Source organism: Bradyrhizobium sp. WSM1253 (assembly GCF_000244935.1).
Lineage (GTDB): Bacteria > Pseudomonadota > Alphaproteobacteria > Rhizobiales > Xanthobacteraceae > Bradyrhizobium > Bradyrhizobium canariense.
This window is the reverse complement of the sequence record NZ_JH600073.1, coordinates 4,180,240-4,289,787: the sequence shown is the minus strand read 5'-3', so window position 1 is coordinate 4,289,787 and position 109,548 is coordinate 4,180,240. Positions and strand designations below refer to the sequence as shown.

General features: G+C 64.7%; 105 protein-coding genes, 1 tRNA gene, 1 pseudogene and 1 riboswitch (1 of these 108 only partly in view). Of the genes and pseudogenes, 65 read left to right on the top strand and 42 right to left on the bottom strand.

What is annotated here, in order from left to right; translation table 11 throughout:
* Positions 1-477: the 5' portion of an aromatic ring-hydroxylating dioxygenase subunit alpha gene (locus BRA1253DRAFT_RS21845; protein ID WP_007597912.1), read on the bottom strand. 882 nt of this gene lie to the left of the window's left edge; 477 of the gene's 1,359 nt are visible here — the first part of the coding sequence; its start codon is at positions 475-477; the stop codon falls past the left edge of the window.
* 112 nt (positions 478-589) lie between these two features.
* Between BRA1253DRAFT_RS21845 and BRA1253DRAFT_RS21840 the strand changes: the two genes are divergently transcribed.
* Positions 590-1,375, top strand: a complete 786-nt coding sequence (locus tag BRA1253DRAFT_RS21840) for an IclR family transcriptional regulator C-terminal domain-containing protein (protein ID WP_007597911.1) — start codon at positions 590-592, stop codon at positions 1,373-1,375.
* 79 nt (positions 1,376-1,454) lie between these two features.
* Here BRA1253DRAFT_RS21840 and BRA1253DRAFT_RS21835 read toward each other — a convergent pair whose 3' ends face one another.
* Together BRA1253DRAFT_RS21835 and BRA1253DRAFT_RS21830 are read right to left on the bottom strand one after the other, a co-directional pair.
* Entirely contained in the window at positions 1,455-1,847 is a 393-nt protein-coding gene (locus BRA1253DRAFT_RS21835) for a group II truncated hemoglobin (protein WP_007597909.1), read from the bottom strand.
* Between the two features lie 12 nt (positions 1,848-1,859).
* On the bottom strand, positions 1,860-2,768 hold the full coding sequence (locus BRA1253DRAFT_RS21830; RefSeq protein ID WP_007597907.1) for a helix-turn-helix transcriptional regulator: 909 nt from the start codon (positions 2,766-2,768) through the stop codon (positions 1,860-1,862).
* Positions 2,769-2,920: 152 nt separating this feature from the next.
* Here BRA1253DRAFT_RS21830 and BRA1253DRAFT_RS21825 point away from each other — a divergent pair, with 152 nt between their 5' ends.
* The 4 genes from BRA1253DRAFT_RS21825 to boxB all read left to right on the top strand — a co-directional run bounded on the left by BRA1253DRAFT_RS21825 (position 2,921) and on the right by boxB (position 8,922).
* Positions 2,921-4,462, top strand: a complete 1,542-nt coding sequence (locus BRA1253DRAFT_RS21825) for a benzoate-CoA ligase family protein (protein WP_007597905.1) — start codon at positions 2,921-2,923, stop codon at positions 4,460-4,462.
* Between the two features lie 245 nt (positions 4,463-4,707).
* Positions 4,708-5,529 (top strand): alpha/beta fold hydrolase, encoded by an 822-nt coding sequence (locus BRA1253DRAFT_RS21820; protein ID WP_007597904.1) that lies wholly within the window; start codon positions 4,708-4,710, stop codon positions 5,527-5,529.
* Positions 5,530-5,602: 73 nt separating this feature from the next.
* Positions 5,603-7,291, top strand: a complete 1,689-nt coding sequence (boxC, locus tag BRA1253DRAFT_RS21815; RefSeq protein WP_007597902.1) for a 2,3-epoxybenzoyl-CoA dihydrolase — start codon at positions 5,603-5,605, stop codon at positions 7,289-7,291.
* Positions 7,292-7,470: 179 nt separating this feature from the next.
* Complete coding sequence (boxB, locus tag BRA1253DRAFT_RS21810; protein WP_007597900.1) at positions 7,471-8,922, top strand: benzoyl-CoA 2,3-epoxidase subunit BoxB; 1,452 nt, start codon at positions 7,471-7,473, stop codon at positions 8,920-8,922.
* 165 nt (positions 8,923-9,087) lie between these two features.
* On the opposite strand, the gene BRA1253DRAFT_RS21805 is transcribed toward boxB, so the two are convergent.
* Both BRA1253DRAFT_RS21805 and BRA1253DRAFT_RS21800 read right to left on the bottom strand, forming a co-directional pair.
* On the bottom strand, positions 9,088-9,888 hold the full coding sequence (locus BRA1253DRAFT_RS21805; RefSeq protein WP_007597897.1) for an SDR family oxidoreductase: 801 nt from the start codon (positions 9,886-9,888) through the stop codon (positions 9,088-9,090).
* A 221-nt stretch (positions 9,889-10,109) separates the two neighbouring features.
* The gene (locus BRA1253DRAFT_RS21800; protein ID WP_007597893.1) at positions 10,110-11,168 is read right to left on the bottom strand and encodes a polysaccharide deacetylase family protein; all 1,059 of its coding nucleotides are present in this window, start codon (positions 11,166-11,168) and stop codon (positions 10,110-10,112) included.
* A gap of 164 nt (positions 11,169-11,332) precedes the next feature.
* Between BRA1253DRAFT_RS21800 and BRA1253DRAFT_RS21795 the strand changes: the two genes are divergently transcribed.
* From BRA1253DRAFT_RS21795 to phoB, 12 genes are all read left to right on the top strand, one after another.
* Complete coding sequence (locus BRA1253DRAFT_RS21795; RefSeq protein WP_007597891.1) at positions 11,333-12,727, top strand: OmpA family protein; 1,395 nt, start codon at positions 11,333-11,335, stop codon at positions 12,725-12,727.
* Positions 12,728-12,729: 2 nt separating this feature from the next.
* Positions 12,730-13,026: a hypothetical protein gene (locus BRA1253DRAFT_RS21790; protein ID WP_007597890.1), complete on the top strand. Its 297-nt coding sequence runs from the start codon at positions 12,730-12,732 to the stop codon at positions 13,024-13,026.
* A 120-nt stretch (positions 13,027-13,146) separates the two neighbouring features.
* Positions 13,147-13,737 carry a TetR/AcrR family transcriptional regulator gene (locus BRA1253DRAFT_RS21785; protein WP_007597889.1) on the top strand — a complete coding sequence of 197 codons (591 nt, stop codon included), beginning with the start codon at positions 13,147-13,149 and terminating at the stop codon, positions 13,735-13,737.
* Positions 13,734-14,666: a haloalkane dehalogenase gene (locus BRA1253DRAFT_RS21780; RefSeq protein ID WP_007597888.1), complete on the top strand. Its 933-nt coding sequence runs from the start codon at positions 13,734-13,736 to the stop codon at positions 14,664-14,666. Before BRA1253DRAFT_RS21785 ends, BRA1253DRAFT_RS21780 begins: the two co-directional genes overlap by 4 nt.
* A gap of 507 nt (positions 14,667-15,173) precedes the next feature.
* Entirely contained in the window at positions 15,174-16,229 is a 1,056-nt protein-coding gene (locus BRA1253DRAFT_RS21775; RefSeq protein ID WP_007597887.1) for a lysylphosphatidylglycerol synthase domain-containing protein, read from the top strand.
* 33 nt (positions 16,230-16,262) lie between these two features.
* Positions 16,263-17,561 (top strand): ATP-binding protein, encoded by a 1,299-nt coding sequence (locus BRA1253DRAFT_RS21770; protein ID WP_007597885.1) that lies wholly within the window; start codon positions 16,263-16,265, stop codon positions 17,559-17,561.
* Positions 17,562-17,704: 143 nt separating this feature from the next.
* Entirely contained in the window at positions 17,705-18,718 is a 1,014-nt protein-coding gene (gene pstS, locus BRA1253DRAFT_RS21765) for a phosphate ABC transporter substrate-binding protein PstS (RefSeq protein ID WP_007597882.1), read from the top strand.
* Between the two features lie 99 nt (positions 18,719-18,817).
* Positions 18,818-19,807 carry a phosphate ABC transporter permease subunit PstC gene (gene pstC, locus BRA1253DRAFT_RS21760; RefSeq protein WP_007615692.1) on the top strand — a complete coding sequence of 330 codons (990 nt, stop codon included), beginning with the start codon at positions 18,818-18,820 and terminating at the stop codon, positions 19,805-19,807.
* A 4-nt stretch (positions 19,808-19,811) separates the two neighbouring features.
* Positions 19,812-20,657, top strand: a complete 846-nt coding sequence (gene pstA / locus BRA1253DRAFT_RS21755; protein ID WP_007597877.1) for a phosphate ABC transporter permease PstA — start codon at positions 19,812-19,814, stop codon at positions 20,655-20,657.
* Complete coding sequence (gene pstB / locus BRA1253DRAFT_RS21750; RefSeq protein WP_007597875.1) at positions 20,654-21,475, top strand: phosphate ABC transporter ATP-binding protein PstB; 822 nt, start codon at positions 20,654-20,656, stop codon at positions 21,473-21,475. The genes pstA and pstB overlap by 4 nt, the downstream gene beginning before the upstream one ends.
* Positions 21,476-21,486: 11 nt before the next feature.
* Entirely contained in the window at positions 21,487-22,203 is a 717-nt protein-coding gene (gene phoU / locus BRA1253DRAFT_RS21745) for a phosphate signaling complex protein PhoU (protein ID WP_007597873.1), read from the top strand.
* Between the two features lie 23 nt (positions 22,204-22,226).
* Positions 22,227-22,934, top strand: a complete 708-nt coding sequence (phoB, locus tag BRA1253DRAFT_RS21740) for a phosphate regulon transcriptional regulator PhoB (RefSeq protein WP_007597871.1) — start codon at positions 22,227-22,229, stop codon at positions 22,932-22,934.
* 219 nt (positions 22,935-23,153) lie between these two features.
* Here the strand turns inward: phoB and BRA1253DRAFT_RS21735 are convergent, their stop codons facing one another.
* A complete protein-coding gene (locus BRA1253DRAFT_RS21735) occupies positions 23,154-23,666 on the bottom strand; it encodes a GcrA family cell cycle regulator (RefSeq protein WP_007597869.1) in 513 nt (170 codons plus the stop codon).
* 455 nt (positions 23,667-24,121) lie between these two features.
* On the opposite strand from BRA1253DRAFT_RS21735, the gene BRA1253DRAFT_RS21730 reads away from it, so the two are divergent.
* The 3 genes from BRA1253DRAFT_RS21730 (at position 24,122) to BRA1253DRAFT_RS21720 (ending at position 27,437) form a co-directional block, all read left to right on the top strand.
* Complete coding sequence (locus BRA1253DRAFT_RS21730) at positions 24,122-25,324, top strand: aspartate aminotransferase family protein (protein ID WP_035995336.1); 1,203 nt, start codon at positions 24,122-24,124, stop codon at positions 25,322-25,324.
* The gene (gene argF, locus BRA1253DRAFT_RS21725) at positions 25,324-26,271 is read left to right on the top strand and encodes an ornithine carbamoyltransferase (protein WP_007597866.1); all 948 of its coding nucleotides are present in this window, start codon (positions 25,324-25,326) and stop codon (positions 26,269-26,271) included. Before BRA1253DRAFT_RS21730 ends, argF begins: the two co-directional genes overlap by 1 nt.
* Positions 26,272-26,417: 146 nt before the next feature.
* Positions 26,418-27,437 carry an Hsp33 family molecular chaperone gene (locus BRA1253DRAFT_RS21720; protein ID WP_035993783.1) on the top strand — a complete coding sequence of 340 codons (1,020 nt, stop codon included), beginning with the start codon at positions 26,418-26,420 and terminating at the stop codon, positions 27,435-27,437.
* 49 nt (positions 27,438-27,486) lie between these two features.
* Here the strand turns inward: BRA1253DRAFT_RS21720 and apaG are convergent, their stop codons facing one another.
* Positions 27,487-27,891: a Co2+/Mg2+ efflux protein ApaG gene (apaG, locus tag BRA1253DRAFT_RS21715; RefSeq protein WP_088941063.1), complete on the bottom strand. Its 405-nt coding sequence runs from the start codon at positions 27,889-27,891 to the stop codon at positions 27,487-27,489.
* 193 nt (positions 27,892-28,084) lie between these two features.
* Between apaG and BRA1253DRAFT_RS21710 the strand changes: the two genes are divergently transcribed.
* Genes BRA1253DRAFT_RS21710 through BRA1253DRAFT_RS21700 form a run of 3 tightly spaced genes read left to right on the top strand, consistent with a single transcriptional unit; the run spans position 28,085 to position 31,134 of the window.
* The gene (locus BRA1253DRAFT_RS21710) at positions 28,085-29,350 is read left to right on the top strand and encodes an OpgC domain-containing protein (RefSeq protein ID WP_007597863.1); all 1,266 of its coding nucleotides are present in this window, start codon (positions 28,085-28,087) and stop codon (positions 29,348-29,350) included.
* A complete protein-coding gene (locus tag BRA1253DRAFT_RS21705; RefSeq protein WP_007597862.1) occupies positions 29,350-30,129 on the top strand; it encodes a hypothetical protein in 780 nt (259 codons plus the stop codon). Before BRA1253DRAFT_RS21710 ends, BRA1253DRAFT_RS21705 begins: the two co-directional genes overlap by 1 nt.
* Positions 30,130-30,141: 12 nt before the next feature.
* Entirely contained in the window at positions 30,142-31,134 is a 993-nt protein-coding gene (locus BRA1253DRAFT_RS21700) for an SGNH/GDSL hydrolase family protein (RefSeq protein ID WP_007597861.1), read from the top strand.
* A gap of 122 nt (positions 31,135-31,256) precedes the next feature.
* Here the strand turns inward: BRA1253DRAFT_RS21700 and BRA1253DRAFT_RS21695 are convergent, their stop codons facing one another.
* Positions 31,257-32,453, bottom strand: a complete 1,197-nt coding sequence (locus BRA1253DRAFT_RS21695; RefSeq protein WP_007597860.1) for an O-succinylhomoserine sulfhydrylase — start codon at positions 32,451-32,453, stop codon at positions 31,257-31,259.
* A gap of 70 nt (positions 32,454-32,523) precedes the next feature.
* Positions 32,524-32,603, bottom strand: a riboswitch (SAM riboswitch).
* Positions 32,604-32,683: 80 nt separating this feature from the next.
* On the opposite strand from BRA1253DRAFT_RS21695, the gene BRA1253DRAFT_RS21690 reads away from it, so the two are divergent.
* The 4 genes from BRA1253DRAFT_RS21690 (at position 32,684) to BRA1253DRAFT_RS21675 (ending at position 37,351) form a co-directional block, all read left to right on the top strand.
* Entirely contained in the window at positions 32,684-33,820 is a 1,137-nt protein-coding gene (locus BRA1253DRAFT_RS21690; protein ID WP_007597858.1) for a 2'-deoxycytidine 5'-triphosphate deaminase, read from the top strand.
* 177 nt (positions 33,821-33,997) lie between these two features.
* The gene (locus BRA1253DRAFT_RS21685; protein WP_007597856.1) at positions 33,998-34,408 is read left to right on the top strand and encodes a PAS domain S-box protein; all 411 of its coding nucleotides are present in this window, start codon (positions 33,998-34,000) and stop codon (positions 34,406-34,408) included.
* A 123-nt stretch (positions 34,409-34,531) separates the two neighbouring features.
* On the top strand, positions 34,532-35,584 hold the full coding sequence (locus tag BRA1253DRAFT_RS21680) for a hypothetical protein (protein WP_007597854.1): 1,053 nt from the start codon (positions 34,532-34,534) through the stop codon (positions 35,582-35,584).
* A 321-nt stretch (positions 35,585-35,905) separates the two neighbouring features.
* Entirely contained in the window at positions 35,906-37,351 is a 1,446-nt protein-coding gene (locus BRA1253DRAFT_RS21675; protein WP_007597852.1) for an MATE family efflux transporter, read from the top strand.
* Here the strand turns inward: BRA1253DRAFT_RS21675 and BRA1253DRAFT_RS21670 are convergent.
* The 5 genes from BRA1253DRAFT_RS21670 to BRA1253DRAFT_RS21650 all read right to left on the bottom strand — a co-directional run bounded on the left by BRA1253DRAFT_RS21670 (position 37,348) and on the right by BRA1253DRAFT_RS21650 (position 40,366).
* Entirely contained in the window at positions 37,348-37,830 is a 483-nt protein-coding gene (locus tag BRA1253DRAFT_RS21670) for a hypothetical protein (RefSeq protein ID WP_007597850.1), read from the bottom strand. The genes BRA1253DRAFT_RS21675 and BRA1253DRAFT_RS21670 overlap by 4 nt on opposite strands.
* A gap of 100 nt (positions 37,831-37,930) precedes the next feature.
* Positions 37,931-38,332: an SRPBCC family protein gene (locus BRA1253DRAFT_RS21665; RefSeq protein WP_007597849.1), complete on the bottom strand. Its 402-nt coding sequence runs from the start codon at positions 38,330-38,332 to the stop codon at positions 37,931-37,933.
* 190 nt (positions 38,333-38,522) lie between these two features.
* Complete coding sequence (locus BRA1253DRAFT_RS21660) at positions 38,523-38,882, bottom strand: VOC family protein (RefSeq protein ID WP_007597847.1); 360 nt, start codon at positions 38,880-38,882, stop codon at positions 38,523-38,525.
* Positions 38,883-38,938: 56 nt separating this feature from the next.
* Entirely contained in the window at positions 38,939-39,778 is an 840-nt protein-coding gene (locus BRA1253DRAFT_RS21655) for a helix-turn-helix transcriptional regulator (protein WP_007597845.1), read from the bottom strand.
* Positions 39,779-39,787: 9 nt separating this feature from the next.
* Positions 39,788-40,366 carry a methylated-DNA--[protein]-cysteine S-methyltransferase gene (locus BRA1253DRAFT_RS21650; protein ID WP_007597844.1) on the bottom strand — a complete coding sequence of 193 codons (579 nt, stop codon included), beginning with the start codon at positions 40,364-40,366 and terminating at the stop codon, positions 39,788-39,790.
* 171 nt (positions 40,367-40,537) lie between these two features.
* Here BRA1253DRAFT_RS21650 and BRA1253DRAFT_RS21645 point away from each other — a divergent pair.
* Positions 40,538-40,611, top strand: a tRNA-Gly gene (locus tag BRA1253DRAFT_RS21645).
* A gap of 4 nt (positions 40,612-40,615) precedes the next feature.
* Here the strand turns inward: BRA1253DRAFT_RS21645 and BRA1253DRAFT_RS21640 are convergent.
* Positions 40,616-41,608 carry an alpha/beta fold hydrolase gene (locus BRA1253DRAFT_RS21640; protein ID WP_007597843.1) on the bottom strand — a complete coding sequence of 331 codons (993 nt, stop codon included), beginning with the start codon at positions 41,606-41,608 and terminating at the stop codon, positions 40,616-40,618.
* Positions 41,609-41,777: 169 nt separating this feature from the next.
* Between BRA1253DRAFT_RS21640 and BRA1253DRAFT_RS21635 the strand changes: the two genes are divergently transcribed.
* Complete coding sequence (locus BRA1253DRAFT_RS21635) at positions 41,778-42,359, top strand: helix-turn-helix domain-containing protein (protein WP_007597841.1); 582 nt, start codon at positions 41,778-41,780, stop codon at positions 42,357-42,359.
* A 10-nt stretch (positions 42,360-42,369) separates the two neighbouring features.
* The gene (locus BRA1253DRAFT_RS21630) at positions 42,370-42,837 is read left to right on the top strand and encodes a GNAT family N-acetyltransferase (protein ID WP_007597839.1); all 468 of its coding nucleotides are present in this window, start codon (positions 42,370-42,372) and stop codon (positions 42,835-42,837) included.
* A 1-nt stretch (position 42,838) separates the two neighbouring features.
* Here the strand turns inward: BRA1253DRAFT_RS21630 and BRA1253DRAFT_RS21625 are convergent, their stop codons facing one another.
* Complete coding sequence (locus tag BRA1253DRAFT_RS21625) at positions 42,839-43,366, bottom strand: DUF1003 domain-containing protein (RefSeq protein ID WP_007597837.1); 528 nt, start codon at positions 43,364-43,366, stop codon at positions 42,839-42,841.
* Positions 43,367-43,478: 112 nt separating this feature from the next.
* Here BRA1253DRAFT_RS21625 and BRA1253DRAFT_RS21620 point away from each other — a divergent pair, with 112 nt between their 5' ends.
* The 8 genes and pseudogenes from BRA1253DRAFT_RS21620 to BRA1253DRAFT_RS21585 all read left to right on the top strand — a co-directional run bounded on the left by BRA1253DRAFT_RS21620 (position 43,479) and on the right by BRA1253DRAFT_RS21585 (position 51,583).
* Positions 43,479-44,537, top strand: coding sequence for a LacI family DNA-binding transcriptional regulator (locus tag BRA1253DRAFT_RS21620; RefSeq protein ID WP_007597836.1), 1,059 nt, complete (start codon positions 43,479-43,481; stop codon positions 44,535-44,537).
* A gap of 83 nt (positions 44,538-44,620) precedes the next feature.
* On the top strand, positions 44,621-46,075 hold the full coding sequence (gene xylB, locus BRA1253DRAFT_RS21615) for a xylulokinase (protein ID WP_007597835.1): 1,455 nt from the start codon (positions 44,621-44,623) through the stop codon (positions 46,073-46,075).
* The gene (xylA, locus tag BRA1253DRAFT_RS21610) at positions 46,076-47,398 is read left to right on the top strand and encodes a xylose isomerase (protein WP_007597834.1); all 1,323 of its coding nucleotides are present in this window, start codon (positions 46,076-46,078) and stop codon (positions 47,396-47,398) included. It begins immediately after the preceding gene.
* Positions 47,399-47,410: 12 nt separating this feature from the next.
* The gene (locus tag BRA1253DRAFT_RS21605; RefSeq protein WP_007597833.1) at positions 47,411-48,169 is read left to right on the top strand and encodes an ATP-binding cassette domain-containing protein; all 759 of its coding nucleotides are present in this window, start codon (positions 47,411-47,413) and stop codon (positions 48,167-48,169) included.
* Positions 48,169-49,251 (top strand): ABC transporter permease, encoded by a 1,083-nt coding sequence (locus tag BRA1253DRAFT_RS21600; RefSeq protein ID WP_007597832.1) that lies wholly within the window; start codon positions 48,169-48,171, stop codon positions 49,249-49,251. The genes BRA1253DRAFT_RS21605 and BRA1253DRAFT_RS21600 overlap by 1 nt, the downstream gene beginning before the upstream one ends.
* Before the next feature lie 94 nt (positions 49,252-49,345).
* Positions 49,346-50,278 (top strand): sugar-binding protein, encoded by a 933-nt coding sequence (locus tag BRA1253DRAFT_RS21595; RefSeq protein WP_007597831.1) that lies wholly within the window; start codon positions 49,346-49,348, stop codon positions 50,276-50,278.
* Positions 50,279-50,380: 102 nt separating this feature from the next.
* A pseudogene (locus BRA1253DRAFT_RS21590) lies at positions 50,381-50,635 on the top strand (aldo/keto reductase); the annotation flags it as partial.
* Between the two features lie 99 nt (positions 50,636-50,734).
* Positions 50,735-51,583: an amidohydrolase gene (locus BRA1253DRAFT_RS21585; protein WP_007597829.1), complete on the top strand. Its 849-nt coding sequence runs from the start codon at positions 50,735-50,737 to the stop codon at positions 51,581-51,583.
* A 21-nt stretch (positions 51,584-51,604) separates the two neighbouring features.
* Here the strand turns inward: BRA1253DRAFT_RS21585 and BRA1253DRAFT_RS21580 are convergent, their stop codons facing one another.
* Entirely contained in the window at positions 51,605-52,408 is an 804-nt protein-coding gene (locus BRA1253DRAFT_RS21580) for a RimK family alpha-L-glutamate ligase (protein ID WP_007597828.1), read from the bottom strand.
* A gap of 400 nt (positions 52,409-52,808) precedes the next feature.
* Here BRA1253DRAFT_RS21580 and BRA1253DRAFT_RS21575 point away from each other — a divergent pair, with 400 nt between their 5' ends.
* The 3 genes from BRA1253DRAFT_RS21575 (at position 52,809) to BRA1253DRAFT_RS21565 (ending at position 55,864) form a co-directional block, all read left to right on the top strand.
* Entirely contained in the window at positions 52,809-53,582 is a 774-nt protein-coding gene (locus tag BRA1253DRAFT_RS21575) for a ferredoxin--NADP reductase (protein ID WP_007597827.1), read from the top strand.
* 218 nt (positions 53,583-53,800) lie between these two features.
* Positions 53,801-55,522, top strand: a complete 1,722-nt coding sequence (locus BRA1253DRAFT_RS21570; protein WP_198288258.1) for an FMN-binding glutamate synthase family protein — start codon at positions 53,801-53,803, stop codon at positions 55,520-55,522.
* Positions 55,523-55,621: 99 nt separating this feature from the next.
* Positions 55,622-55,864, top strand: a complete 243-nt coding sequence (locus BRA1253DRAFT_RS21565; RefSeq protein WP_007597823.1) for a PilZ domain-containing protein — start codon at positions 55,622-55,624, stop codon at positions 55,862-55,864.
* A gap of 180 nt (positions 55,865-56,044) precedes the next feature.
* Here BRA1253DRAFT_RS21565 and BRA1253DRAFT_RS21560 read toward each other — a convergent pair whose 3' ends face one another.
* Positions 56,045-57,340 (bottom strand): hemolysin family protein, encoded by a 1,296-nt coding sequence (locus BRA1253DRAFT_RS21560; protein WP_007597821.1) that lies wholly within the window; start codon positions 57,338-57,340, stop codon positions 56,045-56,047.
* 241 nt (positions 57,341-57,581) lie between these two features.
* On the opposite strand from BRA1253DRAFT_RS21560, the gene BRA1253DRAFT_RS21555 reads away from it, so the two are divergent.
* Both BRA1253DRAFT_RS21555 and BRA1253DRAFT_RS21550 read left to right on the top strand, forming a co-directional pair.
* Positions 57,582-59,657 (top strand): methyl-accepting chemotaxis protein, encoded by a 2,076-nt coding sequence (locus tag BRA1253DRAFT_RS21555; RefSeq protein ID WP_007597819.1) that lies wholly within the window; start codon positions 57,582-57,584, stop codon positions 59,655-59,657.
* Positions 59,658-59,774: 117 nt separating this feature from the next.
* Positions 59,775-60,506 (top strand): sulfite exporter TauE/SafE family protein, encoded by a 732-nt coding sequence (locus BRA1253DRAFT_RS21550; RefSeq protein WP_007597810.1) that lies wholly within the window; start codon positions 59,775-59,777, stop codon positions 60,504-60,506.
* A 7-nt stretch (positions 60,507-60,513) separates the two neighbouring features.
* Here the strand turns inward: BRA1253DRAFT_RS21550 and BRA1253DRAFT_RS21545 are convergent, their stop codons facing one another.
* The 3 genes from BRA1253DRAFT_RS21545 to BRA1253DRAFT_RS21535 all read right to left on the bottom strand — a co-directional run bounded on the left by BRA1253DRAFT_RS21545 (position 60,514) and on the right by BRA1253DRAFT_RS21535 (position 64,102).
* Positions 60,514-62,496 carry a carbohydrate porin gene (locus tag BRA1253DRAFT_RS21545; protein WP_035993773.1) on the bottom strand — a complete coding sequence of 661 codons (1,983 nt, stop codon included), beginning with the start codon at positions 62,494-62,496 and terminating at the stop codon, positions 60,514-60,516.
* Between the two features lie 396 nt (positions 62,497-62,892).
* Positions 62,893-63,156, bottom strand: coding sequence for a hypothetical protein (locus BRA1253DRAFT_RS21540; RefSeq protein WP_007597808.1), 264 nt, complete (start codon positions 63,154-63,156; stop codon positions 62,893-62,895).
* A 139-nt stretch (positions 63,157-63,295) separates the two neighbouring features.
* Entirely contained in the window at positions 63,296-64,102 is an 807-nt protein-coding gene (locus BRA1253DRAFT_RS21535) for a creatininase family protein (RefSeq protein ID WP_007597807.1), read from the bottom strand.
* Positions 64,103-64,240: 138 nt separating this feature from the next.
* Here BRA1253DRAFT_RS21535 and BRA1253DRAFT_RS21530 point away from each other — a divergent pair, with 138 nt between their 5' ends.
* The 7 genes from BRA1253DRAFT_RS21530 to BRA1253DRAFT_RS21500 all read left to right on the top strand — a co-directional run bounded on the left by BRA1253DRAFT_RS21530 (position 64,241) and on the right by BRA1253DRAFT_RS21500 (position 70,441).
* The gene (locus tag BRA1253DRAFT_RS21530) at positions 64,241-65,263 is read left to right on the top strand and encodes an ABC transporter substrate-binding protein (RefSeq protein WP_007597806.1); all 1,023 of its coding nucleotides are present in this window, start codon (positions 64,241-64,243) and stop codon (positions 65,261-65,263) included.
* Positions 65,264-65,273: 10 nt separating this feature from the next.
* The gene (locus BRA1253DRAFT_RS21525) at positions 65,274-66,104 is read left to right on the top strand and encodes an ABC transporter ATP-binding protein (protein ID WP_007597804.1); all 831 of its coding nucleotides are present in this window, start codon (positions 65,274-65,276) and stop codon (positions 66,102-66,104) included.
* Positions 66,101-66,919, top strand: coding sequence for an ABC transporter permease (locus BRA1253DRAFT_RS21520; RefSeq protein WP_007597800.1), 819 nt, complete (start codon positions 66,101-66,103; stop codon positions 66,917-66,919). The genes BRA1253DRAFT_RS21525 and BRA1253DRAFT_RS21520 overlap by 4 nt, the downstream gene beginning before the upstream one ends.
* Positions 66,919-67,908: a 2-hydroxyacid dehydrogenase gene (locus BRA1253DRAFT_RS21515; RefSeq protein ID WP_007597799.1), complete on the top strand. Its 990-nt coding sequence runs from the start codon at positions 66,919-66,921 to the stop codon at positions 67,906-67,908. The genes BRA1253DRAFT_RS21520 and BRA1253DRAFT_RS21515 overlap by 1 nt, the downstream gene beginning before the upstream one ends.
* Positions 67,908-68,600: an AprI/Inh family metalloprotease inhibitor gene (locus tag BRA1253DRAFT_RS21510; RefSeq protein WP_007597798.1), complete on the top strand. Its 693-nt coding sequence runs from the start codon at positions 67,908-67,910 to the stop codon at positions 68,598-68,600. The genes BRA1253DRAFT_RS21515 and BRA1253DRAFT_RS21510 overlap by 1 nt, the downstream gene beginning before the upstream one ends.
* 124 nt (positions 68,601-68,724) lie before the next feature.
* A complete protein-coding gene (locus tag BRA1253DRAFT_RS21505; RefSeq protein ID WP_007597797.1) occupies positions 68,725-69,132 on the top strand; it encodes a YciI family protein in 408 nt (135 codons plus the stop codon).
* A 31-nt stretch (positions 69,133-69,163) separates the two neighbouring features.
* Positions 69,164-70,441, top strand: a complete 1,278-nt coding sequence (locus BRA1253DRAFT_RS21500; RefSeq protein WP_007597796.1) for an RNA polymerase sigma factor — start codon at positions 69,164-69,166, stop codon at positions 70,439-70,441.
* On the opposite strand, the gene BRA1253DRAFT_RS21495 is transcribed toward BRA1253DRAFT_RS21500, so the two are convergent.
* On the bottom strand, positions 70,438-71,826 hold the full coding sequence (locus tag BRA1253DRAFT_RS21495) for a peptidoglycan-binding protein (RefSeq protein WP_007597795.1): 1,389 nt from the start codon (positions 71,824-71,826) through the stop codon (positions 70,438-70,440). The genes BRA1253DRAFT_RS21500 and BRA1253DRAFT_RS21495 overlap by 4 nt on opposite strands.
* Positions 71,827-72,078: 252 nt before the next feature.
* Here BRA1253DRAFT_RS21495 and BRA1253DRAFT_RS21490 point away from each other — a divergent pair, with 252 nt between their 5' ends.
* On the top strand, positions 72,079-72,453 hold the full coding sequence (locus BRA1253DRAFT_RS21490) for a hypothetical protein (RefSeq protein WP_007597794.1): 375 nt from the start codon (positions 72,079-72,081) through the stop codon (positions 72,451-72,453).
* Positions 72,454-72,615: 162 nt separating this feature from the next.
* The gene (locus BRA1253DRAFT_RS21485) at positions 72,616-72,936 is read left to right on the top strand and encodes a glycine zipper domain-containing protein (protein WP_007597793.1); all 321 of its coding nucleotides are present in this window, start codon (positions 72,616-72,618) and stop codon (positions 72,934-72,936) included.
* On the opposite strand, the gene radC is transcribed toward BRA1253DRAFT_RS21485, so the two are convergent.
* Together radC and BRA1253DRAFT_RS21475 are read right to left on the bottom strand one after the other, a co-directional pair.
* Entirely contained in the window at positions 72,933-73,649 is a 717-nt protein-coding gene (gene radC / locus BRA1253DRAFT_RS21480; protein WP_007597792.1) for a DNA repair protein RadC, read from the bottom strand. The two genes, BRA1253DRAFT_RS21485 and radC, sit on opposite strands and share 4 nt — an antisense overlap.
* A 93-nt stretch (positions 73,650-73,742) precedes the next feature.
* Positions 73,743-74,684: a DMT family transporter gene (locus BRA1253DRAFT_RS21475; protein WP_007597790.1), complete on the bottom strand. Its 942-nt coding sequence runs from the start codon at positions 74,682-74,684 to the stop codon at positions 73,743-73,745.
* A 132-nt stretch (positions 74,685-74,816) separates the two neighbouring features.
* Here BRA1253DRAFT_RS21475 and BRA1253DRAFT_RS21470 point away from each other — a divergent pair, with 132 nt between their 5' ends.
* Entirely contained in the window at positions 74,817-75,413 is a 597-nt protein-coding gene (locus tag BRA1253DRAFT_RS21470) for a bifunctional transcriptional activator/DNA repair enzyme AdaA (RefSeq protein ID WP_007597788.1), read from the top strand.
* A gap of 13 nt (positions 75,414-75,426) precedes the next feature.
* Here BRA1253DRAFT_RS21470 and map read toward each other — a convergent pair whose 3' ends face one another.
* Entirely contained in the window at positions 75,427-76,245 is an 819-nt protein-coding gene (gene map, locus BRA1253DRAFT_RS21465; protein WP_007597786.1) for a type I methionyl aminopeptidase, read from the bottom strand.
* 121 nt (positions 76,246-76,366) lie between these two features.
* Positions 76,367-77,683 carry a mechanosensitive ion channel family protein gene (locus BRA1253DRAFT_RS21460; protein ID WP_035995330.1) on the bottom strand — a complete coding sequence of 439 codons (1,317 nt, stop codon included), beginning with the start codon at positions 77,681-77,683 and terminating at the stop codon, positions 76,367-76,369.
* A gap of 211 nt (positions 77,684-77,894) precedes the next feature.
* On the opposite strand from BRA1253DRAFT_RS21460, the gene BRA1253DRAFT_RS21455 reads away from it, so the two are divergent.
* From BRA1253DRAFT_RS21455 to BRA1253DRAFT_RS45320, 3 genes are all read left to right on the top strand, one after another.
* Positions 77,895-79,688 carry a potassium/proton antiporter gene (locus BRA1253DRAFT_RS21455; RefSeq protein ID WP_007597784.1) on the top strand — a complete coding sequence of 598 codons (1,794 nt, stop codon included), beginning with the start codon at positions 77,895-77,897 and terminating at the stop codon, positions 79,686-79,688.
* 335 nt (positions 79,689-80,023) lie between these two features.
* The gene (locus tag BRA1253DRAFT_RS21450; RefSeq protein WP_007597783.1) at positions 80,024-80,284 is read left to right on the top strand and encodes a PepSY domain-containing protein; all 261 of its coding nucleotides are present in this window, start codon (positions 80,024-80,026) and stop codon (positions 80,282-80,284) included.
* Entirely contained in the window at positions 80,285-80,569 is a 285-nt protein-coding gene (locus BRA1253DRAFT_RS45320; RefSeq protein ID WP_035993768.1) for a hypothetical protein, read from the top strand. It begins immediately after the preceding gene.
* A gap of 92 nt (positions 80,570-80,661) precedes the next feature.
* On the opposite strand, the gene modC is transcribed toward BRA1253DRAFT_RS45320, so the two are convergent.
* The 6 genes from modC to mepA all read right to left on the bottom strand — a co-directional run bounded on the left by modC (position 80,662) and on the right by mepA (position 84,837).
* Positions 80,662-81,324 carry a molybdenum ABC transporter ATP-binding protein gene (gene modC, locus BRA1253DRAFT_RS21440; protein WP_007597782.1) on the bottom strand — a complete coding sequence of 221 codons (663 nt, stop codon included), beginning with the start codon at positions 81,322-81,324 and terminating at the stop codon, positions 80,662-80,664.
* A 2-nt stretch (positions 81,325-81,326) separates the two neighbouring features.
* Positions 81,327-82,022: a molybdate ABC transporter permease subunit gene (modB, locus tag BRA1253DRAFT_RS21435; RefSeq protein ID WP_007597781.1), complete on the bottom strand. Its 696-nt coding sequence runs from the start codon at positions 82,020-82,022 to the stop codon at positions 81,327-81,329.
* Between the two features lie 12 nt (positions 82,023-82,034).
* Positions 82,035-82,820 carry a molybdate ABC transporter substrate-binding protein gene (modA, locus tag BRA1253DRAFT_RS21430; protein WP_007597780.1) on the bottom strand — a complete coding sequence of 262 codons (786 nt, stop codon included), beginning with the start codon at positions 82,818-82,820 and terminating at the stop codon, positions 82,035-82,037.
* Positions 82,821-82,999: 179 nt separating this feature from the next.
* Positions 83,000-83,503 carry a hypothetical protein gene (locus BRA1253DRAFT_RS21425; protein ID WP_007597779.1) on the bottom strand — a complete coding sequence of 168 codons (504 nt, stop codon included), beginning with the start codon at positions 83,501-83,503 and terminating at the stop codon, positions 83,000-83,002.
* 1 nt (position 83,504) lies between these two features.
* Positions 83,505-83,714: a molybdopterin-binding protein gene (locus BRA1253DRAFT_RS21420; protein WP_007597777.1), complete on the bottom strand. Its 210-nt coding sequence runs from the start codon at positions 83,712-83,714 to the stop codon at positions 83,505-83,507.
* Positions 83,715-83,892: 178 nt separating this feature from the next.
* Positions 83,893-84,837, bottom strand: a complete 945-nt coding sequence (gene mepA / locus BRA1253DRAFT_RS21415) for a penicillin-insensitive murein endopeptidase (protein ID WP_035995328.1) — start codon at positions 84,835-84,837, stop codon at positions 83,893-83,895.
* Between the two features lie 468 nt (positions 84,838-85,305).
* Between mepA and BRA1253DRAFT_RS21410 the strand changes: the two genes are divergently transcribed.
* Positions 85,306-87,468, top strand: a complete 2,163-nt coding sequence (locus BRA1253DRAFT_RS21410) for a bifunctional diguanylate cyclase/phosphodiesterase (protein WP_007597774.1) — start codon at positions 85,306-85,308, stop codon at positions 87,466-87,468.
* Between the two features lie 53 nt (positions 87,469-87,521).
* On the opposite strand, the gene BRA1253DRAFT_RS21405 is transcribed toward BRA1253DRAFT_RS21410, so the two are convergent.
* The 3 genes from BRA1253DRAFT_RS21405 to BRA1253DRAFT_RS21395 form a co-directional block, all read right to left on the bottom strand.
* The gene (locus tag BRA1253DRAFT_RS21405) at positions 87,522-88,274 is read right to left on the bottom strand and encodes a hypothetical protein (RefSeq protein WP_007597773.1); all 753 of its coding nucleotides are present in this window, start codon (positions 88,272-88,274) and stop codon (positions 87,522-87,524) included.
* A 206-nt stretch (positions 88,275-88,480) separates the two neighbouring features.
* Positions 88,481-89,635 (bottom strand): acyl-CoA dehydrogenase family protein, encoded by a 1,155-nt coding sequence (locus BRA1253DRAFT_RS21400; RefSeq protein ID WP_007597772.1) that lies wholly within the window; start codon positions 89,633-89,635, stop codon positions 88,481-88,483.
* A gap of 106 nt (positions 89,636-89,741) precedes the next feature.
* On the bottom strand, positions 89,742-91,367 hold the full coding sequence (locus tag BRA1253DRAFT_RS21395) for an amidase family protein (protein ID WP_007597771.1): 1,626 nt from the start codon (positions 91,365-91,367) through the stop codon (positions 89,742-89,744).
* A 257-nt stretch (positions 91,368-91,624) separates the two neighbouring features.
* Here BRA1253DRAFT_RS21395 and BRA1253DRAFT_RS21390 point away from each other — a divergent pair, with 257 nt between their 5' ends.
* The 3 genes from BRA1253DRAFT_RS21390 (at position 91,625) to BRA1253DRAFT_RS21385 (ending at position 94,123) form a co-directional block, all read left to right on the top strand.
* A complete protein-coding gene (locus tag BRA1253DRAFT_RS21390; RefSeq protein WP_035993764.1) occupies positions 91,625-93,025 on the top strand; it encodes a TAXI family TRAP transporter solute-binding subunit in 1,401 nt (466 codons plus the stop codon).
* A 700-nt stretch (positions 93,026-93,725) separates the two neighbouring features.
* Complete coding sequence (locus tag BRA1253DRAFT_RS44560) at positions 93,726-93,899, top strand: hypothetical protein (protein ID WP_007597767.1); 174 nt, start codon at positions 93,726-93,728, stop codon at positions 93,897-93,899.
* A 14-nt stretch (positions 93,900-93,913) separates the two neighbouring features.
* Entirely contained in the window at positions 93,914-94,123 is a 210-nt protein-coding gene (locus BRA1253DRAFT_RS21385; protein ID WP_007597765.1) for a hypothetical protein, read from the top strand.
* Positions 94,124-94,143: 20 nt separating this feature from the next.
* On the opposite strand, the gene BRA1253DRAFT_RS21380 is transcribed toward BRA1253DRAFT_RS21385, so the two are convergent.
* On the bottom strand, positions 94,144-94,482 hold the full coding sequence (locus tag BRA1253DRAFT_RS21380) for a response regulator (RefSeq protein ID WP_007597763.1): 339 nt from the start codon (positions 94,480-94,482) through the stop codon (positions 94,144-94,146).
* A gap of 165 nt (positions 94,483-94,647) precedes the next feature.
* On the opposite strand from BRA1253DRAFT_RS21380, the gene BRA1253DRAFT_RS21375 reads away from it, so the two are divergent.
* Entirely contained in the window at positions 94,648-95,421 is a 774-nt protein-coding gene (locus BRA1253DRAFT_RS21375; RefSeq protein ID WP_007597758.1) for an SDR family NAD(P)-dependent oxidoreductase, read from the top strand.
* A gap of 209 nt (positions 95,422-95,630) precedes the next feature.
* Here BRA1253DRAFT_RS21375 and BRA1253DRAFT_RS21370 read toward each other — a convergent pair whose 3' ends face one another.
* Together BRA1253DRAFT_RS21370 and lepA are read right to left on the bottom strand one after the other, a co-directional pair.
* A complete protein-coding gene (locus BRA1253DRAFT_RS21370) occupies positions 95,631-95,918 on the bottom strand; it encodes a hypothetical protein (protein ID WP_007597756.1) in 288 nt (95 codons plus the stop codon).
* A 217-nt stretch (positions 95,919-96,135) separates the two neighbouring features.
* On the bottom strand, positions 96,136-97,947 hold the full coding sequence (lepA, locus tag BRA1253DRAFT_RS21365; RefSeq protein ID WP_007597755.1) for a translation elongation factor 4: 1,812 nt from the start codon (positions 97,945-97,947) through the stop codon (positions 96,136-96,138).
* Between the two features lie 126 nt (positions 97,948-98,073).
* On the opposite strand from lepA, the gene BRA1253DRAFT_RS21360 reads away from it, so the two are divergent.
* The gene (locus BRA1253DRAFT_RS21360) at positions 98,074-99,699 is read left to right on the top strand and encodes a glycosyltransferase family 39 protein (RefSeq protein WP_007597754.1); all 1,626 of its coding nucleotides are present in this window, start codon (positions 98,074-98,076) and stop codon (positions 99,697-99,699) included.
* Positions 99,700-99,714: 15 nt separating this feature from the next.
* Here the strand turns inward: BRA1253DRAFT_RS21360 and BRA1253DRAFT_RS21355 are convergent, their stop codons facing one another.
* The 5 genes from BRA1253DRAFT_RS21355 to BRA1253DRAFT_RS21335 form a co-directional block, all read right to left on the bottom strand.
* Entirely contained in the window at positions 99,715-100,032 is a 318-nt protein-coding gene (locus tag BRA1253DRAFT_RS21355; protein ID WP_007597753.1) for an HPr family phosphocarrier protein, read from the bottom strand.
* On the bottom strand, positions 100,029-100,430 hold the full coding sequence (locus tag BRA1253DRAFT_RS21350; protein WP_007597752.1) for a PTS sugar transporter subunit IIA: 402 nt from the start codon (positions 100,428-100,430) through the stop codon (positions 100,029-100,031). Before BRA1253DRAFT_RS21350 ends, BRA1253DRAFT_RS21355 begins: the two co-directional genes overlap by 4 nt.
* A gap of 133 nt (positions 100,431-100,563) precedes the next feature.
* Positions 100,564-101,088: an HPr kinase/phosphorylase gene (locus tag BRA1253DRAFT_RS21345; RefSeq protein WP_007597751.1), complete on the bottom strand. Its 525-nt coding sequence runs from the start codon at positions 101,086-101,088 to the stop codon at positions 100,564-100,566.
* Positions 101,085-102,890, bottom strand: coding sequence for a sensor histidine kinase (locus tag BRA1253DRAFT_RS21340; RefSeq protein WP_007597750.1), 1,806 nt, complete (start codon positions 102,888-102,890; stop codon positions 101,085-101,087). Before BRA1253DRAFT_RS21340 ends, BRA1253DRAFT_RS21345 begins: the two co-directional genes overlap by 4 nt.
* 116 nt (positions 102,891-103,006) lie before the next feature.
* A complete protein-coding gene (locus tag BRA1253DRAFT_RS21335; RefSeq protein ID WP_007597749.1) occupies positions 103,007-103,708 on the bottom strand; it encodes a response regulator transcription factor in 702 nt (233 codons plus the stop codon).
* Between the two features lie 242 nt (positions 103,709-103,950).
* Between BRA1253DRAFT_RS21335 and BRA1253DRAFT_RS21330 the strand changes: the two genes are divergently transcribed.
* The 3 genes from BRA1253DRAFT_RS21330 to BRA1253DRAFT_RS21320 all read left to right on the top strand — a co-directional run bounded on the left by BRA1253DRAFT_RS21330 (position 103,951) and on the right by BRA1253DRAFT_RS21320 (position 109,291).
* Complete coding sequence (locus tag BRA1253DRAFT_RS21330) at positions 103,951-104,700, top strand: HugZ family protein (protein WP_007597745.1); 750 nt, start codon at positions 103,951-103,953, stop codon at positions 104,698-104,700.
* Between the two features lie 63 nt (positions 104,701-104,763).
* Positions 104,764-107,373 (top strand): CHAT domain-containing tetratricopeptide repeat protein, encoded by a 2,610-nt coding sequence (locus BRA1253DRAFT_RS21325; protein ID WP_007597744.1) that lies wholly within the window; start codon positions 104,764-104,766, stop codon positions 107,371-107,373.
* Positions 107,374-107,674: 301 nt separating this feature from the next.
* Positions 107,675-109,291 (top strand): phosphoenolpyruvate carboxykinase, encoded by a 1,617-nt coding sequence (locus BRA1253DRAFT_RS21320; RefSeq protein WP_007597743.1) that lies wholly within the window; start codon positions 107,675-107,677, stop codon positions 109,289-109,291.
* Positions 109,292-109,548: the final 257 nt, after the last annotated feature.

Below are 109,548 nucleotides of genomic sequence, written 5' to 3'. Positions count from 1 at the left end.
GAACGCGAAGGTGTGCGTGCCGGGCGCGACGAAACAGTCGAGCTCGGGAAAGGCCGGCGGCTCGCCCTCGCCGAGATAAGCCCAGAGGATGCCGCTCTTCTCCACCACGGGATAAGAGCGCTGACGGACGTTTTGGCAGAGCTTTGAGCCCTTCGGCTCGGCCGGCGTCTCGATGCATTGCCCGGTGGCGTCGAACAACCAGCCATGAAAGGCGCAGCGCAGGCCGCCATGCTCGAGCCGTCCGAAGGCGAGATCAGCGCCGCGATGCGCGCAGTGCCGATCGATCAGGCCGTAACGCCCGGTCTCGTCGCGGAACAGCACCAGGTTTTCGCCGAGCAATCTGACGGGGCGGATTGGTCGATCGCCGTCGAGCTCGTCCACAAGCGCCGCCGGCTGCCAGTAGCTTCGCATCAGCTTCCCGCAGGGGTCCTTCGCACCGGTGCGGGTAATCAGGTCGTTCTGCTCCTGGCTCATCATGGCGAGTGCATCCTTATGGAGTGGCGTTTGTTCGCCTATTGAACGAATGGGCGAATTATGACATGCCTTAACGCGGCAGCAAGCACTATTTTGCAGGAATGACCCGACACCCATGCCCAAGCTGAAGCGAAGCGAGAGCGACGAACGCCCGACGGATTTCGTCGAGAGCCTCGATCGCGGGCTGCGCCTGCTGCAATGCTTCGGCGCCACGGCCGGCCCGATGACGCTGAGCGATCTTGCCCGTGCCGCAGAGCTTCCACGCGCCACCGCGCGGCGCATGCTGTTCACGCTCCAGCGCGGCGGCTTCGTAAGTGGCGACGGCAAGCTGTTCTCGCTGACGCCACATGTGCTGACACTCGCCGCGTCGTTTCTGCGGTCCAGCCAGCTCGTCACGGTCCTGCAACCGGTGCTCGACCGTGTCGCGACAGCGGCCAACGAAATCGCCTCGCTCGCGGTGCTCGACGGTGACGACGTCGTATTCATCGGGCGCAGCAGTCCGGCGCGGATGTTTTCAGGTGGGCTGGATATCGGCTACCGACTGCCGGCGTTCTGCACCTCGGTCGGCCGCGCCATGCTCGGTCAACTCGACGATGTCGAGCTTGCCGCGCGTCTGAGAGCGATGAAGCGCGAGGCGCTGACGCCGCACACGGAAACCGATCCCAAGGCATTGCTCGCGCGCATCGTCGCCGACCGTGCACAGGGTTATTCGCTGGTGGACCGCGAGGCCGAGCCGCATTTCCGCTCGATCTCGGTCCCGGTGCGTCGTTATGACGATGTCATCATCGCCGCGATCAACATGGGCGCGCACGTCGATCGCGTGCCGGCGCAGGAATTGATCGAGCGATTTTTGCCGCTGTTGCGTCAGGGCGCGGAGGCGGTGCGGTCGCAGCTGTTGTAGCCCGGGTGAGCAAAGCGATACCCGGGAAAGTCATCGTGAAGACCCGGATGTCGCGTCGCTCATCCGGACTACTGCGCCACTACCGGTTGCGCATCCAGTCGGCGAGGCCGGACAACGCCTTGTCGAGATCCTGACGCGCAGCACTATCCGTCACCGTCTCCTCCAGCGCGCCGCGCATGCAGAACATCCACGCGTCGCGCTCGGCATCGCCGATGGCAAAGCCGATGTGGCGCTGGCGCAGCCGCGGGTGGCCCTTCTCGACCGAATAGAGTTTCGGGCCGCCGGTCCACTCAGTGAGATAGCGTTTCAGCACGTCCCTGATCAGGCCGAGGTCGTCCGCATGCATCGTGCGAATGATCTTCGCCTCCGGCAGCGTGTCCATGCGGTCATAGAAACGATCGACCAGTCGATTGATCGTGGCGCTGCCGCCGATCCGCTCGAACATGGAGATTGCGAGGTCGCTGTCGGTCATGGGAGTGCGGACCTAAAGCGCAACGCTGCGCAGCCCGAAGCTGCGTGCTTCGTTCTGCAGCACCGGCCGCACCGCATCAACCAGGCGCGCCGCGGCGGCATCGACGGACAGTCCCGCCGTGTCCACCACCGCCGTCGCGCGCGCATATAGCGGCTCGCGGCTCAAGAGGATGTTGCGCAGCTCCGCCATAGCGGAGCGGTCGTCGGCCATCGGGCGCAAATCGCCCTGGCGGCGGACGCGAGCCATGTGCTCCTCGGGCTCGGCCTTCAGCCAGATCGTGTAGAACGACGACAGGATCTGGTCGAACGTCAGGGGCTCCGAGACGATGCCGCCGCCGGTCGCCAGCACCATCAGCTCGTTGCGCGCGAGCAGCTGCTGCAGTGCCGCCTGCTCCATGCGGCGAAAGCCTTCCTGGCCGTAGAGCGCGATGATCTCGGCGACCGAGAGCCCGTTCTGCTGCTCGACCTCCTTGTTGAGCTCGACAAAACTCCAGCCGACCTTCTTCGCCAGCATCCGGCCGAGCGTGGATTTGCCGGCGCCGCGCAGGCCGATCAGCGCGATGCCGCAGAACGGCGCGCGCCGCGGCGCGGAGGCGCTGCCGCCCGCGAGCAAATCCTTGGCTTGCGCGATCTGACTTGGCGTCGCCTTGCGCAGGAGATCGCGAAACATCTGCCAGTCCGGGGTCGGATCGACCGAGGGAAGCAGGTCCTCGAGATGCGCGCCCATCGCGTCGGAGACGCGGCGCAGCAGCACGATGGAGACATTGCCCTTGCCGCTTTCGAGCTGCGCGATGTAGCGCTCCGATATTCCTGATACCTTGGCGAGCACCTTGCGCGACATGCCGCGCAGCGCGCGCGTGGTGCGCACGCGCTGGCCGAGCTGTTCGAGAAATCGGGATTCGGCGTCGGGACTGTCGGTCATGGACTACGGATCATGGGCCTGCTTGAGCGGATGTCTTCTTTTAAGGAGGTCCTGCGGCGCGTATTAATGAAACATAGTGCCTGCTGGCATTGACAGCAAGCCAATGCGGTGTCTTTCTATGAATTATAATTCTAAATTCAGGGGAGAAGTCCGTGAGCGAGGGATCCTATAACGCGGTGACCTGGCTGCTCGACCGAAACGTCGAGGAGGGACGCGGCAACAAGCTCGCCTTCGACGACACCGTCTCACGGCTCACCTATGGCGAGCTCCAGCGCGAAACGCGGTGCGCCGCCAACATGCTGCGCCGGCTCGGTGTTCGCCGCGAAGAGCGCGTGGCCATGATCATGCTGGATACTGTCGACTTCCCGATTGTGTTCCTGGGCGCGATCCGCGCCGGCATCGTGCCGGTGCCGCTCAACACGCTGCTGACATCGGATCAATACGCCTACATCCTCGCCGATTGCCGTGCGCGCGTGCTGTTCGTCTCGGAAGCGCTCTATCCCGTGATCAAGGACGTCGTCGGCCGCATGCCGGATCTCGAGCATGTCGTGGTCTCCGGCGCCAAGCAGAACGGTCACAAGCAGCTCGCCGAGGAGATTGCGGACGAGAGCGACCGGTTCACGACCGCTGCGACACATCCGGATGAGCCGGCGTTCTGGCTCTATTCGTCAGGGTCGACGGGCATGCCCAAGGGGGTGCGGCATATCCATTCGAATCTCCAGGCCACTGCGGACACCTACGCCAAGCAGGTGCTCGGCATTCGCGAGAGCGACGTCTGCCTTTCCGCGGCAAAGCTGTTCTTCGCCTATGGTCTCGGCAATGCGTTGACCTTTCCGATGTCGGTCGGCGCCACCGTCGTGCTCAACAGCGAGCGCCCGACGCCCGCCCGCATGTTCGACCTGATGAACCGCTACAACCCCTCGATCTTCTACGGCGTGCCGACCTTGTTCGCGGCGATGCTCAACGACGAGAGCATGAAGAGCGAGCGTGGCGGCAAGAATTTGCGCATCTGCACCTCCGCCGGCGAGGCGCTGCCGGAATCCGTCGGCAACAGCTGGAAGGCGCGCTTCAGCGTCGACATTCTCGACGGCGTCGGCTCGACCGAGCTGTTGCACATCTTCCTCTCGAATGCGCCCGGCGACATCAAATACGGCTGCTCCGGCAAGCCGGTGCCGGGCTATGCGGTGCGGCTGGTCAACGAAGCCGGACAGGATGTTGCCGACGGCGAAGTCGGCGAGCTCCTGGTCGATGCGCCCTCCGCCGGCGAGGGCTACTGGAACCAGCGCCACAAGAGCCGCCGCACGTTCGAAGGACCGTGGACCCGCACCGGCGACAAATATGTCAGGGATGCCGAGGGCCGCTACACCTTCCGCGGTCGCGCCGACGACATGTTCAAGGTCTCCGGCATCTGGGTCTCGCCCTTCGAGGTCGAGAGCGCGCTGATCACGCATCCCGCCGTGCTGGAAGCTGCCGTCGTGCCCGAAGCCGATCCGGAGGGACTGCTGAAGCCGAAGGCCTTTGTCGTGCTGCGCCCCGGCGCGACGACGACGGGCCTGCAGGAGATGCTCAAGGACCACGTCAAGCAGAAAATCGGCCCGTGGAAATATCCGCGCTGGATCGACGTGGTGGACTCGCTGCCGAAGACGGCGACGGGAAAGATCCAGCGGTTCAAGCTGCGGGACGGGACGAATTGAGTGCGTGGATGTCTTGCGTTTCTGTCGCGCCGAATCTCGCTGCGCTCCCTTGTGGGGGTGGGGGAGGGCGGGGAGAGGGGTGGCCCAGGAAGCGGTGTTCGTCGTCACGCGCCAGATGTTCTTCGTCACGCCCGGAATCCCCGTGTGGCACCCCTCTCCCTAGCCCTCCCCCCACAAGGGGGAGGGAACGACTGAACCAGCGGCCGCGTCTCGTTCCAAGTCCGTGCGAAGAAGAGCGACAGAACATGACCAATCTCGCCTCCACCGGCTTTCTCAGCATCGATGGCGCCAGCCTCGAATACAAATGGCTGGCGCCGCAATCCGCCGATTCACCCACCATCGTCATGCTGCACGAAGGCCTCGGCTCCGTCGGCCTATGGGGTGACTTCCCGGAAAAGCTCCAGCAGGCCACCTCCGCCGGCATCTTCGTCTATTCGCGTGCAGGCTATGGCCAATCGAGCCCGGTGACGTTGCCGCGGCCGCTTGACTACATGCAGCGCGAGGCGCTGGACGTGCTGCCGAAGATCCTCGATGCGATTGCCTTCAAGCGCGGCCTGCTGCTCGGCCATTCCGACGGCGCCTCGATCGCGACCATCTACGCCGGCGCGCATCAGGATCATCGCCTGAGCGGCCTGGTGCTGATCGCGCCGCATTTTATCGTCGAGGACATCTCGGTGAAATCCATCGCCGCGATCAAGACCGCCTTTGAGACCACCGATCTCAAGTCAAAGCTCGCGCGCTGGCACAAGGAGGTCGACAACGCCTTCTATGGCTGGAACGCCGCCTGGCTCGATCCGAAATTCCGCGACTGGGATATCTCGGAATATCTCGCCTATATCCGCGTTCCGGTGCTGGTCCTTCAAGGCGTGGACGACCAATACGGGACGCTGCGTCAGGCTGAGATCGCGCAGCAAGAATGCTATTGCCCGGTCGATTTGAAAGTCATTTCAGGCGCGGCGCATTCTCCGCATCGCGAAGCTCCGGCAGCGACGCTTGATGCGATTGAGCAATTTGCAGAAGCGGCCTTACGAGATGACATGCAACAAAATGCATGTGGGAGCCGTTAAGGACTAGACGCGCGCAATAATATGCATTATTGTGCATCTAACGGTAAAACCAAAACGAACTCAAGGGTGGCCCATGGCCGGGGAAGATCGACGCCTCTCAGGCGGCGCGACATTCATCGATTTCCAGACCGAGCCGTCCCGCTACCGGCACTGGAAGCTCGCGGTCGACGGTGACGTCGCCACTCTGACCATGGACGTCGACGAGAATGGCGGCCTGTTCGAGGGCTATCTGCTCAAGCTCAATTCCTACGATCTCGGCGTCGACATCGAGCTTGCCGACGCGGTTCAGCGCCTGCGCTTCGAGCACCCCGAGGTGAAGGTCGTGGTGATGCGCTCGGCCAAGAACAGGGTGTTCTGCGCCGGCGCCAACATCCGCATGCTCGCGGGCTCGACCCATGCCCACAAGGTCAATTTCTGCAAGTTCACCAACGAGACCCGCAACGGCATGGAAGACTCGTCGGAGAATTCCGGCCAGCGCTTCATCACCGTCGTGAACGGCTCGGCCGCCGGCGGCGGCTATGAGCTCGCGCTCGCCACCGACTACATCATGCTCGCCGATGACGGCGCGTCCGCCGTCGCCTTGCCCGAAGTGCCGCTGCTCGCGGTGCTGCCGGGCACCGGCGGCCTCACCCGTGTGGTCGACAAGCGCAAGGTGCGCCGCGATCACGCTGATTTCTTCTGCACCATCGAAGAAGGCGTGAAGGGCAAGCGCGCCGTGCAATGGCGCCTGGTCGACGAGATCGCGCCGAACAGCAAGCTCGAAGGCAAGGTTGCCGAGCGCGCGAGGGAATTCGCCGACAGCTCGAAGCGCAAGGGCAGCGGCAAGGGCATCGCGCTGACGCCGCTCAAGCGCATCATCGACGAGACCAGCATCCGCTACGGCTTTGTCACGGTCGATATCGACCGCGCGGCGCGGATCGCCACGATCTCGATCAAGGCGCCTGAAGCCGCGCCGCCCGCCGACATCGACGGCATGATGGCGCAGGGTGTCGCGTTCTGGCCGCTTCAGGTCGCGCGCGAACTCGACGACGCCATCCTGCATCTGCGCATCAACGAGCTCGAGATCGCCATGCTGGTGTTCAAAAGCCATGGCGACCGCGCCCATGTGCTCGCCTGCGACGCCTTCCTCGAAGCCAACAAGGCGCACTGGCTGGTCAACGAAATCAGGCACTACTGGAAGCGTGTCTTGAAGCGCATCGACGTCACCTCGCGGACGCTGGTGACGCTGGTCGAGCCCGGCTCCTGCTTTGCCGGCACGCTCGCCGAGCTCGTCTTCGCCGCCGACCGCTCCTACATGCTGATCGGCACGCGCCAGGGCGACAACCGCCCGCCGCCGTCGATCGAACTGTCAGCGATGAATTTTGGCCCGTATCCGATGAGTCATGGCCTGACGCGGCTTCAGTCGCGCTTCCAGGCCGATCCGTCCGATGTGGAACGCGCGGAAGCCACGATGGGAACGGCGCTGGACGCCGAGCAGGCCGAAGAGCTCGGCCTCGTCACCTTCGCGCTCGACGACATCGACTGGGATGATGAAGTTCGCGTGTTCCTGGAAGAGCGCGCCAGCTTCTCGCCCGACAGCCTCACCGGCATGGAAGCGAGCCTTCGCTTCGTCGGCCCCGAGACGATGGAATCGAAAATCTTCTCGCGCCTCACCGCGTGGCAGAACTGGATCTTCCAGCGCCCGAACGCGGTCGGCGAGGAAGGCGCGCTGCGCCGCTACGGCAGCGGCCAGAAGCCGAAATTCGATATGACGCGGGTGTAACGATTCTCGTGTCCCGGGCGCGCTGCGGCACCAAAAGCGCAACGCGCGTCTTCAACGCGCTATGGTGACGCTGCGCAGAACCGGGACCCATGTGGACCGAACAATGGGTCCCGGCTCTGCAGCGCACCGCTTCGCGCTGCGCAGGGTCCGGGACAGAAGACAGACCAAGGAGCACGGCCATGAACATGAACATCATGAACGTCGACTACTCGACCAAGATTCCGAACAACGTCAATCTCGCCGAAGACCGCCAAGTGCTCAAAGCGCTGGAGGGCTGGCATCCCGGCTACATGGACTGGTGGAAAGACATGGGGCCGGAAGGCTTCCAGGAATCGCTGGTGTACTTGCGCACCGCCTATTCGGTCGATCCGCGCGGCTGGGCCAAGTTCGATTACGTGCGGATGCCCGAGTATCGCTGGGGCATTCTCCTTGCTCCCCAGGAAGAGAACCGGGTCGTGCCGTTCGGCGAGCATTTTGGCGAGCCGGCCTGGCAGGAAGTCCCGGGTGAATATCGCGCCATGCTGCGCCGTCTGATCGTGATCCAGGGCGACACCGAGCCTGCCTCCGTCGAGCAGCAACGCCACCTCGGCAAGACCGCGCCCTCGCTGTACGACATGCGCAATCTGTTCCAGGTCAATGTCGAGGAAGGCCGTCACCTCTGGGCGATGGTGTACCTGCTGCAGAAGTACTTCGGGCGCGACGGACGTGAAGAGGCTGACGATTTGTTGCGCCGCCGCTCGGGTGACGCTGACTCGCCGCGCATGCTGGGCGCCTTCAACGAGGCGACCCCGGACTGGCTGTCCTTCTTCATGTTCACCTATTTCACCGACCGCGACGGCAAGATGCAGCTGCATTCGCTGGCGCAGTCCGGCTTCGATCCCTTGTCACGCACCTGCCGCTTCATGCTGACGGAAGAAGCGCACCACATGTTCGTCGGCGAGACCGGCATCACCCGCGTCGTGCAGCGCACCTGCGATGCGATGCGCGAAGCCGGCATCACCGATCCCACCGACATCGCGAAGGTCCGCGCGCTCGGCGTGATCGACCTGCCGACTATCCAGAAGAAGCTGAACCTGCACTATACGCTGTCGCTCGATCTGTTTGGCTCGGAAGTCTCCACCAACGCGGCGAACGCCTTCAACACCGGCATCAAGGGCCGCTATCACGAGACCCAGATCGACGACGATCATCAGCTCAAGAACGCCACCTATCCGGTGCTGAAGTTCATCGACGGCGAGATCAAGCTGGTGGACGAGCCGGCGCTCACCGCGCTCAACATGCGCCTGCGCGACGACTACAGCCAGGATTGCGTCAAGGGCATGCTGCGCTGGAACAAGGTGATCTCGACCGCGGGCTACCAGTTTCAGCTCAAGCTGCCCAACGTCGCCTTCCATCGCCATATCGGCGAGTTCAAGGGCATCCACGCGACGCCGGATGGTCTGTTGATCGACGACGCAACCTGGGCGAAGCGCAAGGACGAATGGCTGCCATCGACCGCCGACGGCGACTTCATCACCTCGCTGATGCAGCCCGTCACCGAGACCGGCCAGTTCGCCTCCTGGATCTCGCCGCCGAAAGTCGGCATCGACAACAAGCCCGGCGATTTCGAGTATGTGAGGATCGAGTCGTAGGTATCTTCTTCACCTCTCCTCGCTTGCGGGGAGAGGTCGGATCGCTCTTGCGATCCGGGTGAGGGGGTACAGGTGCGGCGACAATCTCACGCGCGGACAGTGCGCTCCCTCTCCCCGTAAGAACGGGGCGAGGGAGCGCACTGTCCGCGCGGCGGGCTCGAGCCCCTACCCCGCGATCTCCAGCCCCGCGTTCGCGTACACCACGCCGCCATCCACCGCGATGGTGTTGCCGACCACGTAGTCACCCGCGCGCGAGGCGAGATAGATCGCCACGCCGGCCATGTCCTCGTCGGTTCCGATCCGCCGCGCCGGAATGCGCTTGGCGACATCCTCCGAATGGTCGCGCGCAGCCCGGTTCATGTCGGACTTGAACGCGCCGGGCGCGATCGCGGTGACATTGATGTTGTCCTTGATCAGTTTCGTCGCCATGCGCCGCGTCAAATGGATCACCGCGGCCTTGCTCGCGGCATAGGAGTAGGTCTCGCCGGGATTGACGAAGATGCCGTCAACCGAGGCGATGTTGATGACCTTAGCGGGCCGCTCATGCGAAGCCGCCGCGCGCAGCGGCTTGGCCAGCGCCTTGGTCAGGAAGAACAGCGACTTGACGTTGAGGTCCATCACCTTGTCCCAGCCGCTTTCGGGGAATTCGTCGAACTCCGCGCCCCAGGCAGCCCCTGCATTGTTGACGAGGATATCGAGCTTCGGCTCCAGCTTGATGATTTCGCCAGCGAGCCTGTCGCAGCCGTCGACGGTCGAGATGTCGATCGGCAGCGCGATGCACTCACCGTCATATCGGCCTGACAGCTCGTTCGCGGTGGCTTCGCAAGGCCCGGCCTTGCGCGCGGTGATATAGACCTTCGCGGCCCCTGCGCTGAGAAATCCCGCCGCGATCATCTTGCCGATGCCGCGCGAACCGCCGGTCACCAGTGCGACGCGGCCTTTGAGCGAGAACAGATCGTTGAACATGGTGCCTCCCTTTGTTTGCGCCGGTTGTGGGCGGGGTGGGGAGGGGAGTCAAGGAAGGCGCCGCATCGTCGTCCTGGCGAAAGCCAGGACCCATTACCCCAGGATAGAGTTGTTTGAATGAGCTGTGGCCCGAGCGCGTCGCAAAATGGACAGCGGTGGCAATGGGTCCTGGCTTTCGCCAGGACGACGGCTGAATTCGGGACGACAGCGGAGATTCGAAACTACGCCGCCGCGATCCTGCGGAAGCCGTTCCACATCGCGGTCGCAGCGCCCGAGGTCAGCACCGGCAGAATCCGCGTGTCCTGGTAATTGCCGTTGAGCGAGACCCGTGGCAGCGCCGTCATGTGGCCGGCGTTTTCGGCGAACAGCATGCCGGGCCGCGTCGTCACTGCGGTCTTGAAGCCGGCGGATGCAGCGAGCACGAATTCACGCTCGCCCGCCGCCTCGCGATCGCCATAGGGATAGGCCAGATGCTGGACGTTGCGGCCGAGCGCTTGCTCGATCCGCGCGCGGCTCACGGCCATCTCCTGCGTGGCGATCGCTTCGCTTTGCTTGGCGAGATTGCAATGGCTGACGGAATGCGCGCCGATCGTGACCAGGGGATCGGCGGCAAATGTCTTCACCTCCTCCCAGGACAGGCAGAGGCTGCGGCACAGCGCGGCCATGTCGACGCCGTATTTCGTGCAGAGCGCCTCGATCTCGCGCTTGAGATCGTGCTCGCCGGGCAGCGCGCGCAACCAGTCGTGCAGGCGGTCGAACGCCGCCTGCTTGGCGGCTGGCGTCGTCGCATCGAGCCGCAGCGCGGCATTGCCGATCGTCACCTCGATCTGCTCGGTCTTGGCGATGACGGCCTCCAGCGCCTCCCACCACAGCCGGCCCGTGCCCTCCGCGAAATCGCTGGCGACATAGACCGCCAGAGGCGCGTCAAATTCGCGCAGAACCGGCAGCGCAAAATCGAGATTGTCGCGATAGCCATCGTCGAGCGTGAAGGCGGCGAAGCGGCGGTCGAACCGGCGCCGCACCAGCCGCTCATGCAGCTCGTCCATGCTGACGATGTCGATCTCGCGCGAGCGCAGATGACGCAGGGTCGCGCGCAGGAATTCGGGGGTGACTTCGAGATGCCTGTTCGGCTGGAACGCCGCCGCGCGGGCCGGCCGCACGTGATGCAGCATGAAAATGGCGCCGACGCCCGACAAAAGCGGCCGCAACAGGTGGTGGGCGCCGCTGAAATAGAGTGCTTCCAGCCCGGCGCGGATGACGTTGTTACGGAGTTGTTTCATGACCCGCTGGCGGACTTTGGCATTCCGCCTTCAACTTACGGAAGAACCCTTGAAGAAAAAGTTATTCCAATTGTCCACGCCCGGCCTTCGGAAGGGCGTCATTTCCGGTTTGACAGCCCGCCAAGGGTTTGTTTTGTCTCCGGTTCCAGAGTTCGGGTCGTCGAATGCAGAAGCTTTTCAGGTGGGCCAGCAAATGGTGGCCGGGGCTCATCCCCCTGGCCGTCATGTGGGGATTTGCGGCCTGGAATAACACTTTGCCGGTCGAGGCGGACCTTTCCGCCCGCAGCTCGGCGGCTCTGAAGGACACCGTTCTGGACAAGACCCGGATCGCGGTGGACGGCCGCGACGTCAGCCTGGCTGCGGACGCGTTTTCCGAGGAGGGTCGCCGCGACGCTGTTGTGGCGGTCGAGACCGTGCCCGGCGTGCGCCTGGTCGACGACCGGACCCGCCTTGTGCCCGAGGCAAAGCCCTTCGTCTGGAACGCCGAACGCGACGTGGTGCGGGTCACGCTGTCAGGCTCCGCGCCCCTGCCGTCGATGAAGGGCCGCCTGACTGAGGCGGCCCGCAAGGAGGTCGCCGGTACCGAGGTGGCCGATCAGATGGGTTTGGCGCGCGGTGCACCGCCGCGGTTCGAGGCGGCTGCGATGCTGCTGCTCGATCAGATCGGCAAGCTCAAGGACGGCAAGATCACGATCACGGACACCAAAGTCACTCTGTCGGGGATGGCGCGCGATCTCGGCGGCCGCGAAGCGGTCGCAGCGGCGCTGAAAAACCTGCCCGAGGGCTTTTCGATCGCCGCCAACGACGTCAAGGCGCCGCCTTACGTCTTCCAGGCCTACAAGGATCCGGTGGCCGCGACGGTGACGCTGACCGGCTATGTTCCCGACAACAATGTCCACGCGGCCATCGCCACCAGCGCGTCGCGGAAATTCTTCAACGAAAAAATCGTCGACAATCTCAAGGCCAGCGTCGGCGCGCCCGGCTCCTTCAGCCCCGCCGTGGTCGCGGCGCTCGGCGCGCTGTCGCGACTGTCGACCGGCACGCTCGTCGTGTCCGACCGCGAGGTGAAGCTGTCGGGCGATGCGCTCTATGAAGGTGCCGCCAACGACATCCGCGCAAGCCTCGGCAAGGATTTTCCGAAAAACTGGCAGTACAAGCCGGAAATCACGGTGAAACCCGCGGCCGGGCCGGTCGACGGCACCGTGTGCCAGCAATTGTTCTCCGAGCTTTTGGCCAAGGCCAAGATTCGCTTCGGGGCGAAGCGCGCCGAGATCGATCCGGATTCCGCCGGCATTCTCGATCATCTGATCGAGACGGCATTGCGCTGTCCCACCACAAATATCGAGGTCGCCGGGCATACCGATGCCGACGGCGAGGATTCCTTCAACCAGGCACTCTCGGAGAAGCGCGCGCAGGCGGTGATCGACTATCTGGTCAAGGCCGGCCTGCCTGCCAGCCGCTTCACCGCGGTCGGCTACGGCAGCACGCAGCCGGTCGCCGGTAATGACAGCGAAGACGCCAAGGCGCAGAACCGCCGCATCGAATTTCTGGTGAGGTGACGATGCCCTATCTCGTCTCGTTCCATCTGGGCTGGCTGATCGGCTCGCTGCTACTCGGCTTCTGCATGGGCTGGATCTCGGTGGTCCAACGCGGCAACGGCACCTCGAAGGTGACCGCGCGCTGGCTCGCCGTGTTTGTTGCCGGCCTGGTCGCGGCCTCGTTCGCGCATGTGGTCCCCGGCCGCTTCGGCTACTGGCTCGACCTCGGCCTGATCATGTTCGCCTGCTATCTCGTCGGCGGCGCCATTGGCGCCTGGCTGCGCGATCGGGTGGTCGCGCGCAGCATGCCGCCGGCCTGAGCGGCTGAGCTGAGAGGCAAACGCGCGCCCGCTATCGCGCTCATCACCTGCTCCGCCATCAGATTTCAAGGGCGAGGATGTGGCGCTTGACATCAATACGTACGTACGTATCATAACGCCATGCCAAAGCCCTCACTCAAAGACGCCATTCTCGACGCCGGCCTGAAGGTCATGTTTCGGACCGGCTATCACGGCACCAGCGTGCGCGACGTCACCACTGCTGCGGGCGCGCCGCAGGGGTCCTTCACCAATCATTTCCGCTCAAAGGAAGCATTCGCCTCCGAGGTGCTCGACCGCTACTTCGAGATCACAAGGGCGCTGGTCGCCGAGGCGCTCGACGACACCTCGCTGACCCCGCGGGCGCGGCTGAAGCGCTACCTGGACATCATCACTGGCCGGCTCGAAGCGGACGGCTACGGCCGCGGCTGCCTGATTGGCGATCTCAGTCTGGAGGCGACCGGCAGCAGCGAGATGCTGCGCGGGCGCCTCGCGGCCATCTTTGCTGAATGGCGCATGCCGTTCGCCGCCTGCATCAGGGATGCCCAAACCAGCGGCGAGATTGCCTCCGATTTCGAGCCTGAGGAGCTCGCCGACTTCCTGCTCGCGTCCTGGCAGGGCGCGATCCTGCGCATGAAGGTCGACCGCAATCCCAAAGCGCTCGAACGTTTCAAGACCATCGCATTCCAAACCGTGTTCAAGGAGCTGACATGACCAAGCAGATCGAGATCAAGATTCGCAAAGCGTCCGTCCTCGGAAGCAGCATGGCCTATCGTGAGGCAGGCGCGCAGAACGCGCCGGTCGCGCTCTTCCTGCACGGCAATCCGACTTCCTCGTACATCTGGCGCAACATCATGCCCTTGGTGTCACCGGTCGCGCATTGCCTCGCGCCCGACAACATCGGCTTCGGTCAGTCCGACAAGCCCGACATCGACTACCGCTTCTTCGACCACGTCCGCTATGTCGATGCCTTCATCGAACAGCGCGGCCTTACGTCGGCCTATCTGGTCGCACAGGATTGGGGCACGGCGCTCGCATTTCATCTTGCGGAGCGCCGCCCGGATTTCGTGCGCGGCCTCGCCTTCATGGAGTTCATCCGTCCGATGCCGACCTGGCAGGACTTCCACGACACCGAGGTTGCCGAAGAGCAGGAGCATGCCGAGGCGGCGCGGGCGGCCTTCCGTAAATTCAGGACGCCGGGCGAGGGCGAGGCGATGATCCTCGAGGCGAATGCCTTCGTCGAGCGCGTGCTGCCGGGCGGCATCGTGCGCAAGCTCAGCGAGGACGAGATGGCGCCCTATCGCACGCCGTTCCCGACGCCGGAGAGCCGCCGGCCCGTTCTTGCGCTTCCGCGCGAACTGCCGATCGGAGGCGAGCCTGCTGACGTCTATGAGGCGCTCCAGTCCGCGCATGCAGCGCTGGCCGCGTCGTCCTATCCAAAGCTCCTGTTCACCGGCGAGCCCGGAGCTCTGGTCGCACCGGAATTTGCCGAACGGTTTGCAGCCTCCCTGAAGCACTGCGCGCTGGTTCGTCTCGGCGCCGGCCTGCATTTCCTCCAGGAGGATCACCCCGAGGCGATCGGGCGCTCCGTGGCCGGCTGGATCGCGGGCATCGAGGCGGTGCGCCCGCAGCTTGCGGCCTGAGCAGAACGCTACCTCCGAACGACATGCTCATCGCGGCCGCTGGCCGGCGGCCGCGATGACGTCTGTGATGTCGCAGTGCAACCGGATGATCGAGCGCGAGCCGTCGGCCACGTAATCGTGCGCGCCGCAGCGGCCGCGCGCGGAGCGACCTCTTTCAACAGCGGAATCCCGCCCATAGATTGATTTCGACTTAAGCCGTGACGGAACATTGTACGGCCGAAATCATCAAAACTTCATGGCGTCTGCGCAGGATTGCCATGGAGATTCGCGTCAGGCTTGCCGCCGAAAGCGCCAAACCGTGCATCAGGAGCCCGCAACCTGCCTAAAACCTTGAAGCCACGACTTTTTGTTCGAATTGTCGAATTCCACTCCGCCCCAAAACGCGCTAGTGGAGGGGCAGGGGGCATGCGCGATGCCGGAGCCGCTGACGAGGATTCGTCGAGTGCCCGTGCGTCGTCCGCCTGTTCGCTGGCCACCCCGGCCGCTGAAGCGTTGTTCGAGGTCTAGATGCTGGAAGCCATACGCAGGGCGATGACGTTTCTGCGCCAGAAGCAAATCCTGCATAAGCTTGGAGTTGTGATCAGCGTCGCTGTCATCGGCATCGCTTGCTATGTGCTCTACCACATGCTGCGCGGCATCGATGTCAACGAAGTCCTCGAAGCGATCAAGAGCACCGAGCCGAGCCAGATTGCGCTGGCGGCTTTGTTCGTCGCCGCGGGCTATTTCACGCTGACCTTCTACGACCTGTTCGCCGTGCGCGCGATCGGCCACGCCCACGTGCCCTATCGCATCAACGCGCTCGCCGCCTTCACCAGCTATTCGATCGGCCACAATGTCGGCGCCAGCGTCTTCACCGGCGGCGCGGTGCGCTACCGCATCTATTCCGCCTACGGCCTGAACGCGATCGACGTCGCAAAGATCTGCTTCCTCGCCGGCCTGACCTTCTGGCTCGGCAATGCCGCGGTGCTGGGCCTCGGCATCTCCTATCATCCGGAGGCCGCGGCCTCGATCGACATGCTTCCGCCCTGGCTGAACCGGATGCTGGCGATGATGATCATCGTCGGGCTGGTCGCCTACGTGGTCTGGGTCTGGACCCAGCCCCGGATGGTCGGCCGCGGGCCCTGGACCGTGATGCTGCCGGGCGGCCCGCTGACGCTGCTCCAGATCGCGATCGGCATCATCGATCTCGGCTTCTGCGCGCTGGCGATGTACGTGCTGGTCCCGGACGAGCCCAATCTCGGCTTCGTGGTGGTCGCGGTGATCTTCGTCTCGGCCACGCTGCTCGGCTTTGCCAGCCATTCGCCCGGAGGCCTTGGCGTGTTCGACGCGGCCATGCTGGTCGGGCTCTGGCAGATGGACCGCGAGGAGCTGCTGGGCGGGATGCTGCTGTTCCGCGTCCTCTATTATCTGTCCCCTTTCGTCATATCTGTAATCTTGCTGACGTTTCGCGAAGTTATCATCGGCGCACGATCGAAGCGCCTGCAGCAGGCGGCGCTCAAGCTCGACCCCGGGCCCGCGCCTAAAGCCGCTTACGTGAGAAAGCGCAGCGACAGCGGCGCCTGACCGGCGCAACGTCCTTTGGAGAAGCCCGCCCCGATGGCGATCGACGCCCCATCTTCTCCCTCCTCCCAGCCCTGGTCCGACCGGCTGCGGCACTCGACCGTCATCCTGATCGCCGCGGCGCTGGCGCTGTCGGTGGTGGTCTCGCTGGGCGAATTGTCGGCACTGCATGCCATCGCAGTGTTCTTCTGCGTCGCGGCCGCAGCGCTGATCCCGTGGCGCCTGCACGATACTGCCGCCTCGCGCGAAGAGACCCGCCGCGTCAATCCGGTCGAGAGCGCGGCGGTCGCCGCGGTGGTCGCCGGCATGCCCGATCCCGCGGTGCTGCTCGACCGCGCCGGCCGCGTCATCCATCTCAACGCTGCTGCCGCCCAGCTCGCGCCGGCGCTGCGCCGGAATGAGCTTGCCCAGTTCGCGCTGCGCTCGCCCGAGATCATCACGGCGCTGCGCGAGTCGATCGCGACCACCGAGCCGCGGCGCGCGACCTATCTCGACCATGTCCCGGTCGATCGCTGGATGGAGCTGACCATCACGCCGGTGCCGGTGCCGACCACCTTCGGCGGCGCCGACAAATGCATGCTGATGACCTTCCACGACCAGACGCCGCTGCGTCGGGTCGAGGAGATGCGGGCCGATTTCGTCGCCAATGCCAGCCACGAGCTGCGCACGCCGCTGGCCGCGCTGTCCGGCTTCATCGACACGCTCCAGGGCCAGGCCAAGGACGATCCCAAGGCGCGCGAGCGCTTCCTCGGCATCATGCACAACCAGGCCACCCGGATGGCGCGCCTGATCGACGATCTGCTGTCGCTGTCGCGGGTGGAACTGTCCGCCCATGTGCGGCCCGACACCCTGGTCGACCTGCTGCCGATCATCTTGCAGGTCGCCGACGGGCTCGAGCCGCTGGCGCGGGAACGCCAGGTCGAGGTCGAGACCCAGCTCCCTGAGACCCCGGTACTGATCGCGGGGGACCGCGAGGAGCTGCTCCGCCTGTTCGAGAATTTGATCGAGAACGCGCTCAAATACGGCGCCGCGGGCGGTCGCGTCATCGTGTCGCTGATGCCAGGCGCCGCCCCTGATGGAACTCAGGAAATCCGGGTCCTGGTCCGGGATTTCGGCCCCGGCATCGCGCCGGAGCACCTGCCGCGGCTAACCGAACGGTTCTACCGGGTCGATGTCGGCGACAGCCGCTCGCAGGGCGGCACCGGCCTCGGATTATCCCTGGTGAAACATATTCTTAACCGCCATCGCGGCCGGCTTTTGATCGAAAGCGTGCCCAAACAGGGCGCCACTTTCACCGCCTGTTTCCCCCAGGGCAAGCCTGCGGCTCTGAGCTAAATTCCAGCGATTTCAGCTGCTTAACGCTGTCATCCGACTGTCACCAAACCTTCGTAAAAGCTCAGCTGTCCGCTCCTAAAGGGGCGGCACGGGGAGCGCGATCGGGCGCGGATGGCGCTTCGCTCCCCTGTATGGAGACCAGCATGAATTTCCTCAAAACACTCGTCGCTGCTGGCATCGTCGCCGCATCGACGACGGCGGCCTTTGCTGCCGATATCACCGGTGCCGGTGCGACGTTCCCGTTCCCGATCTATTCCAAATGGGCTGACGCCTATAAGAAGGAGACCGGCAACGGTCTGAACTACCAGTCGATCGGCTCCGGCGGCGGCATCAAGCAGATCCAGGCCAAGACCGTGACCTTCGGCGCCAGCGACGCGCCGCTCAAGGCCGAGCAGCTCGAGAAGGACGGCCTCGTCCAGTGGCCGATGGTGATGGGTGCCATCGTTCCCGTCGTCAACATCGAGGGCGTGAAGCCCGGCGAGATGGTGTTCGACGGCGAGACGCTGGCCAGCATCTATCTCGGCAAGATCACCAAATGGGATGACGCCGCGATCAAGAAGCTCAACCCGAACGTGAAGCTGCCCTCGGAGGCCATCACCGTGGTCCGCCGTTCGGACGGCTCTGGCACCACCTTCAACTTCACCAACTACCTCGCCAAGGCCAGCGCGGACTGGAAGAGCAAGGTCGGTGAGGGTACCGCGGTCGAGTGGCCGGTCGGCGTCGGCGCCAAGGGCAATGAAGGCGTATCGGGCAATATCAGCCAGACCAAGAACTCGATCGGCTACGTCGAGTACGCCTATGCCAAGCAGAACAAGCTGACCTACACCGGCCTCGTCAACAAGGCCGGCAAGCCGGTGCAGCCCACCGTCGAAGCGTTCCAGGCGGCCGCCTCCAACGCCGACTGGGCCAAGGCTCCCGGCTACTACGTCATCCTGACCGACCAGCCCGGCGAGAAGTCCTGGCCGATCACGGCGGCGACGTTCATCCTGATGCACAAGGACGCCACCGACAAGGCGGCCTCGCAGGAAGCCATCAAGTTCTTCCGCTGGGCCTTCAAGAACGGCGGCAAGGCGGCTGAAGAGCTCGACTACATCCCGATGCCGGACCCGGTCGTTCAGCTGATCGAGAAGACCTGGGCTGCCGAAATCAAGAGCTAGCTTCGCGACGCTCGTGCCCCGGATGCGATGCGCCGCATCCGGGGCACGGACCAACAAAAAAACGTATGCTATTTAGTACAGGGGATCGGCGTGGCAGAGATGGCCGTTCAGAGCGATGTAATCGACGACGCCGGACCGTATGATCGCGCCAAGGCCTTGAGCGCGTTCAAGCTCGGCGACGTTACCTTCTACTGGATCACGCGGCTCTCCGCGATCTCGGTGCTTCTGATCCTCGGCGGCATTATCATTTCGCTGATCGTCGGCGCCTTCCCGGCGATGAAGGAATTCGGGGTCTCGTTCCTGTGGACGCAGCGCTGGGCGCCGTCGGCCGATCCGCCGGTGCTCGGCGCGCTCGGGCCAATGTACGGCACGCTCGTCACCTCCTTCATCGCGATGCTGATCGCCATTCCCGTGGGTCTCGGCATTGCGATCTTCCTCACCGAGCTCTGCCCGCAATGGCTGCGCCGCCCGATCGGCATGGCGATCGAGCTGCTCGCCGGCATCCCCTCGATCATCTACGGCATGTGGGGCTTCTTCGTGTTGGGTCCGTTCCTCGCCAACACGTTCCAGCCCTTCATGATCAAGATCTTCGACGGCGTGCCCGTGCTGGGCGCGATCTTCGCAGGTCCCCCGTCCTATCTCAGCCTGTTCAATGCCGCGCTGATCCTCGCCATCATGGTGCTGCCCTTCATCACCTCGATCTCAGTCGACGTGTTCAAGACCGTGCCTCCGGTGCTGAAGGAAGCCGCCTACGGCGTCGGCTGCACCACCTGGGAAGTCGTCCGCAGCGTGGTGATCCCCTACACCCGCGTCGGCGTCATCGGCGGCGTCATGCTGGCGCTGGGCCGGGCGCTCGGCGAGACCATGGCGGTGACCTTCATCATCGGCAACTCGTTCCGGATCTCGTCGTCGATCTTCGCGCCGGGCACCACGATCTCGGCGGCGATCGCATCCGAGTTCGCCGAGAGCGACGGCCTGCACCAGTCCGGCCTGATCCTGCTCGGTCTCCTGCTGTTCGTGCTGACCTTCTTCGTGCTTGCAGCGGCGCGGCTGATGCTGATGCGGCTGGAAAAGAAGGCGGGGAACTAGCGCCATGAATCCGATCTATTCACGCCGCCGCCGCAAGGACATCGTCGTTCGCGGGCTCTGCATCGCCGCAACGGCCTTCGGCGTCACCTGGCTCGCGCTGATCCTGATCACGCTGCTCTACAATGGACTGGCGGGACTCAATGTCCAGCTGTTCACCGAGAACACGCCGCCTCCCGGATCGAACGAGGGCGGCCTGCTCAACGCCATCGTCGGCTCGCTGATCATGACCGTGATCGGCGTCGGCATCGGCGCGCCGCTCGGCATGTTCGCCGGCACCTATCTCGCCGAATACGGCCGCAATGACCGGCTGACCTCGGTGATCCGCTTCATCAACGATATCCTGCTCTCGGCGCCCTCGATCATCATCGGCCTGTTCATCTACGGCGCGGTGGTGGTGCCGATGCGCGGCTTCTCGGCGATCGCAGGCTCGCTCGCGCTCGCGGTCATCGTGATCCCGGTGGTGCTGCGCACGACCGAGGACATGCTGCTGCTGGTGCCGAACGCGCTGCGCGAGGCGGCCTCGGCGCTCGGCCTGCCGCGTTCGCTGGTGATCAAGCGGATCGCCTATCGCGCCGCGCGCTCCGGCCTCATCACCGGCGTGCTGCTCGCAACCGCTCGCGTCGCCGGTGAAACTGCGCCGCTGCTGTTCACCGCGCTGTCGAACCAGTTCTTCAGCCTCGGCCTGAATAAGACGATGGCGAACCTGCCTGTCACCATCAACAACTTCGTGCAGAGCCCCTATGCCTATTGGAAGCAATTGGCCTGGAGCGGGGCGCTGCTCATCACCCTGACCGTTCTTGCCCTTAATATTGGCGCGCGCATCCTTGGCGCCGAGAGGACCGCAAAATGAGTGATCTTTCCGTATCGATGAGCGCGGCCGGTGGGCTGCCCCACGCGCCGGTGCTGCCGGAGGCGCCCCCGAAGGTGACCGTGCGCAACCTGAACTTCTATTACGGCGAGCACCACGCGCTGAAGAACATCAACCTGACGCTGGGCGCCAATCGCGTCACGGCGTTCATCGGTCCGTCGGGCTGCGGCAAGTCGACCCTGCTGCGCATCTTCAACCGGATGTACGACCTCTATCCCGGCCAGCGCGCCACTGGTCAGCTGATGCTCGACCAGACCAACATCCTCGACGGCAAGCTGGACCTCAATTTGCTGCGCGCCCGCGTCGGCATGGTGTTCCAGAAGCCGACGCCGTTCCCGATGACGATCTACGAGAACATCGCGTTCGGCATCCGCCTGTATGAGAAGATCTCGAAGTCCGAAATGGACGGCCGCGTCGAGAAGGCGCTGCGCGGCGGCGCGCTGTGGAACGAGGTCAAGGACAAGCTCAACGCCTCCGGCCTGTCGCTCTCCGGCGGCCAGCAGCAGCGCCTCTGCATCGCCCGCACCGTCGCGGTGCGGCCCGAGGTGATCCTGTTCGACGAACCCTGTTCGGCGCTCGACCCGATCTCGACCGCCAAGGTCGAGGAGCTGATCCAGGAGCTGTCCGAGGATTACACGATCGCGATCGTCACCCACAACATGCAGCAGGCGGCGCGCGTCTCCGACAAGACCGCCTTCATGTATCTCGGCGAGCTGATCGAGTTCGACGACACCAGCAAGATCTTCACGTCGCCGACCGACCGGCGCACGCAGGATTACATCACCGGCCGGTTCGGCTGAGGAGACGCGACATGGCTTCCGAACATACCGCAAAGGCTTTCGACACCGACCTCCAGGAACTCACCCGCCTGGTCGCCGAGATGGGCGGCATCGCCGAGCGCATGATCGTCGAGTCCGTCGACGCGCTGATCCGCCGCGACGTCCCGCTCGGCCAGCGCGTCGTCGCCATCGACACCGAGCTCGACGCGCTGCAGAAGCGCATCGAGGAGCGTGCGGTGCTCACCATCGCCCGCCGCCAGCCGATGGCGGTCGATCTGCGCGAGATCGTCGGCGCCATGCGCGTCGCGACCGATCTCGAGCGCATCGGCGACCTCGCCAAGAACATGGGCAAGCGCGTCGCGGCGCTGGAGACGGACTTCCATCCGCTCAAGCTGTTCCGCGGCCTCGAGCACATGACCGACCTCGTGCAGCAGCAGGTCAAGTCGGTGCTGGACGCCTATGCCGCGCATGATTTGCCGGCGGCGATGGCGGTGTGGAAGGGCGACGAGGAAGTCGACGCCATCTGCACCTCGCTGTTCCGCGAGCTCCTCACCTACATGATGGAGGATCCGCGCAACATCTCGTTCTGTATTCACCTGATGTTCTGCGCCAAGAACATTGAGCGGATCGGCGACCACGCCACCAACATCGCCGAGACCGTGTTCTACATGATCGAGGGCCAGGCGATCACCGACAAGCGGCCGAAGGGCGACATGACGACCTTCGCCAACACGGTACCGAACACCTGAAGACTTAAGGGAGCGACGACCCGATGGGCGCACGCATTATGGTGGTTGAGGACGAGGAAGCCCTGACCGAGCTTCTCCGCTACAACCTCGAAGGCGACGGCTATGACGTCGAGACGGTGATGCGCGGCGACGACGCCGACACCCGCCTCAAGGAGCACATCCCCGATCTGATCGTGCTCGACTGGATGCTGCCGGGCCTGTCAGGCATCGAACTGTGCCGCCGGCTTCGCACCCGTCCCGAGACCAAGCAGCTCCCGATCATCATGCTCACCGCGCGCGGCGAGGAGAGCGAGCGGGTGCGGGGTCTTGCGACCGGCGCCGACGATTACATCGTCAAGCCGTTCTCGGTGCCGGAGCTGCTGGCGCGCGTGAAGGGCCTGCTGCGGCGCGCGAGCCCCGAGCGGCTCGCCACCGTGCTTGCTTTTGGCGACATCGAGCTCGACCGCGACAAGCGCCGCGTGGCGCGCTCAGGCCGGCCGATCGATCTCGGTCCGACCGAATATCGCCTGCTGGAGTTCTTCCTGGAGCACCCGGGCCGGGTGTTCTCGCGCGAGCAACTGCTCGACAGCGTCTGGGGCCGCGACATCTATATCGACGAGCGTACCGTCGACGTGCATATCGGCCGCCTGCGCAAGCTGCTCAATCTCGGCCGCGAGCAAGACCCGATCCGCACCGTCCGCGGCGCCGGCTACGCGCTGGATGATCGGTTTGCGAAGGCGGAGCAGGTGTAGGGTTGCAGGCTTGTTTGTTGGCGAGCTGTCCCTGCATTCTCCGATGTCGTCCCGGACAAGCGAGCGCTGATCCGGGACCCATAACCACAGGGAGTGGTTTGGCGAAGACTCCGAGTTACCCCTTTCGCACGACTACTGCGTGCTCGGAGTATGGGTCCTGGCTTTCGCCAGGACGACACTGAAATTATTGAACTGTCTTTGCGCGACGACTTGCCGTGATTACCGCGGACCCGGCTTCACCGGTGCGCGGCGCCGATCCGACGCCGGCTGGTACGCAACACGCGAGTGCTGGGCGCAATAGGGCAGGCCGGACAGCGCCCGTCCACCGCAGAAGAAGAAGTCCGGGCTCGAGGGATCGCCGACCGGCCAGTGGCAGGTCGCCTCGTTCAATTCGAGCAGCGACAGCCGCTGGCTCATCGGCACCACGTTGTCGTAGGTGACCGGATCCGGCTCAGCCTCGACCTCGAAGGCCTGCGCCAGCGCGGTGTTGCCGCGCGAGATCGGGCGGCTCACCCGCATCATGTGCTGCGCGGGGCGCGCCTTGCGCGGCCGGGGCGCTGCCGATGATGGGCTCTTGGCGCGGCCCGAAAGACCGAGCCTGTGCACTTTGCCGATCACGGCATTGCGGGTCACATTGCCGAGCTCCGCCGCGATCTGGCTGGCCGAAAGTCCGGCCTCCCAGAGCTTTTTCAGCTGCTCGACGCGATCATCGGACCAGGTCAAAACCGTCATTGCACCCTTTCCCTCGCTGCGCGCCAGCCATCCTGGGGCCTCGCAGCGAATGCCTAAGCCTTCAAAAACCCGTGCCGCCAGAATCCCTTAAGGCTCGCCGGGCGCGTCTTGAACGCCCGAACGTTTACGCCGGTACATAAGGACTTAAAGATCAGAACCACTGCACGAGATGTCGTATCTGACAATCCAAACGCTACAATATGGCGTGACTCCCGCGCAAGAGTCCGCCGACTCGCTTCCACATGTTCCGTGGCTAAATCCCGCAAAATCGGCACCGCAAGACTACGGATTCAGCGTTTCGCGAGGCTTTCCGGGCGGCATTGACACCCGTTTCACCAGGCCTAAGATAGTCGCACGTGCCGCCCTCAAGAGGCGGCACGTTTCGTTTTCCGGGCCGGTCGATGGTGCGTTGCGTAATGCACGCTTACACCGTCCGCAACATTCAAGTGACCGTCATGACTAACAGCGCAGCGCCGCATTTGCTCCCCGTTTTCGCCAGGTCCGACCTCGGTTTCGAGCGTGGCGAAGGCTGCTGGCTGATCGCGACCAATGGCGAGCGCTATCTCGATTTCACCTCCGGGGTGGCGGTGAATGCGCTCGGCCATGCCCATCCGGCGCTGGTCGCGGCGTTGCAGGAACAGGCCACGAAGCTCTGGCACATGTCGAACCTGTTCCAGAGCCCGGACGGCGAAAAGCTTGCCGCGCGCCTGTGCAATGAAAGTTTCGCGGACTTCGTGTTCTTCTGCAATTCCGGCGCCGAAGCGCTGGAATGCGTGATCAAGGTCGTGCGCCGCTATCACGCCGCGAAGGGCCATCCAGACCGCTATCGCATGATCACCTTCGAAGGCGCCTTCCATGGCCGCACGCTGGCGACGCTGGCCGCGACGGGTTCGGCAAAATATCTCGAAGGTTTCGGCCCACCCATGGAGGGCTTCGACCAGGTTGCGCATGGCGATCTCGAGGCAGTGAAAAAGGCGATCGGTCCGCAGACCGCCGGCATCCTGATCGAGCCGATCCAGGGCGAGGGCGGTGTGCGTTCGGCAACGCCTGCCTTCCTGAGGGCGTTGCGCCAGCTCTGCGACGAGCGCGGCCTGTTGCTCGCCTTCGACGAGGTGCAGACCGGCATGGGCCGCACCGGCGATCTGTTCGCATACCGCCGCCTTGGCGTCGAACCTGACGTGATGTCGCTGGCCAAGGCGCTCGGCGGCGGCTTCCCGATCGGCGCCTGCCTTGCGACCGCGGAAGCGGCGTCCGGCATGACGCCGGGCTCGCACGGCTCGACCTTCGGCGGCAATCCGCTCGCGATCGCGGCGGCGAACGCCGTGCTCGACGTCATGCTCAAGCCCGGCTTCTTCGACCACGTGCAGAGGATGTCGCTGCTGCTCAAGCAGAAGCTCGCTTCCGTGATCGACCGTCATGGCGATGTCGTCAGCGAAGTGCGCGGCGAGGGCCTCCTGATCGGCATCAAGGCCGTGGTGCCTTCCGGCGATCTCGTTGCCGCCTTGCGCGCAGAAAAGCTGCTCACCGTCGGTGCCGGCGACAATGTCGTGCGTTTCCTGCCGCCTTTGATCGTCACCGAAGCCGAGATCGAGGACAGCGTCGGGCGGCTCGAGCGCGCCTGCACGGCGTTGTCCGGCAACAAGCGGGCGGCAAGCTGATGAGCACGTCGCCCGATAAAACGCCCAAGAAAACACCGAAGCACTTCCTCGATATCAACGAGCTGCCGCTGTCGGAGCTCAAGCGCATGCTGGCCGCGTCCTCCGCGATGAAGGCGAAGCAGAAGGCGCATCAGCCGGTCAGGCCGCTCGAAGGCAAGACGCTGGCGATGATCTTCGAGCGCCCCTCGACGCGGACGCGGGTGTCTTTCGATGTCGCCATGCGCCAGCTCGGCGGCGAGCCGATCATGCTCACCGGCGCCGAGATGCAGCTCGGCCGCGGCGAAACCATCGCCGACACCGCGCGGGTGCTGTCGCGCTATGTCGACGCCATCATGATCCGCATCCTCAATCACGATGCGCTGCTGGAGCTTGCGGCGAACGCCACCGTGCCCGTTATCAACGGCCTGACGCGGCGCTCGCATCCCTGCCAGGTCATGGCCGACCTGATGACCTACGAGGAACATCGCGGCCCGATCGAGGGCAAGACGGTGGCCTGGACCGGCGACGACAACAACGTGCTGGCGTCCTGGGCGCACGCCGCCGAGCGCTTCAAGTTCCAGCTCAATGTCGCGACGCCTCCGGAGCTCGCGCCGAAAAAAGCGATGCGCGACTTCATCAAGGCGACCGGCGCGCCGATCATGCTCGGCACGGATGCCGAAGCCGCCGTGAAGGGCGCCGATTGTGTCGTGACCGACACCTGGGTGTCGATGGGCGACAAGGAAGGCGAGCACCGCCATAACGTGCTCAAGCCCTATCAGGTCAATGCCCAGCTGATGTCGCTGGCCAAGCCCGATGCGCTGTTCATGCACTGCCTGCCCGCCCATCGCGGCGAGGAGGTCACCGACGAGGTGATCGACGGTCCCCAATCCGTCGTGTTCGACGAGGCCGAAAACCGCCTGCACGCGCAGAAGGGCATTCTGGCCTGGTGCTTCGACGCGGTGAAGTAACGCGGGCCGGTGAAGTAGCTTTGGATCGTCGTCCTGGCTTTCGCCAGGACGACACCGAGTTTGCCGTGCTTGCGTACGATCCGTTCTGCATTCCGGATGCAGCCGCCCCCCTTCCAATTCCGCCTTCCGACCCCAAATAAAGCGCCATGGTTTCCCAATCCCCTGACATGAAAACCGGGCCCGAAGGCCCGGTTCGCGCGCCATCCGCGGTTCCCATCGATGACGCCGTGCTGCCCTACGAGGTCGACGCGCTCGACGTGCGCGGTCGCCTGGTGCGGCTTGGTCCGGCGCTCGACGAGATCCTGACCAAGCACGATTATCCGGCGCCGGTCGGCAAGCTGCTCGGCGAGGCCATCGTGCTGACCACGCTGCTCGGCTCGTCGCTGAAGTTCGAAGGCCGCTTCATCCTCCAGGCCCAGACCGACGGTCCTGTGTCGTTCCTGGTCGTGGACTATCAGGCGCCGGATCGCCTGCGCGCCTATGCGCGCTATGATGCCGCGCGCCTCGGCGAAGTCCAGGATTCCGGCAAGACTTCCGGCGCGCTGCTGGGCCACGGTCATCTGGCCATGACCATCGACCAGGGCCCCGACATGAGCCGCTACCAGGGCCTGGTCGCGCTCGACGGCGGCAGCCTGGAAGACGCCGCTCATGAATATTTCCTGCGCTCCGAGCAGATCCCGACGCGCGTGCGCCTTGCCGTCGGCGAGGAGTGGCGTTCGAATGACGGCGGCAAGCATCGCTGGCGTGCCGGCGGCATGCTGATGCAGTTCCTGCCGAAGGCGCCCGAGCGCGCGCGGCAGGCCGATCTGCATCCCGGCGATGCGCCCGAGGGCGTCGAGGTCCATGCCGTCGCTGAAGACGATGCCTGGGTCGAGGCGCGCTCGCTGATCGAAACCGTCGAAGACGTCGAGCTGATCGATCCCGAGCTGTCCGGCGAGCGGTTGCTCTACCGTCTCTTCCACGAACGCGGCGTGCGCGTGTTCAATCCGCTGCCCTTGAAGGCGCAATGCTCCTGCTCGCGCGATGCGGTCGCATCGATGCTGAAGAGCTTTTCGTCCGACGACCGTGCCGCAATGGTCAAGGACGACAAGGTCGTCGTGACCTGCGAGTTCTGCAGCTCGGTGTACGAGTTCACACCGGATGAGGCGGGCGTCGAGGACGCGTAGCGCGGTGCCGTAGGGTGGGCAAAGCGAAGCGTGCCCACCATTTCCAGCGCTAGTTCAACACCCGCTTGTTATCCGGGCTGTCCAGCGAGAACGTCGGCACGTCGATCTCGAAGCGTTCGCCGCTTGCGCTGACCATCTGGTAGCGGCCGGTCATGAAGCCCGAGGCGGTCGTGAGCGGCACGCCGGAGGTGTATTCGAAGCGTTCGCCGGGCGCGAGCGTCGGCTGCTCGCCGACGACGCCCTCGCCTTTCACCTCCTGCTGCCGGCCGGTGGCATCGGTGATGATCCAGTGCCGCGTCTTGAGCTGCACGGTCTCATCGCCGGAATTGGTGATGACGATGGTGTAGGCCCAGAAATAACGGGAGCGGTCGGCCGACGACTGCTCCGGAACAAAGTTCGGCTCGACGGTCACTTCGATCTGGCGGGTCACGGCGCGGTACATGATTGCCATCATACCGAAAACCGCCCGGGAACCAAACGCCGGAGGCGGCCTTGGCGACATCGTCCCGCCTGAATTCGCAGGGAAGTACACGTCCAAGTGTAGGTCCAAACGTACTTGCATGTGATCCGGTGGCTTTGCGAGATGACGGCCGGACCGGTACACTCCTTGCCACGTCGCGATTTGCGGAAGGGTTTTTAGGCCCCCGATGACTATTGCCGACCAAGTGACGGGATCGACGATCGCGGGAACCGCTAAACCTGTGGAGGTCAAGTCCGCGGGGGCAAAGCGGCGCGCGGCCGCGCCGGCCATTTCGCTGCCCGCCATCGGGGAGCGCGAGCTCCGGCTCGACCTGTTCCGCGGCCTTGCGCTGTGGCTGATCTTCATCGACCATTTGCCGCCGAGCCTTCTGACCTGGTTCACGATCCGCAATTACGGCTTCAGCGACGCCACCGAGATCTTCATCTTCATCTCCGGCTATACCGCCGCCTTCGTGTACGGTCGGGCGATGCTGGAGTCCGGCATTGTCGTCGCCACCGCGCGCATCCTGCGGCGCGTCTGGCAGATCTATGTCGCCCACGTCTTCCTGTTCACGATCTTCCTTGCCGAAATCTCCTACGTCGCGACCAGGTTCGAGAACCCGCTCTACACCGAAGAGATGGGCATCATGGATTTCCTCAAGCAGCCCGACGTGACGATCGTGCAGGCGCTGCTGCTGCGCTTCCGTCCGGTCAACATGGACGTGCTGCCGCTCTATATCGTGCTGATGCTGGCGCTGCCCTTGATCCTGTGGCTGATGAAATGGCGCCCCGACGTGACGCTCGGCCTCTCGGTCGCGCTCTACGCGGTGACCTGGGAATACGACCTCTATCTGTCCGCCTATCCGAACGGCTTCTGGGCCTTCAATCCCTTCGCCTGGCAATTGCTGTTCGTGTTCGGGGCATGGTGCGCGCTCGGGGGTGCGCGACGCATGTCGCGCATTCTGGCTTCGCGGGTGACGATGTGGATCGCGATCGCCTATCTGGTCGCGGCATTCTACGTGACGCTGACCTGGTATGTGCCGCAGCTCTCCCATTTCATGCCGAAGCGGCTCGAGCAGTGGATGTATCCGATCGACAAGGCCGACCTGGACGTGCTGCGCTTCACGCATTTCCTGGCGCTGGCCGCGCTCACCGTACGCGTCCTGCCGCGGGACTGGCCGGGCCTGAAATCGCCATGGCTGCGGCCGCTGATCCTGTGCGGCTCGCATTCCCTGGAGATATTCTGTCTCGGCGTCTTCCTCGCCTTTGCCGGCCATTTCATCCTGGCCGAGGTCTCGGGCGGCCCGGTCATGCATGCGCTAATTAGTCTCTCCGGAATTCTGATCATGTGGGCCATGGCCTGGCTGATTTCGTGGTACAAGCGGGTGGCTGACAAGAGCGGTTCGAAAACCAAAAGCGCCGTCGGCAGCGCCGATATGGCGGGAGGGGGCTGATGAAGGCGAAGGTTTTCCTGAGCCTGATCCTGCTGTGCGGTGGTCTCGCCGCGCCTCCGGCGCGCGCGGACGATGCTGCGCCGGCTGCTTCAGCCGCGCCCGCAGCCTGTGAAGTGCCGTCCTATCTGCTCACCAGCGAAAGCCAGCTTCCCAAGGTCGCCGATGCCGTGAAGGCCGGCAAGCCGCTCGAAATCCTGGTCATCGGCAGTCGCTCGACCACAATTCCGGCTTCCGAGGACGCCTCTTATCCGGCGCGGATGCAGGCCATTCTGAAGGACAAGCTGTCGCCGTCCGAGATAGTCCACGTCTCCGTAGAAATACAGAGCAAGAAAACGGCCGAGGAGGCGGCCGCCAGTTTCGTTAAGCTGATGGAAGCAAAAGCACCTACTTTGGTTATCTGGCAGACCGGGACTGTCGATGCTATCCGAGCCATCGATCCCGATGATTTTCGCGGCGCAGTGACCGGAGGGGTTGTTGCGCTGCAAAAGGCAGGGGCTGACGTCGTCTTGATGAACTTGCAGTACAGTCCGCGTACCGAAACCATGATCTCGGTGCCGCCATACCTCGACAATATGCGGGTGGTGGCGCAGGAGCACGATATTCCGCTGTTCGATCGTTTCGCGATCATGCGGCAGTGGAATGACCAGGGGCAGTTCGACCTGTTCAGCCCGTCGCGCGGGCCTGAGCTGGCGAAGCAGGTCCATGATTGCCTTGGCCGGGCGTTGGCACAGTTCGTGATCGACGCTGCGCATCTGGAGCCGGCCCAGCAGCAAAATTGAGGTCTAGCGTTAATGAGTTCTCTCCGCCCTTTTTGCCTGACGGCATGGCTGGCTGCGCCTGCAGCAGCGGTGCTGCTGTTGCTGAGTCCGGCCTCGCAATCGCACGCGCAGACGCAGGGCGCGCAGGCAACGCCGGCCCCGCAGCAGTCGGCTAATCCGGCTCCCGCTTCACCGTCCCAGACGACCGTCGCAGCGACGTCCCCCGACCAGCGCGGCATCACGGCGCGCGCCATCGACAAGGTGAAGCAGGTCGCGAAATCCGCCGGCGACGTCTTCAGCCGCGTGCCCTGCCTGTCGCCGAAGGGCGGCGCTAAGGCGATGGGCTCGCTGCCGCATGTCGCGGGCAAGCTCGTCGCCGGCCAGCCCGTCGTCATCGTCGCATTCGGCTCGTCCTCGACCGCGGGATTCGGTGCGAGCTCGCCGGAGTTCAACTATCCCAATCGTCTTGCCGCGCAGCTGCACCGGCACTATCCGACAGCCGACATCACCGTCGTCAATGCCGGCGTCGGCGGCGAGGACGCGCCCGAGATGATGAAGCGCCTTCAGAAGGAGGTGATCGACGTGCATCCGGATCTGGTGATCTGGCAGGTCGGCACCAATGCGGTGCTGCGCAATCTCGATCCCGGCGATACCGCCAAGCTCGTCGAGGACGGCATCAGCCGCATCCAGGCTGCCGGCGGCACCGACGTCGTGCTGGTCGATCCGCAGTATTCGCCAGCCGTCAACCAGCGCGCCGAGAGCGCCGGCAAGATGGTGAAGCTGCTCGGCAAGGTCGCTGAGCTCCGTCACGTCGGCATCTTCCCGCGCTTCGAGGTGATGCGCGACTGGCACGAGAAGCAGTCGCTTCCGGTCGAGAGCTTTGTGATCGCCGACGGCCTGCACATGAACGATTGGGGCTACGCCTGCTTCGCCCAGCTCCTCGGCGACGACATCATCCGCTCCGTCGGCCAGATCAAGCTCGGCGTGAACGTGCCCGCGGACCTGCGGACGTACCGGCCGATGTAGCTTGGTGCCGTAGGGTGGGCAAAGGCGCGCTCTTCGCGCGCCGTGCCCACCATCTATCGGCACCGCGATCGTGAAGGGTGGGCACGCTTCGCTTTGCCCACCCTACGATTCCGAGTGTGTGGCTACGCCTTCTCCAGCGCCGCGGTCAGATCCTCGATTAGATCATCCGCGTGCTCCAGCCCCGCCGAGAAGCGGATGAATCCCTCGCTGATGCCGAGCGCGGCGCGGTCCTCCGGCTTGAGGCGCTGATGCGTCGTGGTGGCGGGGTGCGTGACGAGGCTCTTGGCGTCGCCGAGATTGTTCGAGATCTTGGCAAGCTTGAGCTCGTTGAGCACGCGGAACGCCGCCGCCTTGCCGCCCTTGACCTCGAAGCCGACCAAGGTCGAGCCGCCGCGCATCTGCTTCTTCACCAATGCCGCCTGCGGATGATCGGCGCGGCCGGGAAACACCAGTCGCGAAATCTTCGGATGGCTCGCCAGCACGTCCGCGATGCGCGCGGCCGTCTCGGTCTGCGCGCGCACGCGCACGGCGAGCGTCTCCAGGCCCTTGAGCAGCACCCAGGCGTTGAACGGCGAGATCGACGGGCCGGTCTGGCGCATGAAATTGTGGATGTGCTCGGCGATGAACGCCTCCGAGGACAGGATGATGCCGCCGAGACAGCGGCCCTGGCCGTCGATGTGCTTGGTCGCGGAATAGACCACGACGTCGGCGCCGAGCGCGAGCGGGCTCTGCCAGATCGGCGTGGCGAACACGTTGTCGACGACGAGCCGCGCGCCGCCGCTGTGCGCGATCTCGGCAATGCCGGGAATGTCGAGCACGTCGAGCGTCGGATTGGTCGGGCTCTCCAGGAAAAACGTCTTGGTGTTCGGCTTCATGGCGCGCTGCCACTGGTCAAGATCGAGGCCGTCGACCAGCGTGGTCTCGATGCCGTAGCGTGGCAGCAAATCCTGCACGACGTAGAGACACGAGCCGAACAGCGCGCGCGAGGCCACGACGTGATCGCCGGCCTTCAGCGGCGCCAGGATCGCCGTCGTCACCGCGGCCATGCCGGTCGCGGCGGAACGTGCCGCTTCGGCGCCTTCGAGCTCGATCATGCGGCGCTCGAACATCGCGATGGTCGGATTGGAGTAGCGTGAATAGATGAAGCCGGGGTCCTCGCCCTTGAACCGCGCCTCGCACTCCTCGGCGCTGTTGTAGACGTAGCCCTGGGTCAGGAACAGCGACTCCGAGGTCTCGCCATATTGCGAGCGCAGGGTGCCGGAATGAACCAAGCGAGTTTCGGGACGGTATTGCGCGGTTGGCGCCGGGGACTTCGACATAGGACCTCCTGAAGTGACCATCGAAAATGGCCACAAAAAAACCGGCCTGGAATATTTCCACGGGCCGGGATCACAGAGGTCCCCGGCCTGTTTAGCGACTTATTTAACGTGGCTGCAAGCCGGCCGGCTCAAATCACCACGGGATAAGTCATGCTCATATTCCGCAATGCCCTTTCCGTCAAGACGTCCATCGGATAGCCGTAAAACGCTCATATTGCCCGCATGTCGGGATGTGTTTGATCCCTGATGAGGACCCCGGGTTGACGTTCACGGTCGCCGCCGACGCCAATGGTATCCTGCCCGACCGCATGATCGCGGCGATGGCGGAGGGCGGTCTCATCCTGCCCGCTTACGACTTCGTCGAAAGCCAGATCCAGCCGGCGAGCCTCGATTTGCGTCTCGGCGATATCGCCTATCGCGTTCGCGCCAGCTTCCTGCCTGGTCCCGGCGCCACCGTTGCCGAGCGCATCGACGAATTGAAGCTGCACGAGTTCAGCCTCGCCGACGGCGCGGTGCTGGAGACCAACTGCGTCTACATCGTGCCGCTGCTCGAAAGCCTCGCGCTGCCGCCGGAGATCGTCGCGGCCGCCAACCCGAAGAGCTCGACCGGTCGGCTCGACGTCTTCACCCGCGTGATCGCCGACGGCACCCGCCGCTTCGACATGATCGGTGCCGGCTATCACGGCCCGCTCTATGCCGAGATCAGCCCCAAGACGTTCCCGGTGCTGGTCAGCGAGGGCTCGCGCCTGAGCCAGGTACGCTTCCGCACCGGCGATGCCATCCTCAACATCGACGACCTCGAGGCGCTGCACGCGACCGAACGTCTCGTCGATATCGACGATGCCGATCTCACCGGCGGCGTCGCCGTCTCCGTAGATCTCTCCGGCGAGAAGAGCGGCGGCTTCGTCGGCTACCGCGCCAAGCGCCACACCGGCGTGATCGACGTCGATCGCCGCGCCGGCTATTCCGTCGAGGAGTTCTGGGAGCCGATCTCGGCCCGTCCCGACGGCAGCCTGATCCTCGATCCCGGCGAGTTCTATATCCTGGCGTCGAAAGAGGCGGTGCAGGTGCCGCCCGATTACGCCGCGGAGATGGTGCCGTTCGATCCGCTGGTCGGCGAGTTCCGCGTGCATTATGCCGGATTCTTCGATCCCGGCTTCGGCTATGCCGGCGCCGGCGGGTTGGGGGCGCGCGCCGTGCTCGAAGTGCGCTCGCGCGAGGTGCCGTTCATCCTCGAGCACGGCCAGATCGTCGGCCGCCTCGTCTATGAAAAGATGCTGGCGCGCCCCGACGCCATGTACGGCCAGCGCATCGGCTCAAATTACCAGGCCCAGGGGCTGAAGCTGAGCAAGCATTTCCGGGCGTAGGGATAGCCTCACCTTCCGCTGTCATGCCCCGGCTTGACCGGGGCATCCAGTACGCCGGAGCCTATCGGTTCGATCACATCCGCCTCTGGAATACTGGATCGCCCGATCAAGTCGGGCGATGACACCGAATCTGTGTCAGGATAAGAAGCGAATCCGGGCTACGTCCGAGGTGGCGAAATGACAGATCAATCCGAACTCGAGGCAAAAATCCTCGACGACGTCGCAGACGCGCTGATCTATTCGGATCGCTCCGGCACGATCATGCGGTGGAATCGCGCATCGTCCGCACTGTTCGGATTCTCCGCGGACGAAGCGCTGGGTCAGAATCTCGACCTCATCATTCCCGAACATCTGCGTGCCGCGCACTGGAAAGGCTTCGAGGCCGCGCTTGCCAGCGGCGCGATGAAGCTTGCGGGCAAACCGACACTGACCCGCGCGCTGCACAAGGACGGACGCAAGCTCTACATCGAGATGACCTTTGCGCTGGTGCGGGATGCCGCTGGAGTGGTGCAGGGGTCGGTGGCGATGGCCCGCGACGTCACCGAGCGCGTCGAACGCGAGCGTGCCGCCAAAGCCGCGCAAATCTAAGCCTGCGCAAAATTCGTGATGCGGAATTGGCGAGCCGGCGTGCAGGGCGCCCTGCATGCGGCTCAGCTTGTCCGTCACCGGATGCAGTGACACACTCGATCAAAACAACGATCGGGAGCGAACATGACCGCCGCATCTGACCCCGCGCAGGAAGCTCAATGGAAACGCTGGCGCGCGGTTGCCGATCTCAATCACGCCTATTTCACCGGTCTGATCCTCACCGTGGTCACGCGTCGCGGCACGGCGGATGCTGCGGAGTTCGTCTTTCGCGTGTTCCGCCGCCAGCAGCAGGAGCGCTTTCTGCCGGGGCTGGAGAAGCTCGGGTTGACCCATCTGCCGCCCGCCGTGGCGGCCGCGCAATATCACTACCTCTCCAACTGGATCGGCGGCGTGCACGTCGAATACATGTATGAGAGTGATCGCAAAGCCTGGATCCGCTATCCGCCGCCGCGCTGGATCTGGAAGGGCACCGCCATCTGCGGCGTGCCGGGCGAAGTCTCGCGCGCGATGCTGCGCGGCTGGCACGCCAACAACGGTGTGGCGCTCGGCGATACCAGATTAGGGTTCGTCTGCACCAAGCAGAGCGTCGACGGCCAGGATGGGCTCGAAGGCTACTATTATCAATATGACCAGCCCCTCGAACTCGACCAGCGCCTCGTGTTCGCGCGGCATCTCGAAGCGCCGCCGTTCGATGCAGCCGCCGCTCCGGCGTTGCCAGTCGCAAGCTGGCCCAGACCGCGACTGGAAAAAGCCTATCGCAACTATGCGATGGAATATGTGCGCACCGCCGCGCCCGTGATGGTGCAACTGTTCGGTCCGGAGGATGCCGGCTATCTCCTGCACCTCACGGGCAAGCTGATCGGGATGCAATATTTCGATGAGGTCGCTGCGGCGCTGTCGATGGGCCGCGGCGGTGCGAGCGAATTCGCGACGTTCCTCAACGCGCTGTTGGTCGCGCAGGACGATGTGGCTGAGACGACGCAATCCGAAGGCATGTTCGAAATCCGTCAGCAGAGCTGGAAGTTGATGGACGGCGTTGCCGATGACCACCCTGCCTGCACCAAGGTGCTGGCGGGGTTGTTCGAAGGGCTCGCGGCCGGATGCGGGCGGCACATCGGAGTGCACCTGTCCCCGACATCGCGCGGCCGTCCGCCATTGCTCTGGACGATTGGGTAATGCCGCGCGGGCGTTGGCCTCGTGGTTCGAGACGCCAGCTTCGCGGGCTCCTCACCATGAGGGTCCGACATGTCACCGCGAAACAAGACCTCATCCTGAGGAGCCCGCGACGCGGGCGTCTCGAAGGATGGCCCCACGGGGACTGAGAGCCGCAATTCCACGGGCTGAAATGCGCTGCCGCAGGGCACGCCTGCACCTAGCGCAGGAGGAATCGCTGCGCATCGTGCTAACAAGCCTGTCGTTGCGCCCTGCGCGCGAACCAATTCATTGGTACACCCAAGCATTGCCGCGCCGCAAATGGCGCTTTCGCCCGGAGAGGACATGTCAGACATCGCCGAAATCCCGGTCGATGAACAAGAGCGTCCGCTGCCGCCGCCCCCGCGCCCTGTGAGGAGCGCGCTGATGGACGGGCCGATCCTGCGCACGCTGCTCGGACTGGCCTGGCCCAACGTCGTCGCGCTCTCAGCCGGCACTTGCACGGTGATTGCGGAGACCTCCTATATCGGACGTCTTGGTGTGGAAGCGCTGGCCGCGATGGCGCTGGTGTTTCCGACAGTGATCCTGACCATGACCATGTCGGGCGGTGCGATGGGCGGCGCGGTGGCCTCCGCCATCGCGCGCGCGCTCGGCGCCGGCGATCGCGAGCGTGCCGGGACGCTCGCCGCGCACGCGCTGCTGATCGGAATCAGCTTCGGCCTCGTCTTCATGCTGGGCATGCTGATCTTCGGACCGCGCGTTCTGGAAATGCTCGGTGGCCGCGGCGACGTGCTGACGCATGCGATCGCCTACACCCAGGTGTTTTTCGGCGGCGCCGTGCTGCCCTGGCTACTCAACACCATGGCCGGAATCCTCCGCGGCACCGGCAACATGAAGCTGCCGTCGCTGTTGATCCTCAATTCTGCGGCCTGGCAGATCGTGCTTGGCGGCACGCTCGGCCTCGGGCTCGGTCCGGTGCCGCAATTCGGTATGCGCGGCGTCGCCGCCGGCGCGCTGATTGCCTATTGCATGAACATCGGCGTGATGGGCTGGTACCTGTTCTCCGGCCGCGCCCGCGTGACGCCGAAACTGCGCGGACTTCGGATCCAATGGGCGATGTTTTTCGACATCCTGAAGGTCGGCGCCATCGCCTGCTTCTCGCCGCTGCAATCGGTGCTGACGATCTCGATCTTCACCCACATGCTTGCGAAATTCGGCACCGCGATCCTCGCCGGCTACGGCATCGGTGCGCGGCTGGAATTCCTGCTGACCTCGATCGCGTTCTCGTTCGGCATCGCCTCGGTGCCGATGATCGGCATGGCGGTCGGCGCCGGTCGCATCGCCCGCGCGCGGCGCATCGCCTGGATCGCGGCCGCGAGCGCCTTCGTCGCCGTCGGTGCACCGGCTTGCCTGGTCGCGATCTTCCCCGATCTCTGGGTCAACATCTTCACCGACAGCGCGACCGTGCGCGCCACCAGCCATCAATATTTGTCGACGGTGGCGCCGTTCTACGCCTTCATCGGCCTTGCCTCGACGATGTATTTCTCGTCGCAGGGCGCTGCCAAGGTAATCGGCCCGGTGCTGGCGCAGACCGCGCGGCTGATCTACATCTCGGCGGTCGGCTGGTGGCTGTCGACGCACGATGCCACCGCGCAAAGCTTCTTCTGGCTGGCGGCGAGCTCGATGGTCGTGCTCGGCCTGCTCTCGTCCTCCAGCGTGGTGCTGACGCGCTGGGGACCGCGCCAAACCAAACCTGCGATCAGGCCGGCTCTGTCGGCCGCTGCGGACTAGCGATGCCTGTGGCGGCGATGGCCGCCACCGCCGCCGACATTGGCGAGCCGCATCAGTTGCGGAATCATCGCCATCATGTCGCCGCCACCGGCGCCGCCGAGCATGCCCATGATATCGCCGCCGCCCATGCCGCTCATTCCAGTCAGCATATATCCGCCTCCGCCCATCGGTGCGTAGCCGCCGTAATTGGGCGCCCCGAAACCGCCGCCGAGATTGCCGCCGCCGAGGCCGCCAATTCCGCCGCCGCCATTCTCCATCATGCGGCTCATCATTGGGCCCATGGTCTGCATCATCATGCCGAAGCGGCGCTTGCCCATCTTGGCCTTCATCATCTCCAGCATCGGCGCCATCTGGGTCATCATGTCCTCGCCGCCGGCACCGCCGCCGCCGAGGAATTGCGCCTTTGCCGGCGCGCTCGAAATCGAAAACATCAGCAGCACGGCGGCCGCCTGGCAGATCACCTTGTCCGCACCTCTCATGGCCTGCTCCTCGCGTGCGTGGCGCCGCCGGGAGAGCGGAGCCAACCGGGCGCACGCCGCCATGGTTACGGCGGACAAGGGCGGGGCTCTGTGAGAAATATCACGCAGCCGCCGCTGGAAACGCTCGGTGTATGGCGGCGACAGCGTCCTTGGTCTGTCCCTGCACATAGGGCGCGAGCTCATTCGGCAGCATGTCGATGATCCAGACCAGGCGGCTTCTCGCCTCGCCCTCGGCGATCACCCGCACCGAGGCGCTGTAATGCTTCAGCCGCTCGTTGTTGATCGCGTAGACCAGCCGCTGCCGCGCATCGTCGCAATCGACCAGCACCTCGCGCGCCACCGATCCATTGGCGAAGGTGACGACGCGCGCGTCGCCGTCGAGCGCGCAGGCCGTGACGAAGCCCGGCGCCAGCCGCCGATGCAGCGCGCCGAAATCACGCACCGCATCCCAGACGTCGCGCGCCGGGGCGTTGAGGGGAATGTCGTTGTGGATGGAGGCCATTGTTGAATCCTGGTTGAATCCTGTGATGTAGAGAAGCGAGCGATAGCGCCGTCATCTCAGCTGTCATCGCCCGACTTGATCGGGCGATCCAGTATTCCAGAGGCCGCTGTGATGAATCGAGAAGCTGCGGCGTACTGGATGCCCCGGTCAAGCCGGGGCATGACAATGTGTGTGGTGAGGCCTGCCGTACTCACGTGCAAACCGCCTCGACATTGTTGCCATCGGGATCGATCAAAAACGCCGCGTAGTAAGTCGGGCTGTAATCCTTGCGCGGGCCGGCGCCGCCATTGTCGCGACCGCCGCTCTTCAGGCCCTCGCTATGGAATGCCTTGACCGAATCATGATCCCCAGCGCGAAACGCGATATGCGCGCCATCGGCTTTCCGCCCCTTGTTCAGGTGCAGCCACAGCGCCGGCGCGCCCTGCGGTCCGAAGCCGGCATAACCGTCGCCGCTTGAGCACAGGACATAACCGAGCGGCGCCAGCACTGCGGTGTAGAAGCGCGTTGCGGCGTCGAGGTCGGCAACGCGCAATCCGATATGGTCGTACATGGTCGTCTCCATTGCCAAAGCGCGCCGCAATCGGCGCGCGCCGGAGACGAACCTAGTCAGTTGAGGATGAGTTGCTCTTGGAGAATCTTGCGCTCTCCCTTCGAGGCCTGACGGAACTTGGTCGGCGAGACGCCGGCGGCGCGGTGGAAGGTGCGGACGAAGTTGGAGAGATCGCCGAAGCCGACGTCATAGGCGATGTCGGTAACTGCGATGTCGTCGTCGGTCAGCAGCCGCGCCGCATGCCGCAGGCGCGAGCGCACTAGATATTGATGCGGGGTGACGCCGAGCACGGCCGAGAACAGCCGCAGGAAATGGAACGGGCTGAGCCCTGCCTGCCGCGCCGCCTGTTCGAGGTCGACTTCGGCATGCGAATTGGCGTCGATCCACAGCGCGGCTTCCACGGCACGGCGGCGGTCGCGCGCGGTCGGCGTCGTCGGCTTGCGCGCCTTGCCCGAGACGACATCGACGAAACGGCCGGCGAGGATCTGGCCGACCTCGTCGAGACCGAGGTCGCTGTTGCCATCTGCCGCCGTCTGGGCGAGCTCGCCCAGCACCATCAGCTCGGGCAGCGGCGGCGTTGCGCCGACCTGCCAGACGTCTCGCCGGCCGCCGAGCGCGTCGACCAGATCCTCGCCGAGGAAAAAGGACAGGCAGACGTCGCCGGCGACATGCTCATGCGTGCAGGTGTATTCCTCGCCCGGCGCACCGACCAGCATCGAGCCCGCGACCAGATCGAAGAAGCCGGCGCGGCAATGACAGCCAAAGCTTCCGGCGCGGACATAGGCAATGGAATGGCCGGTGCGACACTCCGCAAACGGGCTGTCGTCCGGTCCCGCGTCGCAGCGAAACTCGGAGACGGTCATCGAGGGGGTCGTCAGCAGCGTGGTTGCATCCATCCCGCCTATCTAGGTGGAGGGCCTCGGCGAGGCAACGGGCAGCAGCACGTCGAACAGCGTCTTGCTGGCGATCGGATGGGCGCCCTCCAGCGACAGCAGCCGCCGCTTGGAGATCACCCCGCCATAGGGCGAGAGCCGGTCGGTGTAATTGCCGGCCTCCAGCACCCGGTGGCAGGGCACGATCAGCATGTAGGGATTTTTCGCGATCGCCTGTGCCACAGAATGCGCGGCGCCGGAGGCGCCCAGCGCCTTGGCGATCTCGTGATAGGTGCGCGTCTCCCCGCGCGGGATGGCGCAGGCCGCCTCGTAGACCCGCCGGTTGAAGCCGGGCACCCCGCTCGCATCCAGGCTGACCTCGGAAAAATCAGCATCGCTGCCTTGCAGCAAGCCCACGATGCCCTCGATCGCGAACGCGGCGTTCGCGGACGGCCGCTGCTCGCGCGCCTCGGGATGGACCTGGAAAATCCGGCGCCGGGTGTCGATCTCCCGCGCCTCGGGCAATTGCACGGCGACGATACCGGTGCTGCTCCAGATGATGCCGCAGCGCCCTATGGTCGTGTCGAATATCGCGTAGCCACGCCCCACCATGCACACGCCCCACTCAGTGCACGTCTCCCCAGACAGGCGATCATAACACCGCCACAATCCGGCGCACCCAAAATCTTACCGGAAACTTAAGAAGGGTCAGGCGGCCTGCGCCAAAGCGCTTGGCGAGATGCGCCGTCTCGGCTAATCAGAGCGGGCGCAGGCTGCGCATCCGCGGGCGTAGTTCAATGGTAGAACGGCAGCTTCCCAAGCTGCATACGAGGGTTCGATTCCCTTCGCCCGCTCCATCCTTTAGTTCGGCAGGCTCCGCAGAAATTCCACGATCGCCGCATTCACCTCCGCCGGCCGTTCCTGCTGCGTCCAGTGTCCGCACCCAGATAGCATCTTGATCCCGCGCAGTTGCTGCACCCATTGCTTCATGTTGGCAACGTGCTCGGCGGCGCCGGGGAAGGCCATGACCATGTCGTGGTCGCCGGCGATGAAGAGCGAGGGCACGACCACCTTGACGCCCTCGAAGGCGCCCATCAGCTCCCAGTTGCGATCGATGTTGCGATAGTAATTGAGCGGTCCGCGAAACCCACTGTGGGCAAATTCGGCACCGTAATAGTCGAGGTCCGCGCTACTCAGCCACGGCGGCAGCGGCACCTGCATTTTCGGTAGCAAGCCGTCCTTGCGAGAGACCATGCCGACACCGGCGGTCCGCCCTTGACGCTCGGCATTGGCGCGGATCACCGCCGCGCCTTCGCCGGAACCGCCATAGAGCATGGCGCCGAGCGTTGCGCGCGGATCCCTTTCGAATTCCGCTTCGGCGACACCCGGCTCCTGGAAATACAGTTGATAGAACTGCGCGTCCGACGTCTGTGGCATTACACTCGTCGGCGGCACCGGACCGCGCGGTCGATAGGGCACGCTGAGAATGGCGGCGGCGCGGAAGCGATCGGGCCGCAGGCGCGCCGTGTGCCAGGCGATCGTCGCGCCCCAGTCGTGCCCGACGATGACGGCGTCCTTCGCCTCGAAAGCGTCGAGCACGCCGACGAGGTCGCCGACCATGTGGAGGATCGTATACTGGTCGATCGCCTCGGGCTTGTCGCTCTTGCCGTAGCCGCGCATGTCGGGCGCGACAGCGTGGTAGCCGGCCGCGGCCAGCGCCGCGAGTTGGTGACGCCAGGAATACCAACCTTCCGGAAAGCCGTGGCAGAGTAGCACCAGCGGCCCTTCGCCCTGTTCGGCGACGTTGAGGCTGATGCCGTTGGCCTTGATGATCCGTTGCGTCGGTCCGTTCATGCCACACCTCCCGCTGCATCGTGATTGCGCCCATCCTAAACGTTGCTGCCCCGCGCGCAAAGGTTCCAATATATTAGCCCGTCGATCCCGGCATACGCCGCTGCTCCGGCCTAATCTTCTCGTCCGGCGGATGCGGTCCCTGCGACGGGCAACGTTTGGATCAGAGATCATGGACCAGCAAAAGCTCGACCGCGCGATCGGTCGCCGATTGAAGACGGTGCGGACGCAAGCCGGCATGACGCTGAACGAACTGGCGGCGCGGTCCGGCGTCAGCCGGGCTATGATCGGGCGGGTGGAGCGGGCGCAGAGCAGTGCGACGGCGTCGCTGCTCAACAAGCTCTGCGCGGCGCTCGATGTGTCCTTGAGCGACGTGGTGGCGTTGGCCGAAAAGCCGCCGGAGCGGCTGGTGCGGCTCGCCGACCAACCGCACTGGCGCGATCCCGACAGCGGCTATCGCCGCCGTCACGCCTCGCCGACGGACGCGGCGAGCGGCATCGAGGTTATCGTCGTCGATTTGCCGGCCGGCGCGCGGGTGCCGTACAGCCCCTGGGGGCGCAACGCCTTCACCCAGCAGCTGCTGATGCTGGAGGGCGCGATCGCCGTGCACATCGACGCCAAGGCGGTTCGCCTGCGCGAAGGCGACTGTCTCGACTTCGACGTGATGCGCGCGGTGATCTTCGAGAACGAGACCAGACAGGACGCGCGCTACGTCATCATCACGCGCCGCGGCGCGTCCTACGGCAAGATGTGAGGCCCTGACGATGCAGATCCGCACCGGCGACACCTTTGATCCGCGCGTCATCGCGCTGCTCGACCATCACGTTGCGGCGGCGCGAGCACAGACCGCGCCGGGCAGTGCGCATGCGCTTGATCTCGCCGGGCTTCGTGCCCCGGAAGTCGCGTTCTGGACCGGCTGGGACGGCGACACGCTGGTCGCCACCGGTGCGCTGAAGTCGCTGTCGGGAGCGCATGGCGAGGTGAAGTCGATGCACACGCTCCAGACCACGCGGCGGCGCGGCTTTGGCGGTGAGATGCTCCGCCACATCATCACGGAAGCCCGCGCGCGCGGCATGGCGCGGCTCAGCCTCGAAACCGGCTCCTGGGACTATTTCAAGCCGGCGCACGCGCTCTACCAGGCGCATGGCTTTGTCCTCTGCGGCCCGTTCCAGGGCTATGTCGAGGATCCCAACAGCCTGTTCCTGACCCTGGATCTGTCGGCGAGCCGATAGCTCAGGAGCGCGTCTCCTCGATCCTGTCGAGCACGCGCTCGGGGGCGATGTCCCGGCTTGCCTCCTCCAGATCGCGCTTCGAATCGGGCTGGACGTCGAGCCGCTCGGCGATCTGCGTGAGCAGGCGGGCAACCTTGGTCAATTCGTGCTCGGCGAGAAGGCTGATCTGGAGATCGAGATCGGCGCGCTTGTCCGCTGCTGCGCTCATGCGGTTCTGCGAGATCAGCACGAATGTCGACAGGAAGATCGCCTCGACCGAAGCAATCATCGCCAGCACCACGAAGCTCTCGTCCCAGGCCGGGATTCCCGGCAGCCAGTGCAGATTGGCGATGATCCAGAAGCCGAACACCGCGACATGGAGATAGACGAACGCCATGCTGCCGGTGAACGCCGTGATCGCATCGGCAAGTTTTTCCTGACCCCTGGCACCGCGCTGCTCGCGGCGGCGGCGCTCGACCAGGGCCTGGATGTTGCGCTCGAGCGTCGGGCTCAATCCCTCACCGGGATCATGGGTGATATCGTTATGCACGGGGCAGCAACGGCGGACGGGAAAAGCTGTTCCTGGGCTCAGCCGAGGGAAAATGCTCGCCGCCCCTCAAAATGAGTTGCGTACCTCAAAACACCTCTGCTAGCCTTCAGCCATGGCCGAGACGCTCACCACGACTGCGCTGACGCTGAAGGACATCGCCCGCCAGGCCGGCGTCAGCCTCGCGACGGTGGACCGCGTCCTGCACAATCGTCCGGGCGTGCGGCCGGATACGGTCCGGCGCGTCAAGGAGGCGATCGAGCGCAATTCGTTCCAGCCGCACGTGGCCGCCGCCGAGCTCGCCCGCGGCCGCGCCCGCCGTTTCGCCTTCGTGATGCCGTCGGGGCCGAACCCGTTCATGCAGCAGATCCAGGACTATCTCGGCGAGATGTCGGGCTGGCTGTCGTCCCGCCGCCTCGGCGTCGAGACGGTCGCGACCGACGTGTTCGATCCGTCCGTGCTCGCCGCTTCCCTTGAAGGGCTCTCGGATGATTACGACGGCATCGCCGTGGTCGCGCTGGACCATCCCGGCGTCCGCGCCGCCATCGACGATCTCGTCGATGCCGGCGCCAAGGTCGTGACGCTGGTCTCGGACGTGCCGTCGTCGCGCCGGCACCATTATGTCGGTATCGACAACATTGCCGCGGGGCGCACCGCCGGCGCGCTGGTCGGGCGGCTGGTCGGACAAAAGTCCGGCAAGGTTGCGATCGTCGCGGGCTCGCAGGGCCTTCGCGACCATGCCGAGCGCATTTTTGGCTTCAACCAGGTGATGGCGTCGGAATTCCCCGGCCTCAGCGTGCTGCCGGTGCTCGAAGGACGCGACGAGGACGCGCGTTCGGAACAATTGTTGGTGCGGCTGCTGGGCAGGCATACCGATATTGTGGGTCTTTATAATGTCGGCGCCGGCACGCAAGGCGTCGCCAACGCGTTGAATGAGAAGGCCTTGAGCGATGCCGGCCGCGACAGGCAGGTGGTGTTCGTCGGACACGACCTCACCGCGCTGACGCGCCGGCTGCTGCTGCAGGGCGTGATGCATGCCGCGATCTCGCAGAATCCCGGACACGAAGCGCGCGCCGCCGTGCGCGTGCTGCTCGCGCTCGCCCGTGGCGAGCCGATCTTGCGCGAACAGGAGAAGATCAGGATCGACATCGTGATGCGAGACAATCTGCCTTAACGGCAGGTGGAATTCAAAACGACCCCGTTGCGGATAAGGCGACCTTGAGTTCGCGCACCGCAACAGGCGAAAGGGAGGACGGCGTGTTTCTCGGAATCGACATCGGCACATCAGGTGTGAAAGCGGTGCTCGTCAGCGAAGCCGGCGCGGTTGTCGCGACGGCGGCGCGAGAGCTCGCGCTGTCGCATCCCGCGCCGCTGTGGTCCGAGCAGGATCCCGATGGCTGGGTCGATGCGGCGGTCGGCGCGGTCGACGATCTTGCCGCCCGCCATCCGCGCGAGGTCGCGCGGATGCGCGGCATCGGGCTATCCGGCCAGATGCATGGCGCGACGCTGCTGGACGAGGACGGACGGCCGCTGCGTCCCGCGATCCTCTGGAACGACGGCCGCTCGCACGCCGAATGCGTCGCGCTGGAGCGGCGCTGCCCCTCGTTGCACACCATCGCCGGTAATCTGGCCATGCCCGGCTTCACCGCGCCGAAGCTGCTCTGGGTCGCCAGGCATGAGCCAAAAATCTTCGCGCGCGTCGCAAAGGTGCTGCTGCCGAAGGCCTATGTGCGCTATCGACTGACCGGCGAGATGATCGAGGACATGTCGGACGCGGCCGGCACGCTGTGGCTCGACGTCGGTCTGCGCCGCTGGTCGGCGCTGCTGCTGCATGCCACCGGGCTCGATCTCCACCACATGCCGCGCCTGGTCGAGGGCAGCGAGGTCAGCGCGACGCTCGCGCCGGATTACGCCCAACGCTGGGGCATGGCAAAGAATGTCGTGGTCGCCGGCGGCGCCGGCGACAATGCCGCGAGCGCGATCGGGCTCGGCGCCATCGCGCCGGGCGATGCCTTCCTGTCGCTTGGCACATCCGGCGTGGTGTTCCGCGTCACTGATCGGTTCGCGCCGGCGCCGGCCTCGGCGGTCCATGCGTTCTGTCACGCGCTGCCCGGCCGCTGGCATCAGATGGGCGTGATGCTGTCGGCTGCGGCTTCGCTGGCCTGGCTCGCCGGCGTGATGGAGGTTCCGGCCGCAGCGTTGCTGGCGCCGCTCGGCGAGCGCGTCGATGGACCGAGTCCGGTCAAATTCCTGCCCTATCTCGACGGCGAGCGCACGCCGCACAACGATGCCGCCGCCAGCGGTGCCTTCGTCGGCCTGCGCGGTGCGACCGGGCGCTCCCAGATCGTTCAGGCCGTGCTCGAAGGCGTCGCCTTCGCCGCGCGCGACAATCTGGCGGCGCTGAGCGCGGCCGGCGGACCGCTTGCCGAGGTCGATCTCGTCGGCGGCGGCTCGCGCTCGCCGCTGTGGGCGCAGATCTGCGCAGATGTGCTCGGCATTCCCGTCCACCGCGTCGAGGAGGGCGAGGTCGGGGCGGCGCTCGGCGCCGCCAGGCTCGGACGGCTCGCCGCCACCGGCGAAGACGCGGCTGCGGTTTGCACCCGTCCGCGCCGGCTCGCGAGCTTTACGCCTCGCCCATCGGTCAGTGCGGCCTATGACGAGGCCTATCGCCGCTGGCGCGAACTTTATCCCGCCTTGAAGGAGTGTGCCTAAGTGAACGCGTCAGCGAAATTCTTCGATACAAGCGTACCTGTCGCCTTCGCCGGCGGGGATGCGGGAAACGCGCCTGCCTTCCGCTGGTACGATAAGGACCGCCTCGTCCATGGCCGCAGGATGGAGGACCATCTGCGCTTTGCGGTCTGCTATTGGCATTCGTTGTGCTGGCCCGGCGGCGATCCCTTTGGCGGCGAGACGTTCCTGCGACCCTGGCATCACGGCGCCGATGCGATGGCGCAGGCGCGCGCCAAGGCTGACGTCGCCTTCGAACTGTTTCGTCTGCTCGACGTGCCCTTCTTCACCTTCCACGACGTCGATGCGGCGCCGGAAGGTAACTCGCTTGGCGAATCCGTCGCCAACCTCAATGCCATCGCCGATCTGTTCGAAGCGAAGATGGCCTCGAGCAAAGTGCGCCTGCTCTGGGGCACCGCCAATTTGTTCACGCATCGCCGCTACATGGCGGGCGCGGCCACCAATCCGGACCCCGAGATCTTCACCTATGCCGCCGGCCAGGTCCGCGCCGCTCTGGAAGTGACGCACCGTCTCGGCGGCCAGAACTACGTGCTGTGGGGCGGGCGCGAGGGCTACGAGACGCTGCTCAACACCGATCTCAAGCGCGAGCTCGACCAGCTCGGCCGCTTCGTCTCGCTGGTCGTCGAGCACAAGCACAAGATCGGCTTCAAGGGACCAGTACTGATCGAGCCGAAGCCGAAGGAGCCGACCAAGCATCAATATGATTTCGACGTCGCCACCTGCTACGGCTTCCTCGCGCGTTACGACCTGCTGAAGGACGTCAAGCTCAACATCGAGCAGAACCACGCCATCCTCGCCGGCCACTCCTTCCATCACGAGGTCGCGCTCGCGGAGGCCCTGGGTGTGTTCGGCTCGCTCGACATCAACCGCGGCGACGATCTGCTCGGCTGGGACACCGACCAGTTCGCGATGAACGTGCCCGAGCTTGCCCTGGTGTTCCACGAGCTCCTGAGCCGCGGCGGCTTCAGCTCGGGCGGGCTGAATTTCGACGCCAAGATCCGGCGCCAGTCGATCGATCCCGACGATCTGATCCATGCCCATGTCGGCTCGATGGATGCCTGCGCGCGTGCGTTGCTCGCTGCCGCGGACATGCTCGACGCGGGCGTGCTCACTGCGCCGCTCGCGAAACGCTATGAGGGATGGGCCGGGCCCGAGGGCCGCGCCATTCTCGGCGGCCAGCGCTCGCTCGCCGAGCTTGCCGACCGTGCGCACGGCCCGGGCTTTGACCCGCAGCCGCGCTCGGGTCGGCAGGAATATCTTGAATCCCTCGTCAACCGCTACGTCTGAGGAAGGCCGCTGATGACAAATGCACAAGCGACACCGGTCCTCGAGCTGACCGGCATCGGCAAGGAGTTCGGCGCCATCCGCGCGCTGCATGATGTCGACATGCAGGTCCTCCCCGGCGAGGTCGTCGGCCTGATGGGCGACAACGGCGCGGGCAAGTCGACGCTGGTCAAGATCATCGCCGGCAATTTCCGCCCCAGCCACGGCGAAATCCGCTTCGCCGGCAGTGCGGTTCATTTCAACCGGCCCGTCGATGCCCGCGGCGTCGGCATCGAGGTGGTCTATCAGGACCTTGCGCTCGCCGACAATCTCACGGCGGCAGCCAACGTCTTTCTCGGCCGCGAGCTGAAGCGCAGGATAGGGCCGTTCGCGTTGCTCGACCACAAAGCGATGGCTGCGCGTGCGTTGGAGCTGTTCGGCGAGCTGCGCTCGGAGACGCGCCCCGACGATCTCGTCAAGCAGATGTCGGGCGGTCAGCGCCAGGCGGTTGCGATCGCGCGGACGCGGCTCTCCAACGCGAAGCTGGTCATGATGGACGAGCCCACGGCCGCGATCTCGGTCCGCCAGGTCGAGCAGGTGCTCGGCCTGATCCACCGGCTGAAGGAGCAGGGCGTTGCCGTGATGCTGATCTCGCATCGCATGCCCGACGTGTTCGCGGTGTGCGATCGCGTCATCGTCATGCGCCGCGGCGAAAAGCGGGCCGACAAGCCCATCCACCAGACCTCTCCCGAGGAGGTCACCGCCCTGATCACTGGCGCGAAGGAGGCGGCGTGATGGCCATGCCCTTGGAATCCCCGATCACCTTTTCGAACATCGGCAAGATCAGATGGTGGCAGCGCGGCATCTTCGCGTCCCAGACCGGCTATGTCCTGCTCGCGCTGGCAGTGCTGCTGGTGGTCATGCATTTCGCCAGCCCGTACTTCTTCACCGAAGGCAACATGCAGAACGTGGCGAAGAATTTCTCCTTCATCGCCATTGCGACGCTCGGCGTCACCTTCGTAATCATCACCGGCGGCATCGATCTGTCGGTGGGCTCGATGATGTGCTTCTCCGCCATGGTCACCTCGATGGTGATGACCGAGCTGTCGGCGCCCGGCTCGCCGGCAGGCTCCCTGTTCGTGCACATGGCGGCCGACGGCAAGACCGTGCTCGCCAATGTCCCCGGCCTGATCCTGGTGGTCTCGCTTCTCGCCGGCCTCGGCGTCGCGCTGCTCGCCGGCCTCGTCAACGGCTTCTGTATCGCGGTGCTCGGCCTGTCGCCGTTCGTCACCACGCTCGGCATGCTCTCGATCGTGCGCGGGCTCGGCTATGTCGTCTCCAACGGACGCGGCAGCTTTCCAGGTGGGCCGGATGCCGATTATTTCTACGCGCTCACCTCGGGCGACGTGCTCGGCGTGCCGGTGCCATTCATTTATCTGATCGTCCTCGCGCTGGCGATGGCCGTGCTGCTGCACCACAGCGCGTTCGGCCGTCACGTGTTCGCGCTCGGCGGCAACGAGAAGGCGGCCGAACTCACCGGCATCCCGGTCGTGCGGGTGAAGATCGAGGTTTATGTGATCTGCGCGCTCGCCGCAGGCCTCCAGGGCATCATCATCTCCGGCTGGCTCGGGTCGGCGCCGGCCAACATGGCGACGTCCTACGAGCTCAATGTGATCGCTGCGGCCGTCATCGGCGGTGCCAATCTCGCCGGCGGCATCGGCGGTCCGCTCGGCGCCATCGTCGGCTGCGTGCTGCTCGAGGTGATCCGCAACGGCCTCGTGCTCGCCCAGGTCAGCTCCTACTGGCAGCAGACGCTGGTGGGCGTGATCATCATCCTGGCCGTATTGGTCGACCGCATCCGCTCGCGGATGATCTGAAACGACGTCGCTCCGGGACGGCAACGAAAATGCCGCCTGTCCGCTTCCCGGACGATCTCAAGAGGACAGGCGCCAAAGAAGGGTGGAGGAGACGATGAGGAAATTTATTCTTGCCGGAATCGCGGTCGCGATGATGGCTACGCCGGCGTTTGCCGCAAACTACCGGTTCGTGATCGTGCCCAAGGCGATGAACAATCCGTTCTTCGACTTCGCGCGCGACGGCTGCCTGAAGCGTGCCAAGGAGCTCGGCAATATCGAGTGCATCTACAAGGGACCGGTCGAGCACGAGCCGGCGACGCAGGCCCAGATCATCCAGGACTTCGTCACCCAGAAGGTCGATGGCCTCGCCATATCCGTTGCCGACGTCGCGGCGATGACCAAGTCGATCGACGCGGCGACCGCGGCCGGCATCCCCGTCATCACCTTCGACGCCGATGCGCCCGGCGCCAAGCGCATCGCTTATATCGGCACCAACAACAAGGAGTTCGGCGTGGCCCTCGGCAAGCAGCTCCTGAAGCTGCGGCCCGACGGCGGCAAATACGCCATGGTCTCGGGTGGTCCCGGTGCCAAGAACCTCGCCGAACGCGTCGACGGCGTCCGCGAGGCGTTGAAGGGCTCGAAATGGACCGAGGTCGCGGGCTCGCCGACGTTCTGCAACGACGATCCCGCGCTGGCGGTTCAGCAGATGACTGACATGCGCACCGCGACGCCCGACCTCGCCGCGATCGTTCCCATCGGCGGCTGGCCGATGTTCGCCCCCGAAGGCTTCAAGGCCTTCGCCTCCAGGTACAAGAAGGATATCGATTCCGGCAAGTTCACGCTTGTCGTGGCCGATACGCTGAAGATGCAGCTCGAGCTGTTGCGCGATGGCTATGCCAATGCGTTGGTTGGTCAGCGTCCGTTCGAGATGGGCGAGAAGGCGATGGACACGCTGCTCGCCATCAAGAAGGGCGAGAAGGTGCCGGAGATTGTTTACACCGGCCTCGATCTCGTCACCAAGGACAACGTTGCGCAGATGTTGAAGTAGGAGCGTCGCCAGCCCCGCGCTCCTGCGTGCCTCTCCCGCTTGCGCTTGTCGCAAGCGGGAGAGATGATTTCGCTGTTGGGGAAGACTGTTGAGGCAATGGGAATGAAAAGGTCGCGGCTCGGCTCTCTCGATATCACCTCACTCGGCCTCGGTTCCGCCCCGCTCGGCGGATTGTTCACCCCCGTCAGCGATGCCGATGCGGAAGCGACCATCGCCCGCGCCTGGTCGCTCGGAATCCGCTTCTTCGACACCGCGCCGCTCTACGGCTTCGGCCTCGCGGAGCGTCGCCTTGGGGCATTCCTGCGGCAACAACCCCGTGACTCCTGCGCCATCTCGACCAAGGTCGATCGCCTGCTCGACGAGCTCTGCCGCAAGCACGGCACGGAGATGAGCTGGGAGCTGCGTGGGCGAAAACTCGTCGATGCCCGCACGCCATTGCCGGGCGGAGCGTAAGGCATGATCGTCGACGCTCACCAGCATTTCTGGGATCCCGCGCGCGCCGACTATCCCTGGATGGACGCGCCCGAGCTCACGCCGCTCCGGCGTGCCTTCGGTCCGGCCGATCTCGCGCCGCTCTTGAAAGCCAACGGCATCGACGCGAGCATCCTGGTGCAGTGCCGCTCCGCACTGGCGGAGACCGAGGAATTTTTGCGGATCGCGCATGCGACGCCGTCAGTGATTGGCATCGTCGGCTGGGCCGATCTGACCGACGCTGAACTTGGCGAGACGCTGGAGCAGTTGCGTGCTTCGCCCGGCGGCGACAAGCTGGTCGGCATCCGCCACCAGGTCCATGACGAGGCCGACCCGGATTGGCTGTTGCGCGAGGACGTCCAGCGCGGCCTCACGGCCGTGTTCGCGCACGATCTCGCCTACGATTTCCTGGTCCGCACCCGCGAGCTGCCGGCCGCGATCGCAACCGCACAAGCGTTCCCGCAGGCGCGCTTCGTGCTCGACCACGCAGCCAAGCCGCCGATCGCCGATGGCGGAAGCACTGAATGGTCCAATGGCATCGCGGCACTCGCGGCCTGCGGCAATGTCTGGTGCAAGGTCTCGGGGCTGGCGACGGAAGCGGTGTGGAGCGACTGGAATGCGGAGCGGCTGTTTCCATTCGTCGCGCACGCCGCGACCTGCTTTGGCGAGAATCGCCTGATCTTCGGCTCGGACTGGCCGGTATGTTTGCTCGCGGGAAGCTATGGCGAGATCAAGGGCGCGCTGGAGGCGTGCCTGATGGAGCTCGGGCCGCAGGTGCGGGAGAAGGCGTTCGGCGTGAATGCCAAGGCTGCGTATCGGCTGCCGGTGAGTTGAAGTCGCCAGCGCGCGCGTCGCTCAGTGTTCTCCACCAAACACCCGATCCAGCGCGGCATCGTACGTCGTCTGCACCAGCTCCGGATGCAGCTTCGCCAGCGCCTCCATCATCACGCCGGAATTGATCTCGAGCACACGCCAGACGCCGTCGACGTGCACGAGGTCGACCGAGGCGAAGCTGATGCCGATGGCGTTGGCGGCGTGGATGGCGAGCTTTGCGCAGGCTGCGCGTAGATCGTCGTCCCGCATCAGCACGGGCGTTGCACCCGCATCGAGATTGTGCCGCCAATCCGGGCCAAGCTGCTTGCTGTAGACGACGAGTGGCACATCGTCGAGCAGTACCACGCGAACTTCATCCTCGATCACGACATAGGGTGAGATCACGAGTCCGGCGCTCATCGAAAAGGCTTCGCCAACCGCATGATCGAGCTCTGTTTCCGTCGTTACCCTGAAGACGGATCGTCCCGATGTCCCGTCGTTCGGCTTCACCACCACGCCTTGCGGATTGTCGTGAAGCAACGCCAGCATGGTCTCTCGCCAGGCGACGCCGACAACCTTCCCGCCCAACTTCGGATTGAGGAAGAGGCGATGGGGAATGCAGGGCACGCCCTCGAGCGCCAGCACCTCGGCGGCGGCCGATTTGTCGTTGGCCAGGCGGTGCGCGATGGCGCTGTTGAGGCCGATGTCGTAGCCGAACGCGAAGTGGCGCTGCTCGCCCCGGCGCATCGCGAGCAGCCAGCCATCGGCGCGGACATCGAGCGCGATGCCATGGGTCGCGCAATAGCGCTTGATCGCCTGCACGAAGATCCGCTCGCCGCTCGCCATGTGTCTCAGTCGCCAGTCCCAGTCGTCAGTTCCAGTCGATCTTGGCGCCAAAAGCCGCAAAAATCCGGGAAACGGCGCCAAACGGGGGTGAAATCAGAGCTATTCTTAATGAAATTCTCGCGAGCACTACGGAAATTAAGTGCTGTATTCGAGCCCCGGAGGGAAAAGAAATTGCCCTCCGCATGCGCCGGACAGCAGATCCATTAATGGTGTGACCATTTCCGCCGCAAATGCCGGTTTGACCGGCATCAATTGCATCCGGAACGAGGTTGATTATTGGTCTCAATGGCGTAGATCACACTCGCGAAATCCTCCGCCATGGCAATGGTGTCCGCTCCGCTTTCAGGGGCCGGGCAACGCTTTTGCCCTAAAACCGCAATTATTCGGAATATCGAAAATCATGAGCGCGTTTTACCGAGAGAAGGTTCTTTCCGTCCAGCACTGGACCGACACCCTGTTCAGCTTTCGCGCAACCCGCGATTCCGGCTTCCGCTTCCAGAACGGCCAGTTCGCGATGATCGGCCTCGAGGTTGAGGGCCGCCCGCTGCTCCGCGCCTACAGCATGGCGAGCGCCAACCACGAGGAAGAGCTCGAGTTCTTCTCGATCAAGGTTCAGGACGGCCCGCTGACGTCGCGTCTCCAGAAGATCAAGGAAGGCGACACCATCCTGGTCGGCCGCAAGGCGACCGGCACGCTGATCACCGACAACCTCATCCCCGGCAAGCGGCTGATGCTGCTCTCGACCGGCACGGGCTTGGCGCCCTTCGCCAGCCTGATCAAGGACCCCGAGGTTTACGACCAGTTCGACAGCATCGTGCTGGTGCATGGCTGCCGTCAGGTCTCCGAGCTCGCCTATGGCGAGAAGCTCGTCGCCGGTCTTCGCGAGGACGAACTGTTCGGAGAGTTGCTTGCGGACAAGCTCATCTACTACCCGACCGTGACCCGCGAGCCGTTCAAGAACCGCGGCCGCATCACCGACCTCATCAGCTCCGAGCAGATCTTCAACGACATCGGCCAGGGTCCGCTCGACATCGCGACCGACCGCATCATGATGTGCGGCAGCCCGGCGATGCTCGAAGAGCTGAAACTGATGTTCGAGGGCCGCGATTTCGTCGAGGGATCCGGCAACAAGCCCGGCCATTTCGTGATCGAAAAGGCCTTCGTCGAGCGGTAGGCCCTCTCGGCGTCGTCCTGGCGAAAGCCAGGACGCTTGCCTGGGTAAAGCGCCGTGACCGGTTAATGGCCATCCATTCCGGGCTCTGCTGCACCGCAGCAGCCCGCCCATCGGGCTGATTGATTTGTCCCCGCCGAATTCGCTAGCCTGAAACAACCGCCGCGTCATATCCGTATGACAGGCGCGGGCGTATCGTACCGCCTCATGCTGGCGAGAGGATGGGAATCGTGGCCGACGAGAATAAGACGCAGGAATCGCCTCACTTATCGGCCAACGTATCCGCCAAACGGCTGCCGCTGGTGGAAGAGGGGATCATGGAAACCCTGCTGCTGCCATTCTCCCCGCGCTTCATCGTCCTGACGATCTGCGCGGTGGTCACCGCGCTGCTGATCGGCATCGGCATCGCCGACCGCAAGATCTTCGACATCCTGCTGATCCCGATTCTGATCTTCGGCGCGTTGACGCTGCTGGGCGTCCGTGACCTCATGCAGAAGGGCCACGCCGTTCTGCGCAACTACCCGATCTCGGCGCATATCCGCTTCCTGCTCGAAGAAATTCGCCCGGAGATGCGGCAGTATTTCTTCGAGAGCGAGAAGGACGGCATGCCGTTCTCGCGCGACATTCGTGCGGTGGTCTATCAGCGCGCCAAGATGCAGCTCGACAAGCGTCCGTTCGGCACCCAGGAGGACGTCTACCGCGAGGGTTATGAGTGGATGCATCACTCGGTCTCGCCGAAGACGCATGCCGAGGAGAAATTCCGCGTCACCATCGGCGGACCGGATTGCGCCAAGCCGTATTCGGCTTCGGTGTTCAACATCTCCGCGATGAGTTTTGGCGCGCTCAGCCCGAACGCCGTGCGCGCGCTGAATGCCGGCGCCAAGAAGGGCGGCTTCGCGCACGACACCGGCGAGGGCGGCTTCAGCCCCTATCACGCGGAGATGGGCGGCGACATCATCTGGGAGATCGGTTCGGGCTATTTCGGCTGCCGCCATCTCGACGGCGCCTTCGATCCCGAAGCCTTCGCGCGCGTCGCGAGCCAGGACCAGATCAAGATGGTCGAGCTCAAGATCAGCCAGGGCGCCAAGCCCGGTCATGGCGGCGTGCTGCCGGCGGCGAAAGTCTCGGAGGAGATTTCCAAGATCCGCGGCGTCGCGATGGGTGAGGATTGTATCTCGCCGGCCTCGCATCGCGCCTTCTCGACACCTGTCGGCATGATGCAGTTCATCGGCGAGATGCGAAAGCTCGCCGGCGGCAAGCCGACCGGCTTCAAGCTGTGCATCGGCCATCCCTGGGAATTTTTGGCGATCTGCAAGGCAATGATAGAGACCGGCATCTATCCTGACTTCATCGTGGTCGACGGCAACGAGGGCGGCACCGGCGCCGCGCCGCTCGAGTTCATGGACCATTTGGGCATGCCGATGCGGGAGGGCGTCAATTTCGTCCACAACGCTCTGATAGGCATCAACGCACGCGACCGCATCAAGATCGGCGCCTCCGGCAAGATCGCCACCGCGTTCGACATGGCACGTGCCATGTCGATCGGCGCGGACTACTGCAATTCGGCGCGCGGCTTCATGTTCTCGCTCGGCTGCATCCAGTCGCTGAGCTGCCACACCGATCGTTGCCCGACCGGCGTCGCGACGCAGGACCCGACGCGTGCGCGTGCGCTCTATGTGCCGCTCAAGATCGACCGCGTGCACAATTACCACCTTGCGACGCTGCACTCGCTGACCGAGCTGATCGCCGCGGCCGGTCTCGAACATCCGCAGCAGCTGCGCCCGATCCATTTCTCGCAGCGCACCTCGACGACGGACGTGAAATCGTTCGCGCAGCTTTATCCGTCGCTGCGTCCGGGCGAACTGCTCGAAGGCACCGAAGACCCGCGCTTCCGCGACGCCTGGCGTATGGCGCGGACAGAGACGTTCCAGCCGGCGCTGTAGGCGCCGGTCCACTTGCAAGGCCGCAGGCCCCGCGCGCAAAAGCATCGCAACGAGGGCTGCGTTTAACGTTTGGTTCAACTTTGGGTGTAGATTGTCGCCATGGATGAGCGGCGCGACAAGGCAAGGCATCGCGTGCTGAAGGCCGGAACGATCGAGTTCGGCGGCGGCGGCGCGATCGACTGCACCATCCGCAACCTGTCCGATACCGGCGCCGCGCTCGACGTCAGCAGTCCCGTCGGCATCCCCGACCATTTCAGCCTGTTCGTCCAGGCCGACGGAACACATCTCGCCTGCACCGTGATCTGGCGCAAGGAAAAGCGGATCGGGGTGAGGTTCGGGTGAGGGCCAGCGCAACAAATTCCACTGTCGTCCCGGCGAAGGCCGGGACCCATACCGCGTGATTTATCGATAGTGCGCAGACGGCAGCACCGCGCAACTCTCAATCTTCGCCAAACTCAATTGTGTGGTTATGGGTCCCGGCTTTCGCCGGGACGACGTGTTGAGAGTATCGCGAGCGCGCGCTCATCCCGTCTCTACTTCACCCAGCCGGCTTGCGAGAATCTTGTCGATCCTCCGTCCGTCGAGATCGACCACCTCGATGTGCCAGCCGCCGAAGTCGAAGGCGTCGCCGACATCAGGCAGCACGTTGAATTGTTGCAGCACGAGGCCGGCGACGGTGTTGTAGCGGTGTGGCGGCAGTTCGATGCCGAGCAGTTCGCCGAACTCGTCGACCGGCATCCAGCCCGAGACCAGCAGCGAATCGTCCGCGCGCTTGACATAGGCCGGTTCCGGCGGGCCTTCCTCGGAATGGAAGGCGCCGACGATCGATTCCAGAATGTCAGCCGTCGTCACGATGCCTTCGAAGGCGCCGTATTCGTCGTAGACGAGGCCGACATGCACCGGCGCAGCCTTGAGGATCGCCAGCACGTCGCGGGCATCGGCCGAGGCGGGAATGCCGGGCGCCTCGCGAACCAGCACGCGCAAATCCGGCGTGCGCTCGTTCATGAAGGCGACCAGCAGGTCCTTGGCCTGGAGCACGCCGATCGGCTTGTCGCGGTCGCCGTCGGAGACGGGAAAGCGCGAATGCGGACTCTTGGCGATGGTCGCTTGAATGCTCTCCGGCGTATCGTTCAGGTCGATCTCGTTGACCTCGGTGCGCGGCGTCATGATCGCGCCGACCGGCCGGTCGCCGAGCCGCATCACGCCCGCGATCATCTCCTTTTCACCTGACTCGAGCACGCCCGCGCTTTCGGCCTCGCTGACGAGATGATGGATCTCGTCTTCCGACACCTTCTCTTCGGACTTGCCGCCGTGGCCGAGCAGCGTGAGGATCAGCTTGCCGGAGAGATCGAGCAGGAAGACCAGCGGCAGCGAGACCTTCGCAAGCACGTGCATCGCGGGTGCAACCCTGACCGCGATGCTCTCGGGGTCGCGCAGCGCCACCTGCTTCGGCACCAGCTCGCCGACGATCAGGGTGGCGTAGGTGATGAGCGTGACGACCAGGCCCACTCCGACGATGTCGGCAATTCCTGCGGACAGGCCGAGCTCGAGCAGCCATTGCGTCAGCCGCTGTCCGAGCGTCGCGCCCGAGAACGCGCCGGAGAGGACGCCGACTAGCGTGATCCCGATCTGCACCGTCGAGAGGAATTTGCCGGGATCGGCCGCGAGCGTCAGCGCCCGCTCGGCGCCGCGGACGCCCTTTGCGGCGAGCATCGACAGCCGGGCCGGGCGTGACGAGACCACGGCCAGCTCGGACATGGACAGCAAGCCGTTGATGACGATCAGGACGACGACGATGGCGAGTTCGGCGGAAAGCATTGATGTTCCGAGGTAAGGGAGTGTGGCGCGGATGGCGGCACAGGCCTTGATATAGGTATTCGAGAGAGAAATGCCGACGATTCTGTCGCATCCGGCATCGCCAGGGAACTTCGGCGACACCGTCCGGAAGGCACTCGAAGCCCAAGACCCCGCGGAACTACGGGCATGCCGTTGCTTAACGGGCTCTTAGCGGCAACCGGCTAAGTTTTCGGCATTTGCAGGAATGTATTCGGGGGATCAGATGCGGATCGGGAAGCTCTTTGCGCTGTCGATGCTGACGGTGACGGTGTTTGCAGTCATCCTCGGCGCCGAGGTGCTGATACCCCAGGCGCGTATCTTCGCGAACCGCTCCGACGCGATCAAGACGGTCGACGCCTTTGGTGCGACCCTGATGGTCAGTCAGCAGATTGCTAGCCTTCGTGCCCCCTACATTTCCCCGATCTTCCAAGAGAACGCTGCGACGCAGGTCCAGATCGAAGCCGCCGCGAAGGCCGCGAAAGCAGTCGATGCCGCATTCGGGGGGGCAAGGCGCGCCATCATGGTGCTGGATGATTCCGGCGCGATGATCGAAAACCTGGACCGTACCGCGCGGCGGCTCAAGGACATCATCACGGGGGCAGATCGCGCGATGAGCGTGCCGCTGGCGACACGCGACAGCGCTGTGATCAAAGGCTTCCTTCCGGGCGTTGCCGAGGTCATCGGCAATATCGAGCCCATCATGAACGGGCTCGAAGCCAAGGTCATCAATGCCGATTCCTCGCTTGCGGCGCTGTTGAGCCTGGCGCGAACGGCGCAGGACCTGCGCGTCTCGGCCGGCAGCCGCGCCGCCACGCTGTCGCCGGCGCTGAGCGCACGCCGCCCGCTCACGTCGACCGAATTCTCGCTGATGGATCGTATGCAGGGGCGCGTCGATGCCGACCGCGAGCGCATCGCGGCCGGCATCGACCAGCTCGGAAGTCCGCCCCGCATCGCCACCGCGCTGAAAGCGGCGACGGATTCATATTTCGGAAAAGCAGCGCTCGTCGTGGACAAGGAGATGCCTGCGGCACGTGGCGACGGCAAGTACGGCATCAACGCCGAAGAGCTGGCCAATGTCATCGTACCCGCCATCCAGATGTTCTACGGCGTGCGCGATGCTGCGCTGGCCGAAGCGGCCGAGCGTGCCTCGGCCGCGCGCGACGGCGCGCTGGCGATGTTCGCGCTCGCGGGCGTGGCGGTGCTGGCTCTGCTGGGGACGCTCGGTGGCGTGACCATGATGCTGCGCCGGCGCGTGGTGACGCCGCTGAGCCGGCTCGCGGACGTGATCGCAACGCTTGCCGCCGGACAGCACGAGGTCGAGATTCCCGTGACCGGCCGCAATGACGAGATCAGCCAGGTGGCGGGCTCGCTCCAGCACTTCAAGGACTCGCTCTCCGCCAAGAAGGCCGCCGACGAGGCCGCCGCGGTCGAAGCCGAGGCAAAACTCCGGCGCAGCCAGCGCATGGACCAGATCGCGCGCGATTTCGAAGCGTTGATCGGCGACGTCATCAACACGGTGTCGTCGGCATCGTCGGAGCTGGAAGTGTCGGCGGGAACGCTGACGAGCACCGCCGATCAATCGGAAAAGGTCACCGCGACGGTCGCGGCCGCCTCCGAGCAGGCCTCCAGCAACGTGCAGACCGTCGCCGCGGCTGCGGAGGAAATGGCGTCCTCGGTCGACGAGATCAGCCGGCAGGTCCAGGACTCCGCGCGCGTGGCCAGCGAAGCGGTGCAGCAGGCCGCGCGGACCAACGACTATGTCGGCGAGCTCGCCAAGGCGGCCGGCCGGATCGGCGACGTGGTCGAGCTCATCAGCCAGATCGCGGGCCAGACCAATCTTCTGGCGCTCAATGCAACGATCGAGGCCGCGCGCGCCGGCGAGGCCGGGCGCGGCTTCGCCGTGGTCGCCTCCGAGGTCAAGGCGCTGGCCGAGCAGACCGCCAAGGCCACCGGCGAGATCAGCCAGCAGATCACGGGAATCCAGAGCGCGACGGAAGATTCGGTCGGCGCCATCAAGTCGATCAGCGACACCATCACCCGCATGTCCGAGATCGCATCGGCGATCGCTTCCGCGGTCGAGGAGCAGGGCGCGGCGACGCGGGAGATTTCCCGCAACGTGCAGCAGGCGGCACGCGGCACCCAGCAGGTCTCCGCCAGCATCGTCGACGTGCAGCGCGGCGCGAGCCAGACCGGATCGGCCTCCTCCACCGTGCTTGCGTCAGCGAAGTCGCTGTCCGGCGAGAGCAGCCGCCTCAAGGTCGAAGTCGGGAAGTTCCTGGACGCGATCCGGGCCGCCTAAGAAGGTCATTGTGGAGGGAAGCGGCTTCACCTAGGCTCGCACCACCGGGGATGTCGCAGCCTCCCCGTGAAGTGGTGATCCCACGCAAGCGCTGCTCGCTGACGTTTGGAGCGAGCAATGGACGGGATCGCAGTCGAACTACCGCTTTTTCTGTTGGCCACCTTCGCCGGCGCGTTCGTCGCCGGCCTCTCCGGCTTTGCCTTCGGCCTCGTTGCGGCATCGCTGTGGCTTTACGTGCTGACGCCGCTTCAGAGCGCCAGCCTGATCGTCGGCTTCGGCCTCCTGGTGCAGGGCTACTCGGTCTGGAAGCTGCGCAGCGCGCTCGACTGGCGCCGGCTATGGCCCTTTATGATCGGTGCCGTCGTGGGCGTGCCGGTCGGCGTGTCACTCCTGACTTCGGCCGATCCCAAGACCGTCCGCATCGCACTTGGAGCGATCCTGATCGTCTACAGCCTCTATGCGTTCTTCAGGCCAAAGCTCAAGGTCGCGACCATCGTGCCGCCGGCCGCCGACATGACCATTGGTTTCGTCAACGGCCTGCTCGGCGGGCTGACTGGCCTTGCCGGCATCATCGTCACCATCTGGTGCAATCTGCGCGGTCTGCCCAAGGACGTCCAGCGCGCCACGTTCCAGCCCGTCGCCGTCGTGGTGTTCGCCACGGCGGCACTCTTCCTGGGTGCCAAGGGAGCGCTGACGTTCGAGACCGCAAAGCTGTTCGCGCTCGGTCTGCCGTTTCTCTTTGCGGGAACGTGGCTCGGGCTGAAACTGTTCGGCCGCATCGACGAGGCCACGTTCCGCAAGATCGTGCTTGCGCTGCTGTTCGTCTCGGGCGTCGCGCTGTTGTTCTGAGCAGCGCTCAGAACTCGCCGTGCAGCCGACCCGAGAATACCGACACCGGGCCGCGATCAGCATTGTAGGCGGGGTTGACGATCAGCTGGTAGTCGGCGGTGAGGGTGAGACTCTTGTTCAGCGCGTAGGCGTAATAGGTTTCGAGGATGCGCTCGCGGCGATAGTTGAGCGCGCCATCGCCGATGAGAACACCGAGGCCGCCGGCGGCCAGGAAGTCGCGATAATCCTGCGAGATGGCATTGATGGCGCCACCGACGCCGATCACGTCATCGGGTCGGCCCCATTTCGTGCCCTTGATCGACAATCCCGCGGACAGGCTGCGGTGAATGTCGGTGAAGGCCAGCGTCTCGGTCTTGCCGTCGTTCCAGCTCCAACGCCCGAACAGACCGACATCCTCGGTGATCGCCTGCTCGAGGTTGAGCACGTAGCCATACTTCAGACGGCCGCGCCGGGTCTGCGCGATGTCGAGGTTGAGCGCAGGATTGTTCAGCGTCTCGCGGAAGCTGCCCATGTTGGCGCTGTCGAGCCAGCCTATGGTCCTGAGCTTGCCGGGCTGGCCAAGCAGCGAGAAGCGCGTTTCGAGCTCGAGCACGTACTGGCCGCGCTCGCCGACCCTGGTGTCGAAATGATTCGAATTGGACTCGGCGACCATCAGGAAGTAGCCGCCGCGCAACGCCCACTGCTTCTGGTTCAGCTCGGCGGTGACGCCGTAGGTGAGGCCAACCTTGTCGGCGGAATAGTCGAAGGCGCCTGGCGCCCACAGCGACCAGTTCATGAAGTCCTTGCGGGTGTCCTTGGCGTAGGCGTTGCCATCGAACACGTCGATCACCGGGAATTTGCCGGCCTGCACCGTGAGCCTGGAAACATCGACCTTCTGCCCGAGCTGCAACTGGCCGCTCGCGAGCTCTTCCTGCTCGCCGCCAAAGCCGAACGTCTGGCGCACGAACAGGCGCGAGGTGTTGTAATGCGGATAGGGAAAGTTCGACTTCTGCGCTTCGCCATTCGGGAAGCCGGCGGCACCGACGGTGTCGTTCAATCCAAATCCCTGCAGCAGTTCGGGATTGTAATAGACCTCGCCGCCGTCCCACAGCTTTGCGTTCAGGAACAGGCTGTTGCTCCAGGTCGCCTTGGCCTGCCGTGATGGCGAGAGCGAATTCGGCCCGGTGTAGAGGGCGGGGAACGAGGGGTAGCCTTGCGGCAGATACGTGCTCTGGCCGTGGATCTCCCAGCGATCCGATTCCGTGTCGATCAGCGAGCCAATCCCCGAACTCTTGGGATTGTAGCTCGGCATGCCCGGCCAATCGACCTTTCGGTTGAGGCCGAGCCGGACCGACTGGAAGTCGAGCGATGACGAATTGTACTGTGCGCCGGTGGAGAAGGCGACATTGGCGCCGTCGAAGCGGCTGTAGAGATATTCGACCCGTGCGCTCCAATGCGGTGCGAAACCGTATTCGATGCCGGCACCCGCGATCCAGCCGGGCCGCGTGTTCAGGATTTTCGGGACTGCTTCGCCTGTGGCCGGCGTGTCGAAATAGCGCTCGCCCATCCATGCAAAGCCGCCGGTGGCGTAGACCAGCCAGGGACCGCTGGTGTAGCCGACGCGGCCGCGCAGGCTCGCGGTGTAGTCCCATTGCTGCGTGACGGTGTTGGCGGGTGTCGCCAGAAAGGAAACGATCGAGTTGGAGGTGATGTAGTTCGGAAACGAAAAATCGCCTTCGACGCCGACCAGCCAGCCGGAATTGAGCCGGTAATTGTAGCCGGCCTGCACGCCGCCGATCATGCCGCTGAAGACGCCGCTGTCGTTGATCCCGGTGCCGTCGTTCAGCGCAAAGCGCGACGAGCCGAGGCTGTAGCCGGCATGCGCGCCGATATAGAGGCCGGTCCAGTCATAGACGGCCTTCAGCGCCGGTGCCTTCAGCGGCAGATCAGCCGCGCGGCTGCTGGCGGGCAAAGCCAAGACGCCCGAGGCAATCGCCGCGGCCGTCCGCAAATACCTGTAACGGTGACCCCTCAACGTCAAAACGCACGCCCCCAAAGCGAGTGTGTCCACTCGCCGCACTATCCCTGCCGATTCGCGGCGACCCTGTCATCAGGATTAGGTGCTCCGCGAGCGAACGAGATGATCTCGATCCGGCGCGACTTCTTCCCAAGCCCCTGAACCTGTTGCGAACGTTATTGCGATTAATTCGCAATAGCAACTAGTGCAGATTGCCGCAGGGGATGGTTCGCACCGCTGTGTGACGGGACTGCAACAACTTCCCGAGGCGCTAAAACGGTTGACCCCGCCCGGGGGGACATCCGGGCGGGGTCGGGGGCACGACACGGGGTGGATGAGGCGCCCGTGTCGGACGCAGGATCCACGTGAGATCGGCCTCAGGCACTCAAATCAGAAGCAGGTACGAACGCGGCCAACGTACTGGCCAAAGGCGTTGTACTGGGCGGCCCAGCCGCAGCGGTGATAGCCGTTGTAATAGGGGTCGTTGCTGGCGGCGATCGCGGAGCCGACGACGGCGGCGGTGGCGATGCCCAGGCCGACGCCGACGCCCCAGCCGAGCGGCTTGGCTTGCGCCTGCGAGGTGGTGGCGACGACGCTGCCGGTCAGGGTGAGCGCGGTGAGGGCAACTGCGAAAATCTTGGTCTTGATCGACATGTGAAACTCCATCCGGGTTGAGGCGGTCCGTTGTGGCCCGCGTACCGAGTTGGACGGAGGCTCCGCGCGTCCGGTTCGAAACCGGCAAAAGCGGAGATCGACTTTGAAACTTTCCCGAATGATTCCAGCAGGATAAGCGCTAACCGAGCGGGCCTTCGGCGAGCCTGTTCACGTCGAAGTTATCGACCTCTGCAAGCAGCTCGCAAAAAGCGCGGGCGCCCTGGTCGATCAGTTGCTCGCCCTTCGCGGCCACGGCCAGCGTCGCATTGCCGACCGCGCCGCTTGGGTTGAGATCCTGCGCCTGCCAGGCGAATGGTGCGGGTCGCTGCGTCGACAGCCAGCGATATTGCTGCTCCATCGCGATGCTGCTCGCGGGAAAATCCGCGATCGCATCACCGCGTACCTGATCGGGATAGCGCGCAAGCATGATTGAGGTCTCGACCGCGCCGCCATGAATGCCGTGGCGCACTTCGTCGGCCGGGAACAGGCTGTCCGCGCCCGACAACCGCGACCACGACGTCGTCACCACGAACAGCTTCTGATGCGCGCGAAGATCCTGCGCGATCAGCATCATGGCCGCGCTGTTGCCGCCATGGCTGGTGATGATGACGAGCTTCTTCAATCCGCGACGCGCGACATCTTCGCCAATCGCGGTCCATTTTTTCAACGCGATGTCGGTCGGCAGCGTCTGCGTGCCCGGATAGTCGATATGCTCGGTGGAAATCCCGATCGGTTCAACGGGCAGGAAACTGGCCGGAGCGCTCTCGGGCAGCAGCTCGCGCACCCGCGCGAGATAGGTGTCGGCGATCAGCACGTCGGTCTCGAGCGGCAGATGCGGGCCGTGCTGCTCGGTCGCCGCCAGCGGCAGCACTGCGATCCAGCGCGACACCTCGGCGGGGCTGGCATCGGCCCAGCGGATCTCGGTCCAGTCGCGGGAAGGCGTCATCAAGGTTTCTTTGCCCGAATTTGTCGCGTAATTTGGGGTATCAGGGGACGCGGGCCAGGCCGGCTCGCGTCCCTGAATGTCTTGCGGTTTTATCGCGTTGCTTGGACATCGGCTAGAAGCGATCGACGGAGTCCCATCATGAGCCCCTCTCATCTGCGGCGAGCCTTAACGGCGGGTCTGATGGCCGCTTTCGTCTCGGTGGTCCCGGCGCGCGCCGAGACCCTGGACAAGGTCACCTTCGGCACCAATTGGGTCGCCGAGGCCGAGCATGGCGGCTTTTTCCAGGCCGTCGCCGACGGCACCTACAAGAAATATGGGCTCGACGTCACCATCGTTCCCGGTGGTCCCAACGAAAACAACCGGATGCTCCTGATCGCCGGCAAGATCGATTTCTTCATGGCCGCGAACACGCTGATGTCGTTCGACGCGGTCGCCAACAACGTCCCGGTCGTGACGATCGCCGCGGTGTTCCAGAAGGATCCGCAGGTGATGCTGACGCAACCCGATGCCAAGGTCACCAAGATCGAGGACCTCAAGCCGCTGACGCTGTTCGTCTCCAAGGAAGGCATGACCAGCTATTTCCAGTGGCTCAAATCCGAATACGGTTTCAGCGAGAAGAACGTTCGCCCCTACAATTTCAATCCGCAGCCCTTCATCGCCAATCCCAAGAGCGCGATGCAGGGCTACGTCACCTCCGAGCCCTTCGCGGTCGAGAAGGCTGCCGGCTTCAAGCCCAACGTGTTGCTGCTCGCCGATTACGGCTTCAACACCTATTCGACCCTGATCGAGAGCCGCCGCGACGTGGTCGAGAAGAAGCCTGACCTGGTGCAGCGCTTCGTCGATGCCTCCATGGTCGGCTGGTACAATTACATCTACCGCGACAATTCCGCGGGTAACGCCATGATCAAGAAGCTCAATCCGGAAATGACCGACGAGCTGCTCGCCTATTCTGTCGCCAAGATGAAGGAATACGGCATCGTCGATTCCGGCGATTCGCTGAAGAACGGCATCGGCGCGATGAGCGACGAGCGCTACACCTCCTTCTTCAACAAGATGGTGAAGGCAGGCGTCGTAAAGGCAGACCTCGATTTCCGCAAATCCTATACGCTGCGCTTCGTCAACAAGGGCGTCGGCGCCGAGCTGCGCCCGAGCAAGCCGTAGCGCAAGGCCGATGTCATCAGTCCAAACGTCGGCGGGGGTCGAGGCCGGCCTGACGGCCCTGGCTGTCAGCCTGCGCGGCGTGACGAAGACCTATGACAACGGCGTGCTGGCGCTCGGCCCGCTCGATCTTGCGGTGCGCAAGGGCGAGTTCATCTCGCTGCTGGGCCCCTCAGGCTGCGGCAAATCCACCGCGCTGCGGTTGATTGCCGAGCTCAGCGCGCCGTCGTCCGGAATCGTGAGGCTGGCGCGTCGCGAGGGCAAGGTGCAGCCAAGTCTTGTTCAACCAGGTCATGGCATCGGCTTCGTGTTTCAGGAACCGACCCTGATGCCCTGGACCAGCGTGCGCGAGAACGTGCGATTGCCGCTGAAGCTCGCAGGCGTTCCGAAGGCGGAAGCGCGCGCGCGTGCCGACGAGGCGCTGGCAAGCGTCGGGCTTGCCGATTTCGCCGACGCCTTTCCGCGCGAGCTCTCCGGCGGCATGAAGATGCGGGTGTCGCTGGCGCGCGCGCTCGTCACAGACCCAGACATCCTCCTGATGGACGAGCCGTTCGCGGCGCTCGACGAAATCACGCGCTTCCGCCTCAACGACGATCTGCTCGCGCTGTGGCGCAGGCTCGGCAAGACCGTCATCTTCGTCACGCATTCGGTGTTCGAATCCGTCTATCTGTCGCAGCGCGTGGTGGTCATGACGGCGCGGCCGGGCCGCATCCAGGCCGACTTCCGCATCGAGACGGTCGAGCCGCGTGGCGAGGAGTTTCGCACTTCAGTCGCCTATTCCGATTATTGCCGGAAAGTGTCGGCGGCGCTGGCGCCGTCCTATGCGGGGCAGTCGACGCTATGAACGCGCAAGCTTCCGTCACTGCGAAGCCGTCCGGCGCAAAACGCGCGGTGCGCTTCGTGCTGCCGGTCATCGTGTTCGCGGCGGGACTTCTCGCCTGGGAGCTCGTGGTCCGCATCAAGGACATCCCGCCTTACGTGCTGCCGGCGCCCTCCGTCATATTCGTGACACTGATCAAGGATTGGTCGGTGCTGTCACAATCGCTCGCCGCGACGCTGCTGACCACGCTTGAAGGTTTTGTCGCGGCCAGTATCGGCGGCATCGCGCTGGCGCTGCTGTTCAACCAGTCCAAATGGGTGGAAGCATCGCTGTTCCCCTATGCCGTGGTGCTTCAGGTCACGCCTGTCATCGCGATCGCGCCGCTGCTGCTGATCTATCTGGAGCAGCAGACCGCGGTCGTGGTCTGCGCCTTCATCGTCGCCTTTTTCCCGGTGCTGTCGAACACCACGCTCGGGCTCAATTCGGTCGATCGCAACCTCGCGGGCCTGTTCCAGCTCTATGGCGCCTCGCCGCAGCAGACCCTGCGCTTTCTCAAGCTGCCGGCGGCGCTGCCTTATATTCTCGGCGGCCTGCGCATTGCCGGCGGCCTGTCGCTGATCGGCGCGGTCGTGGCCGAGATCGCGGCGGGAACGGCCGGGGCCGGCTCCGGGCTCGCCTACAGGATCGCGGAATCCGGCTACCGCTTGAACATACCCCGCATGTTCGCAGCGCTGCTGCTGTTGTCGCTGGCCGGGATTGTCATCTATGGGGTGCTGGCGCTAGTTTCCCACCTCGTTTTACGGCGCTGGCACGAGAGCGCGCTTGGAAAGGACAACTGATGACCACCGGTTCGATTTCGTCCGAAAAGATCGACCTCCTGATTTATGGACCGGTCCGGCCGATCCTCGAGAACGGGTTTTCCGATCATTTCGTCGTGCACAAGGCGGAGACGCGGGGCGATCTCGAGCGGCTGACGCCGGCAATCCGCGAAAAGATCCGCGGCGTGGCGGTGACCTATCACACCGTGCGCGCCGACAGGGATTCGCTGTCGCAATTGCCCAAGATCGAGATGGTGGCAAGCTTCGGCGTCGGCTACGACCACGTCGATGCCAAATACGCCGCCGAGCACAACATCATCGTCACCAATACGCCCGACGTGCTGACCGAGGAGGTCGCCGACGTCGCGATGGGCCTTCTGATCTCCACCGTGCGTGAGTTCATCAAGGCCGACCGTTATGTGCGCTCGGGTCTCTGGCAGACCCAGAACTATCCACTCAGCGTCGGCTCGCTGCGCGATCGCAAGGTCGGCATCGTCGGCATGGGCCGGATCGGACAGGCGATCGCACGCCGGCTCGATGCCTCGCTGGTGCCGGTGGTCTATCACACCCGCAATCCGTCCAAGGACGTCTCCTACAAGCACTACCCGGACCTGATCGAGATGGCGAAGGCCGTGGACACGCTGATGGTGATCGTGCCCGGTGGCGCCAGCACGAACAAGATGATCAATGCCGAGGTGCTGAAGGCGCTCGGCCCGCGCGGTGTGCTGGTCAACGTCGCGCGCGGCTCGGTGATCGACGAACCGGCGCTGGTCCAGGCGCTCAAGTCCGGCACCATCCTTGCCGCCGGTCTCGATGTGTTCGCGGCCGAGCCGAACGTGCCGGACGAGCTCAAGACCATGCAGAACGTCGTGCTGCTGCCGCATATCGGCTCGGCCTCGGTGGTGACGCGCAACGCGATGGATCAGCTCGTGGTCGACAATCTCAAGTCCTGGTTCTCAGGCAAGGCGCCATTGACGCCGGTTGCGGAAACGCCGTTTAGGGGACGCTGATGGGAGGTCTTCGGGTCCTAGCATCTGTGATCGCGGCATGCGTTGCCGCGATCGGCATCGCGCAGGCGCAGGATACAACGACCCTGAAGAAGGAGATGCCCGGGCAGTGGGAGCTCTCGACCACTGAGCGCAGCAAGACCTGCGTCGTCACGCTCAAGGCGGACGCCGCCGCTCAAGGCTTCAAGCTCGAGCTGGAGCCGGCCTGCAAGGCCGCGCTGCCTTTCACCAAGGACATCGTCGCCTGGAGCGTCAGGGGTCTCGACATCGTCCGCTTGCAGGATTCGAGTGGTGAAGCCGTGATCGACTTCACCGAGGTCGAGGCCGGCATCTTCGAGGGCCTGCGGCAGGGCGAGGGCGTCTACATCCTGCAGGACCTTGCCGCCGCCCGCTCGATGGCAAAGTCGATGGACCAGATGATCGGCGACTGGTCGATCGTGCGCGGCAACGGCCAGCCGGTCTGCGGGCTGACGCTGACCAACACGGAAGCCGGGCCGGACAATTTCCAGGTCTTCCTCAAGCCGAAATGCGATGCGGCGATCGCGCAGTTCAACCCGACGCAATGGCGGCTCGACCGCGGCCAGATCATCCTGCTGTCGAAGGCCGGTGAGGCCTGGCAGTTCGAGGCCGACGACAACGCGCAATGGCGGCGCGTCCCCGATACCGCCGATCCCCTGATCATGCTGCGCCAGTAGCGTTCGCCCGGCCTCGCAATTTTCCCGTTGCTGATGTCGATCCGGCGCCGGCTGGATCGTCATCCCAATAGCGAGCTGATTTCGCGGCCGAACTGGCCGCGTCTCGCCTCAACAGGAGTTTTGCATGCGCTTCATGTACATCGTTACTTCCCCGAAGCCCCTGGCAGGGCCGTCCCCGGCGCTGGCGGAGGCGATGCAAAGGATTTCCGAACGGGAGATCAAGGCCGGCCGGATGCTCGATAATGGCGGCCTGATGCCGCTTGCGACCGGCGCGCGGGTGTATGTCGCTGACGGCGAGCTCAGCGTCATCGACGGCCCGTTCGTGGAGGCCAAGGAGGTGATCGGCGGCTATGCCATTTTCGAATTGCGCGACAAGGACGAGGCCCTGGCGATGGCCAAGGAATTCATGCAGTTGCACCTCGACCACATGCCGGGCTGGGAAGGCACCTGCGAATTGCGGGCATTCGCGACGCCGGGCGTGGACGTGGCCTGTGAGGTCAACGCGCGTGCAGGGGTCGCCGCCCACGCCTGATGGACAACTCCGCTCGTCTCCTTCGGCGGCGATGACGGCCGCCGACACCGACATCGATCGTGTCATCCGCGCCACCTGGCGCGTCGTGCAGCCGCGGCTGATAGCCACGCTGTCGCGGATGCTGCGCGACGTGCCGCTGGCGGAAGAGCTGACCCAGGACGCGCTGGTTGCGGCGCTGGAATCCTGGCCCATCGTCGGCGTGCCCGAAAATCCCGGCGCCTGGCTCATGACCGCTGCCAGGCGCCGCGCGCTTGATCATTTGCGCCGCGGCAAGATGCTCGCGGAGAAGCACGACATGCTGGCGCGGGACATGTTGCAGGAGCAGGCGACCGTGCCGGATTTCGATGCCGCGCTCGACGACGACATCGGCGACGAATTGTTGCGGCTGATCTTCACGGCCTGTCATCCGATCCTGTCGCGCGAAGCCCGCGCGGCGCTGGCGCTACGCATGATCTGCGGCTTGACCACATCGGAGATTGCGCGCGCCTACCTCGTGCCGGAAGCAACGATCTCGCAGCGCATCGTCCGCGCCAAGCGAACGCTGTCGGAATCCGGCCTCGCCTACGAGACCCCGAGCGGCGAAGCTCTGTCGGAGCGTCTCGCCTCGGTGCTGGAGGTTGTCTATCTGATCTTCAACGAGGGCTATCTCGCGGCGCGGGGAGAGGAATGGTTGCGGCCGCAGCTCTGTGACGAGGCGTTGCGCATGGGCCGGGTGCTCGTCGGTCTGGCGCCGGACGAGCCGGAAGTTCACGGCCTCATCGCCCTGATGGACCTGAATGCTTCGCGTGCGCGTGCGCGCACCGATGCGAATGGTGATCCCATTCTGCTGATGGACCAGGATCGCACGCTCTGGGATCAATTGCAGATCCGTCACGGCCTGCGGTCGCTCGAACGTGCCTGCGAGCTCGGCGGCGCCGGAGGATTTTACGCGCTTCAGGCCGCCATCGCGGCGTGTCATGCCACGGCGGCGGATTCTGCTGCAGGCACGGACTGGCGGCGCATCGCGCAGCTCTATGCCGCGTTGGCGCTTCTGGTGCGCTCGCCGGTCATCGAGCTCAATCGCGCGGTCGCGGTCGGCATGGCGGAGGGACCGCAAGCCGGGCTCGACGTGCTGGACGCAATCGCCGTCGAGCCGGCGTTGACGGCCTATCATCATCTGCCGGCGGTTCGCGGCGACTTCCTGCAAAAGCTCGGGCATCTCGCAGAGGCGCTGCTGGCGTTCGAGGCTGCCGCGAATCTTGCGACCAATGGGCGTGAGCGCTCGCTGATGCAGCGTCGCGCCGCGGCGCTGCGCGACCAGTGTCTCTAGGTCGTCGGCCTGGGCGGCGGCGCGGTGCCTTGGGCCCACTTCTCCATCTTGCCGAGTATGCCCCAGGCCGTGAGCGCCAGCGAGATCGGCATCGCGAACTGGCCGAGGCCCGGCACCGCCGACACGAGCGTCCCGAGCAACCCGGCAATGCCTCCCGCGTTGGGGCTCGCCGTCACCGACGAGAGCAGCGCCGTGATCAGCGAGCCGCCGATGCCGAGCGCAGTCTTCTTGCCGTCGAGCATCTTGCCGATGGTATCGCCGAGCGCGCCATTGACCTGGCCGAGGACAGGCTTGCCGTCCCGGTTGAGCAAGGTGCCGAGCAGGTCGACGACCTGCTTCAACTGGTCGACGGGAGCGGTGCTGGTCGGGGTGAGGGGGCCTGGCATGGGGGCTGTCTTGTTGACGAGGGAGAAGAGCCGTTCGAACAGGCTGATCGGATCATTGGTGGCGGGCAGTGTATTGCCCGATGTAGTCGTTGCCGGCGTCACACCGCCGACCGGCGGCCGCAGCAATTGCGCGAGGTCCTCGAGCCGCTTCATGATCCGGGACACATCGCCGGTCGGTCCGGTGGGGGCCGACTGCGTCGCGCGCGTGAGGGCGGCGACCGTGGCGCCGTCGAGAAGTCCGGTATCTCTCAGGCCGTTCTGCTGCTGAAATTGCGAGACCGCGGTTCTGGTCTTCGGTCCGCTGATGCCGTCCTCGGCGAGCGGCGGATTGGCGCCGAGCTTGTTGAGCGCCTGCTGCATGAGAACGATCGTCGACGCCGCGTCGTCTTCCGGCTCCGCGCGGCTCGCGAATTGCGGGCTGTCGTCGAGGGTGATCGAGGAATCCAGCGACATCATGGCATGCAGGATTACCGCGGTGCCGAGCTGGGAATCGACGTGGTTCGAATCGAACACGTGATCGCGAACGAATTTGCCGGCCCTTGCCTCGGGCGGGCCATACAGCGTCGAACCGCCATAGAGATAGGGCGAATTGCAGCCCTTGGCGTGATAGCCGAAGCCGTTGAACGCTTCGAGCCGGAACAGAATCCGCGCGATCCCCCAGTCGTGAGCGCCGACGAAATTCTCGATCCTGAAGGCGTCTACGGCGCCGTCCACGAACGTGGCAAACGGACCGCGCCCCTTCGGAACGAGCGCCGTCACGCGATGAAGCGTTTCGCCGTTGCCGAGATAGGTGTCGAAATCGAAATTGGACTCGCGGTAATGGCAGAGGGCAGCGAAATGCCAGGGGACGCCGGTCAACCGTTCGATCTGCTGATAGGTCGCCTTGCCGTTGATGGCCTTGCGCGCGACCGCATTCGCGTCGGACAGGCGCGAAGGCCGGATCTCGAGATTGGACCAATTGCGCTCGTATTCGCTTTTCAAACTCTCGAATGAAATCATTTTCCGCTCCCACAATGAATGAACTATCGCAACTCCGCGTCAGACGAAGTGAACCAGGTGCCGTGATCAGGGCGTGAGGCCAGCGTGATCTCCCGCAAGTCTGGCAGGCCGCCGCGGCGCCGCGTGTGAAGTGGGTTACAACCTCGCCGGGAAAATGAGCGGCAGGACCGGGATCAGGGCGGCCGCCCGCGCGGGAACCGGCAGGGCCGCTGCCCCGTTAGCGACGCGAGACAGTCCGGCAAGGAGCCCTGCATGACCACGCGCGTCCTCGCGATCGGCATCAAACCCGGCAATGCGGACTACAGCGCATTCCCGCAGCTCACGCCGGAGCTCGTGCGCAACTATATCGATGCGCAGCTGCTGCGCCTGCGCGATCTCGGTTACGAGGTCACGAGTTGCCTGATCGATCTCGATGCCGCGGCGGAAGCCGCCGTCACGGCGGCGTTGCGCGAGGAGAATTTCGACTGCATCGTGATCGGCGCGGGGCTGCGCGAGCCGAAGGAGCGCCTGCTGCTGTTCGAGAAGGTGCTCAACCTCGTCCACCGCCTGGCGCCGGATGCGGCGATCTGCTTCAACACCACGCCGGCCGACACCGCCGAGGCCGTGCAGCGCTGGGTCGATGCATGAGATGAAGCATCCGGCCGCGCGGCGCACGCGGCATGGCCTGAGCCGCCTTCGAGCCGAGCCTCCGACGCCATCGCGAGACGTGCCGGGTCCCGGCATGGTGATTTTTCTGGTCCGAATCCGGTTGCGGCGCTATGACTCGTCTGACCACAGGGGAGGGCGAGCATGCTTCGAGGTCTTCGCATTGGAAGTTTCGCTATCGCGGCATGTCTGGCGGTCGTAATCGCGATGCCGGCTCATGAGGCGGCGGCGCAGGACGCAATTGGCGGTGCCATCCTCGGCGGCGTCGGTGGAGCGATCGTGGGTGGCGCCATCGGCGGAGGCCGCGGAGCCGCCATCGGCGCTGTCGTCGGTGCCGGCACGGGCGCCGCGATCGCCTCCGAGGGCGAACGCCGCCGCTCCGGCTATTACGCCTATCAGCGCGGCTGCTACATGCAGCGCCGGGACGGCTCCTATGTCCCGGTCGATCCGCGATATTGTTACTAGATCAACCGCATCCCGCGCAAACTCGCATGCCCGCTCTTGCCCACGATGATGTGGTCGTGGACGGCGATGCCGAGCGGCTTGGCGATGTCGATGATCGCCTTGGTCATCTGGATGTCGGCCTGCGAGGGCGAGGGATCGCCTGAGGGGTGGTTGTGCACCAGGATCAGCGCGGTCGCGGATAATTCCAACGCGCGCTTGATCACCTCGCGCGGATAGACCGGGGTGTGATCGACGGTGCCGGTCTGCTGCACCTCGTCGGCGATGAGCTGGTTGCGCTTGTCGAGGAACAGCAGGCGAAACTGCTCCTTCTCGGCAAACGCCATGCTGGTGCGGCAATAGTCGATCACCTCGTTCCAGGACGACAGCGCGTTGCGGCTGTTGACCCCGCCCTTGGCGACGCGGTGCGCCGCCGCCGCGAGCAGCTTGAGCTGGTGGATCGCGGATTCGCCGACGCCGTCCACCTCGCGCAGGCGCGCCACCGGCGCGTGCACGACCTCGGCAAACGAGCCAAAGGTCTTGATCAGCGACTTCGCCAGCGGCTTGGTGTCACGCCGCGGCAGTGCCGGAAACAGCGCCATCTCCAGCAGCTCGTAGTCGCTGAGCGCGTCCGCACCCGCGCTGTAGAAGCGCTCGCGCAGCCGTTCGCGATGGCCGAGATAGTGCGGCGGCGCGTCCTCCGGCTTGCTCTTGTCATGGTCGGTCTTGGCGGGCATCGGCCGCCAGCATTGCTGCGGGTAATCGTTTTTGCAACCGTCAATTGCGGCGGTGGCGCGCTGGTCCCGACAGCTGGCCCAGAAGATGGTGGCTCAGCCTATCGGCTTCTTGGCGCTGTGCGCCGGCGGGGACACCGTAATCGCCACCACGCCGACGAGAATGAGCGCCATGCCGGCAAGGCTGGACCAGCTGAAGTGCTCGCCGAGCCATACGGTGCCGAGCGCCACGGCAAAGCCCGCACGCAGGTAGCTCCCACTGGTCGTGCCAAGCGGGCCGAGCGTGCGGATCAAGCGGAAGTAGATCACCATCGCAAGGGCCGTACAGACAATCGCGAGCGTGATGACCGCTGCGATCGCGCTCGCGGGCGGTGGCGGGAGGGTCCAGGGCCGTTCGATGGCGGTGGCCGCGGGCAGCATCAGCGCTGCGGCGCAACTCATGGCGCCGGCCGCGGTGACGATTGCGGGCAGGCCCGAGAAGCGTTGTCCCCATATCGGTGCCAGCGCGTAGCAGAGGCTCGCGCACAGCACGGCCGCCTGCGCCAGCGGTGCCGTCGTGCCGATCCCTGAGAGCGCGTCGGCACCCATGGTCACCGCGACGCCCGCAAGGCCGAGGGCGACGCCGATGATCTTCCGGCTACTCATGGTCTGCCGCCCGAGCCGGGTCATCAGCGCGATCGCGAGCACGAACATCGGCGGGGTCGCATTGAGCACGCCGGCAAGACCGCTTGCGATATGCATCTCGCCCCAACTGATCAGGGTGAACGGCAAGGCGCTTTGCAGCAGCCCTTGCACGAAGAAAGCCGCCCATACCGATCCACGGCCGGGAAGGGCGTGTCCCTGCGCGCGAGCGACCGCAATCAGGAGAATGGCCGCGATCGTCACACGCGCGGCAACCATCGTGAAGGGCGGGATCGTCGGGATCGCGACCTTGATCAGCGTGAACGAGCTGCCCCAGATCAGCGAGAGCAGCAGCAGAAGCCCGATATCGAGCGCGAGAGTGGTTTGTTCTGTCGTGTGTTGCGCCTGCGGGCTCATGCGAATCTGCTCCGGGATGGACCGGGACCATGATCCGGCGCGGCGGCGCAGGCTGGCTGGATTCGGACCTCATCGCCCGACCGAGTCCGATTTCGGCTACTCGGCGTGCAGCGCGGGCATTATTGTCGCGCAATGGCGACAGGTTCGGAACATCGGCAGACGCTGCCACCGCATCTCGACTGGGACACTTGCGATCGCGCGCGCCTCGCGCGTGCGCGCGCATTCGACGGCCTGTTCTTTTCGGGTGTCCGCTCGACGCGGATCTACTGCCGGCCGGTCTGCCCGGTTCGCCCCGCGCGCTCCGAAAACGTCACCTTCTATCCGACCGCCGCCGCCGCCGAACGTGCCGGCTTTCGCCCGTGTCTGCGCTGCCGGCCGGAAACCGCGCCGGGGTCGCCGGCCTGGATGGGAACGGCGAGCACCGTTGCGCGCGGCGTGCGCCTGATCAATGAAGGTTTCCTGGATCGTGCATCCATGGCGGAGCTTGCAGAAGCCCTTGGCGTCGGGCCGCGCCATCTGCTCCGCCTGTTCATGCGCCATGCCGGGGCGAGCCCGAGCGAGATCGCGGCGACGCGGCGCGTGCAGGAAGCCAAGCGCCTGATCGACCAGACCAGCATGACATTGGCGGAGATCGCCTTCGCCGCAGGCTTCGGCAGCGTTCGCAGATTCAACGATGCCTTTGCCGCGACCTACAAGCGGCGGCCGTCGTCGTTCCGCCGGCCGCGATAAGCGCGCGGTGGGATCACCCGATCTGCTTCTCGCCGTGCCGCTCCGACAGCGTGAAAATCTCGACGCCGGTGGCGGTAACGCCCACCGAATGCTCGAACTGCGCCGACAGCGAGCGGTCACGGGTCACGGCGGTCCAGCCGTCGGAGAGGATCTTCACATGCGGCTTGCCGAGATTGATCATCGGCTCGATGGTGAAGAACATGCCGGGCTTGAGCTGCACGCCTTCGCCGGGCCGGCCGATATGGATGATGTTCGGCTCGTCGTGGAACATGCGCCCGAGGCCATGGCCGCAGAAATCGCGCACCACGCTCATGGCCTGCGGCTCGACGAAACTCTGGATGGCGTGGCCGATGTCGCCGGTGGTGGCGCCGGGCTTCACTGCGGCGATGCCGCGCATCATCGCCTCATAGGTCACCTCGATCAGCCGCTCCGCCTTGCGCGCGATCGGGCCGACCGCATACATCCGGCTGGAATCGCCGTACCAGCCGTCGACGATGAAGGTGACGTCGATGTTGACGATGTCGCCCTCTTTCAGCGGACGGTCGCCAGGCATGCCGTGGCAGACCACGTGGTTGAGCGAGGTGCAGGTCGAATAGCGGTAGCCGCGATACATCAGCGTCGCCGGATAGGCATTGTTGCTGAAGGCGAAGTCGCGGACGAACTGGTCGATGCGCTCGGTCGGAACGCCGGGCCCGACGATGTCGGTGAGCTCGTCGAGGCACTTCGCCACCAGCGCGCCCGCCTTGCGCATGCCGGCAAAGGCGCTTGGCCCATGCAGCTTGATCTGTCCGGTCTTGCGCAGGGAGGTATCGGAGGCTTCGACGTAGCTCATGCGGGCGCAATCTTCTGAGGTGGGCTCGATATCGGCGGAAAGGCTTGATTTCGCGCCCCAATTTAATGATTGCGCGCCTTCATGCAAGTCAGGCCTGCCTGCCTTGCGCCCCTAAGCTGGCCTAATTCGGGACTTCCATGATGGTTTCCACCGGCAGGGCACCGCCGCGGACGCGGATTTCGCGGACCGGGTAGGGAACCCGGATACCCTCGCGCTTGAAGGCGTCCCACAGCGCCAGCATCACGTCGCTCTTGACGTTGTCCATGCCGTCGGGGTCGGCGATCCAGAAGGTCAGCGAGAACTTCATCCCGGCTTCGGCGAACTCGGTCAGGATGCAATTCGGCGGCTTGCCCTTCTGTGCGCGCGGATGCGCGGCCGCGGTCTCGGCGGCGAGCTTGCAGACCAGCCGTGGGTCCGCGTCGTAATTGGTGCCGAAGGCGATCTTCACCAGCGTGTTCTTGTCGGTGTAGGTCCAGTTGACGACCTTCTGCGTCACCAGATCCTCGTTCGGCACCAGGAATTCGCGGCCATCGCCGGCGGCGACGGAAATATAGCGCGTCTTCATCGCGCTGATCCGCCCGGTGTTGTCGCCGATGGTGACGAGATCGCCAGGCTTCACCGATTTGTCGGCGAGCAGGATGATCCCCGAGATGAAATTGGCGACGATCTTCTGCAGGCCGATGCCGATGCCGACGCCGACCGCGCCGGAGAACACCGCGAGCGCCGAGAGATCGATGCCGACCGTGCCGAGCGCGATCACGATCGCGACCGCAAGCAGGCCGATGCGGATGATCTTGACCAGCAGCACCTGTACCGACGGGGTCAGATCGGTGGTCGAGTTGATCCGGCTCTCGGCGAAATTGCTGGCGATGTTGGTGAGCCAGAGCGCGATGAGCAGCAGCGCGCCGGCCTTGATCACCAGCAGCGGTGTCAGCCGCAGCCCGCCGAGCACGATGGCGAAGGAATCGAGCAGGTCGACCGTCGCATCGAGCTGGCCGAGGATCGAGAGCGCCGCGACGAACCAGGCCGTGATCGACACCAGCTTGACGATGAAGGCGTTGCGCAGCACCGAGGTCAGCAGCCGGATCGCGAGCCAAGCCAGCCCCAGCTTGGCGGCGACCATTAGGAGATAGCTGCGGCTTGGCCAGGTCGCGTGGTACATGACAACGCGCGAGACGATCACGAGCAGCGTGAACACCGCCGTCGAGGCGCTGGCGACCATCACCCGGGCGAAGTGCCGGAGCGGCAGCGGCCAGCGCATCGCCAGCGAGGTCATGTCGACCCGGCTGCGAACGGCGGCTTCGGCGGCATAGGCGATGCCGGCCGCGGCCAGAATGAGCCCGAACTGCAGGTAGAACCAGGGCGAGGAGATTTCGGCCCCGACGCTGCGCGCAGTGGTCTGCACGAACTCCATGAAGTCTTTGAGGTCCATGTCTATCGGTCTCGTCGGGGAGCGGGCGGGAGGCATCGATTCGAGCGCGCCGGAGAATCCCACAAAGGGCCCGGCCGGGCCACCGATACACCGCTAAGTAAAGAGCGTTAAGGCCGCAAAATGCGGGCAGATTGCCGCGAGCGGGAGAAAATGGGTTGGCGTGGGAGTCCGCCGACGATAAGGATGCAATTCCAGCGATTTCGTACCCGGAAGGTGGATGGCTTCCCTCGACACTGTCAGCCTCGCCATATTGCTCGGCGCCGTCCTGGTGTTGGCCGGGATCCTGTCAAGCCTGCTTGCGCTGCGCTTCGGCGCGCCCCTTCTGCTCGTCTTCCTCGCGATCGGCATGCTCGCGGGCGATTCCGGTCCCGGACAGCTGCAGTTCGACGACGTCCGAACCACCTATCTGGTCGGCTCGGTCGCGCTCGCACTGATCCTGTTCGATGGTGGCTTGCGGACCCGATTTGCCAGCATTCGCACCGTGCTCGCGCCTTCCATGGTGCTCGCGACCGTCGGCGTGCTGCTGACCGCGCTGATCACGGCGCCGTTCGCTAAATACGCGCTCGACCTCAACTGGACGGAGTCGCTGCTGGTCGGCGCGGTGGTGGCCTCGACTGACGCGGCCGCAGTGTTCCTGCTGGTGCATACCCAGGGCCTGCGCCTGCGCCCGCGCGTCGGGGCGACGCTGGAGGTCGAATCCGGCACCAATGATCCCTTCGCGATCTTCCTGACCCTGATGCTGGTCGAATACATCTCGCTCGGAACGGGCACGGCCGTGCATGTGCTGATGGAGTTCGCCCAGGAGGCCGTGCTGGGCGCCGTCGTCGGGGTGATCGGCGGGCGTCTGGTGGTCATCGCGCTCAACAAGGTCGCGCTGCCGCAGGGCCTCCATGCGCCGTTTGTCACCACCGCCGCGCTCGTCATCTTCGGCGGCTCGCAGATCATGCACGCCTCGGGCTTCCTCGCGGTCTATCTCGCCGGTATTATCATCGGCAACCGGCCGACGCGTGCGCATAATTCGGTGGTGGCCTTCCTGGACGCCGCGACCTGGCTCGCGCAGATCGTGATGTTCGTGCTGCTCGGCCTGCTGGTCTCGCCGAGCCGGCTTGGCGGCAGCGTGCTGCCGGCGGTCGGGATCGCATTCGTCCTGATGCTGGTGGCGCGGCCGATCGCGGTGTTCGTGTGCCTGGCGCCGTTCCGCTTCAACTGGCGCGAAAAGATCTTCATCGCCTGGACCGGTCTGCGCGGCGCGGTCGCGATCTTCCTGGCCTCGATCCCGATGCTGGTCGGGCTGTCGAAGGCCTATCTCTATTTCGACGTCGCCTTCGTCGTCGTCATCATCTCGCTCCTGCTGCAAGGCTGGACGCTGGCGCCGGCCGCGCGCAAGCTGCACGTGGCGCTGCCGCGCGCCGAGCGTGGCCCGCGCCGTGTCGAATTGGATCTGCCCGGCCAGCTCGAGCAGCAGCTCGTCGGCTATCCGGTGCGGTCCAAGAGCCTGTATTTTCGCCGCGGCCTGATCCCGTCCTGGTCGAAGCCGACGCTGGTGATCCGCAACGAGAACATCTTGACGCCGATTGAAGCCGAGCCGATCGCGCCCGGCGATTACATCTATCTGCTGGCGCCCCCGGAAAAGGCCGAATCGCTCGACCGCTTCTTCGTCGACATGCAGCCGAGCTCGGCGCCGGACCCGCATCTGCTGGGCGACTTCATGGTCTCCGGCGAGCACACGCTCGCCGAGCTCGCGGAGATCTACGGCGTGAAGGTCGGCGAGGACGAGAGCGGGCACACGCTCGCTGATTATTTCGACGTCCATCTCGACCGCGCGCCGAAAGAGGGGGCGGAGCTCGTGCTGGATCCGATCGTGCTTGTGGCGCGCTCGATCTCCGGTGGCCGAGTCAACGTCGTCGGCCTGCGCCTGCCGGAAGATGAGGAAACCCCCGCCCCGCTGACGCGCATGCAGGTCCTGCGGCGCAAGCTCGCGGATTTGTGGAGCTCGGTGGCGGGGGTTTAACGCTACATCCGCGTCGGCGGTCATTGATGAAGCGCACGTCTGCTTCTTCGTCGTCCTGGCCTAGTGCGCAATTGCGCACGGGGGCCAGGACCCATAACCACCGCCAGCTGTTTCGCGAAGGCTGGTGGTGACGATCTGCCCCACCCGCTTCTCCCTAGGGTAATGGGTCCTGCCTTTCGCCAGGACGACGGCGGGGTCCGTGGCGACAGCGCGGGAACCGCCACCAAATCGCCGCAACCGCCGAAGATTTGCGCGTCTTCGTGACCGCCGCTCCCGGAACGCTCCGCGATGCCGCTCGTTCTTAGCGGCGTAAACGCAGCTGACAGGAGTAATCCATGCGAAAGCTCATCTTGCCGGCGATCGTTGCGATCGGCATCGGATCGGCCGCGCCCGCGATGGCCTATGACACCGGAGATCAGATCTCGATGCAGGTCGCGCTCGATGTCGCCACCGATATCGGCGTCATGACCGTCTCGCACACCGAGTTCCTAGGCGATGAATGGCAGATCGAAGGCCGTGATCGCGCCGGCCGCTGGATGGAGGTCGACGTGGACGCCCGAACGGGCGAGGTGCGCAACGTCGATCGCGGCTGGTAGTTGCGGTTCCCGGTAGCAGAGCGCGCCGCCGCAACGCGCGGCGACCGCGTCGCCTCGGTGCGGCTGTCGAGCGCGCTCCACGTTCATCTGGTGGAAGCGCTCGGCAATGCGGAGCTGTCGCACTTCCTCGCCGATCTGCTCAGCCGGTCCTCGGTGATGGTCTCGGTCTACGAGTCCGCCCCAACGTCGTCCTGGCGAAAGCCAGGACCCATTACCCCGGGGAGTAGTTTTGCGAACACGGGCAGTTACGTTTTCTTCGGCGGTACGCACACCACCTGCCGCTGATAGATCACGCGGTATGGGTCCTGGCTTTCGCCAGGACGACGGCGGAGGGTGGGCCGGCGGCTTGCCTCATCCGTTGCCTGCTCAACCGCCCCTCACGTCAGCACCTTCACCCCGCCGAACGACGTCACGCGGCCGTGCTTCAGCATCACGATCTGCGTCGCGAGCTGGCGCAGCTCGGCGGCGTCGTGGCTGACATAGACCATGGGGACGTTGGCCTCGTCGCGCAGCCGCACCAGATAGGGCAGGATCTCCAGCTTGCGGCCCTCGTCGAGCGCGCCGAGCGGTTCGTCGAGCAGCAGCAGGCGCGGCCGCGACAGCAGCGCGCGGCCGAGCGCGACCCGCTGCCGCTCGCCGCCGGAGAGCTTTCCGGGACGGCGACCCTGCAGTGCGCCGATGTCGAGCAGCTCGATGACGCGCTTGTGCTGCGCCGGATCCGGCGCGAGGCGGTTCATCCGCCTGCCATAGTCGAGATTTTGCGCGACGTTGAGATGCGGAAACAGCCGCGCATCCTGAAACACATAGCCGATGCGACGGCGCCAGGTCGGGACATGAATGCCGGCCACGCTGTCGTCGACAGTCTCGCCGTCGATCACGATGATGCCGCGGTCGGGCCGCAGCAGCCCCGCGATCATGTTGACCAGCGAGGTCTTGCCGGCGCCCGACGCTCCGAACAGGCCGATGACGCGGCCCTCGCTCGCGAAGGCGGCGGACAGCGAGAATTCGCCGAGCTGCTTTTCGATGTCGACACGCAGCATGGTCAATTCCCGTGCAGGCGCGCGGTGGCGCGGCGGGCGAACCATTCGGCGGCAATCAGCGCACCGAGCGCCAGCACGATCGAGACGATCACGAGCCGTCCCGCGGCGGCGTCGCCGTCCGGGGTCTGGATCAGCGAATAGATCGCGGACGAAATCGTTTGGGTCTCGCCGGGAATGTTGGAGACGAAGGTGATGGTGGCGCCGAATTCGCCGATCGCTTTGGCAAAGCCAAGCACCATGCCGGCGAGCACGCCGGGCAGCGCCAGCGGCAGCGTCACCGTGAAGAACACTTTGAAAGGAGTGGCGCCGAGCGTCTCGGCGGCCTGCTCGAGCCGGCGGTCGATCGCCTCGATCGACAATCGCATCGGACGCACCAGCAGCGGAAACGCCATCAGGCCGCAGGCAAGCGCGGCACCGGTCCAGCGGAAGGCGAAGACGATGCCGAGATGGTCCGCCAGGAAGCCGCCGACGAGTCCGCGGCGGCCGAAAGTGAGCAGCAGCAGATATCCGGTGACGACGGGCGGCAGCACCAGCGGCAGATGCACCAGCGCATCGAGCACCGACTTGCCCCAGAACTCACGCCGCGCGAGCAGCCACGCCAGCGCAATGCCGAACGGCGTTGCCACCAGCGTTGCGATCACGGCGACCCTGAGCGAGAGCAGGATCGCCGTCCATTCGGCGGGAGAGATGTCGAGCATCAAATCGCAAAATTAAGTGGAGGGGCTGATCAGGAACTTGAAACCGTATTTTTCCAGAATGGTCTTGGCGGCGGTCGAGCGCAGGAAGGCGAGATAGTCGCTGGTCTCGCCCTTTGCCGTCGCGGTCGCAGCGACGGGATAGATGATCGCGGGATGCGAATCCGCCGGGAAGGTGCCGACGATCTTCACGCCGGGCTCGACCTTGGCATCGGTGGAATAGACGATGCCGAGGTTGGCCTCGCCGCGCGCGACCAGCGTCAGCGCGGCACGCACGCTCTCGGCCATGGCGAATTTCGGCTCCGCCGCCTGCCAGGCGCCGAGCTTTTCCAGCGCCGCCTTGGCATATTTCCCGACCGGCACCGACTTGACGTCGCCGGTCGCGATCCTGCCATCGCCGGCGAGTTTTGCGAGGTCGAAGCCCTGCGCGATGGTGACATTGTCGAGTCTGGAATCCTTCGGCGCAATCAGCACGATGCTGTTGCCGAGCAGATTGACCCGGGTCGGCTCGTTGATGGTCTTCTTGGAGATCGCGTAGTCCATCCAGTCGGTGTCGGCGGAGACGAACACATCGGCCGGCGCGCCCTGCTCGATCTGCCTGGCGAGCACGGAGCTTGCGGCATAGCTGACGCTGAACTTGACGCCGGTCCTCGCGGTGTAGGCCGCGTCGACCTCGTCGAGCGCGTTCTTCATCGAGGCTGCCGCGAACACGGTGATGGTCTTGTCCTCGGCGGCGGCAGGCGAAAGGCCCGCGCCCGCGAGGATCACGAAAGCGGTGAAAAGTCCGGCAATACGAATCATGGATGCGCTCCGTGCGAGATCGCGCGCGCAAGAAGCACGCGCAGATCCGGCGTTGGTGGGTCTGAGCGACGAGCGGAAGCGCTGTTCCACGGGTCCCGGCGGCGGCTTACGGCCGGCAGGGATATCGCTACTCTCGAAGATAGCAGGCCAGGGCCTCAGGTCAAAGGCGACCGCTTGGCTCATTGCGCCGGTAGGATGGCGATTGAGAGCGAATTGTCCTTGGCGCCGCTGACCTGGAGCACGACGGGCTGGCCCGACAGCTCGTATTTCATGGTCTTGCGGATGCCGTCGCAATCGGTCGCGCCACTGAACGCCACGGGCTTGAGGGCATGCCCGTCCTGGACCAAATCGACCCACGCGCCCGAGGACAGGCTGACCGTGTAGAGCCCGGCCTTCGGGGCCTTGATGCCAGTGAAGCCGGCAAATGTGCCGTCCTTTGGCGCGCGCTCCGGAGGCGTCGGCAGTTTTGCCTCCGCGGACGCGACCAGCCCCAGCGTGATGGCCGACGACGGCAACGCGGCCTGCTCGCTTCCCGATGCCATCTTGACACCGTCGGGCGCGGTCAGCGCGGCGCGCTCGCGCTCGATCGACCATTTGAATTTGTCGCAGCCGCTGGGTTCTTCCGCCGCAAAGGCGGGCGCGATACCGAGCAACAGCAATCCAAGCAGCAGAGGGATGCGCATCTCAGTCCACCGCGATCATCACATCGGAGGCCTTGATCACCACCGTGACCTGCCCCTTCGCCTTGATGCCGAGGTCGTCGACCGCCTCGTTGGTGATCGAGGAGGTCACGATCGTACCGTTGCCGATGTCGACACGGACGTGGGACGTCGTGGCGCCCTTCGTGACTTCGATGACCGTTCCCTTGATCTGGTTGCGTGCACTGATGCGCATGGGCTCTCACAATGGCTGGCGCGCGCGACGAAGCCGCACGCGTGAGGAGGGATTTGGTTGATGAGGGCGGGATTGCATCCCGGCAGGGCCGACCCGCTTACGGCAGGGCAGCGCCGCACTCTAACGCATTTGGAGATCCGAGGACTAGCCGCTGACGAAGTTGTTACAGCCTGACCGGCTACGGCTTCGCATTGCCCGCGTGCAGCACGGCCTTGCACGCCGCCGGCATCTGCGCCAGCGTCATCGGCGGTTTCGGCTTCGGTGGCTCCGGCGGGGGTTTGGGGTGCAGCACGCCGTCGCTGAACCAGTAGGAGAGATCGGACGGCTTGCAGCCTTCGTCCTCGGATTGCGACGGCTGGCCCTCGCAGTCGCTCGCGCCCGCCGGGCAGTGCATGCGGATGTGGAAGTGGTAGTCGTGGCCCCACCACGGCCGGATCTTCGACAGCCAGGAACGGTCGCCCTTGGCCTCGCGGCACAGCGCCTTCTTGATCGCGGCATTGACGAAGATGCGCTGCACCGCCGGCTCCTGCGCCGCGTCGCGCAGCACCAGCACATGCCCCGGCGTGAACACCTTCGGATCGATGTCGAGCCGGTCCGGCCGCACCATCATCACCGCCGACATGTCCTCGCGCTCTTCGCGCGAGAGCCGATGGTCGGGCATCGGCGTCAGCCAGATGTCGGCATCGAGGCCGATCTGGTGGCTGGCATGGCCGGACAGCGCCGGCCCGCCGCGCGGCTGGGCGATGTCGCCGACCAGGATGCCCGGCCATCCCGCATCCTTGTGCGCCCTCGCCGCAAGCCGCTTGATCAGCGCGATCATCGCGGGGTGACCATAGCTGCGATTGCGCGATAACCGCATCACCTGCCAATTGTCGCCATTGAGCGGCATCTGCTCGGCGCCGCCGATGCAGCCCTTCACATAGGAGCCGATGACGTGCGCCGGTCCCTTCGACGGCAGCAGCTTTCGCGCGAACAGCTCCTTGGCACCAATACTCGGATCGTTCGGATTAGCGAGCGGCGGCAGCGGTTTTGGGTTGATGCTGCCCTTGTCCTGGGCCAGCGCGTCGCCGGCGGCCAGGAGCGTCATGACGAGCAGAAGAGGGGCGAGGCGGCGGGGACTCATGTTGACATTCTTATAGCCCAACACCGCGTCAGGGTTAAGGAACAGTCCAGCAGATGAAATCTCGTTCAAAAGTCGCAGTTCCGCAGAGTCGGACGGCCGATTCTTAACGAGGCGATAACCCTCTCATGCATTGACCAAAATTCGTGCGCGGGACGCGTGCTCACTCCCTTCTGCATGCAATCGCGCGCGATCGCGGAAATGATTCAAGGCAGCGCGCAATTTTGCGCCATCTCGTTCTCCGATGACGACAATGCGATGTGCTTGGAGCGCCCATCGCCACTGCCGCGCCTTGCAAACGGGCAATGAGGGCTGTTTTTTCGAGACTGCCAGACCGTGCGTCCCACCGCCATGCCACCCAAGATTACCTTTTTTTCAGACACTTGCCCCAAGAGTTGCGGTGGCTGGGCGCGACTGGGGCGAGTGAAGTTGAGTTTGGGGTTTCGAAAGCCAAAAAAGCGAAAGGGAAGCGTGCTTGGCAGGTCCGGCCTGCACCCGCGCAAGCCGCGCTTTGCGCGCGCCCATCATCCTCCGTCCGAACGCGACGAAGTTCTGCGCCGCCGTGCCGAGGCTGCGATCGCGGAAGCGCGCAAATCCCATGAGCGCCTGCGCCAGGCCATCGACATCCTGCCGCAGGGCATCGTGTTTCTCGATGCCGAGGGCCGCTATGTCCTCTGGAACAAGCAATACGCGGAGATCTACAGCAAGACCGCCGATCTGTTCGAGGAGGGCGCCCGCCTGGAGGACACGCTGCGCATCGGCGTCGCCCGCGGCGACTATCCCGAAGCTGCCGGCCATGAGGAAGAATGGATCGCGGAGCGGCTGCAAAAGCTCTATCAGCCCGGCTCGCGCCACGAGCAGAAGCTGGCGGACGGCCGCGTCATCCTGATTGACGAGCGGCTAACCGAGGACGGCGGCGTCGTCGGCCTGCGCGTCGACATCACCGAGTTGAAGCAGCGCGAGGCCTCGTTCCGGCTGCTGTTCGACGGCAATCCGGTCCCCATGATCGTCTGCGCGCTGGACGACGAGCGCATCCTCGGCGTCAACGATGCCGCGGTCGCCCATTACGGCTATAGCCGCGCCGAGTTCGAGCGGCTGACGATCCGTTCCCTTCAGGCTTTCGACAGTGAGCCGCCCTGGACCGCCGCTTCGGCCGGTGAGGAGCAGGCCGGACGCACCTGGAAGCACGTCAAGGCCGATGGCGCCCTGATCGACCTTGCGATCTATTCCCGCGAACTGACCTATGCCGAGCGGCCCGCGGTGCTGCTCGCGCTGATGGACATCACCGAGCGCAAGCGCGCCGAGGCGCGGCTCGCCTTCATGGCCCAGCATGACGGGCTGACCGGTCTGCCGAACCGCAATCTGCTGCGCCAGCAGGTCGACGAGATGCTGCTGCATACGAGGCGCAGCACCGACAAGGTCGCCCTGCTGATGCTGGGGCTCGACAATTTCAAGGCGGTCAACGACACGCTGGGGCACGCGGTCGGCGACAAGCTGCTGCGCGGCGTCGCCAAGCGGCTGCGTTCGTCCTTGCGCGAGGACGACGCGCTGGCGCGGCTGAACTCGGACGAGTTCGCGATCGTGCAGAGCGGCCTGACGCGTCCCGAGGATGCGGTGCTGCTGGCCAAGCGCCTGCTCGAAGCCATCGCCGATCCCTATCTGCTCGACGGCCATTCCGTGGTGATAAGCGCCTCCATCGGCATCGCGATGGCGCCGGGCGACGGCGACGATTCCGAAAAGCTGCTCAAGAGCGCCGACATGGCGCTGTCGCGCGCGAAGCTGGATGCGCGCGGCTCGTTCGCGTTCTTCGAGGCGGCGCTCGATGCGAAAGCGCAGACCCGCCGCAAGATCGAGGTCGAGCTGCGCGACGCCATCCAGAACGACGTCCTGCGGCCGTATTACCAGCCGCTGATCGACCTCCAGAGCGGCCGCATCACCGGCTTCGAGGCGCTGGTGCGCTGGCCGCATGCCGAGCGCGGCATGGTTTCGCCGGCCGAGTTCATTCCGGTCGCGGAAGAAACCGGGCTGATCAATCCGCTCGGCGGCCTGATGCTGCGCCGGGCCTGTCACGACGCAGCGACCTGGCCGGACGACGTCCGCGTCGCCGTCAACCTGTCGCCGCTCCAGTTCCGCAGCGGCAATCTGCTTTCGGTGGTGACGGATGCGCTGAAGCATTCCGGCCTGCCGCCGCGGCGGCTCGAGCTCGAGATCACGGAAACGCTGCTGCTGGAAAAGAGCGCCCAGGTGCTGGCGACGCTGCACGCGCTGCGCGCGCTCGGCGTGCGCATCTCGATGGACGATTTCGGCACCGGCTATTCCAGCCTGAGCTATCTGCGCAGCTTCCCGTTCGACAAGATCAAGATCGACCAGTCCTTCGTGCGCGATCTCGGCGCCAATCGCGAGGCCCAGGCGATCATCCGCTCCATCGTCAGCCTCGGCAAAGGCCTCGGCGTCACCATCACCGCCGAAGGCGTCGAGACCGAAGCCGAGCTGAGCTGCCTGCGCGCCGAAGGCTGCGACGAAGGCCAGGGTTTTCTGTTCAGCAAGGCGCGGCCGAATGCGGAGATCATCAGCCTGCTCGCCGCGCAGCGCGGGATCGACGGTGCCGAGGAAGACGCCGCGCTGGTGGCCTAGAGTTAGGATGCTGACCTGTTGTCTCGCGTCTCGATATGCCCAAACCTGGAAGCTCACCGACCGACAAGTGTTACGGCCTCTTGCTCCTCGGCAGGAGCGGTTTCATGGGACCGCACGAATACGAAGCGGGATGCCGCGGGGATCTGTGCCTCGGCGCTGCCATCCTGGCCGATGAGGATCAGTCCCGCGCCGCCATTGGCGACATTCAAGATGACGGGCGCGCCCTGCCAGGTCCTGATTGGCTCCATTCCGATGATGAGAAACTCGCCGATCGGCTGGTCGAAATATTGAAGCCTCAGTTGTGGTCCGACTTCCGCAGCCGCCAGGCCGAAACCCAATTGTTTGGCGCGCGCATAGATCTCCGCCAGCAACGCCGTGTCGGTCCGAAAGCCCAGTTCGGCTGCCGACACCGTGAAAAGCTCTACGCTCGTTTTCGTGGCGCTAACGGTAAACGTTGGCCGCGCCAGAATTTCGCCGGCCGAGTTTCCGACGCCACAACCTGCCGCATCCAACGCGTTACTGAGGGCGAAGAAGTTTGCAAACGTCCCGATCCTGATCGTCTTCCACGCGGGGAGATCGACGGCGGATTTGATTGGGACTTGCGGCCGATGAGACGGCGCCTGCTTGAGCTTCAGCTGATTCCGCAGGACGTCTCGCGCCGAGCATTGAGCCACGGCTTCGCTCGCAAACAGGAGCGTGCATGCGGTGCAGAGGGTGGCAACAATGAGCATGCCACCATGGTGCCATCCCGGCGAATGACCCTGAATGGCATGGCAACTGACTTTCCTGCCAGCTGTTCGGCCCATAACGGACCTCTCTTGCGCAAATGCAGCGCGCTAAAAACAATTCGGAATTATCGCTTCCACATGGTCGGCGCGGTCACAGCGGAAAAGCCGTCGTCCTGTAGCTATAGAAATTAGTCGGAGAAAATTCACCAAGGTTCAGCGACGAAGACGCCGGATGGCGAACTCAATATAGGTCAGCGTGCGTGCACTTTCGCAACTGGTCGACGTCAGCGGTCCCCTGAAAGGATCATCTTACCGACATCCTCGTAATGCGTGTCGCGCGCCTGGATCTGCTGGGCGATGGCGTGCATGTCGCGAAAGCGGCGCTCGAACGGATTGCTGCGGAATACGGCCGTGGCGCCGGCCATGTGGTAGGCGGTGTCGACCACCTTGGCCGACTGGTGAATGGTCCAGGTCGCGGCGAGGCGAACCGAGCTCCGATGCGCCGCGCTGAACGCGCCGGTCGCGCAGAGATCGCGCCACATCGCACTTGCCGTCGCATAGAGATAGGCGCGCGCGGCCCGCAGGTCGCCCTCGGTGCGGCCGATCAGGCCCTGGACCGCCGGGTTGTCGTGCATGGCGCTGGCCGCCAGCGACTGATGCTTGCCGCGCGCCAGCGCGATCGCGGCATCCAGCGTGGCGCGCGCCACGCCGAGCGACACCGCGGCAAAGCCGAGGCTGAAGGTCGAGCCGGTGCCGATCCTGTAAAGTGGACCCTGCTCGCGTAGCGCGGACGGCACGTCACGAAACGCGGTGAAGCGCTCGGGGACGAACAGGTCGGCGACCTCGTAGGAATCGGTGCCGGTGCCGGCGAGCCCGATCGCCTGCCAGACGTCGTGCAGCACGGCGCTGGCGACCGGAAACAGGATGGTGCGCACCTCTGCCGAGCCGTCGGCATTTTTCCGCGGCGTGCCGTCGGCGCCGACGATGCGGACATGCGCCCCGAGCCAGCTCGCCTGCCGCGAGCCCGAGGCAAAATCCCAGCGCGCCGTGACGCGATAGCCGCCCTCGACCGCCCGCGCCTCATGCGCGATTGCGCCCCAGGCGAGGATGCCCGGCGCCGTGTTGAAGATCTCCTGCGCGGTGTCGTGGTCGAGCGAGGCCGCGATCATCGCACAGACGCTGCATTGGCCGAGACACCAGGCGGTGGAGGCATCCGCTTTCGCGATCTCCTCCAGCATCTGCATGAAGGCTTCCGGCGGCGCTTCGACGCCGCCAAGACTCTGCGGCAGCAGCGCGCGATAGAGCCCGTTCTCGATCAGCGCGTCGACGACGGCCGGCGTCAGCCGCCGCGTCCGCTCGATATCGTCAGCCTCGCCCGCGATGAGCGGCGCGATGGCGCGGGCGCGTTCGCCCAGATCGACGCCGGAAATAGTGTTCATTCGCGTTTCCTCGCCCCTTCTGCCGTGAGCGGTAAGTGGTGCGATGGTGGTCTATCTGGCAGGGAGGATCAAGCTGTCGCGCAATTTCGCGCGCACGCGGATGACATCACAGCGCGGGCAAGCCCGGCGGCGGCTTGCGAGCGTTGCTTGCTTGCTCGAAGGCATACGCCAGACGCAGCAGCTTGTGCTCGCTCCAGGCGCGCCCTGCGAAGGTGACGCCGAGCGGATAATCAGGCGTGTCTTTGCCGTCGAACGTTCCCGAGATGAAGCCGCCGGGCACCATGACGCTGGGATAGCCCGCCTTGGCGGCGATCGCCGCGCCAGTTGCGCCTGGGAATAGCACGGCGTCGAGCTCGTGCCGGTTCATGTAGGCGTCCATACCGTGCGTCTTGGCGGAGAGCAGATCCATGGCACGTGCAGATTTGTACACGCGTTCGCTCAAGTCGCCTCTGGTCAGGTCGGCGGCGAGGAAGAAGTCCTGGCCGAAGCGCAGCGCCTTTCCCGCGTTCGCGTTGTTGAAGGCCACGACGTCGGCAATGGTCTTGATGTCAGTATTGGTGGCCCAGTCCCTCAGATAGAGATTAAGATCACTCTTCAACTCGTAAAGGAAGACGACCGGCGGCCGCACGACCGTGCCTTTTTGGCTGCTTAGGGGATTGCAATTGAGCACCGCCATAGTTGTGCCCGGCCCACCGATCCAGCCGAGCGTCGGCATGTTGGCGCGCACGATGACGGCGCCGAGATCTTCCAGCGTCTTGATCGTTTCGGTCATCAGCTTGAACCTGTCGGGCAGCAGCTTGCCGTAATAGCAATCGTTCAGCGGGTCAGCGGGGTCGCTCGGCACGCCGATGCGCGCGCCCTTAACGGCATCCGACGCGAGGCCGGCGGTGTAGTCGGCCGGGCGCCGCTGCGCTTGCGTCACTGGGTCGAGCGGGTCCTTGGCAGCCAGCACATTCAGCAGCATCGCCGCATCGCGCACCGTGCGCGTCATAGGCCCGGCGGTGTCCTGGCTGTGCGCGAGCGGCAGGATGCCGGCACGGCTGATCAGCCCGACCGTCGGCTTCACGGTGACCAGTCCGTTCAGGCTGGCAGGAAACAGCAGCGAGCCCGAGGTTTCGGTACCGATCGAGGCTGCGCACAGTCCGGCTGCCACCGCGACGGCCGAACCCGAGCTTGAGCCCCCTGGGGTCAGAACCGGGATGCCGTGCTCGTCCATCAGGCCTGGTGAGTAGGGGTTCTTCACCTGCCCGCCCAGCGATGAATAGCCCGAGGGCATGTCGATCGCGAGCATGTTGGCGAACTCCGTCAGGTTCGCCTTGCCCAGGAGCACCGCGCCGGCGCTCCGCAGCAGCTTGACGATGGTGGCATCATCCCTGGCGTGCGCGCCCTCGAGCGCCAGCGAGCCCGCCGTGGTCGGCTGTTCGTCGCCGGTCGCGATATTGTCCTTCAGCAGGATCGGTACGCCCGCCAGCGGCCGCTGGACCGACGGCCTCGTGCCGTCGAGCGTGCCCGCGAGCGCATCGGGATTGAGCGCGCGGACCGAGTTGAGTTTAGGCCCATCGCGGTCATAGACCGCGATGCGGGCAAGATAGAATTCGGCCAGTGCCCTCGCGGTGATCCGCCCGCCGGCCAGGGCATCGACGATGTCGCTCATCGGCGCGTGCGCGAGCATCTGCATGGTCGGTGCCGACGGCGTCCGTTCAGTCAGGCCAGCTCCAGGAAGCTCGGACATGCGCGTTTCCTCGCCCATTCTGCCGTGAGCGGTCAATCGCGCGATGGTGATCTATTTGCAGAGGAGGATCAAGGTGGTGTGGCGTCAATCCGGCAATCACTACGTGAAGTGCGGAATCGGAGATGATGGCGCAAGCTCGAAGAGCTCACGCCGGCCCCAAGAAACTATTGGTGCTGCTCGGACATTATCGTTGTCCAGAAGAGCATGATACTGTTCCGAAACAGGCAGCGATTTTGACCTCCAACCGGCAGCGGCAAATGTCCTCGTCTGATGCTCCGATGAAACGCGGTGACGCAGCCCGCCGAGGGCGGAGACAGACGAAGACCCTACTGCTGATTTTAGCCATCGGATTTCTCGTTTTCGGTGCCGCTGCGGGTACATTGTATTACGCGCTGCGGCCGATAACTCTTCGGATTGCCGTCGGACCGCCGGGAAGCAACGATCACAAAGTGATCGAGGCGATGACCGAGGCCTTTGTCAACGAGAGCAGGACCGTGAGGCTGTCTCCGATCACGACCGCCGGAGCGGCCGAAGCTCTCGCTCTGCTCGGTGCCGGCAAGGTCGACCTTGCGGTGGGTCGCGGCGATCTGGAAATGCCCGCCGACGCGCAAACAGTCGTCATCTTACGCAAGAACTTCGTCGTGCTGTGGTCTTCTTCGGGACCGGCGGGCAAGGGCTCCAAGCGAAAGCCGGCGGCGAAAATCAAGGAGGTCGCCGATCTCGCGGGACACAAGGTGGGGGTGATCGGCGCGACCCCGGCGAACGCCGCGTTGCTGAGGGTGATCCTGAGCGCCGCCGGTGTGGAGCCGGACAAGGTCACGGTCACTCAATTCGGCACGGGCCAACTCGAGGAGCTGGCGCGCGACCCGAGCCTCGACGCCTTCATGGCGGTCGGTCCGCTCGACAGCAAGATAACCGCCGACGCGATTGCCGCGACCGCCCGGACGCGGGGCGAGCCGAAATTTCTCGCGATCGACGCATCGGAAGCCATCGCCCTAAAGCATCCTCGTTATGAATCGGAGGAAATTCCGCCAAGCATTTTCAATGCGAATCCAGCCCGGCCGGATGACAAGGTGGAGACCGTCAGTGTCAGCCATTTGATCGTCGCACAGAAAGCCTTGTCCGAGACGACAGTGTCAGCCTTTTACCGACAGCAATTCGCCCTCCGCCAGTCAATTGCCAGGCAGGTGCCTGGCGCTGCGCAAATCACCAAGCCGGACACCGAGAAGGAAGCCGAGCTGCCGGTTCACCGGGGAGCGGCGGCGGTGATCGACGGGACCGAGCGCACCTTCCTCGACAGGTACGGCGACTATTTCTGGTTTGCGCTCCTGCTTCTCTCCGGCATTGGCTCGGCCGGCGCCTGGTTGCGTCAATATCTGAATCGGGACGAAAGGGACGAGAACACCAGCCATCGCAACAGGATTCTGGCCCTGGTTTCCAAGGTGCGCACCGCGGAGTTCGACCACGAACTGCTGGCCATGCAGCAGGAGGTCGACGCGATCATCGAGGAAACGCTCGGCTGCTACGATGACGGCGCCATCGAGGAGGAGGAGCTGGCAGCCTTCGGCCTGGTGCTCGAACTGTTCGATCATGCCCTCAGCGAGAGGCGCGCAGCGTTGCAAACCCCTCCTTCGAACGTGCTCGCTGCGCGGCGCTAGGCGATACTGGCTTTGGTATCTTGAGCTTCGCTCAATCGATAGCGCGCCGCCCTCAATCCAATGCCGCGTAGAAGGTCTCAGCGGTGACTGAGAAAGCTCGTAGGATGGGTTGAGCGGAAGCGAAACCCATCAAACTTCTAGACTGCGCTCGTCGAGCGATGGGTTTCGCAAGAGCTCAACCCATCCTGCTCCAGTCGGCGCGCCGGGTTCGCTCCGTGAAAAGCGCAATGACCCCTCGCTATTGCAGTCCCAGACCGCTGCAGTACCACGCCATGTCTTCGTGTCTCCAGCCGCGCTTGACGCCTGATTCCTTGCATTCATTGTAGGTCTTGAAGTTTGCTCCGTTTCGGCAGCCTGACGGGTAGCTCCCGAAGCCGCCACCCGAGGTGGAACATGCGACCGGGCTGGCTGCCGTGGTCGGGGCGGCCGTGGCTTTGGGAGCTGCGTTCGCTGATGTGATCGACAAAATGATCAAGCCCCCTAACGCTAAAACCGAAGCTTTCATTGCCTTCTCCTGATCGCAGGGATGCGTCATGCTATCCCAGGGTGTGTTGTAGCAGAAGATGCAACCGAGATGAAGGAACACTGTGCTGCGCGCGCTTTCTGGTTGTGCCATTCAACAGCAAACCCCCACTGCGTCGGTTCCTTCGGAGGAACGGTCATCAGCTCCAGGCGTTTGAGGTAGCGAAAGGACACTTGCATGACCGAGAAATTCGATCCGGCGCCGCCGGACAAGAACGCGGAAGATCTCAAGCATGGCATCCGACGCGACAAGGCCAAGGACGACGAATTGGACAAGGGCTTGAAGGACAGTTTCCCGGCGTCGGACCCGGTGAGCAGCACCCAGGCGTCCAAGGCAACACCGGACGCATGAAGGAGGGATAGGCTATGGGCCTCGCAGCCTATGATGTTGTTGGCAGGGACGGTGCATGGCACGTCGACCACGATGGCGGAATCCGGAACACTTACCAGACCAAGGAAGCCGCCTTCGAGGCGGCTGTTGCGGCGGCATCGCTTGCCATGCGGCAGGGTCACTCCGTCCGGCTGACGGTGCCGGAGAGCGAGAACGCCGTCGGCGCGGAAAATTCGGGCGGATGACCTTCGAGGAAATCCCCGTTCTACACGGCCGCCAGCAAATGAGCTGGCGCAAACGGCTTGCGCAAAAAAATCGTGTTGGGCGGCAGCGGCGCCATCACCGTCCCGGACATCAGCACGATGTTCAGCCCCGGATGGGCACTGCGAGCGTACTCTGCGAGCTCGAGCCCGGTCATTCTCCCTGCGAGGTTGTGATCGGTGATGAGCGCCCGCAGCTCCGTGCCCGTCGACGCCACGATAAGCTCCGCCGCTTCTGCGGTGGCACATTCGACGACTTCGAACCCTTCGTCCTTGAGGAGGTCGGATAGAACTTCGCGCTGGAGCGAGTCATCCTCGACCAGCAGCATGACGAAATTCGACATGCGGTCATTCCCAACTTATCGGATGTTAATGCGCATCCCGGAAGATTGTTCGGTTGTGATGTCTTCGTTCGCAGCGACCTGCGCACGGCATGATCAGTCGAACATGTTGCATTCTCCTTGAGGCTTCGACGGAGGCGCCGAAGCGGGGATCGGACAGGAGTGGCAATGGCAATCGTCTTCATCACGGGCAGCACGGACGGTCTGGGCCGCGCAGCTGCCCAGTCTCTCCTCGAACAGGGCCACCAAATCGTCCTGCACGCGCGATCGGCGGAACGTGCGGCGGCAATCTCCGAGCTTGAATCGCATTCCGCACGGGTCGTGATCGGCGATCTCAAGAGCGCCGCCCAGACGAGGCACGTGGCAGATCAGGTCAACGCGATCGGACGAATGGACGCGGTCATCCACAACGCCGGCGTCTATACCGAGCGCAGCCGCGGCCCGACGCCCGAAGGCCACGCCTCCACCCTAGCGGTCAACACGCTCGCGCCCTATGTGCTCACCGCCCTGATGAAGCGCCCCGATCGGCTGGTGTATCTCAGCAGCGGGCTTCATCGCGGCGGAGAGGGATCGTTGAACGATCTCGACTGGACGAGGCGAGCCTGGGATCCAGCCCAGGCGTACGCGGAGAGCAAGTTGCACATGGTCGCACTGGCCTTTGCCTTGGCGCGGCGTTGGCCGCAGGTGCTGAGCAACGCCGTCGATCCCGGCTGGGCGCGCACCAAAATGGGCGGTGCCGGAGCGCCGGTCGGCGTGGCCACCGGACAACGGACGCAGACCTGGCTCGCTGTGAGCGATGATCCCGCCGCCCTGGTCAGCGGTCGTTACTGGCATGACCTCCGGCAACAAGAGCCGGCGCACGAAGCGACCGATCCCGATTTTCAGGAAAAGCTTCTCGACAAGCTGGGCGAGTTAACCGGGGTGACGCTGCCTCCGGCGTAGAAGCAATTCGCCTGATGCTCGTAGGATGGGTAGAGCGCAAGCGAATCCCATCAAACTTCCAGACAGCGCTCGTCGGCCGATGGGTTTCGCAAGAGCTCAACCCATCCTACGAGCTGATCGGGCGTTGGTCCAAATGACCGGAATGTGCACCGATGCCTTGTCGAGCCGGTGTTTCCTCCAAGCGCACCGAAGACCTCGCGTGAGGTCCGTCAGACGTCCGCTATCGGAAACACTTCCAGCTTGGCTAGCGATTTTTCCAGCAACGAGGCTTGACCTGTCCGTCGAGGGTCATTCCGATAGTTTTGAAGGTCCGCATCGGATGCGAAGCTGACGATGTGCATCTCGATGGTGCCATCCGGAGTTCGAAGCCGACGGTCCAGACGTCCGTTGAACTCGGGCAATAGCGGCAGAACCGCGCCCTTGTAGGCTCGAAAGTCCGCGATACCCTCTGCCGGTATTCGGGCCACGAGCACGACTGGTTTGCTTTGATGGGCCATCGCCGCCTGTCGACCGCACCGCTGCCATGATGCCATCATGCTCCTGTTTTGCCCGACGAGTCAAACAGGATTCGTAAAATCAGAAGCTTGAAAAAACCCAATGCCGACAACGTGCCGGCTACTGTGCATGGGGTTGTTTTCGCGTTTTTTGTTATCCGGCCCCAAACATCCCTACCGGACCCGTGTTGTTTCGCTCGAGCCGGGCTAGGCCCCCGCCTCAGCTATCCACCTTCAGCGCGGCAATGAAGGCTTCCTGCGGGATGTCGACCTTGCCGAACTGCCGCATCTTCTTCTTGCCTTCCTTCTGCTTCTCCAGAAGTTTTCGTTTGCGCGTGATGTCGCCGCCGTAGCACTTTGCGGTGACGTCCTTGCGCAGCGCGCGCACCGTCTCGCGGGCGATCACCTTGCCGCCGATCGCCGCCTGGATCGGGATCTGGAACATGTGCGGCGGGATCAAATCCTTCATCTTCTCGACCATGGCGCGGCCGCGCCCCTCCGCGCGGGTGCGGTGGACCAGCATCGAGAGCGCGTCGACCGGCTCGTTGTTGACGAGGATCTGCATCTTCACCAGATCGGCCGGCTTGTAGTCGGTGAGATGATAGTCGAACGAGGCGTAGCCTTTGGAGACCGACTTCAGGCGGTCGTAGAAGTCGAACACGACCTCGTTGAGCGGCAGATCGTATTTCACCATGGCGCGGGAGCCGACATACGTCAGCTCCTTCTGCACGCCGCGGCGATCCTGGCACAGCTTCAGCACGCTGCCGAGATATTCGTCGGGCGTGAGGATCGTGGCCTCGATCCAGGGCTCCTGGATCTCCGCGATCTTGACCACATCAGGCATGTCGACAGGATTGTGAATCGAGATTTCCTGCCCGTCGGTCAGGCTCATCTTGTAGATCACGCTCGGGGCGGTCGCGATCAGGTTGAGGTCGAATTCGCGCGACAGACGCTCCTGGATGATCTCCAGATGCAACAGCCCGAGGAAGCCGCAGCGGAAGCCGAAGCCGAGTGCGGCCGAGGTCTCCATCTCGTAGGAGAAGCTGGCATCGTTGAGGCGCAGCTTGCCCATCGCCGCGCGCAAGGTCTCGAAGTCGTCGGCGTCGGCGGGGAATAAGCCGCAGAACACCACGGGAATGGCCGGCTTGAAGCCCGCCAGCATCTCGGTGACAGGCTTCTTGTCGTCGGTGATGGTGTCGCCGACGCGGGTGTCGGCCACTTCTTTGATCGCGGCGGTGATGAAGCCGATCTCGCCGGGGCCGAGCTCGTCGACCTGCGTCATCTTCGGGGTGAAGAAGCCGACGCGCTCGATGTCATAGGCCGCGCCCGTGCCCATCATGCGAACCCGGCTGCCCTTCTTCATGACACCGTCGACGACGCGGATCAGCACGACGACGCCGAGATAGACGTCGTACCAGCTGTCGACCAGCAGCGCCTTCAGCGTCGCCTCGCGGTCGCCCTTCGGCGGCGGCAGGCGGGTGACGATCGCTTCCAGCACATCGGGCACGCCGAGGCCGGTCTTGGCCGAGATCATCACGGATTCGGAGGCGTCGATGCCGATGACGTCCTCGATCTGTTGCTTGACCTTCTCGGGCTCTGCGGCGGGGAGGTCGACCTTGTTCAGGACCGGAACGATCTCATGCCCCGCATCGAGCGCGTGGTAGACGTTGGCGAGCGTCTGCGCCTCGACGCCCTGGCTGGCGTCGACCACCAGCAGGGAACCCTCGCAGGCCGCCAGCGACCGCGAGACTTCGTAGGCGAAGTCGACATGGCCGGGCGTGTCCATCAGGTTGAAGATGTAATCCTTGCCGTCCTTGGCGCGGTAGGCGAGGCGCACCGTCTGCGCCTTGATGGTGATGCCGCGCTCGCGCTCGATGTCCATGGAATCGAGCACCTGCTCCTTGCCCGCCATTTCCCGGTCGGTGAGGCCGCCGGTCATCTGAATCAGGCGGTCGGCCAGCGTCGATTTGCCATGGTCGATATGGGCGACGATGGAGAAATTGCGGATGTTGGAAATGGGGACGGTCGTCATGGGCGCGGGATACCACTCACATCCCCGTGCGGCAACCATATTGCTGTATTTTCAGGGCCTTTGTTCACGCCAAGCTGATTCCACGAGAGGCCGAAACGCGCTACGCAACCTCTGATGTCCAGGCCCATGTCGACGACCTCGATCCCGTCTGCCCGAGCGCGCGCAAAGACCCGGGTGAGCTATGCCCGCTTTCGGGCCTGGCTGGTTGCCAGCGCGACCCGCCCCGAGGCGCGCCTCTGGCTGGTGATCCAGCTCGCCATCCTGCATGCGGTGCTCTGGACCTTCATCCTGATCAATCTCAAGGCAGCGCAGGACGTTCACATGGACGTCGCGGAAGCCTGGGGCTGGGGACAGAAATTCCTCTGGGGCTATGGCAAGCACCCGCCGCTGTCGGGCTGGGTCGCCGGGCTCTGGTTCACAGTGTTCCCGCCGACGGACTGGGCGACCTATGCGCTGGCGATGGCGACCGTCGGCACCGGTATGGTGATCTGCTGGCTCATCGCGCTGCGCGTCGTGGATGCGCGGCGCGCGTTCCTGGTCGTGGTGATGGTCGCGCTCTACCCGATCTTCAATTTCAAGGGTTTCAAGTACAATCCCGATCTGCTCCAGCTCGTCACCTTGCCGCTCCTCGTGCTCGCTTATCTCAATGCGTTCGAGAAGCGGAGCTGGCAATCCGGGATCTTGCTCGGCCTTGCCGGCGCGCTGGCGCTGATGACCAAATACTGGGTGCTGACCATGATCGGCGCCATCGGGCTCGCCGCGCTGATCCATCCGGAGCGGATGAGATTCCTGTCGTCGCCGGCGCCATGGGTTGCGATCGCGTCGATGATGGTGGCGATGATCCCGCACATCGTCTGGCTGGCGGACGCGCATTTCGTGCCGCTGACCTATGCGGGCGATACTTACAGCCTCGAGGACAGCGGCCAGGTGCATCAGCTGGTGGCCGGCTATGCCCTGCACAATGTCGCGCTGCTGGCATTGCCGGTGGCGCTGGCGGCGCTGGCGATGGCGCTGGTGCCACCTTGGTTCAGGCTGCTCCTGCGTGCGCCCTTGCGCATCGTCACGCGCGCCTGGGCGCGCGGCGCGAATGCGAGCGTGAACCTTTCGCAGGCGCGCAACGTCTGGATCATCCAGATCATCGTCGCGGTCGGACCCGCGCTCGGCGCGCTGGCGTTCAGCATCTACATGAAGACCGATTGGGGCATCTCGCTGTTCTTTCTGGTGCCGCTCTCGCTGGTCGCGATCCCGGCGTTGCGGGTGCAGAGTGCGGCGCTGTTCAACATTGTCGCGATCTGGCTCGTGCTCAGCGTTGCCACGCTCATTGCCTCGCCCTGGATCGCCGCGCGCGAGATGACGGCCAATGCCGGCAACACGGCGACTTATGGCGCGCGCTCGGATCTCGCACGCGAGCTGACGCAGGCCTGGCACGCGCGCTTCGCCTCGCGCTGGGCGGTCGTCGCCGGCACCATGGAGTCGATCCAGCCGATGGTGTTCTACAGCCCGGATCATCCGGCCGCGTTCACGCCGCTCGAAGCCTGGGGGTCCGGGTTGATTTCGCCCGATGACGTCAAGCGATACGGCTTCATCGGCGTGTTCGACCCGGCCGACGGCCGCCTGCCGGCGTTCGAGAAATGGGTGTCCGAAGTTGCGCCAAACGCCGAGCGCATCGTCATGACGACGCGCCGTTTCACCCACGGCAAGGCCGGTCCGTCGATGAGCTGGAACATCTACATCGCGCCGCCGGGGAAATGATCGAGGCGGAGCCGCCTAAATCCCTTCCTCGTTGAATTTGCTTTCAACGAGTTCGGTGATCGCCGCGAGCGCGGCTTCGGCATCGTCGCCGGAAGCGGCGACCGTGATGGTGGTGCCGGGACCGGCGGCGAGCATCATCAGGCCCATGATCGAGGTGCCGCCGACGGTTTCGCCGCCGCGCGTCACCCAGACCTGCGCGTTGAAGCGCTCGACGGCCTGGACGAACTTGGCGGAGGCCCGCGCGTGCAGGCCGCGCTTGTTGATGATCAGGAGGTCCTTGGAGATCGCGCCCGCGGGCACGCCCGTCCCGGCTTGCGGCGCCTCGTCGCTCATTTGCCGGCGAGGACGCGGCTGGCGATGGTGACGTATTTGCGGCCGGCTTCCTGGGCCATCGCGATCGCATCGGGGAGCGGACGCTCCTCGCGCACCTTGGCGAGCTTCACCAGCATGGGAAGGTTGATGCCCGCGAGCACTTCGACCTTCGGCCGGCTCATGCAGGATATTGCCAAATTGGACGGCGTGCCGCCGAACATGTCGGTGAGGATCGCGACGCCGTCGCCGGAATCGACGCGGTTAACCGCCTCGATAATGTCGCTTCGACAGAGATCGGAATCATCTTCGGCGCCGATCGTGATCGCTTCGATTTGCTTTTGTGGGCCCATGACATGTTCAAGCGCTGCCTTGAATTCGTCGGCAAGGCGCCCGTGGGTCACAAGTACTAGACCAATCATCGGAAAACTCCTCGCGGGCGCTTTTGGTGCACCGCACGAACGCGCCACTTTGACCATCCAGAGCCCCCGCGCAAGAGGGGATGTTGCGTATCTCCCTGAATCTAGACGGATGGATAAGGGGAGCTGCGCCGGTCTATTCGGTCGCGAGTGTGGGGTTCATATGGTTACCATTTCCCTTCAAACAATCGGCTGAAGGGTTAACGGAAGATGAACTCTTGGTAGTGGTCAAGGCCGCGACAACCAGAGGGAAGGGCAAATAGTCGCGGCCCACAGGTATTCGCGGTATTTCGACACCGAAAATGACTGTTTTCAAGGATTCTGCCGGCGGCAGTCGCTCCGCATCCGCGGCGTCCAGATCGACCACGAGGCCGACGGTCGCATGCTCCACAAAGTCGCAGCGGCGGATTCCCAGCCCCCGGATCTCGATCAGGCCGGCCAGGAGCTGAGCGGGGCGGACCTCAATTTCGCGGCCGAGTGTCGCCAGATGGACACGGTCATCACCGATCAGAACGGCCCTTTCGAGCACGCCGCTACGTCCCGCCATGATCAAATCGAAGGCAAGGCGCGACTTGCCGGAGCCCGAGGGCCCGCGGATCAGCACCGCCAGATCTCCAACCTTGACCGCCGAGGCGTGAATGCTGGGACCGCCGTCGCTCATAGCGCCGGCAGCCTCACCACGAAGCGCGCGCCGACAACACTCGGCGCTCCGTCCTCGTCCGCCGGGCCGGGGCGGTTCTCGGACCAGATGCGTCCGCCATGCGCGTCGACGATCTGCTTGGAGATCGACAGGCCGAGGCCGGAGTTCTGGCCAAAGCCCTGATGAGGTCGGTCGGTGTAGAAGCGCTCGAAGATGCGCTCCAGCGCGTCGTCGCGGATTCCGGGGCCGTCGTCGTCGACCACGATCTCGATCTCTCCGCGCACGCGGCGGCAGGTGAGGCGCACCTTGTTGCCGGGCTCGGAGAAGGACTGTGCGTTCGAGAGCAGGTTGGAGACCACCTGTCCGAGCCGCGAATCGTGGCCGGTCACGGCGAAATTGTCGGTCGGGCTGCGGCCCTCGAAACGCATTTCGACCGCGACGTCATGGCCGAGCTTGGTTTCATTGGCGACGGAGACGAGCGTCGTCAGCAGGCGGCGCAGGTCGACCGGGATCGCATCCTGGCGCTGCAGTTCGGCATCGAGACGGCTGGCGTCGGAGATGTCCGAGATCAGCCGGTCGAGCCGCTTGACGTCATGCTCGATCACCTCGAGCAGCCGCGCGCGGCTGTTCTCGTTGCGCGCCAGCGGCAACGTCTCGACCGCGGAGCGCAACGAGGTCAACGGGTTCTTCAATTCGTGGGCGACGTCGGCGGCGAACATCTCGATCGCTTCGATGCGGCTGTAGAGTGCACTGGTCATGTCGCGCAGCGCACCGGAGAGATGGCCGATCTCGTCGCGACGACGTGTGAAGTCGGGAATTTCGACCCGGGTCCTGATGCGGCGGCGGATCAGCTCGGCGCTGTCTGCGAGCCGGCGGACCGGACCTGCGATCGTGCTGGCGAGCAGCAGCGACAGCATGATCATGACCGCGGCGGCGACACCGCCCACCTTGAGGATCGCGAGGCGCTCCGCGGTGACCATCTGGTCGATGTCGTCGCCCTGCGTCGACAGCATCAGCGCGCCGTGGATGGCGCGCGAGCGCAGCACGGGGACCGCGACCGAGACGATCACTTCGCCGCGCGCATTGACCCGCACCATCGAGCGCTTTTGGCCCTGAAGCGCGTCGCCCACCTCCGCATAGCCATTGCCGTTCTCGGGGCCGAGCTCGCGATAGAGCGGCAGGTCGCCGCGATTGAGCCAAGTACGAACCGCGACCATGCCGCGTTCGACCATGCCCGGCTTCTCGGCGGAGACTGACGGCAGGGGGAAGCGCACCACGGTATCGAGGCTGCGGCTGTCGACCAACAGGCTGCCGTTCGGGTCGTAGATGCGGGCGCGCGTCTTGGTCGGCGAGATCAGCGTGCGCAGCACCGGCGCCACGCGCTCCGGATTGATCGGAAAATCCAGCGGGGAATACTCGTCCGACCCGCCATAGGTCTCGCCCGGCTTGAGGTCGAGCAACCGGTCGGGGTCGATGGTGATGGCGTTGGTCTGCACCGTCGCGGAGGCCGCGATCGCGCCGGCGATGATCTCCGCCTGCACCAGCAGGCTCTGCGCGCGCGCGTCGATCAGGCCGGCGCGGAATTGCGACAGATAGAGGATGCTCGCCACCAGCGCGACGAGGCCGGCGAGGTTGAGCGAAACGATGCGGCGGGTCAGGCTCGAGAAGGACAGCGCGAAGAAGAACTGCCCGGCGCGTTTCAGCCAGTTCAGCGGACGCCAGCCCCGCACGGCCGGCTTGTCATCGGCCAATTGATCCGGAGCGCCGCGGGCGGTGACGTCCTCGGCGTTCTGGTTCTCGTCAGGCTGCGTTCGGTCAAGCAATGCTCACGCCCGCGTTAGGACAGCTCGTGCGAAGGTCCCCGCATCCTAGAGCCATCCCGGTCCCGATGGAATCAGAACCGGCGATGCTCTCGGTCTTTCGTGGAGGCGCGCGCGCCTCAGGCTTCCTTGAAGCGGTAGCCGACGCCGTAGAGCGTCTCGATCATCTCGAACTCGTTGTCGACGACCTTGAACTTCTTGCGCAGCCGCTTGATGTGGCTGTCGATGGTGCGGTCGTCGACATAGACCTGGTCGTCATAGGCGGCGTCCATCAGCGCGTTGCGGCTCTTCACCACGCCGGGCCGGGTCGCGAGCGCCTGCAGGATCAGGAATTCGGTGACGGTCAGCGTCACCGGCTCATTTTTCCAGGTGCAGGTGTGCCGTTCAGGATCCATGCGCAGCAGGCCGCGGTCGAGCGCCTTGGCGTCGTTCTCCTTCGGCGTGACGGTCGGATCCTTCGGCGCCGAGCGGCGCAGCACCGCCTTGACGCGCTCGACCAGCAGGCGCTGCGAGAACGGTTTGCGGATGAAGTCGTCGGCGCCCATCTTGAGGCCGAACAGCTCGTCGATCTCTTCGTCCTTGGAGGTCAGGAAGATCACCGGCAGATCGGATTTCTGCCGCAGCCGGCGCAACGTCTCCATGCCGTCCATGCGCGGCATCTTGATGTCGAGGATGGCAAGATCGGGCTGGGTGGTGCGGAAACCGTCGAGCGCGGAGGCGCCGTCGGTATAGGTCATGATGCGGTAGCCTTCGGCCTCCAGCGCGATCGAGACGGATGTGAGAATGTTGCGGTCGTCGTCGACCAAAGCGATTGTGGGCATGAGCCTCTGCTTTCTGCTTTCCGTTTGGGTCGTGGCTTGAAAACGGCGAGCAATCCACTGATGCGCCGCATACATGGGTGCCGATGTTGGCATTCGAACCTTGTCACCGAGCAATGCAAGCTAGGCTGAAGTGTGACCAAGTTCCACGAAACACGGCAGATTCGCCGCATCTCGACCCATATCCGGGCCCCGGTTTACCCGAAAAAAGGCCCTCCATGCAACCACCTGACCCGAGAAAGCCGATGCAACCGACCTCCGATTTCGACCCCGGAAAGCTCGCCAAATCGCTGCTGCGGCGGTCACGGCAGGGGGCCCTGGCGACATTGATGGCCGGCAGCGGCGATCCCTATTGTTCCCTGGTCAATCTGGCGAGCCATCCGGATGGCTCTCCGATCCTGCTGATCTCAGGATTGGCCGTGCACACCAGGAACATCCTGGCCGACAGCAGGGTGTCCCTGATGCTGGATGAGCGGGCGGCGGGCGATCCGCTGGAAGGTGCCCGAATCATGCTGTCCGGCCATGCCGAGCCGGCCGATGCGGACAAGGATCTGCTCCGGCGACGGTATCTCAATGCTCATCCCTCAGCGGAGGCCTTTGTTTCCTTTAAGGATTTCTCCTTCTTCCGGATTCGGCCCACGGGAACCCATCTGGTCGCCGGCTTCGGCCGGATCGTCGATCTCAAGCCGAAGCAATTCCTGACGGACCTCACGGGCGCCGAGGAATTGCTGGCGGCGGAGCAGGGCGCGGTAGAGCACATGAATGCCGACCACCGCGAGGCCATGGGCCTCTATGCAACAAAACTGCTGGGCGCTGCCGCGGGCAACTGGCGCTGCACCGGCTGCGATCCGGAGGGCCTCGACATGCAGGACGGCCAGACCGCCTTGCGGCTGGACTTCCCGGAGCGGGTTACTGATGGCACCTTGCTGCGCAAGATGCTGGTTCGCCTCGCCGGCGAAGCGCGCACCAGGATGGACCAGAGCGCAAAAGATTGAACGCTGCTGCCCATCGCCGCGACCCAAGACCATAATTGGTCAGAAGGCGGCGGCGAGAGCGTCATGGCAGAATGGAATAGACTGACGCTGGTTGCGGGTTTGACGCTCGCGATCACCGCATCGTTTGTCACGCCCAGCCTTGCCCAGACAAGCCTTGCTCAGAAAGGTCTCGCCGCGGAGGGCGAGCGGATCAACGCACTCATGAGCGCCGGCAGATATTCGGAAGCACTGCCGTTGGCGCAAGGCATGGTCGCGAGCCTGGAGAAGAGCGACACCGGTCGCGACCTCGCCGCCGCGCTGAACAACCTCGGCCAGGTTCATGCCGGTCAGGGCCACGACGATCTGGCGGAGCCGCTCTACAAGCGCGCCATCATGCTGATGGAAAAGTCGCTCGGTCTCGAAACCCCGTTGATTGGAGCCGAACTGAGCAATCTCGCCGCGCTTTACCAGCGGCAGAGCCGCTACGCCGAGGCCGAGCCGCTGTTCAGGCGAGCGCTCGCCGTTCGCGAGAAGGGGCTGTCGCGCGAGCATCCCGATGTCGGGCAGTCGCTCAATAATCTCGCCACGCTCTATGTGAAGCAGCAGCACTATGCAGACGCCGAACCGTTGTTTCAGCGGGCGCTCGCGATCTATCAGAAGGCCGGCGGCCCCGAGCATCCGGCGGTGGCGACGGTCCTGAACAATCTCGGCCAGGTCTATCGCGATCTCAACCGCGATGCCGACGCGGAAGCGCCGATCAAGCGCTCGCTCGCGATCCGCGAGAAGGTGCTGGGACCGGATCATCCCGACGTCGCCCGCTCGCTGAACAATCTCGCAGGCCTCTACGAGCACCAGCAGCGCTACGGCGACGCCGAGCCGCTCTATCGCCGCGCGCTGCTCATCCGCGAACGCGCGCTTGGGCCTGATCATCCCGAGGTCATGACCTCGACCAGCAATCTCGCTTATTTCCTCTACGTGGCCGGGCGCACCGCGGACGCATTGCCGTTCGCGGAAAGGACGCTTCGGGGCGATCGCGCCCAGTTGCGCGTCGTGTTGCCGGTCCTGTTTGCCGCACGCCAACAAGATCTGCTGCCCGGCGACAAGGCGCTGGACGAGGCCCTCGCCGCGATCCAGCGCGGCACACAATCCTCCGCCGCATCCGCCGTGAACAAGCTCGCGGTTCGGCTTGCCGCCGGCAGCGACCGGCTCGCCGAGCTGGTTCGCCGGGACCAGGATCTTGCGGCTGAATCCGAGGCACTCGACAAGGCGATCGTCACCGCAGTGTCGAAGCAATCCGCGCAGCGCGATCTCGCAACCGAGCAGCGCAGCCGCGCGCGGATTGCAACGATTGCCAACGAGCGTGCGGGCTTGCAGAAGACGCTCGCGGTCGAGTTTCCCGACTACGCGTCGCTCTCCAATCCCCAGCCGTTGACGGCAAAGGACATCCAGCTGCTGCTATCAGCCGACGAAGCGATGGTGCTCTACTCCGTCGTCGACAAGCAGAGCTATGTCATCGCGATCACGCGCGAGGGCGTCGACTGGATGGCCATCCCACTCGGCGCGGATGCGCTGACGCAGAAGGTGACGGCATTCCGCAAGGGACTCGACGTCGGCAAGGCGCGCGATGCCTCCGGCAAATCCGGATTGTTCGATCTCGCGCTCGCCAACGAACTCCATGTCGCGCTGCTCGGTCCGGTCGAGGCGTTGACAATGGACAAGCGCAGCCTGCTGGTGGTGCCGTCGGCTGCGCTGACCGCATTACCGTTTCATCTGCTCGTCACCGAGAAGCCGCAGGCTGCGATCCCCGACACGCTCGAAGGCTATCGCAGCGCTGCCTGGCTGCTGCGGCGTCAGGCCGTCTCGGTGCTGCCGTCGGTGGTCAGTCTGAAATCGTTGCGGGCCTTTGCGCGTCGGGACCAAAGCGTGAAGCCGATGACCGGCTTCGGCGATCCCGTGTTCAATCCTGCACTGGAAGCGCCCGCCGAGCGGCGCGCCGCGAACGGCAAGGTCGCCGCGCGCAGCATCGCGACCATTGCCTATAGCGATTTCTGGCGCGGTGCCGGCGTCGATCGCGCGCGGCTTGCGCAGGCGTTGCCGCAACTGCCCGACACCGCCGACGAGTTGAACGCGGTGGCCAGGGATGTCGGCGCTGCCGAGGCCGATATTCATCTCGGCCGCGACGCCAGCGAGACGACGCTCAAGCGTGCAGCGCTTGCTCAATACGGCATCATCTACTTTGCCACCCACGGCCTCGTTGCCGGCGACATCAAGGGACTGGGTGAGCCCTCGCTCGCGCTCTCCATTCCCGATCAGCCGACAGAGCTCGACGACGGTCTCCTCACTGCAAGTGAAGTCGCTCAGCTCAAGCTCAATGCGGATTGGGTTGTGCTGTCGGCCTGCAATACCATTGCAGGCGACAAGCCGGGCGCCGAGGCTCTGTCGGGACTGGCGCGCTCGTTCTTCTACGCCGGTGCGCGCGCACTCCTGGTCTCGCATTGGGCCGTGGATTCGGAAGCTGCCACCCGCCTGACCACGATGACTTTCGAGCTGCTCAAAAACGAACCAAAAATGGGGCGTGCCGAAGCCTTGCGCCGCGCGATGTTAACCTACGTTGACGACACCTCGTCACCGCGCAACGCCTATCCTGCGATGTGGGGGCCCTTCGCGCTCATCGGCGAAGGCGCGGTAAGATAGGGTGGGCTTGGAATTTTCGCTGCGACTGTCTTCGGAATTGTGCGTCGCAACAACCTTGGGAAACGCCGAAGCGCGCATTTGGTTGCGCGATCATTGTCGATTGTTTGACGCACCTGCTCAGAGCTGACATGCGCGACGTTTGGCGCGGTCCTTGAATAAACCAAATCCTAAGGGATCAGCTTGGCAACGCCTGCGTTCATCAGTATTAGGTCGTTCCAACCGAGGCCGAACGGCCTGTAATCACGGTGACCGCGGCGGCGCCAAGCATGATCGCGCTGAGTGGGTTCTAGGAGGATTTTTCGTGCAAGAGACGGGCGTGCGCAACGGTGCCTTCGGCGCCGACAAATTCGGCTTAAAGAATCTCAAGCAGGTTCACTGGAACCTCGGTGCGCCGCAACTCTATCAATACTCGCTCTCCGCGGGCGAGGCGGTGCTGTCGGCCGATGGCGCGCTCTGCGCCGACACAGGCGAGTTCACCGGCCGCAGCCCCAAGGACAAATTCACGGTGCGTGATGCCACCACCGACAAGAAGATGTGGTGGGCCGGCAACCAGTCGATCACCGCAGAGCAGTTCGAGACGCTCTACCAGGACTTCCTCAAGCACGCCGAAGGCAAGTCGCTGTTCGCGCAGGACCTCTACGGCGGCGCCGATCCGGCATATCGCATCAAGACCCGCGTCTTCACCGAGCTCGCCTGGCATTCGCTGTTCATTCGCACGCTGCTGATCCGCCCCGAGGCGGTCGAGTTATCGAGCTTCACGCCAGAGCTCACCATCATCGACATGCCGAGCTTCCGCGCCGATCCGAAGCGCCATGGCTGCAAGTCGGAGAACGTCGTCGCGATCGATTTCGCCCGCAAGATCGTGCTGATCGGCGGGTCTTATTATGCCGGCGAGATGAAGAAGTCGGTCTTCACCACACTGAACTACTATTTGCCCGAGCGCGGCGTGATGCCGATGCATTGCTCGGCCAATGTCGGCGCCAAGGGCGACGCCGCGATCTTCTTCGGCCTGTCCGGCACCGGCAAGACCACGCTGTCAGCCGATCCGAACCGCACGCTGATCGGCGATGACGAGCACGGCTGGGGCCCGAACGGCGTCTTCAATTTCGAAGGCGGCTGCTATGCCAAGTGCATCAAGCTGTCGCAGGAAGCCGAGCCCGAGATCTACGCCGCCTCGACCCGCTTCGGCGCAGTGCTCGAGAACTGCGTGCTCGACGAAGACACCCGCGTGGTCGATTTCGACGACGGCTCAAAGACCGAGAACACGCGCTCGGCCTATCCGCTCGAATTCATCCCGAACGCCTCGCGCACCGGTCGCGCGCCGCAGCCGAAGAACGTGGTGATGCTCGCCGCCGACGCCTTCGGCGTGCTGCCGCCGATCGCCAAGCTCTCGCCGGCGCAGGCGATGTATCACTTCCTGTCGGGCTACACGGCGAAGGTCGCGGGCACCGAGCGCGGTCTCGGCAATGAGCCGCAGCCGGAATTCTCGACCTGCTTCGGTTCGCCCTTCCTGCCGCTCGACCCCAGCGTCTACGGCAACATGCTGCGCGACCTGATCGCCCAGCACAATGTCGACTGCTGGTTGGTCAACACGGGGTGGACCGGCGGCAAATACGGCACCGGCTCGCGCATGCCGATCAAGGTGACGCGCGCGCTGCTCACCGCTGCGCTCGACGGCTCGCTTCGCAACGTCCAATTCCGCACCGACAAATATTTCGGCTTCGCGGTCCCGACCGCGCTGCCGGGTGTGCCGAGCGAGATCCTCAATCCGGTCAACACCTGGAAGGACAAGGACGAGTTCGACAAGACCGCCCGCGCGCTGGTCGGGATGTTCCAGAAGAATTTTGCCAAGTTCGAAGCCCAGGTCGACGCCGAAGTCCGCGCCGCTGCACCGGACGTGAAGCTCGCGGCGGAGTAAGATCGCCGCGCTTGAAATCGAAAGGGCGGCCGCGAGGCCGCCCTTTTTTATCTTTCCTTCTCCCCTTGCGGGAGAAGGTGGCGCGAAGCGCCGGATGAGGGGTTCTCTCCGCGCGTTCAACCGCAAGAGAAGCGCTCGCGGAGAGAACCCCTCACCCGTCTCGTCGCTTCGCGACGAGCCACCCTCTCCCGCAAGGGGCCTGTTGCGCTATTGGCTTTTGAGGCTGAAGACGTCGAGAGAGAAGGTCTGGGTCGCGA

Excerpts from the sequence above, each read along its gene's own strand:
- BRA1253DRAFT_RS21775 (WP_007597887.1), top strand. The coding sequence starts at position 15,174 with ATGCTGGAAGCCATACGCAGGGCGATGACGTTTCTGCGCCAGAAGCAA.
- BRA1253DRAFT_RS21325 (WP_007597744.1), top strand. The coding sequence starts at position 104,764 with ATGGCAGAATGGAATAGACTGACGCTGGTTGCGGGTTTGACGCTCGCG.
- BRA1253DRAFT_RS21650 (WP_007597844.1), bottom strand. The coding sequence starts at position 40,366 with ATGGTGGGGCGTGGCTACGCGATATTCGACACGACCATAGGGCGCTGC.
- BRA1253DRAFT_RS21690 (WP_007597858.1), top strand. The coding sequence starts at position 32,684 with ATGTGTTTGATCCCTGATGAGGACCCCGGGTTGACGTTCACGGTCGCC.
- BRA1253DRAFT_RS21700 (WP_007597861.1), top strand. The coding sequence starts at position 30,142 with ATGAGTTCTCTCCGCCCTTTTTGCCTGACGGCATGGCTGGCTGCGCCT.
- BRA1253DRAFT_RS21490 (WP_007597794.1), top strand. The coding sequence starts at position 72,079 with ATGACCACGCGCGTCCTCGCGATCGGCATCAAACCCGGCAATGCGGAC.
- BRA1253DRAFT_RS21595 (WP_007597831.1), top strand. The coding sequence starts at position 49,346 with ATGAGGAAATTTATTCTTGCCGGAATCGCGGTCGCGATGATGGCTACG.
- BRA1253DRAFT_RS21660 (WP_007597847.1), bottom strand. The coding sequence starts at position 38,882 with ATGTACGACCATATCGGATTGCGCGTTGCCGACCTCGACGCCGCAACG.
- BRA1253DRAFT_RS21455 (WP_007597784.1), top strand. The coding sequence starts at position 77,895 with ATGGCTTCCCTCGACACTGTCAGCCTCGCCATATTGCTCGGCGCCGTC.
- BRA1253DRAFT_RS21685 (WP_007597856.1), top strand. The coding sequence starts at position 33,998 with ATGACAGATCAATCCGAACTCGAGGCAAAAATCCTCGACGACGTCGCA.
- BRA1253DRAFT_RS21830 (WP_007597907.1), bottom strand. The coding sequence starts at position 2,768 with ATGACCGACAGTCCCGACGCCGAATCCCGATTTCTCGAACAGCTCGGC.
- BRA1253DRAFT_RS21735 (WP_007597869.1), bottom strand. The coding sequence starts at position 23,666 with ATGACGGTTTTGACCTGGTCCGATGATCGCGTCGAGCAGCTGAAAAAG.
- BRA1253DRAFT_RS21400 (WP_007597772.1), bottom strand. The coding sequence starts at position 89,635 with ATGAACACTATTTCCGGCGTCGATCTGGGCGAACGCGCCCGCGCCATC.
- lepA (WP_007597755.1), bottom strand. The coding sequence starts at position 97,947 with ATGACGACCGTCCCCATTTCCAACATCCGCAATTTCTCCATCGTCGCC.
- BRA1253DRAFT_RS21835 (WP_007597909.1), bottom strand. The coding sequence starts at position 1,847 with ATGACCGACAGCGACCTCGCAATCTCCATGTTCGAGCGGATCGGCGGC.
- BRA1253DRAFT_RS21630 (WP_007597839.1), top strand. The coding sequence starts at position 42,370 with ATGCAGATCCGCACCGGCGACACCTTTGATCCGCGCGTCATCGCGCTG.
- radC (WP_007597792.1), bottom strand. The coding sequence starts at position 73,649 with ATGCCCGCCAAGACCGACCATGACAAGAGCAAGCCGGAGGACGCGCCG.
- BRA1253DRAFT_RS21580 (WP_007597828.1), bottom strand. The coding sequence starts at position 52,408 with ATGGCGAGCGGCGAGCGGATCTTCGTGCAGGCGATCAAGCGCTATTGC.
- BRA1253DRAFT_RS21380 (WP_007597763.1), bottom strand. The coding sequence starts at position 94,482 with ATGTCGAATTTCGTCATGCTGCTGGTCGAGGATGACTCGCTCCAGCGC.
- BRA1253DRAFT_RS21510 (WP_007597798.1), top strand. The coding sequence starts at position 67,908 with ATGGGAGGTCTTCGGGTCCTAGCATCTGTGATCGCGGCATGCGTTGCC.
- apaG (WP_088941063.1), bottom strand. The coding sequence starts at position 27,891 with ATGATGGCAATCATGTACCGCGCCGTGACCCGCCAGATCGAAGTGACC.
- boxC (WP_007597902.1), top strand. The coding sequence starts at position 5,603 with ATGGCCGGGGAAGATCGACGCCTCTCAGGCGGCGCGACATTCATCGAT.
- BRA1253DRAFT_RS21560 (WP_007597821.1), bottom strand. The coding sequence starts at position 57,340 with ATGCTTTCCGCCGAACTCGCCATCGTCGTCGTCCTGATCGTCATCAAC.
- BRA1253DRAFT_RS21675 (WP_007597852.1), top strand. The coding sequence starts at position 35,906 with ATGTCAGACATCGCCGAAATCCCGGTCGATGAACAAGAGCGTCCGCTG.
- BRA1253DRAFT_RS21695 (WP_007597860.1), bottom strand. The coding sequence starts at position 32,453 with ATGTCGAAGTCCCCGGCGCCAACCGCGCAATACCGTCCCGAAACTCGC.
- BRA1253DRAFT_RS21525 (WP_007597804.1), top strand. The coding sequence starts at position 65,274 with ATGTCATCAGTCCAAACGTCGGCGGGGGTCGAGGCCGGCCTGACGGCC.
- BRA1253DRAFT_RS21780 (WP_007597888.1), top strand. The coding sequence starts at position 13,734 with ATGACCAAGCAGATCGAGATCAAGATTCGCAAAGCGTCCGTCCTCGGA.
- BRA1253DRAFT_RS21405 (WP_007597773.1), bottom strand. The coding sequence starts at position 88,274 with ATGGGCCGAACAGCTGGCAGGAAAGTCAGTTGCCATGCCATTCAGGGT.
- BRA1253DRAFT_RS21385 (WP_007597765.1), top strand. The coding sequence starts at position 93,914 with ATGGGCCTCGCAGCCTATGATGTTGTTGGCAGGGACGGTGCATGGCAC.
- BRA1253DRAFT_RS21485 (WP_007597793.1), top strand. The coding sequence starts at position 72,616 with ATGCTTCGAGGTCTTCGCATTGGAAGTTTCGCTATCGCGGCATGTCTG.
- pstA (WP_007597877.1), top strand. The coding sequence starts at position 19,812 with ATGAATCCGATCTATTCACGCCGCCGCCGCAAGGACATCGTCGTTCGC.
- BRA1253DRAFT_RS21555 (WP_007597819.1), top strand. The coding sequence starts at position 57,582 with ATGCGGATCGGGAAGCTCTTTGCGCTGTCGATGCTGACGGTGACGGTG.
- BRA1253DRAFT_RS21535 (WP_007597807.1), bottom strand. The coding sequence starts at position 64,102 with ATGACGCCTTCCCGCGACTGGACCGAGATCCGCTGGGCCGATGCCAGC.
- BRA1253DRAFT_RS21530 (WP_007597806.1), top strand. The coding sequence starts at position 64,241 with ATGAGCCCCTCTCATCTGCGGCGAGCCTTAACGGCGGGTCTGATGGCC.
- modC (WP_007597782.1), bottom strand. The coding sequence starts at position 81,324 with ATGCTGCGTGTCGACATCGAAAAGCAGCTCGGCGAATTCTCGCTGTCC.
- BRA1253DRAFT_RS21375 (WP_007597758.1), top strand. The coding sequence starts at position 94,648 with ATGGCAATCGTCTTCATCACGGGCAGCACGGACGGTCTGGGCCGCGCA.
- BRA1253DRAFT_RS21575 (WP_007597827.1), top strand. The coding sequence starts at position 52,809 with ATGAGCGCGTTTTACCGAGAGAAGGTTCTTTCCGTCCAGCACTGGACC.
- BRA1253DRAFT_RS21805 (WP_007597897.1), bottom strand. The coding sequence starts at position 9,888 with ATGTTCAACGATCTGTTCTCGCTCAAAGGCCGCGTCGCACTGGTGACC.
- BRA1253DRAFT_RS21335 (WP_007597749.1), bottom strand. The coding sequence starts at position 103,708 with ATGCCCACAATCGCTTTGGTCGACGACGACCGCAACATTCTCACATCC.
- BRA1253DRAFT_RS21840 (WP_007597911.1), top strand. The coding sequence starts at position 590 with ATGCCCAAGCTGAAGCGAAGCGAGAGCGACGAACGCCCGACGGATTTC.
- BRA1253DRAFT_RS21390 (WP_035993764.1), top strand. The coding sequence starts at position 91,625 with ATGTCCTCGTCTGATGCTCCGATGAAACGCGGTGACGCAGCCCGCCGA.
- BRA1253DRAFT_RS21515 (WP_007597799.1), top strand. The coding sequence starts at position 66,919 with ATGACCACCGGTTCGATTTCGTCCGAAAAGATCGACCTCCTGATTTAT.
- BRA1253DRAFT_RS21770 (WP_007597885.1), top strand. The coding sequence starts at position 16,263 with ATGGCGATCGACGCCCCATCTTCTCCCTCCTCCCAGCCCTGGTCCGAC.
- BRA1253DRAFT_RS21620 (WP_007597836.1), top strand. The coding sequence starts at position 43,479 with ATGGCCGAGACGCTCACCACGACTGCGCTGACGCTGAAGGACATCGCC.
- pstS (WP_007597882.1), top strand. The coding sequence starts at position 17,705 with ATGAATTTCCTCAAAACACTCGTCGCTGCTGGCATCGTCGCCGCATCG.
- BRA1253DRAFT_RS21600 (WP_007597832.1), top strand. The coding sequence starts at position 48,169 with ATGGCCATGCCCTTGGAATCCCCGATCACCTTTTCGAACATCGGCAAG.
- BRA1253DRAFT_RS21705 (WP_007597862.1), top strand. The coding sequence starts at position 29,350 with ATGAAGGCGAAGGTTTTCCTGAGCCTGATCCTGCTGTGCGGTGGTCTC.
- BRA1253DRAFT_RS21565 (WP_007597823.1), top strand. The coding sequence starts at position 55,622 with ATGGATGAGCGGCGCGACAAGGCAAGGCATCGCGTGCTGAAGGCCGGA.
- phoU (WP_007597873.1), top strand. The coding sequence starts at position 21,487 with ATGGCTTCCGAACATACCGCAAAGGCTTTCGACACCGACCTCCAGGAA.
- boxB (WP_007597900.1), top strand. The coding sequence starts at position 7,471 with ATGAACATGAACATCATGAACGTCGACTACTCGACCAAGATTCCGAAC.
- BRA1253DRAFT_RS21370 (WP_007597756.1), bottom strand. The coding sequence starts at position 95,918 with ATGGCCCATCAAAGCAAACCAGTCGTGCTCGTGGCCCGAATACCGGCA.
- BRA1253DRAFT_RS21470 (WP_007597788.1), top strand. The coding sequence starts at position 74,817 with ATGGCGACAGGTTCGGAACATCGGCAGACGCTGCCACCGCATCTCGAC.
- BRA1253DRAFT_RS21570 (WP_198288258.1), top strand. The coding sequence starts at position 53,801 with ATGGGAATCGTGGCCGACGAGAATAAGACGCAGGAATCGCCTCACTTA.
- BRA1253DRAFT_RS21425 (WP_007597779.1), bottom strand. The coding sequence starts at position 83,503 with ATGCGCATCCCTCTGCTGCTTGGATTGCTGTTGCTCGGTATCGCGCCC.
- BRA1253DRAFT_RS21720 (WP_035993783.1), top strand. The coding sequence starts at position 26,418 with ATGGTTTCCCAATCCCCTGACATGAAAACCGGGCCCGAAGGCCCGGTT.
- BRA1253DRAFT_RS21345 (WP_007597751.1), bottom strand. The coding sequence starts at position 101,088 with ATGAGCGACGGCGGTCCCAGCATTCACGCCTCGGCGGTCAAGGTTGGA.
- BRA1253DRAFT_RS21605 (WP_007597833.1), top strand. The coding sequence starts at position 47,411 with ATGACAAATGCACAAGCGACACCGGTCCTCGAGCTGACCGGCATCGGC.
- BRA1253DRAFT_RS21360 (WP_007597754.1), top strand. The coding sequence starts at position 98,074 with ATGTCGACGACCTCGATCCCGTCTGCCCGAGCGCGCGCAAAGACCCGG.
- pstB (WP_007597875.1), top strand. The coding sequence starts at position 20,654 with ATGAGTGATCTTTCCGTATCGATGAGCGCGGCCGGTGGGCTGCCCCAC.
- BRA1253DRAFT_RS21665 (WP_007597849.1), bottom strand. The coding sequence starts at position 38,332 with ATGGCCTCCATCCACAACGACATTCCCCTCAACGCCCCGGCGCGCGAC.
- BRA1253DRAFT_RS21795 (WP_007597891.1), top strand. The coding sequence starts at position 11,333 with ATGCAGAAGCTTTTCAGGTGGGCCAGCAAATGGTGGCCGGGGCTCATC.
- BRA1253DRAFT_RS21395 (WP_007597771.1), bottom strand. The coding sequence starts at position 91,367 with ATGTCCGAGCTTCCTGGAGCTGGCCTGACTGAACGGACGCCGTCGGCA.
- BRA1253DRAFT_RS21540 (WP_007597808.1), bottom strand. The coding sequence starts at position 63,156 with ATGTCGATCAAGACCAAGATTTTCGCAGTTGCCCTCACCGCGCTCACC.
- BRA1253DRAFT_RS21495 (WP_007597795.1), bottom strand. The coding sequence starts at position 71,826 with ATGATTTCATTCGAGAGTTTGAAAAGCGAATACGAGCGCAATTGGTCC.
- BRA1253DRAFT_RS21330 (WP_007597745.1), top strand. The coding sequence starts at position 103,951 with ATGCAACCGACCTCCGATTTCGACCCCGGAAAGCTCGCCAAATCGCTG.
- BRA1253DRAFT_RS21670 (WP_007597850.1), bottom strand. The coding sequence starts at position 37,830 with ATGAGAGGTGCGGACAAGGTGATCTGCCAGGCGGCCGCCGTGCTGCTG.
- BRA1253DRAFT_RS21420 (WP_007597777.1), bottom strand. The coding sequence starts at position 83,714 with ATGCGCATCAGTGCACGCAACCAGATCAAGGGAACGGTCATCGAAGTC.
- modA (WP_007597780.1), bottom strand. The coding sequence starts at position 82,820 with ATGATTCGTATTGCCGGACTTTTCACCGCTTTCGTGATCCTCGCGGGC.
- map (WP_007597786.1), bottom strand. The coding sequence starts at position 76,245 with ATGAGCTACGTCGAAGCCTCCGATACCTCCCTGCGCAAGACCGGACAG.
- pstC (WP_007615692.1), top strand. The coding sequence starts at position 18,818 with ATGGCCGTTCAGAGCGATGTAATCGACGACGCCGGACCGTATGATCGC.
- BRA1253DRAFT_RS21350 (WP_007597752.1), bottom strand. The coding sequence starts at position 100,430 with ATGATTGGTCTAGTACTTGTGACCCACGGGCGCCTTGCCGACGAATTC.
- BRA1253DRAFT_RS21785 (WP_007597889.1), top strand. The coding sequence starts at position 13,147 with ATGCCAAAGCCCTCACTCAAAGACGCCATTCTCGACGCCGGCCTGAAG.
- BRA1253DRAFT_RS21710 (WP_007597863.1), top strand. The coding sequence starts at position 28,085 with ATGACTATTGCCGACCAAGTGACGGGATCGACGATCGCGGGAACCGCT.
- BRA1253DRAFT_RS21800 (WP_007597893.1), bottom strand. The coding sequence starts at position 11,168 with ATGAAACAACTCCGTAACAACGTCATCCGCGCCGGGCTGGAAGCACTC.
- BRA1253DRAFT_RS21820 (WP_007597904.1), top strand. The coding sequence starts at position 4,708 with ATGACCAATCTCGCCTCCACCGGCTTTCTCAGCATCGATGGCGCCAGC.
- mepA (WP_035995328.1), bottom strand. The coding sequence starts at position 84,837 with ATGAGTCCCCGCCGCCTCGCCCCTCTTCTGCTCGTCATGACGCTCCTG.
- argF (WP_007597866.1), top strand. The coding sequence starts at position 25,324 with ATGAGCACGTCGCCCGATAAAACGCCCAAGAAAACACCGAAGCACTTC.
- BRA1253DRAFT_RS21585 (WP_007597829.1), top strand. The coding sequence starts at position 50,735 with ATGATCGTCGACGCTCACCAGCATTTCTGGGATCCCGCGCGCGCCGAC.
- BRA1253DRAFT_RS44560 (WP_007597767.1), top strand. The coding sequence starts at position 93,726 with ATGACCGAGAAATTCGATCCGGCGCCGCCGGACAAGAACGCGGAAGAT.
- BRA1253DRAFT_RS21635 (WP_007597841.1), top strand. The coding sequence starts at position 41,778 with ATGGACCAGCAAAAGCTCGACCGCGCGATCGGTCGCCGATTGAAGACG.
- BRA1253DRAFT_RS21655 (WP_007597845.1), bottom strand. The coding sequence starts at position 39,778 with ATGGATGCAACCACGCTGCTGACGACCCCCTCGATGACCGTCTCCGAG.
- BRA1253DRAFT_RS21355 (WP_007597753.1), bottom strand. The coding sequence starts at position 100,032 with ATGAGCGACGAGGCGCCGCAAGCCGGGACGGGCGTGCCCGCGGGCGCG.
- BRA1253DRAFT_RS21505 (WP_007597797.1), top strand. The coding sequence starts at position 68,725 with ATGCGCTTCATGTACATCGTTACTTCCCCGAAGCCCCTGGCAGGGCCG.
- BRA1253DRAFT_RS21500 (WP_007597796.1), top strand. The coding sequence starts at position 69,164 with ATGACGGCCGCCGACACCGACATCGATCGTGTCATCCGCGCCACCTGG.
- BRA1253DRAFT_RS21680 (WP_007597854.1), top strand. The coding sequence starts at position 34,532 with ATGACCGCCGCATCTGACCCCGCGCAGGAAGCTCAATGGAAACGCTGG.
- BRA1253DRAFT_RS21475 (WP_007597790.1), bottom strand. The coding sequence starts at position 74,684 with ATGAGCCCGCAGGCGCAACACACGACAGAACAAACCACTCTCGCGCTC.
- BRA1253DRAFT_RS21450 (WP_007597783.1), top strand. The coding sequence starts at position 80,024 with ATGCGAAAGCTCATCTTGCCGGCGATCGTTGCGATCGGCATCGGATCG.
- BRA1253DRAFT_RS21550 (WP_007597810.1), top strand. The coding sequence starts at position 59,775 with ATGGACGGGATCGCAGTCGAACTACCGCTTTTTCTGTTGGCCACCTTC.
- modB (WP_007597781.1), bottom strand. The coding sequence starts at position 82,022 with ATGCTCGACATCTCTCCCGCCGAATGGACGGCGATCCTGCTCTCGCTC.
- BRA1253DRAFT_RS21790 (WP_007597890.1), top strand. The coding sequence starts at position 12,730 with ATGCCCTATCTCGTCTCGTTCCATCTGGGCTGGCTGATCGGCTCGCTG.
- BRA1253DRAFT_RS21730 (WP_035995336.1), top strand. The coding sequence starts at position 24,122 with ATGACTAACAGCGCAGCGCCGCATTTGCTCCCCGTTTTCGCCAGGTCC.
- phoB (WP_007597871.1), top strand. The coding sequence starts at position 22,227 with ATGGGCGCACGCATTATGGTGGTTGAGGACGAGGAAGCCCTGACCGAG.
- BRA1253DRAFT_RS21640 (WP_007597843.1), bottom strand. The coding sequence starts at position 41,608 with ATGAACGGACCGACGCAACGGATCATCAAGGCCAACGGCATCAGCCTC.
- BRA1253DRAFT_RS21520 (WP_007597800.1), top strand. The coding sequence starts at position 66,101 with ATGAACGCGCAAGCTTCCGTCACTGCGAAGCCGTCCGGCGCAAAACGC.